Below are 111,338 nucleotides of genomic sequence, written 5' to 3' on the forward strand. Positions count from 1 at the left end.
AAACGCGTTTACGTCAATAGCGGGGAAGCAAGGTACCGCTTCAAAATGCCGAGCCTCTGCGAGGCCAACCAATAAGCAAAACCGCCCGGAGGCATCTCCGGGCGGTTTTTCCTTTAGATCATCTGGAAGACGATCCCTGAGATGATCGCGCCAGTAATCCCCAATCCAAGATAGGTCGCAAAGACCCGTGGCTTGACCAGCGACCATACGGCAGCCATCGCCGGGATCGAGCTGACCGCGCCTGCGATCATGAACGACATGGCAGCGCCTGCGCTCATGCCCTGCTCGGTTAGCCCCGCCAGCAGCGGCGGCGCGACGTATGAGTTCAGGTAAGCGGGCATCCCCACCAGCGCCGCGATGACAATCGGCACGACGCCTTCGCCCCCAACCACACGCGCGATCAGGTCGGCAGGCACATAGCTGACCAGAAGTGCCTCAAGCACATAGGCCAAAGCCAGCCATTTCAGCAGGAACATCCCGTTCTGGACAAACTCAGCCCGGAACCGCGTGCGGCGTTCCGGTTCCTGCCAGAATTTCCAGACCGGCTTGTCGTCCTGTTTCGGACCACAGCCGCAGCACCCGGCGGGTTTGTAGACACGCAGAGGCTCGGCGAACGCCCCACCGCGCATCAAGGCACGCACCACGAAGCCTCCGAACAGACCCAAAGCAACGGCGGCGACGGCCTTGCCTATGGCAAACGGCCAACCCAGCGCGCCCGCCGTGATCAGCAGGGTCGGCGGGTCGATCAGCGGTGAGCTCAACCAAAACGCCATCACCGCCGACAAAGGCGCGCCCAGCGCCAGCAGACCGGCGATGAAGGGGATCACCTCGCATGAACAGAACGGGGCAAGGCCACCGAACAGGGCGGCGAGGAAAATCATCCGCGTCTCGCGCCCCTCAAAGGCACGGGCGACCATGACCTCGGCACCGGTGGCCTTGAGGTAGGATAGGAGCAGAACTGCGAACAGAATATACTGCCCGGTATGCGCCAGCGCTTTGCCTGCGAAGATTACCACCTCACCCCAGTTACCGGGGTCCAGAACGGCAACCGCGATCAGAATAGCCACGATCACCGCCCAGGGCGTTTTGATCAACTCCAGCGCAGCTTTGGCTTGGACCTTCGGGTTTTGCGTTAACTCAGCCATCGTTTGCGGCCTTTCCGACTTCGTCGGCGCAGCACTCGGACAGAATGAACTGCGCCAAAGCGCGCAGCTCGTCATAGCTGGCGCGGTTGATGGTGGTGCGACCGATCTTTTCCTGCTGCACGACCCCTCCGGCGGCCAGAAAGCGCAGGTGATGGGCAAGAGTAGACGGCGCAATTCCGGTGCGTTCCTGAATCTCACCAACCGTCAGCCCGGCCTGACCGGCGCGGACCAGCGTTTTGAGAACCTTCAACCGGGCCTCGGACCCCATGGCCGAAAATCCTGCTGCTGCACTTTCCCACATATCGCAACTCCATTAAACTAGATTTCTAGTTATTTAGGTTAATGTCGCGCACCCGTCAATGACAAAATGCGTAAGTCCAAATTGCTCACCGCATAAGTCCACCCTATAAGACTTGAATGGGCATCTCAGTCGACACCTTCTTTCTGGAACTCAACGGTCAGGGCACGTTGCAGGCGCAGATTCAGCAAATGATTGCCGAAGGCATCCTGTCGGGTCGTTTTCATGTGGGCGAGAAGCTGCCCTCGTCCCGCAAACTGGCGGCCCATCTGGGCGTCAGCCGGATCACGGTGACACTGGCCTATACGGAACTGCTGGCCAATGACTATCTGACCGCCAAGGGCCGGTCGGGGTATTACGTGTCGGAAAACGCGCCAGTGCCCCCGAAATACACGCCCACCCCGCGCGGCGACGAGACGGTTGACTGGACCACGGCACTGGCCCGCCGATTCTCGGACGGGGACACCCTGACCAAGCCTGCTGACTGGCGCGACTACCGCTATCCGTTCATCTACGGTCAGGCCGACCGGTCGCTGTTCGATCATGCCAACTGGCGCCTGTGCGCAGTTAGGGCGCTGGGCCACAAGGATTTCGATTCTCTGACCGGCGATTACGTGGATCAGGATGACCCGCTGCTGGTCGAATTCATCGCCCGCCACACCCTGCCCCGCCGCGGCATCGCCGCCCGCCCCGAAGAGATTTTGATCACCATGGGCGCGCAGAACGCGCTTTGGCTGGCCTCTCGCATTCTGTTGAACCACAACCGAACTGCGGTGATCGAAGACCCATGTTATTACGCCCTGCGCGATCTTCTGAACCATTCCGATTGCAAAGTGGCCCCGGTCGCAGTGGATCGCGATGGCTTGCCACCCGAGGCGCTGCCCGATCAGACCGATGTGATCTTTACCACCCCCAGCCACCAAAGCCCCACTACAGCCACCATGCCCGTGGACCGGCGCACCACCCTGCTGGCCCGCGCCCGCGAATTGGACGCCATGGTGGTCGAGGATGACTATGAGTTCGAAATGGCCTTTCTGGGTGCGCCCTCGCCCGCGCTCAAATCGATGGACCGGGATGGGCGGGTGATCTATGTGGGCAGTTTCTCCAAATCGCTGTTCCCCGGCCTGCGCCTTGGCTACATGGTCGGGTCTGAGCCGTTCATCCGCGAGGCCCGCGCCCTGCGGTCGCTGGTTCTGCGCCACCCGCCGGGGCATATCCAGCGCACGGCGGCCTATTTCCTGTCCCTTGGCCATTATGACGCGCAGATCCGGCGGATGTCCAAAGCGCTGGCCCAACGGCGCGCGGCGCTGGATCAGGCTGTTGAACAACACGGCCTGACCGTGGCCGGGCGCGGCGTGCTGGGCGGCTCATCCATCTGGATGTCGGCACCGGATCATGTGGACACGGCCCGGCTAGCACAGGAACTACAGGGCCAGAGCGTTCATATCGAGCCCGGCGCGCCCTTTTTTTCCAGCCCTGACCGGCCGCAGAATTTCTACCGTCTGGGATATTCCTCGATCGCGCCGGATCGCATCAATCCGGGCATAAAACGCATCGCCGAGGCAATCCGCGCCTGTTAGCGCAACACTGGACCTATTCCGCCGCGCATTCTGGCCCTAACGCCGCCCCGCGCCATCCGTCAAAACCGTGTCTAAAGGCAGGGCAAGAGCCCCGGCCATTCCACATATGCGCGGAGATCACTCAGATGAAAATGACCACGGAAGAGGCCTTTGTTAAGGTTCTGCAAATGCACGGGATCGAACATGCGTTCGGAATCATTGGCTCGGCCATGATGCCGATCTCGGATTTGTTTCCCAAGGCGGGGATCATGTTCTGGGACTGCGCGCACGAGGGCAGCGCCGGCATGATGGCCGACGGCTATACCCGCGCAACCGGCAAGATGTCGATGATGATCGCGCAGAACGGCCCCGGTATCACCAACTTTGTCACCGCCGTCAAAACCGCCTATTGGAACCACACCCCGCTGCTGCTGGTCACGCCGCAGGCCGCGAACAAGACCATCGGTCAGGGTGGTTTCCAGGAAGTCGAGCAGATGAAACTGTTCGAAGACATGGTCGCCTATCAGGAAGAGGTCCGCGACCCGACCCGCGTGTGCGAGGTTCTGAACCGCGTCATCATGCAGGCCAAACGCGCCAGCGCTCCTGCGCAGCTGAACATCCCGCGCGATATGTGGACCCAGGTCATCGACGTAGACCTGCCCGCGATTGTGGAATTCGAGCGTCCCTCGGGCGGCGAAAGCGCCGTAGCGCAGGCGGCCGAGCTGCTGTCGAACGCCAAGAATCCAGTGATCCTGAACGGTGCGGGCGTGGTTCTGTCCGAAGGCGGCATCGAAGCGTCGAAAGACCTGGCCGAGCGCCTGGATGCGCCGGTATGTGTCGGCTACCAGCACAATGACGCCTTCCCCGGCTCGCACCCTCTATTTGCTGGTCCGCTGGGTTATAACGGTTCCAAAGCCGGGATGGAGCTGATTAGCGAGGCCGATGTGGTTCTGTGCCTTGGCACCCGCTTGAACCCATTCTCGACACTGCCGGGCTACGGCATGGAATACTGGCCGGCGGATGCCAAGATCATTCAGGTCGACATCAACCCGGATCGGATCGGCCTGACCAAAAAGGTCTCGGTTGGCATCATCGGCGATGCGGCTAAGGTGGCCAATGGCATTCTAGCAAATCTCAGCGACACAGCTGGCGACGCCGGTCGCGATGAGCGCAAGGCGAAAATCGCTCAGAAGAAATCCGCTTGGGCGCAGCAACTGTCCAGCATGGACCACGAGGATGATGACCCGGGCACCACATGGAACCAGCGCGCTCGCGCGGCAAAGCCCGACTGGATGAGCCCCCGCATGGCGTGGCGCGCGATCCAGTCCGCCCTGCCGAAAGAGGCGATCATCTCGTCCGATATCGGCAACAACTGCGCCATCGGCAACGCCTATCCATCCTTCGAAGATGGCCGCAAATATCTGGCCCCGGGCCTGTTCGGCCCCTGCGGCTATGGCCTGCCGTCGATCATGGGGGCCAAGATCGGCTGCCCGGATGTGCCGGTTGTGGGCTTTGCCGGTGACGGTGCCTTTGGCATCGCGGTCAACGAACTGACCGCCATCGGGCGCGAAGAATGGCCCGCGATTACGCAGATTGTCTTCCGCAACTATCAGTGGGGGGCCGAAAAACGGAACTCGACGCTGTGGTTCGACGACAACTTTGTGGGCACCGAGCTGGACACCAAGGTCTCGTACGCCGGTATCGCGCAGGCGTGCGGCCTGAAAGGCGTGGTGGCACGTACCATGGACGAGCTAACAGCAGCCCTGAACCAAGCGATCGAGGACCAGAAGAACGGCATCACCACCCTGATCGAAGCCATGATCAACCAAGAACTGGGTGAGCCCTTCCGCCGCGACGCGATGAAGAAACCAGTGGCCGTTGCAGGCGTCACCGCCGATGACATGACCCCGCAGGCCGGGGCGTAATCCGCGTGAAGCCTCTGCGCGCCATTCTCGGGACTGCAAGCGCGTCGGACAAGATCATCGCCCTGTCCGAGGGCGACGATCCCCGCGTTGTCGAAGGGGCCGTCAAGGCCGTGAAAGAGAATGTTGCGCGGATCATACTGATCGGAGACAGGGCCGAGGTTTCGGCCCTTCTCAACGCACATGAGGGATATGACCCGGATTGGATCGACATTCATGACCCGGCCACCTCTGACCTGACGCCCGGCCTTGCGCAGGCCCTGTATGAGCGGCGCAAGCACAAAGGCTTGACGCTGGATGAGGCGCGCCAGCAGATTACTAACCGCCTGACCTATGCTGCAATGCTGGTGCAACAGGACATCGCCGACGGCACGGTCGGCGGCGCGGTCGAGACCACGTCGGACACTGTGCGCGCCGCGTTGCAGATCATTGGGACCGCGCCCGAGACGGCGATGGTGTCCAGCTTCTTCCTGATGCTGTTTTGTCAGGACCATCACGACGTCAAAGGCGCCCGCATCTTCGCCGATTGCGGTTTGGTCGTGGACCCCAACGCGCAAGAGATGGCGGAAATCGCCCGTGCCTCGGCCGATTCCTACACGACCCTGACCGGCGATACGGCGCGCGTAGCGATGCTGTCCTTCTCCACCTCGGGCAGCGCAGAACATCCCAAAGTGTCCAAAGTCGTCGAGGCCACACAGATCGCACGCGCCAAGGACCCAACCCTGCTGATCGACGGAGAGCTGCAATTCGACGCCGCCTTCGTTCCCGAAGTCGCCGCCACCAAGGCCACAGAGTCGCCGCTCAAGGGTGAGGCAAATGTCTTTGTCTTCCCCAGCCTAAATGCTGGGAACCTCGGCTATAAAATCGCCCAGCGAATCGGCGGCGTCGAGGCGATCGGCCCTGTACTACAGGGGCTGGCGAAACCCGCAAACGACCTGTCGCGCGGCTGTTCGTCCGAAGACATCCTGCACATGATCGCCGTCACCGCCGTTCAGGCGCAACACAATGATGCCGGGACATAAGTCGTCCTAAGACGTGAAAACGAAAAAATTATTCCGATTTTTCTCAAAACGTGGGAATGATCGGGTCGCAAGCTGAAAAGGGGGCGCATTTGAACCAGCCAGTGATCGACACCTCGCCCAAGGTTTCCGACGAGGTCCGCAAGACCACCTGCTACATGTGCGCCTGCCGCTGCGGCATCAACGTCCACATGAAGGACGGCAAGGTTGCCTATATCGAAGGCAACCGCGACCACCCAGTGAACAAGGGCGTTCTGTGCGCAAAAGGCAGCGCCGGGATCATGCAGGTCAACGCGCCCTCGCGCCTGCGCAAACCGCTGCGCCGGGTCGGCCCACGCGGATCGGGCGAATTCCGCGAGATCGAGTGGGACGAGGCGATCAGCACTGCCGTCGGCTGGCTGAACGAGCTGCACGAAACCGCCCCGCAGAAACTGGCCTTTTTCACCGGCCGCGACCAGAGCCAGTCCTTCACCAGCTTCTGGGCGCAGAATTTCGGCACGCCCAACTATGCGGCCCATGGCGGGTTCTGCTCGGTCAACATGGCGGCGGGTGGCATCTATACGATGGGCGGCGCGTTCTGGGAATTCGGCCAGCCCGATTGGGACCATACCAAGCTGTTCATGCTGTTCGGCGTGGCCGAGGACCACGACAGCAACCCGATCAAGATGGGCATCGGCAAGATCAAGGCACGCGGCGCGCGGGTGATCGGGGTGAACCCGATCCGCTCGGGCTATAACGCGGTGGCCGACGATTGGGTCGGGATCACGCCCGGCACCGACGGCATGTTCATCCTGTCGCTGATTCATGTGCTGATGAAAGCGGGCAAGATCGACCTCGACTATCTCAGCCGCTACACCAATGCACCGGTTCTGGTGAACGCCGCCGACGGTCCGGATAAGGGCTTGTTCCTGCGCGACGCCGACGGCAAGCCTCTGGTCATCGACCGCGTGACGGGAGAACCCACCGCCTTTGACAAACCCGGCGTCCGTCCGGACCTGTCAGCGACCTATGACAAAGACGGTGTTACCCACCGCCCGGTCTTCCACCTGATGGCCGAGAAATACCTGTCCGACGAGCACGCACCTGAAAACGTGGCCGACCGCTGCGGCATCCCCGCCCAACGCATCCGCGCCATCGCGGCCGAGATTGCCCGCGTCGCCTTTGACGAGGCCATCGAACTGGACCACGAATGGACCGACTTCCGGGGCGAAAAACACTCCAAAATGACCGGCCGCCCTGTCAGCTTCCACGCCATGCGCGGGATTTCGGCCCATGCCAACGGCTTCCAAACCTGCCGCGCCCTGCACGTGCTGCAAATTCTTCTGGGTACGGTCGAAGTCCCCGGAGGCTTCCGCTTCAAGCCGCCCTACCCCAAACCGGTCGAGGCGCACCCCACCCCGCACGGCGACCGCCGCCCCGGTCGCCCACTGGAAGGCCCGCATCTGGGCTTCCCACGCGGCCCCGAAGACCTGCTGCTGGACGAAAACGGAACGGCCCAGCGCATCGACAAAGCGTTCACCTGGGAAAACCCGATGTCGGCCCATGGGCTGATGCATATGGTGATCTCGAACGCCGCCGCCGGTGATCCTTACAAGATCGACACGCTGTTCATGTATATGGCGAACATGTCGTGGAACTCCTCCATGAACACCAAGGGCGTGATGGAGATGCTGTCGGCCAAAACCGAAGACGGCAAATATGTCATCCCCAAGATCATCTACTCGGATGCCTATTCCTCGGAAATGGTCGCCTATGCCGACCTGATCTTGCCCGACACCACCTATCTGGAACGGCACGACTGTATCTCGCTGCTGGACCGCCCGATCTGCGAGGCCGACGCCGCAGCAGACGCCATCCGCTGGCCCGTGGTGGAACCCGACCGCGATGTGCGCGGGTTCCAGTCGGTTCTGATCGAACTGGCAAACCGCATGAGCCTCCCGGGCTTCACAAACGAAGACGGCACGCCCAAATGGAAAGACTACGCCGACTACATCGTCAACCACGAACGCAAGCCCGGCGTCGGACCGCTGGCCGGGTTCCGGGGCGAGGATGGCGATAAAGAAGGGCGCGGAGCGGTCAATCCAGACCAGCTGACCCGCTATATAGACAATGGCGGCTTCTATGTGGCCCACATCCCCGAAGGCGCAGATTACTACAAACCGTGGAACACGGCCTATCAGGATTGGGCGGTCAGCATGGGCCTCTATGACAGCCCTCAACCCTACCTGTTCCAGCTCTACTCCGAGCCGATGCGCAAATTCCAGCTGGCCGCTGAAGGGCATGGGGACCGCCAGCCCCCCGAGCACCTGCGCAAACGCCTCAAGGACACGATGGACCCGTTGCCGATCTGGTACGAAACCGACCAGCAGGGCAACGAAGGATTCACCGTCAACGCCCTGACGCAACGCCCCATGGCGATGTACCACTCATGGGGCACCCAAAACGCATGGCTACGTCAGCTGCACGGTCGCAATCCGCTCTACGTGCCCACGAAACTGATGCGTAAACACGGGCTGGAAGACGGCGACTGGGCCAAAGTCACCTCGCCCCACGGTGAGATCACTGTGCCGGTGATGGAGATGGCCGCGCTCAACGACAACACCGTCTGGACGTGGAATGCAATCGGCAAACGCAAAGGCGCATGGGCCTTGCAGGAAAACGCGCCCGAGGCGACCAAGGGCTTCTTGCTGAACCACCTGATCCACGAACTTCTCCCCCCCAAAGGTGACGGCATGCGCTGGGCCAATTCTGACCCGATCACCGGTCAGGCCGCATGGTTCGACCTCAAGGTCAAACTCGAAAAAGCCGCCCCGCCCTCGGACGCCCAAAGCCAGCCGGAATTCGATCCGATCCAGTCCCCCGTCGGCACCGGCCCCAAGGACTTGGCATGGAAGGTGGGCAAATGACCCGATCCGCTCTTCGTCTGGCCAAAAATACCTCGGGGAGCGCGAGGGGCTGGCCCCTCGCTCCTGTCTTCCCCACCAACGCAGAGGCACGGCAATCATGACCCAGCTTCCCCAATCCACGGACCGCAAAATGGGCCTGGTCATCGACCTCGACACCTGCGTCGGTTGCCATGCCTGCGTGATCTCATGCAAAGGCTGGAACACCGAAAACTACGGCGCACCATTGTCGGATCAGGACGCCTATGGAGCCGACCCGTCGGGCACATTCCTCAACCGGGTACATTCCTACGAGGTGCAACCCGCCGACGGTCATGCCCAACTCATCCACTTCCCCAAGTCCTGCCTGCATTGCGAGGACGCCCCCTGCGTCACCGTCTGCCCCACCGGGGCCAGCTATAAACGGGTCGAGGACGGGATCGTTCTGGTCAATGAAAGCGACTGCATCGGTTGCGGGTTGTGCGCATGGTCCTGCCCCTATGGCGCGCGGGAACTGGATGCGGCCGAAGGCGTGATGAAGAAATGCACACTCTGCGTCGACCGCATCTATAATGAGAACCTCCCCGAGGTGGACCGCGTGCCGTCTTGCGTGCGTACCTGCCCCGCCGGTGCCCGCCATTTCGGAGACCTTGGCGACCCCAATAGCGATGTCAGCAAACTGGTAGCCGAACGTGAAGGCATGGATCTGATGCCTGAGATGGGCACCAAACCTGTTAACAAATACCTGCCTCCACGCCCCAAGGATCAGATTGAGGAGCAGATCGACATTCTCGCCCCCCTTCTGGCCCCTGTAGCCGAAGAGCCGAAAGGGTTCCTTGGCTGGCTCGATAAAGCACTGGAGAAGCTCTGATGCATCCGGCCCCTTCTGTCATCATCTTTACCACCCTCTCAGGCCTGGGCTTCGGTCTTCTGTTCTTTTTGGGTCTGGGAGTACCTGACGTCTCGGGCTGGGTGGCGTTTGTTTTCTTTTTGATCGCATATGCGTTGTCAGTCGGCGGTTTGATGGCCTCGACTTTCCACCTTGGCCACCCCGAACGCGCGTGGAAGGCGTTTACACAGTGGCGGTCAAGCTGGCTCAGCCGTGAAGGCTGGTGTGCCGTGATCGCTTTGATCGTGATGGGGCTTTATGCGCTTGGGGTCGTTTTCGCTGGTCAACGCTGGAGTACCTTAGGTCTATTGGGCGCGGCTTTCTCATTGGCCACGGTTTTCACGACCTCGATGATTTACACCCAACTTAAGACAATCCCGCGCTGGAACATGGCGCTGACACCGGCGATGTTTCTGAGCTTCAGCTTGGCGGGTGGCGCGTTGCTGGCCGGACAAACCACAGTTTCCATCATACTTCTTGTGGTCGCCGCTACAATTCAAGCGCTGTATTGGTGGCGTGGAGATACTGCCTTGGCCCGCTCCGGCACCGATATCGGTACAGCCACGGGTTTAGGATCACGTGGTGACGTCAGAGCGTTTGAACCGCCGCACACCGGTACGAACTATCTGCTGCGCGAGTTCGTGCATGTGGTTGGCCGCAAACATGCTGAGAAACTTCGTATCATTTCTTTTGTGCTGGCATTCATGGCACCGGTGTTGTTCTTACTGCTGCCGTTCAGCCATGCCTTTGCCGCCGTCGCGGTCTTGTCCCATATCGCAGGTGTTGCCACGTCACGTTGGCTGTTCTTCGCGCAGGCGGAACACGTCGTGGGGCTGTATTACGGCAAACGCTGATGGAGGGGGCCGGCCCCCTCCTTGGCCTTTAAGGCCAATTCCCCCCCCCCCGAGGTATTTGTAGCTAGATGAAGAACGGATCCGGATGGAAGCGCGGTTTTACAACAGGCCTGCGTGTTTCATGGCTGCTTCGATCGCGGCTTTGGTACTGTCTTCCAGTTCGGTCAGCGGCGAGCGCACTTCGGGGCTGCACAGGCCCAGTTTGCTAAGCGCGTATTTGGCGCCCACAAGGCCGGGCTCGATGAAGATGGCTTCGTGCAGGGGCATCAGGCGGTCCTGATACGCAAGTGCCTTGGCATAATCGCCGTTCAGAGTGGCCTGCTGGAATTCGGCGCAGAGCTTGGGTGCCACGTTTGCAGTGACCGAGATACAGCCGACGCCGCCATGGGCGTTGAAACCCAGCGCAGTGGCGTCCTCGCCCGATAGCTGGCAGAATTCCGAGCCGCAGGACGCGCGTTGCTGGCTGACCCGAGCGATATCGCCTGTGGCATCTTTGACACCCACGATGCGCGGTAGCTTAGCCAACTCACCCATGGTTTCGGGTGTCATGTCGATGACCGAGCGGCCGGGAATGTTGTAGATGATGATCGGGATATCCGCGCATTCGTGCAGGGCGCGGAAGTGTTCGATAAGCCCTTTTTGCGTCGGCTTGTTGTAGTAGGGTGTCACAACAAGTGCCGCATCCGCGCCAACTGTCTGTGCGAACTGCACAAAGCGGATTGCTTCGACAGTATTATTCGATCCAGCCCCCGCAATCACTGGCACGCGACCGGCGGTTGCCTTGACCACCTCGGCCACGACGGTTTCGTGTTCTTCGTGGCTGAGTGTGGGGCTTTCACCCGTCGTGCCCACAGGGACCAATCCGGTCGAGCCTTCCTGAATGTGCCACTCGACCAAGCGTTTGAGCGTATCCAAGTCCAACGCGCCGTTAGTGAACGGAGTGACGAGGGCTGGCATTGAGCCTTTGAACATGACACGCTCCTTGGTGTGCGGTTAGTGTTTTTTTGCCTCGCGGGTCATCACAATCTTTGCTATGTGTGTTGATCCCGACGATGCAAGCTTTATCCTGAATGGCTCTATCCTTGGTTGGTTGGGAAATGCAAGGCATGACACGCGTTCTGGCGCTTTTGACGGCTGTGATTCTGGTTTCATTCGGGCAAGCAAGGGCCGACGCAGTGGGCGACCTGCGCGCGGGTCTTTACGAGATGCGCAAAGGCGATTGGAACGCCGCCCTGCGCGAATCTGGTGCCCGAGGGTCGGTATCGCGCGACATTATAGTATGGCACTGGTTGCGCGAAGGCTTCGGGACTTCAGGCGATGTGTTGGTTTTTCTGGACCGACGCCCCGATTGGCCCGGCCTCGCATGGCTGCGACGCAAGAGCGAGCCAGCCTTTACCGGAGCTGATCCGGATCGCGTCGTGAAATTCTATACAGACGTTCCACCTCAGACTGCCGAGGGTGCGTTGAATTATGCTGTGGCGCTGAAGGCCAAGGGGCGGTCGGGGGATGCCGAGGCTGATATCGTGGTCGCCTGGCGGACCATGCCGATGGGGTCCGGACTGCAAAAGAACTATCTTGAGAACTTTGGATCGTTACTGAAACCTCATCACGCGGCGCGGCTGGACCGGATGCTGTGGGACGGCCATCTAGTTAGCGCTGGCCAGATGTTGCCTTTGGTCAGTACCGATCAGCGTAAACTGGCCGAGGCGCGAATTGCATTGCAAAAGCGGCAACCGGGTGTCGATGGCAAGGTCGCTGCGGTTCCGAAATCACTGGTGGATGCGCCAGGGCTGGCCTTTGACCGCTTTGTCTGGCGCGACAAGAAAGAGCTGGACGACAGTGCAATTGACCTGATGCTGGCGCGTTCCACCGGGCCGGATGCGTTGGGGGAACCCGACAAATGGGCCGAAGGCCGTCGCCGTCTGGCGCGGCTTGAGATGCGCAATGGTAGCGCCTCGAAAGCCTACAAGATTGCAGCGAACCACCATATGACGCCTGAGATGGGCTATGGCTATGCCGATCTGGAATGGCTGGCCGGATTTCTGGCGCTGCGTAAACTGAACGATCCTGGCACGGCGGTACGCCATTTCCAGAACTTCTCGGATGCAGTTGCGTCCCCTATTTCGAAGGGGCGCGGCGGCTATTGGCTGGGGCGGGCCTACGCGGCCCAGGGGGATGCGGACAAGGCGTATGAAGCTTATGCGATGGGGGCTGACTACCAGACCTCATTCTATGGCTTGCTAGCGGCGGAACGGATCGGTCGACCCTTTGACAGTGAATTGGCCAGCCCACGCCGAGCCCCGCATTGGAAACAGGCAGGATTTGCCGATTCCAGCGTGCTGGAAGCCGGTCTACTGCTGCTGCGTGCGGGCGAGGACAACCTATCAGAACGCTTCCTGACCCACTTGGTCGAAGATCTGGACGACACGCAGGCCAACCAATTGGGTGATCTGGCGATCGAGCTGAAACAGCCACATCTGGCAGTTATGATTGCAAAACGGGCAGCCAAAACCGGTGTCGTGCTGCCCGCTGCGTACTATCCGGTGCATCCGGTTGCCGATCTTGGCCTGCCAATGGCGAAGGAAATGACGCTGGCCATCGCCCGCCGAGAAAGCGAGTTTGATCCGGTCGTCATCAGCGGTGCAGGCGCACGTGGATTGATGCAGGTGATGCCCGCAACCGCTCAGTTGGTTGCCAAGAACATGGGGATTCTCAGCGGGCACAAGACCTCGAGCCTGACATCGGACTGGCAGTACAATGCCAAGCTGGGTGCGAACTACCTGTCCAGTCTGGCCGAGGATTTCAACGGCAACGTGGTGATGATGGCCGCAGGCTATAACGCTGGACCACGCAGGCCGATCTCGTGGATGGATCGGTATGGCGACCCGCGTGCAGGTGAGATCGACATGGTGGACTGGATTGAGACTATCCCGTTCAGCGAGACCCGGAACTATGTGATGCGCGTCGCCGAAAGCCTGCCGGTTTACCGCGCACGGCTTGGGCGGCCCGCCTTGCCGGTCCCGTTCTCGCAAGAACTCACCGGGTCAACTCTGGCGGCGTTCGCGCCATAGGGTGAACAGCCCCGCCGCAATCACCAGCGCGGCCCCGACTACAACTGCGGGCCGCAGCGATTCTCCGAAGACCGAGATGCCAAGGATTGCGCTCCACATCAGGTGGAAATAGGCAAAGGGCTGCACGGCACTGGCCTCGGCCATCTCATAGCACTTGATCAGAAGCCAGTGACCCAGAACACCGCTGAGACACAAAAGACCCATCCAAAGCCAGTCGCCGCCAACCATTGGCTCCCAAAACCACAGGCCAATCACAGTCATGGCAACGGCCCCGGCAATACCGGTCCAGAAAAAGCTGGTCGCGGTGCTGTCGCGTCGTGCTGCGTATCGCGTCAGCAAACCATAGACGGCGAACATAAGGGCCGAGATCAGTGGGATCACGGCCCATGGATTGAACACGCCCATGCCCGGCTGCAGGATGATCAGAACCCCGACGCACCCCACTCCAATTGCTGACCAGCGCCGCCATCCAACCTTTTCGCCCAGTACCGGCCCGCTGAGTGCCGCAATCAGCAGGGGATAACAGATGAAAACCGCCTGGCTTTCGATCAGCCCAAGGATGGTAAAGGCATAAACCGCGACGCAGACCTCTCCGGCCAACAGAACACCGCGCAGGATTTGCAGCCCCAACTGACTGGTTCTTGCAGTGGCCGCGATCCCTCCGGGTGTGCGCAGGGCCAGTGCGATGACAAACGCCGCGAAGAACCAATAGCGGATCATGACGACCATGTAGGTGTTATATGTCCCTGCCAAATGGCGCGAGATTCCGTCCTGCAAGGCAAACACCACTGTGGCCGAAATCATCAGCGCGATGCCCGCGCGGGTGTTGTTTTGCTGGCTCATGATTTGACAGCGTGGGTCATATGGCGTTTGCGGCCGAAACCCGGCGCGCGGGTGACAGCAAAGCCCGCATCCTCCAGCCCGCGACGCACAAACCCTGCGGCAGTATAGGTAGTTGCCGTTCCGTCTTGGGCGGTATGGTCAAATACCTGTTGCATCAGGTCAGCACCCCAAAGTTCGGGGTTCTTGGCGGGGGAAAACCCGTCCAGAAACCACGCATCCGCAAGGCCCTGCCACGCAGGCAGGGCTTGCCGGGCATCGCCTTCGATGACCTCAAGGTGCAGAGTACCCAAATCGCAAATGCCTCCCCGCCATTTAGCCAGAAACCGTTCGGCCCACGGGGCCAATTCGGGAAAGGCGGCCAAGGCACGGGACATGTCATCGCGGACCATTGGGTAGGCCTCGAAACTGGTGAAGGTCAGCGGAGTCGTCTGGCCCGATTTTTCCCAAGCAGACCAGACCGTCAGCATGTTCAGACCGGTGCCGAAACCTAGCTCGGCAATGCGAAATCCCGGCGCAAACCGTGCAGGCAGATCATTGCCCGCCAGAAAAACATGCCACGTTTCCTCCAGCCCATTCTGGAGCGAGAAATAGGGGTCATCGAAACGGTCCGAGACGGGGATCTGCCCGTCCCGCCATGTCAGTTCGGCACGCTGGTCTGCCATCGGGGAATCCTGTAGCTAAGCGGCGCGACACTGAACAAGGAAATGAGGTTTGGCAATGGTCGATGTGACGGTGCGAGGTGCAGGTATCTTTGGCCTGTCCATCGCTTGGACCTGCGCCCGGCGCGGCGCCAAGGTGCAGGTGGTCGACCCGTTCGGCCCCGGCGCAGGCTCTAGCGGCGGGCTAGTGGGTGCGCTGGCCCCGCATGTGCCCGAGAACTGGAACGCTAAGAAAGCCTTTCAATTCGACAGCCTGATAATGGCCGAACCGTTCTGGAAACAGGTCGAGGCGACAGGAGGCGTTTCGCCCGGCTATGCCCGGTCAGGTCGCCTGCAACCCATTGCCGATCAACGCAGCTTGGACCTTGCCTACGCGAGAGCCGGGACGGCACAAGACTTGTGGCAAGGCCATGCCGAATGGCGCGTGGTCAAAACCTCAGAGATCGGTGCTTGGTGCCCGCCCAGCCCCACCGATTTCGTCATTCACGACACGCTCAGCGCGCGGATGCACCCCAGACGGGCCTGTGCCGCGCTGGTCGCCGCGTTAGAGGTGATGGACGTGCACGTTCAGGCGGAAGCGCCTGACAAAGGTCAGGTTATCCACGCCACCGGGTTGGCCGGGCTGCAAGCACTGAGCGGCGCTTTCGGAAAGACAGTCGGCAACGGCGTCAAAGGACAGGCCGCCCTGCTGCGATTTGATGCGGGTAACGTTCCACAACTTTTTGCAGACGCCATTCATTTCGTTCCTCATGCGGACGGAACGCTGGCGATCGGTTCAACTTCGGAACGAGAGTATGACGATCCAACCAGTACGGACGCTGCGCTGGAAGATGTGTTGGAACGCGCCATGCGGGCGGTGCCGGTGCTGCATGGGGCCGAAGTGATCGAACGATGGGCCGGCGTCCGCCCTCGCAGCAAAAGTCGTGCACCGATGCTGGGGGCACATCCTTTGCATCAGGGGCAGTTCATTGCCAATGGAGGGTTCAAGATCGGCTTTGGCATGGCACCGAAAGTGGCTGAGGTGATGGCTGATCTGGTGTTGGAAGAACGCGATACCATCCCCGATGATTTCAGGCCCGAAGCCTCACTCTGAACGGGGCACGGCCTGCGCGCTCATACATTGGCGTCCGTCCGGGCCACGCACCCACATATCCGCGCCGTTCCGACACAAAATCGCCTGCTCAAAATGTATCAAAGGCGAAGAGGCCCGGAAAGAAAACTGCGCCAACGGGCCAATCTGATCCTGCGCGAACAACATCAACAGTTGCGCTAGGAGGGGGCCGTGAACAACCAGCCCGTCATAGCCTTCGACTTCGCGGGCATAATCCAGATCATAGTGTATTCGGTGCCCGTTGAACGTAAGCGCCGAATAGCGAAACAGCACTGTCGAATCGAAATCGACCTCCCGCCGATGCGTTTCATCCAAGCGTGCTTGAGGTGCGACAGGCCGGACAACATTCGCCGAGGGGTCTTCGCGGTAAACCAAATCCTGCCATTCCGTCAGGCAAAGCGCTCCGTTCTGGTGGAATTCGTGACGCAGAGTGACAAACCCAAGCGGGCCGCTGCGTCCAGCCTTAACCTCGGAGCTTTCGCAAACCGTCCGCTTCTCGGCCTGCGCTCCTGCTGTTAGCGGCGTATGAAACTCCAACCGTCCCCCGGCCCACATGCGGCGCGGCAGGCCCATGTCGGGGATCAGCCCGCCGACTTTTGGGTGCCCGTCGCGCCCCAGCTGATCTGGGGTCTGTGGAGACCAGAAATACAGGTGATGAAAAAATGGTGGCAACTCGGACCCGGCTGCTACACTTGGCTTTTGACCCAGCGTTGCCTGCAATGCGGCGGCACGCGCCGGGTCCAGGGTGTCAGTCAGGATATCCTCGGTCATAAGAAAAACCTAAGCAGCGCGCCTGTGCAGAACAAGCCATCAGGGCTTTCAAAGACCCGCTTCCGCCCGCAATTTCTGCATCAGGGTCCGCAGGGCACTTTCATAGCGCTCGCTGACCAGCTTGCCATGTTCGTCGAATTCGTTCGAACTGTCAGCCAAATGGATTTCCGGGCCCTGCAGGATGCGCGGCTGGAACGGAACCATATAGCCGCGCAAAACCATTTGCGCGCGCTCCCCACCGGCCCGTCCGGCAGCCGCAGACATAACAGCGACAGGCTTGTCAGCCCAGGGACGACCCTTGGTTCGGCTGACCCAATCCAGAGCGTTTTTCAGTACGCCAGACGGCCCCTTGTTGTATTCCGGGGTCGAGATGATCACCGCATCGGCCTGCGCGATCTGATCCGCCAGCACCTGAACGGCGGCGGGAATACCCTCGCCTTCTTCCAGATCGCCGTCGTAAAGCGGCAGATTCAGGTCTGCCTCGATATGGGTGGCGGGTTCGAACAGCCGGGCGGCCTCGCGCAGCAGTTTACGGTTGGTCGCGCTTTTGCGAAGTGAGCCGGAAAGGCTCAGAAGGATCGGTTCGGCCATTGGGAAACTCCGTTGCGTGTTCCCCAATACCTAGCGCGGCTTTGCCGTGGACCAAAGCCCACCTGACGCGCAGTCAATGTGCGCAAAAGGGCGCCAAAAGGCGCCCTGCTCGGTCAATGTGATCAGTTGGGGATGATCTCGATATCGACCCGACGGTTCTGCGCCTTGCCCGCAGCTGTCAGGTTCGATGCAGCAGGACGACTTTCGCCCAGACCAATGGTCGAGATCCGCGCGCCATTCACGCCATTCGCTTGCAGAATATCCGCGACCGAACGCGCGCGACGTTCGGACAGGCCCTGATTATACGAGGCCTCGCCATCGCTGTCGGTGTGGCCGATAACCTGCACGTTCGAATTGGGATAGCGCGTCAAGTTCTGACCCACCTTCACCAGATCGGCCCGTAACGCCGGACGCACGGTCGCGCTGTCGGTGTTGAAAGTAATGTCGTTGGGCACGGTCACGATCAGGCGGTTGCCTGCGTTCACAATAGTAATGCCGTCATTGGCCAGTTGCTGCCGCAGCTCTGCCGCTTGCTGGTCCAGCTGATTGCCAATGATTCCACCACCTGCTGCGCCGATTGCGGCACCGGCCACGGCACCCAGAAGCGGGTCCGAGTCGTTGGCAATCGCCCCAACGCCCGCGCCAACAATACTGCCCAGAATTGCACCTTGCTTGGCGTTCTGGTTCGGATCGGCCGGAAGGTTCAGGGTACCGGGGTCCGTACAAGCACCCAGAAACATGGCCGAGCACAGCCCGGCGGTTACAAAAAACTTGGAAATCGTCATGAATTCACCTTCTGCTCTGGACCTGTTTTTTAGGTCCATGTTGTTTGAGGCAGTATATCGTGCCTAGTGCAGGCGGGCTCAAGCAACAATGCGGTGATATGGGCAGTTACTCGCCGTCTAATGGGCTTTTGGTCCAGTCTCCCATTGGTTTTGTTCCTGCCAGATGGCGCGCAACGGCTCTCCCTGACCGCAAAAATGGTCATCTATCAGTTCGCAGGCCCAGATTCGATCCGCGCGGAAGTGGCGAAACCCGCTACGAAGCTCGCACCAGGCGACCAGCATGGTGCATTCTATGTGATAAATCAGAGCGACAGGCCGCACGACACGTTCGGTTTTTTCCTCTTGGGCATTGATGTAGGTGATGCGAATCTTGCGCTCGGCGCGGATGGCCTCTCGGTAGTTCACAACGGGGATACAGCCCTTGTCGGGATCGTCGATCGGTGCGCCCCACGGCGCCACCTGCAACCAGTCCGCAGGCGCGCGCAGTGCCTCGATCTTGCGGCACACCCGGTCGGCAGCCTGTTGCAACGTACTGTCCCCGGTGCGGGCCAACATTGACAGGCCAACCCACAGCGCCTCAACTTCTTCGGCGTCGAAATTCAGGGGCGGCAGGTCATACCCGCGCCGCATCATGTAGCCGACCCCTGCTTCGCCCTCAATCGGAGTGCGATGCGCCTGAAGTGCCGCGATGTCGCGATACACCGTACGCACCGAAACTTCGAGCTTTTCGGCCAGCGCCTCGGCTGTGACCGGCGCGTCGGTGGCGCGCAGGATCTGGATGATTTCAAACAAACGGGTCGAGCGACGCATGGCGGTCTCCGGAGTTTTTCTGCTGACACCTTAGCACACCCCCCTGACAAGGTGGTGTCAGTAGTGATGCGCCAGATTGGATCACCAACACAGGAGATCCGCCATGCCAAGCCGCGACAATCACGTCATGATGACACTGCAACTTGGGCGTTGGTCGCAGGACCACAACCTGCGGGCGTTTGAAATCGAACGCGAACTCATGTCCACTCGACAACCCTGCGCCCCGCGGCGACGAATTAGGCGGTTTTCGCTTGGAAATTTGAAACTGCTCTGGACCGGGACGGCTTAGAAATCCGCCACGGCGCGGAACTTCATCGACGCGCCGCCATTGGGGCTTTTCAACCTTAGCTCTTCGGAATGCAGCATCAGTCGCGGATAGTCCCGCGCTGGCCCTTCCGCGTAAAAGGGATCGCCCAGAATGGCATGACCCAGCGATTGCATGTGCACGCGCAACTGATGCGAGCGACCGGTTTTCGGAAACAGACGGATACGTGTCGTCTCACCCTCATGTTTCACCACACGCCAGTCGGTTACGGCGGGTTTTCCGGTCTCGTGGCACACCATCTGACGGGGGCGGTTGGGCCAGTCGACAATCAATGGCAGATCGACAGTGCCGGTCTTGTCCTCAACCTTCCCCCAAACGCGGGCGATATAAGTCTTGCGGGTCTGGCGCTTTTCGAACTGCATACTCAGATGACGCTGCGCATGCGACGTCTGCGCAAACACCATCACGCCCGATGTATCCCGATCCAGCCGATGCACCAGCAGCGCCTGAGGGAACACCGCTTGCACACGGGTCAGCAAGCAGTCGGCCAGATGCTCTCCGCGTCCTGGCACTGACAACAGACCCGAGGGTTTATTGACCACAATCAATTGCGCATCTTCGTGCAGCACATCCAGTGGGGTCAGAGGGGGATTATAGGCGTCGTTCATGCGCGTCTGCCTATCTTACCGCGCCCCCTCCCGCAACGTCGTCCTTGCCTGCCCGGAGCGGTTCGGCAAGTCTGTTCCAAAGCGGAGGAGAACAAATGCACCCAACAATCGAGCGTATGCAAGAGGTCGTCGCAAAGGGCGATGAAACCCTGATCCTTGAGTTGCTGGCCGAGGACGTGCGTTTTTCGCCCCCCACCTATTTCAGCACATGGACCGGGCGCGAACCCGTGGCGGCCGTGCTAGGGCATGTGGGGCAGGTGTTTTCTGATTTCCATTATCGCCGGATCATGGGGGACGGCAAAGATTGGGCGCTGGAGTTTCAGTGCAAGATCGGTGATTTGGATGCGGTTGGCGTTGACCTGATCACGCTAAACGATGACGGGCTGATCCAGGATTTCGAGGTCGTCATGCGCCCCTACAAAAGCGTTGGCGCCCTGCGCGAAGCGATGATGTCGCGCGTTATGACCGACGCGCGGTTCCTCAAGTTCAAAGACGCTCTAAGCTGATATGCCTCTCGCCGCTGATCAACTTTTACGGGTTCCCCTGTTGCCCGTGCTGGCGGCACAGGGGCTTTCCGTACGCCGGAACGCGCGGTTTCTGCCCGAACCCTCAGGTCCACGTGAAGGGCGAGAAGGGCGCGGTCCCCGGTTGCGTCTTCTGATTGCCGGGGACAGTTCAGCTGCTGGTGTCGGCGCAGGCACTCAATCACAAGCGTTATCGGGGTGTCTGGTCCGAGAGCTGTCTCGCCACTACGCTGTAGAGTGGCGGTTAGAGGCGACAACCGGGCACACGACGCTGGACACGATCGAACGCCTGCAGGCTTTGAACGGGCAATTCGACATGGCGGTGACCGCTCTGGGCGTCAACGACGTCACGCGGGCTGTTTCCCAAAGGGTTTTCATGGAACGGCAGTCGCGGCTGCTTGCGTTGCTGACGGGTAAGCTGGGCGCCCGGCGTGTAGTGGTAACCGCCGTACCACACATGAACCGCTTCCCCGCGTTGCCCCAACCACTGGCCTGGGTACTGGGCCAACAAGCCGCCCGGTTGGATCTTGGGTTGCGGGATGTCGTGGAAAGTTGCGCTCAGGCACGACATCTCACTCTCGATCTGCCGGACGACCCGGCACTTGCGGCACCTGACGGGTATCATCCAAGCCCGAAAACCTATGCCATATGGGCGGCAGAGGCCGCGCGCCTATTGCGTCAGGCCTGAGCCCGTATCTGCCGGATCATCGGGATCGAATACACGACCAAAGCCGTCCAGATCAGCGGGAAAGCGATCATGCGGCCCCGGTCAATCTGCTCGCCGAACACACCTATGGCGGTGATGAAGATCATGGTGGGCGCGATGTATTGCAGGATGCCCATCGTCGACAACCGCACCAGTTTGGCCCCGTTTGCATAGACCAACAATGGCACAGCCGTCACGATCCCAGCACAGGCCAGCAGCAGGGTGTCCGTAAGCCCCATGCCAAAATGCCCTGTGCCCTTCACGCCAAGCAAGGTGACATACATCAGGGCTGGAATCAGCAGGATCAGCACCTCAAGCAAAAAACCCTGATTGGGCCCGATGGGCAAAGACCGTTTGAAAAACGCATAAAACCCCCAGCTGACCATCAGACCCAACGCAGGCCACGGCAAGCTGCCTGCTTCGACGACCAGCACCAGCACCCCCAGCGCCGCAATCGCCACCGCCGCCAATTGTGTCTTGGTCAAAGGCTCTCGCAACAACACCGCGCCCAAGGCGATGCTGAACAGCGGGTTGATGTAGTACCCCAGCGCCGCATCCAACGCCCGGTCATTGGCAATCGCCCACACATAAATGGCCCAATTCACCGAGATCAGCGCAGCCGTCAAACACGCCATGCCCAGCATCTTCGGGTTCACCAGCGCAGCCTTCAAATCCTGCGTCCGCCCCAAGGCCACCAGCAGCAACCCCGCCACCGGCACTGACCAGATAATACGGTGCGAGACAATCTCGATCGGCCCCACATGCGCCATAGCTTTCATATAGAGCGGCAAGAACCCCCACAAAACATAGGCTGTGATGGCCAGTACCAACCCCTTGGGCGTGTCTTCAGCATTCGGGGGGATGGGTGTGTTTGCCACGGCGGGTCTCCGATTGATATCGGACTCTCTACGGCAAACCTCTGCCCTATGAAAACCACGAAAACTGTGAAGCCGGCCATCAGGAATTCTGATACGTCAAATGTTTGGAACCAATCCAACATGCGAAGGCTCTGCCTCGCGCTCCGAGATATTTTTGGCCAGATGAAGCACGGATCCTGCACTTCATCTGGCCTCAAATACCTCGGGGGAGTCGCGCCTTGCCGCGGCGGGGGCAGCGACCCCTTTTCCCGCGTTTCAGACTTTTACGCGTTCCGATTTGGGATCGTACATCGGTTTCAGTGAGGCTTCTGCCTTGACCTTCACACCGCAGACGTCAATCTCATAGCTTGAGGCAAGCACATCGGCGGCCTTCTCGCCCGCGCAGGGCACATAGCCCAGACCGATGGCTCCGCCCAGCGTATGACCATAGTTACCCGAACTCAGATAACCCACATATTCGCCATCCCGAAGAATGGGTTCATTGTGGAACAGCAGTGGTTCGGGGTCAGTCAGTTTGAACTGGACCAACCGGCTTTGCGGTCCGCGTTCTTTACGGGCAATAACCGCCTCACGACCGATGAAATCACTGCCCTTGTCGGTTTTCACGGCAAAACCCAACCCCGCATCAACTACATGATCCTCACAGGTGATGTCGTGGCCGAAATGGCGGAATCCCTTCTCGATCCGGCAAGAGTCCATCATATGCATCCCGCAGAGTTTCAGACCCATATCTTGCCCGGCCTCGTACAGGGTTTCGAACACGTGGCCCGCCATGTCGGAGGAGACGTAGATCTCCCACCCCAGCTCGCCCACATAGGTGACGCGGTGCGCCCGGGCGAGGCCCATGCCCATCTCGATCTCTTGCGCGGTGCCAAACGGGTTGGCCGCGTTCGAGAAATCGGCGGGCGAGACCTTTTGCAGCAGCGCGCGCGCGTTGGGGCCCATGACGGCCAGAACGCCCTCACCTGCGGTGACATCGGTGATGACAACGTTGAACCCACCCGCGTGGCGATGCATCCATGTTTGATCGGCCAGACGGGTGGCGGCGGGGGTGACCACCAGATAGGCGGTCTCGGTCAGGCGGGTTACGGTCACGTCCGCCTCGATCCCTCCGGTGCGGTTCAGGAACTGGGTGTAGACGATCTTGCCATTGGGCACTGAGTAATCGCCACCTCCAATGTAGTTCATGAACGCCTCGGCATCCGGCCCTTCGACGCGGATTTTGCCGAAGGAGGACATGTCATACATGCCCACATTCTCGCGCACCGCACGGTGTTCAGCGGCGGAGTCTTCGAACCAGTTCTGGCGCTTCCAGCTATAGTGGTACTCGCGTTCCTGACCTGCGTTGGCGAACCAGTTGGCGCGCTCCCACCCGGCCAATTCACCCATGACGGCCCCCTGTTCCAGCAGGTGATGGTGGAACGGAGTGCGCCGCACGCCACGCGCTGTGGCCTTCTGGCGATAGGGGTAGTGGTCGGCGTAAAGCAGGCCCAACGTTTCCTTGGACCGTTCGAACAGATACTTCTTGTTGCCCTGAAACGGCTGCATCCGGCTGATATCCACATCGCCCAGATCAAACGGTTTCTCGCCGCTGTCCATCCACTCGGCCAGCGCCATACCCGCGCCTCCGGCAGATTGGATACCGATCGAGTTGAACCCGGCCGCGACCCAGACATTGTCCATCTCAGGCGCGAGGCCCAGATGATAGGCATCGTCGGGCGTGAAGGATTCCGGCCCGTTGAAGAAGGTATGAATCCCCGCCTCGGCCAGCATCGGCATCCGGTTTACCGCCGCCTCAAGGATCGGCTCGAAGTGGTCGAAATCCTCGGGTAGTTGGTCGAACTCGAAACTGTCGGGGATGCCCTCCATGGCCCATGGCTTCGCGTTGGGTTCAAACGCGCCCAGCAAGATTTTGCCCGCGTCTTCCTTGTAATAGGCGCATTCATCCGGCACGCGCAGAACCGGCAGCTGGGTCAGGCCGTCAATGCCTTCGGTAACGATATAGAAATGCTCACACGCGTGCAGCGGGACGTTCACGCCCGCCATTCGACCGACCTCATGCCCCCACATACCGGCGCAGTTCACCACCATATCGCATTCGATATGACCCGAGGCGCTGCCGTCATCGGCAACCCAGTCGACGCCCGTGACCGTGCGCCCCTGTTTGACGATATCGGTGACTTTCACCCGTTCCCTGACGATCCCGCCGCGTTGCCGCGCGCCCTTGGCCAGCGCCAGTGCAATATTGGCCGGGTCGCCCTGCCCGTCCAGCGGCAGATAGACCGCGCCCTTGACGTCTTCGACATTCAGATGCGGGTACATCTCTTTGACGCGCTCGTTCGAGATTTCTTCGACCTCGACCCCAAAGGCGCGGGCCATGGCGGCCTGACGGTAGATCTCTTCCTTACGCTCCTCGGTCAGCGCCACGGTGATCGAACCGCAGCGTTTGAACCCGGTGGCCACGCCGGTCTCTTCTTCGAGCGAGCCGTACAGTTCCTGCGAATACTTCGCCAGCTTGGTCATGTTCGCCGTCGCCCGCAGCTGCGCGATCAGACCGGCGGCGTGCCATGTGGTCCCGCTGGTCAGCTGCTTACGCTCCAGCAGAACGACATCGCTCCAGCCCTTCTTGGTCAGGTGATACGCGACCGAGCATCCAATGACGCCGCCACCGATGATGACCACTCGGGCCTTGTTGGGAAGATCAACCATCCTGAAATCTCCGCACTGTCAGGTTTGGGCCAAAATGCCACGGAAGATCGACAATAAATGCGCCAAAAGCGTCATAAAATCGGTAATTTTCACCGATGTGCCGCGCGCTTTTCACGACGCAGAACAAAGGGCGTGACGCCGAAAAAGCTTTTGTAAACAGACGAAAACCCGTTCGGGAACCCGCAGGCCAGGCCGATCTCGCGTACGCTCATGGTGGTGTTGAGAAGCAGGTTGTTGGCCTTGGCCAGCCGCATCTCGCGGTAGAACCCGTTGGGGGTGGTGCCGAAGAAAGTCTTGAACTTGCGCTCGAGCGAGCGGTTGGACAGATGCAGTTCCTCGACGATCTGATGGATCGGCAGAGGGTCCTCGATATTGGCCTGCATCAGCTTGATGCACTGGTCCAGCTTGGCATCCCCGGTGGCGGTCAGACGTGTGCCGGAAAACGGCTGCATCGAGGAGAAATCGCGGATGTTTTCGTGCAGCATGATATCAGCCACGGTCATCTTGGCGGGTCCCGAGATGTGACGGCCAATCACCGACAACGCCACATCCGTCGTCGCCTCCATCCCCGCGCAGGTGACGACGGCGCCTTGTTGCGTCGCGATGGAGAGCTTGGCCTCGAACCGGGCACCGCGTTCGCGCAGGAATGAGGCGTTTTCCCAATGGGTCGCCATATCCTCGGTACCGTGTTCGTCGATGTAACGGCTGGCGGCTTCAGCCAGCAAGAATACCTGTGCGCCACGATATGTGTAATCCGAAACCACGCGACCCAGCGAAAGGTCGGGATGGTCAGGGTCGGTATTGCCGATGACAAACAGGTAATCCGCCTTGGGCTGGGTGCTGACAGCCTCGGTCTGGATCATCGCATCGCTGCTGGAATGGATCGCTCCACCCTTCAGGGATTTATACGCATAGGTAAAGGGCGGGTGCGGACAGACGCGATTGGCCAGCCGCAGCACCTCGACCAGCGACGCCAGTTCCAGCAACACATAGCCGGGGGCGACGAGGATATCGAAATGCTGCTGCTGACCCGCCATCGCCCTAGACGATCCGGTGTCGGGCGGCGTGCAGCGCGTGGGCCAGAGCCTCGATATGATCGGGGCCGACCTCGCAGCAGCCACCGACGATGGTGGCACCGTGTTCGACCCAGGACATGGCGAAATCGGCATAGGCTTCGGGGGTCAGATCATGACGTTCTTGCAGCGCATCGACGGTGGGGGCGTCTTCCAAAAACCCTTGTGTGATGCCGGTGAAGCCATTGGCATAGGCCCCGTAAGGGCGGCCCATCGTTTCAAGGATCATCAGTGCGGGCATCACCGATTCCGGGCGGGTGCAGTTGATCAACACCGCTTGCGGCGCGAAGCGATCGACCAGAGGCGCGACTTGCGCCAGATGCTCGCCCGAGCGCAGGCGGGTGCCGTCATTGTCCATCACTGACAGCGCCAGCCAGACGGGTTTGGTTGCGCTTTCCGTCCCGCGCAACGCGCCTTCGGCCTCTTGCAGGGACGAGACGGTTTCCAGCAGGAATAGGTCCACCCGGTCGTTCATCAGACCGACCAGCTCGGCATATTTCAAGGCCGCATCTTCCACATCGGGCTTCAGGTCGGGCCGGTATGAGGCCAGAAGCGGCCCCAGTGCCCCTGCGATCCGCCCGCTCGAGGGCGGCCGCGCGCGTTCTGCCTGTGTCAGCGCCGAGTCGATCAGGGCGGGCAGTTGATCCTCGATCCCTTCGCGCACCAAGCGCGAGCGGTGCACGGCATAGGTATTGGTGGTGGCAACCGTCGCGCCCCGTTGGAAGTAATCCGCGTGGACCTGACCCACCAGGTCGGGTTGGTCGATCATCACGCGCGTTGACCACAAAGGCGTGGGCTTTTCGCCACCGCGCTTGACCAGTTCCTGCCCGATCGAGCCGTCCAACAGGGTGATATCCGCCATAGCCTTACCTTTCCTCAGGGAATGAGAACCAGTTTTCCCGCAAATGCTTTGGACTGAAAGTCCTCTTGCGCTTCGGCGATATCTCTTAGCGGATAGGTTTTTGAGATCAAAGGTTTGATCCGGCCTGCGTTCATAAGTTCGACCAATCGTCCGAAAACCTCGAAGGCCTGATGGGTGCAGCCGTGGATGGTGATGTCGCGCAAATAGATATCGCGCAGATCGGCCTGAACGATGGGGCCGGCGATGGCACCAGATACCGCATACTGCCCGCCGGGTTTCAGCGACAGGATCAGGTTGGGCCACGCGGGACCGCCGACGATGTCGATCACCACATCGAACATGTCTTTCGGCAAGGGCGCGTTACGGTCAAACGTATCCGTTGCCCCTTGATCTTTGACCACATCGGCTTTGGCTCGGCTGGTGACACCCCACACGGTCGCTCCGCGTAGCCGGGCAAGTTGCACAGCAGCCAGACCGACCCCGCCCGAAGCTCCGGTGATTAAAACCTTGTGGCCTGCAGTCACGCCTGCGCGGGTCAGCAGGTTTTCCGCCGTGCCAAAAGCGCAGGGGATGGCAGCGATCTCGGCATCAGATAGCGGTGAGGCCGAGACGTCATACAGGTCCGACGCCTCGACCAGACAATATTGCGCGAAGGCCCCGTCGATCTCAGACCCCAAAGCGATGAACCCGGTCGGGTCGCCGGGGCGTGGGCGCGGTAGGTTGATCGGGCAGGTGACGCGCTGACCGAGTTGGAACGCAGTCTCGGGTCCGGCAAGTTCAACGATGCCGCACAGATCGCCGCCCTGAATGCGCGGGAAGTGTAACGCACCGCCCCAGCCACCTGCGTCGACCTTTTGATCGACCGCATCGGTCGCGCCAGTCACATCTGACGAATACCAACCGACGCGTGTATTGATATCCGTGTTGTTCACACCCGCAGCCGCAACCCGAACCAGCACCTGACCGGGTCCGGGTTGCGGCACGGGAATATCCGCACGCCACTCCAGCGCCTCTGGCCCGCCATGACGGGTCAGATAGACGCCCTGCATGACGCGCGGAACAGCCATGGATCAGGCCCGCAGCCGGTCGTTGGCCGGATCCCAGAGAGGTTGGTCTTCTTGCACCACGGCGGGATATTTCTGGCCGTAGATCTCGACCTCCAACGCGGTGCCCGGATTTGCCAGTTCCGACTTGATCATGCCCAGCGCGATGGATTTGCCGACGCGATAGCCCCATGCGCCCGATGTGGTTTCACCTACGATCTGATCGCCTTGCCAGATGCAGGACATATAGGGCGCGTCGCAGTCACCGGCCTCGACCGTCAGGGTGACAAAAGACTTCTTCACCCCCTGCTGCTTTTCGTTCAGGATCGCGGCCTTGCCCGGGAAGTCCTGCGGCTTGTCCAGCTTGACGAACCGCCCCAGCCCGCCTTCCAGCAGAGAGTAATCGGTCGACAGGTCGCCCTTCCACGCGCGGTAGCCTTTTTCGATCCGCAGCGAGTTCAGCGCATACATGCCAAACGGCGTGGCACCAGCCTCAAGGATCGCGTCATAGATCGCAGGCATGTCGTCGTTCAGAGCGTGAACTTCCCAACCCAGTTCGCCAGCAAAGGATACGCGGATCAGATAGGCGGGTTTCTCTGCCACAGTGGCGGCCTGATGGGTCAGCCAGCCCAGCGACAGGTCGGCATCGGTCAGACCCGACAGGATCTCACGCGATTTTGGGCCGGTGACGATCAGCGTGTCGCGTGTGGTGGTAACATCCTCGACACTGACACCCGAGGGCATCGCATTCACCAGAATGTCCCGGTCATGCCATTGCGCCGTTGCGGCGGTGATCATGACAAACTCATCTTCGCCCAGACGCAAGCAGGACATCTCGGTCAGGATGCGGCCCCGGTCGTCGGCGATATAGACCAGATTGATCCGGCCCACCTTGGGCAGACCACCCGTCACCAGCCCACGCAGCGCCTCGGCCGCGCCTTCTCCCTTAACCATGAAGCGCGAGAAACCCGGCAAGTCCAGCACGCCGCAATGGTCGCGCACGGCCTCGCATTCTTCTTTGATCCGCTGCTCCCACGGGCCAGAGCGACCCCATGTATGCGTCGCATCCAGGGAGGTATCGTCGCCCGGCTTGGCGAACCAATTGGCGCGTTCCCAGCCGTTATAGGCTCCCATAACGCCGCCCAGTTCCTTGATCTTGTCATGAACCGGAGACAGCTTCTTGTCGCGCGCCGCAGGCCATTCATGATGCGGGAAGTGCATGGCGTATTCGTTGCCATAGACCTCCATGCCCTTCTGGTTGCAATAGTCTTGATCGGTGTAGTCGGTGTAGCGGCGCGGATCGACGGCCCACATATCCCATTCGGTCGCGCCATCGACGATCCATTCGGCAAGCACCTTGCCAGCGCCACCGCCCTGCGCGATGCCGAAGGTGAAGGTGTGCGCCTCGAATGCGTTTCGAACACCGGGCATCGGCCCGATAAGGGGAAGCCCGTCGGGCGCGTAAGGGATCGGGCCATTGATGACACGTCCAACGCCCGAGGTTGCCATCAGCGGCACCCGCTCCATCGCGTCGGTGACGATGTCTTCGATGCGGTCCAGATCATCGTTCCACAGCTGAAAGCTGAAATCCTCCGGCATCGGGTCGTCTTCGGTCATCCAATGGCCCTTGCAGTTGGGCTCATAGGGGCCAAGATTGAAGCCGTTTTTCTCCTGCCGCAGGTAGTACGAGATATCCACGTCGCGCAGCAGCGGCAGTTTGCCGCCGTTTTCCTTTGACCACGCTTCCACCTCGGGGATTTCATCGGTCAGCAGGTATTGGTGGCTCATGACCATCGCAGGCACCGTGCGCCCGCCAAAGGGTTTGAACCATTCGCCCACGCGCTGCGCATAGTACCCAGCGGCGTTGACCACGTAGTCGCAGGCAATATCGCCCTTATCGGTATGCACAGTCCAGGTGCCATCGTCATGCTGAGTCACGCCGGTCGCCGGGCAGAAACGGATGATCTTTTGCCCCATATCCCGCGCGCCTTTAGCCAGCGCCTGAGTCAGCTGCGCCGGATCGATGTCGCCGTCGGTCGGATCGTACAGAACGCCCTCAAGATCATGGGTTTCAAGGAAGGGATAGCGCTCTTTGGCCTCTTCCGCGGTCCACATCTCCATCGGGATGCCTTGATAGCGACCCATGGACAGGGCGCGTTCGAACTCCTGCATCCGTTCCTTGCTGTGCGCCAGACGGATCGAGCCCGAGACGTGGTAGTTCATCGGGTAATCAACCTCATCTGCCAGCCGCGAATACAGCTCGGTCGAATAGCGTTGCATGTTCATGATCGCCCACGAGGTCGAGAATGTCGGCACATTGCCCGCCGCGTGCCAGGTGGACCCGGCCGTCAACTCGTTCTTTTCCAGCAGAACGCAGTCGGTCCAGCCCTTCTTGGCCAGATGATAAAGCGATGAACAGCCGACGACGCCGCCGCCGATGATGACCACACGGGCCTTGGTTGGAAAATCACTCATGGTTTTGCTTCCCTGTTAGTATGCCCGCTGGGGCAGATCGTCCTGAATGTCGTAGTAGTCGCCCTTGTCGGCGACGAAGATATGTTGGGCGAGTTTCAGCCCGGTGGGCTCGTCCAGAGACCCCACCGAAACCGCAATCGTGTCCTCATCATTGTGCTGCCAAAACAGGAACGAGCCGCAGGCGCTGCAAAAGCCGCGCTTGGCGATGTCCGAGGCGCGATACCAACCCAGCGTCTCACTGGAGGTAAAGCTGAGGTTGTCTTCATGCGTCTCGCAGGAGGCCCACAGATGACCCGATTGCCTGCGGCATTGGCCGCAATGGCAGGCGTTGGGTGCGGCGAGGTCTCCGTCAATGGTGAAGGCGACCTTGCCGCAGAGGCAGGAACCGGTGTGCATGTCTTTACCCCCTTGCTGTAGGCGTTGCGCTGGTACCCAGCAACACGCCGTAGATGATGAAACAGGTCGCCATCACGCGGCGGACCCAGACGTTGAACACAGCACCCAGCGCAGCCTTGCCCATCAGCGCACCCAGCAGGGTGAACCCCGTGTAGCTGAGCGTTGTGATGACCAGCGCGGTGGGCATGATCACCCCCATCTGCTGCCAAACCGGCACGTCGGGTTGAACGAATTGCGAAAACGCCGCCAGATACCCGGCCACGCTTTTGGGGTTGATCGTCGCCACCGCCAGTGCGTGCAGATAGACGTGGCGCGCGGGTCGCTCGGACGCAGGCGCGGGTTTGCTGGCATTGATCCAGCCTCGGATGCCCATCCAGATCAGGAACCCCGCGCCGATCAGCTTAGCAATGAAAAACCCGGTGGGTGAGGCCGCGATCAGCGCCGTTACGCCCAGCGCGGACAGGATCAGAAAGGCGCTGGCCTGTGTCAGGATCGCCAGCACGCCCAACATCGCCTTGGCAAAGGGCAGGCTCATTCCGTTTGAGATGCAATTGACCGCATTCGGCCCCGGTGTGGTGACGAACACCACCCAGAACAGAGCGAATATGGTCCAGGCCTCGAAGCTCATTCAATACACCGGCGGGGCGATGACCCAGATGGCCACGGCGGGCTCATCATAGGGGTTCGCCCAGTGATAGGGTTCGTGTTTGATACGGAAACTGTCGCCCGGCCCGACCGAGAACTGCCGCCCGCCAATCGTCAGGTCCAGCCGCCCCGAGATCATATAGCCGACCTCTTGCGTCGGACGGTCGGCGGGGGTCTGCATCTGCGAGCGGGGCTCGAAGGTGGAGTGCACCATCTCGAAATCGTCGGTCAGATCGGGTGAGAGCAACTCCTCGATCAGTCCTTCCTCACCCGATCCCATTGGACGGCGTGAGCCCGCGCGAACCACATAACCCTGTTCATCTGCCGGGGCGGCAGAATGGGCAAACAGCATCGACATGGGCACGCCCAGACAATCGGCCATCTGCCGCAAGTCCGAGATGGACGGATCGGACTTATCCCGCTCGACCTGGCTCAGCCACCCGACCGAGCGGTTCAGCTTTGCCGCAATCTCGCTCAGCGTCAGCCCGCGCGCTTTGCGCAGGGCGCGGATATCAGCACCAAGGGTCGCGCTTTGGGGGGCCTGCGAGTTCAATTACCGCTCCGTTTTGTCGTGAAATTTCATCCCTGTTTTTCACGATGGCGCGAATCGATGAAAAAACCAAGCGTTTTTTCACTTGGGCCACGCGGCCGCGTTCGGTATCGGTCATGCATGTGGATTGCAGTGATGTATCTTTGGGCGATCAATACCCTGACCCTGCTGGCTTTTGGCTGGGACAAACTTCGCGCGCGGCGGCGCAAGCGCCGGGTGCCGGAACGTCGTCTGCTATGGCTGGCTGCGCTGGGTGGCAGCCCCGGAGCCATAGTCGGGCGGTGGATATTCCGCCACAAGACCCGCAAACGGGGATTTTCGAGATGGTTATTTGCAATCCTGATCGGTCAGGCCGCTGCTTGCTATGCTGCCTTCACCTTTCTGCCCCCGCTGCTGGGCTAACCGACCTCAGCGTGCGAACACATCGCGGAGGATAGAGGCAAGCCCATCGGCATCTGCCTGAGTAAACGCATCGGGCAGATCGCTGTCGATATCAAACACAGCGATCACCTCACCCTGCGCGTCAAAGACCGGCAGCACCAGTTCCGACCGGGTTGAGGACGCACAGGCGATATGGCCGGGAAATGCGTCCACGTCAGCCACAAGCTGCACCTCTTGGGTCCGGGCCGCTGCGCCACAAACGCCACGGCTAAAGGGGATGACAAGACAACCGTGGCCACCTTGGTAGGGACCAATCTTAAGCAGGTCGGGCTCGGTCACCCGATAAAACCCGGTCCAGTTAAAGCGATCATCGCTGTGATGCACCTCGCAGGTGACGGTCGCCATCAGAGCGACCTTATCTGTTTCACCCTCGGTCAGAGCGGCAATGGCTTTAGCAAGCTGCGCATAGTCGACGGTCATGGTCACTGGTCCGGATCAATTTGCTTTGTGCAGCGACCTATGCCGAAAACGCCAAAGCGTCAAACCCGTTCGATTGCGATCGCCGTCCCTTCACCGCCACCAATGCAGATGGCCGCCACACCCCGTTTGAGGTTCCGCTTTTCCAACGCATTCAAAAGCGTGACCATGATCCGTGCGCCCGAAGCGCCGATTGGGTGCCCTAGCGCACAGGCCCCTCCGTTGACATTGACGATGTCACGGGGCAGGCCCATCTCGCGCATGAAGGCCATGGGGACGACCGCAAAGGCTTCGTTGACTTCCCACAGATCCACATCGTCCTTGGACCACCCGATTTTAGTCAGCAAGGACTGCGCCGCAGGAACCGGAGCAGTAGTGAACAAACCCGGTGCCTGAGCAAAGCTGGCATGGCCAAGAATGCGCGCGCGTATGGTAAGCCCGCGGGCCTCGGCAGCATCGGTCGACGCCAGAACCAGAGCCGCAGCACCGTCCGAGATAGAGGAGGAGTTGGCTGCCGTTACCGTCCCGTCTTTGCGAAATGCTGGTTTCAGCGTCGGAATTTTTTCGGGACGCGCCGATTGCGGTTGTTCATCAGCCGAATGAGTGATCTCTCCCTTACGAGAGCGGGTCACCACAGGTGTGATCTCTGCATCAAAGGCACCGGTTTCCTGCGCGGACAGCGCGTTGGACAACGAACGCAAGGCGTATTCATCCTGCTCTTCACGTGTGAACTGATAAGCCTCGGCACAATCCTCGGCGAAGGTTCCCATCAAACGGCCTTTGTCATAGGCATCCTCGAGCCCATCCAGAAACATGTGGTCTACGACCTGCCCATGACCAATCCGAGCACCGCCACGCATCTTGGGCAGCAGATAAGGTGCGTTCGTCATACTCTCCATCCCGCCGGCAATCATCGTGTCGGAATGACCCAAGGCGATTTGGTCGTACGCAATCATCGCAGCCTTCATGCCCGACCCGCACATCTTGTTCAGTGTGGTGGCGGGAACGTCCTCGCCAAGCCCGGCAGCAAAGCCCGCCTGCCGCGCGGGCGCCTGACCCTGACCGGCCGGCAAAACGCAGCCCATCAAAACCTCGTCCACTGTGTCGGCCTGTGCACCATCAAGCGCCGCACGGATTGCGGCCCCACCTAGTTCGGCAGCGGTGACCCCGTCGAACATCCCCTGAAATCCACCCATCGGAGTGCGTGCAGCCCCTGCGATCACGACCTGTTTCATACGGATGCTCCTCTCAACTTCCCTACCTATGGATACCGAATGGTAAGATTTGCCGTCTAGCGTATTTCTACCATTTATTTTCAGATTGAAGGATAGTCGCGTATGAGCCTGACCAGCAAAACGACTGACACAACGCAGGTCATTACGGTCCATTCCGACCGGATTGATGCCGCGATGGCCATCCAGTTCAAAGAAGACATGCGAAGCACGGCACAAGGCGGGGCGCCACGGGTCGTCCTGGATTTGACGGATGTGGAATTCATTGATTCCAGCGGGCTTGGGGCCATCGTGGCATCGATGAAGCAACTCGGCAGCGAAAGACGCCTGGATTTGGCCGGGCTGCACCCGTTTGTCGAAAAGGTGTTTCGGCTAACGCGCATGGATACGGTGTTCAAGCTGTACCCGACATTGGACGATGCGCTGACGGCTGCGGCGGACTGACGGATCTGAATGGGCGCAATGGCCATGTGTAACGAAAATTGCATGGATTTGAGCTTTGTCGCGACCGAGGCTGAAGCCAGCACTGGCATCGCCAGGATTAGCACCTGCCTAGAAGTTCAGGGCCTGCCGCAACACAAAGCTGCCGACGTCAAGATAGCGCTGGCCGAGGCGATCAATAATGTCGTTGAACACGCATATGCGGGAATTACACCGGCAAAGGTTAAGGTCAGATGCCGATTGCACGAAAACTGGCTTGAGATCCTGATCTCGGACACAGGCAACCCACTGCCGGGGTTTCGCGTACCTGACGGGGTCCCTGCCCCGCTTGGCTCCTCGCTGGATGATCTGCCCGAAGGTGGGTTTGGCTGGTTTCTGATCCATGAATTGACCAGCGAAATCCGTTATGAACACGCGAACGGCTGCAATCGTCTATCCCTGCGCTTTGACTTTCCACGCTTGGGCTAGACCGAAAATGTCACAATAACGCCCAGATCAGACCATTGTCGCGCCGCAAACAAAGAGCAAAAGTTAACTCGTAGCTCAGATAGCTTCCCTCGGCGCCTAGTGTCACAGCCCCCACCCAGTGAACGGCGCCGAGGAACTTCCCCTTGATTTGACTGGACAATACCAACCCGCGCGATACGTTCGGCGCGTTCAGTCACGGGAGCATCACTATGCGCGATTTCCATACACCGGGCCGGTCACAGGTTCTGGCGACCGAAGGCATGTGTGCCACGTCACATCCTTTGGCGGCTCAGGTTGCGTTGCAAATTCTGCAGCAGGGCGGCAATGCGATGGACGCCGCGATCGCAGGAGCGGTCTTGTTGGGAATTTGCGAGCCGCAAATGACCGGTATCGGCGGCGATTGCTTTGTACTTTTCAATCGTGCGGGCGAAAACAAAGTTCTGGCTCTTAACGGATCAGGTCGCGCGCCTGCTTCGGCCAAAGCGCAAGACCTGCGCGCCAAGGGTTTGGAGACTGTCCCCTTGAACACGCCCGAAGCTGTGACAATCCCCGGTGCGGTGGATGCATTTTGCCATTTGGCTGATACCGAGGGAAAACTCGGGCTTGAAACCATTCTTCAACCCGCCGTTCATTATGCCGAAATCGGGGTTCCGGTCGCGCCGCGGGTGGCATTTGACTGGATATCGGGCGCATCCAACCTGCAAGGCGCCGCACGAGACCACTATCTGTTCAACGGGGCCGCACCCAAAATCGGGCAGGTTTTTCGCGCGCCCGGTCAGGCCCAGGTGCTGCGGCAGATTGCCAAATACGGCAGGGATGCGTTTTACACCGGGGACATCGCGCTGGACATGATCGATGCCCTGACAAGCCGCGGCGGCGTACATACAGAAGCGGACTTCGCCTCGACCGCCTTTTCCAAGACGAAACCGGTGAGCGGCCGGTACCATGACACCGAACTGTTCGAACATCCGCCCAACGGTCAGGGGGCCACGGCGATTCTTCTGCTTAATATTCTGAAGAACTTTGATCTGTCTGGTATGGACCCGTTCGGGGTCGAGCGTATTCATATTGAGGCTGAAGCCTCAAAATTGGCCTATGACGCCCGCAACCGGTTCATTGCTGACCCCGATCATATGGCACAGGCTCAGAAGTTCACTGATCAGGGTATTGCCGACAGCTTAGCCGCGTTAATCGACCCCAATCGCGCGATGCCCGCTGCTGCACCGGTCACTGAAGCAATTCACAAAGATACGATCTATATCACCGTCGTCGATCGCGACCGGATGGCAGTGTCACTGATCTATTCGATCTTCCACAGTTTTGGCTCGGGCATCGCATCCGAAAAATATGGGATTTTGCTGCAAAACCGCGGCGCTGGGTTCACGCTGCAACAGGGCCACCCCAACGAAATGGGCGGCGGCAAACGCCCGATGCATACCATCATTCCAGGCATGGTCATGCAGGACAACCGGATCACCATGCCCTTCGGCGTGATGGGCGGAGCGTTCCAGCCAACCGGCCATGCGCGCCTGTTGTCGAACCTCACCGATCACGGTTTGGACCTTCAGGCCAGCATCGACGCGCCACGCGCATTCGCTGATGGGGGTGTACTGAAACTCGAGCGCGGAATTCCGCGCAAGGTGGCTGAACAATTAGGCGATATGGGTCACAAAGTTGAAATTCCGGAAACCCCGCTCGGCGGCGCCCAGGCAATCCTCATCAAAGAGGACGGTGTGCTTGAAGGCGCAAGCGATCCCAGAAAAGACGGTTGCGCGCTTGGCTACTGACCAAGCGCCGGCTGCCCCGTTGTCAGTTCAGGTGAAAGTGCAAAGGGTACGCACCGTTTTCGAACGGACCGAACATGTCGGGAATATCGGGATGTTCCACCGGTTCGCCCGACTGGTCAGCAACCAGATTTTGTTCAGAAACATAAGCAACATAGAAGGATTGGTCGTTTTCGGCCAGCAAATGATAGAACGGTTGTTCCCTGAGCGGACGACTGTCTTCCGGTATCGCTTGATACCATTCTTCCGTGTTCGAGAATTCCGGATCCACATCAAAAATGACCCCTCGGAAGGGATGTTTCTTGTGGCGAACCACCTGACCCAGACGGTACTTGGCGTTTGTCTTCAGCATATCTTCAGCCCCCAAAGGTCTTACTACTCTTTTATGCGCTGAAATGCCAATCAATGATCGGAAATTAAGGGAAACAGTCTGTGAACCTCTTACTGACAGTGTTTGAAATCGTTGCTCCGGTCTTTCTTTTGGCCGGAATCGGTTATGCGTGGGTCAGGTTCGGATTCGAATACCGACTGGAATTCGTGACTCGTTTGGCGGTCACGCTTGCAGTACCCAGCCTTATTTTTGTTGCCCTTATGCAAACTGAGATTCCCGCAGGCGAGCTGACGCGGTTCACACTGGCGGCCATTGTTGGCCATCTGGTACTTGCTGTCGCATTCGGTTTATTTGTGCGGTTTTCCGGGCTGGATCGCAGAACCTACCTTGCACCGCTCATCTTTGGAAACACGGGCAATTTGGGGCTACCGCTTTGCATTTTTGCCTTTGGCCAGGCCGGGCTTGGATTTGCCGTGATCTTTCTGGCCGTCACTGCACTTTTCTCTTTTACATACGGGATTTATCTGGTTGCTGGCAAAGGCGCGTTTGGCAAAGTAGCACGCGAACCGATGGTATGGGCCACTTTGCTAGGCGCGCTATTTCTGTGGCGCGGGTGGGAAACGCCACTGTTCCTGACCAATACACTGGATCTGTTGGGGCAAATGGCTATTCCAATGATGCTGATCACTGTCGGCGTCGCAATAGCGCGCCTGACCACCCGGAAACTGGGGCAGGCTATCTGGCTTTCAGCGTTGAAACTGGCGGTCTGTTTCGCGCTTGGCTGGGGTATCGCACTGGCGTTCAGTTTGGATTCGGTCGCATTCGGGGTTCTGGTGCTGCAAATGTGCGCGCCTGTGGCCGTGACCTCTTACTTGCTGGCCGAACGCTTCGAAGCCGACGCGGACGCAGTAGCGGGTATGGTTATGGTCTCGACTGTGTTGTCGGTGGGCGCAATGCCTATAATTCTAGCTATTGTGCTGTAGCGATTGTGATTTCCTAAACGCTCAATTTGCGCTAGAATAAAGAAAAAAGGCACGAGGCACATGAGCAGAATTCTTATCGTACTCTTCGGGGTGCTGCTTTTGGCATCCTGTAGTGGCGGCTCGAAACAGCCGCCCAGCAAGCTGAATGACGCGTGCAGCATTGCGCGCGAGCGGCCCGACTTTATCAAGGCATTCAAAACCACAGAGCGGAAATGGGGTGTCCCAGTTCACGTACAGATGGCGACAATCTATCAGGAAAGCCGCTATCGGCACGATGCGCGCACTCCACACCAATACGTGCTGGGTGTCATCCCGATGGGCCGCCAAAGCAGCGCCTATGGCTTTAGCCAAGCTTTGGACGGCACGTGGGAGGAATACCAGCGCGAGACCGGCAAACGCCGCGCCAAGCGGGACCGTATCCGTGATGCGTCCGACTTTATCGGCTGGTACATGACCAAAAGTCTAGATCGCAATGGGATCCAACTGCACGACACGCGTAACCAGTATCTGGCGTATCATGAGGGCCATACCGGCTATGCTCGCGGCAGTCATTACAGCAAAACTTGGCTGTTGAACGTCGCCAACAATGTAGATGCACGCGCCAAACTGTATCAGGCACAACTGTCAGGCTGCCGTTACTAAAAGGTCAGCGGGTCAGCGATTGCCTGACCCGCTTCTGGTCCGGCGCGAGAAGAGGTTGTTATCCAGGTTCCCGCCCGTCTCAAGCGGCCCTAGCAAGACCGTAGTCTGGCTGCCTGCGTTGTCATGGATCACCCATTTGCGCAGCTCTACCGGATCGCCGGTGAACATCAGTTCGATCCGGCCCGAATCCGGGTTTTTGGGATCTTGCGCTGTCACAACCGTAGCCGTGCCGTCAAAGTCGTGCCCGACCACCATATTCGCCTGAGCCAAGTTCACGTTCCTCGCCAGAACCAATGACAGCGGTGTGCGTCGCAAGGGGTATTGCTCGGGTGGTTGATTGGACTTTGGGTCGAAAATCTGAACCGTCCCAGCCCGCGCCAGAACAACAGCGCTGTTAGGCGGGTCGTATTCGAACCGCATCTTGCCCGGCCGTTCAATCCACAGCTTACCGGTGCTGAGCGACCCGTCATCATTGACCTGAGTGAAGGTGGTCTGAACGGTTTTCAACTCGTTCAGATAGTTTGATATCTGCGACAATGGCAGCTTGTCCGCGGCCCACGCGGCGGGTGCGGCCAATGTCAAAGCAAGGGCAAAAGCAATCTGTTTCATAAGGCACAGATAGGCGCTTTGCCCTTGTTATTAAATATCCTATTGCTCGGGGATGAGGATTTCGCGCTTTCCGACATGATTGGCTGCGGAAACAACGCCTTCGTCCTCCATCTGCTCAACCAGACGGGCGGCTTTGTTGTAACCGATGGCAAGTTTCCGCTGGATATACGAGGTCGAGCATTTGCGATCCTTGATCACAATCGCCACCGCCTGATCGTACAAAGCATCCTCGCCATTGGTGTTGCCACCGGTATTCAGGCCAAGAACTGCATCGATATTGTCGGCCTTTTCCTCGGCCGGGCCATCGACGACACCGCTCATGTAATCGGGCGGACCGAACTGTTTCAGGTGGTTGACGATTTCTTCGACCTCTTCGTCCGACACGAACGGGCCGTGGCAACGGGTGATCTTGGCCCCGCCAGCCATATAGAGCATGTCGCCCTGCCCCAGCAGTTGCTCGGCGCCCATCTCGCCCAAAATGGTGCGGCTGTCGACTTTCGAGGTCACCTGGAACGAGATCCGGGTGGGGAAGTTTGCCTTGATCGTGCCGGTGATCACATCAACCGAAGGCCGCTGCGTCGCCATGATCAGGTGAATACCCGAGGCCCGCGCCATCTGCGCCAGACGTTGAATACACGCCTCGATCTCTTTCCCCGCGACCATCATCAGGTCGGCCATCTCGTCGACGATAACGACGATATAGGGCATCGCCTCGGGCGCGAATTCTTCGGTCTCGAAGGTGGGTTCTCCGGTCTCGTCGTCAAAACCGGTCTGGACCGTGCGGCTGAACATCTCGCCCTTGGCCAACGCATCCTTCACTCGACCGTTGTAGCCCGCGATGTTGCGCACGCCCATTTTGGACATCTTGCGATAGCGGTCCTCCATCTCGCCCACGACCCATTTAAGGGCGACAACCGCCTTTTTCGGGTCGGTCACAACGGGCGACAGCAGATGCGGGATTCCATCATAAACAGACAATTCCAGCATCTTGGGGTCGATCATGATCAGGCGGCATTCATCGGGTGTCAACTTATAGAGCAGCGACAGGATCATCGTGTTGATCGCCACCGATTTACCGGACCCTGTGGTCCCTGCGATCAGCAGGTGAGGCATCTTGGCAAGGTTCGCCACGACCGACTCCCCTCCGATATCCTTACCCAAGGCCAACGGCAGCGCATGGTTGCCGTCGCCGAAATCACGGCTGGCAAGGATTTCACGCAGCACCACCATCTCGCGATTTTCGTTGGGCAGTTCGATCCCGATGACCGAGCGCCCCGGCAGAGTCGAAACCCGCGCCGACAGCGCCGACATCGAGCGTGCGATATCGTCGGCCAAACCGATCACACGGCTGGCTTTCAGACCGGGTGCCGGTTCCAGTTCATACATGGTGACAACGGGACCGGGGCGAACACTGACGATCTCACCCTTGACGCCATAGTCATCCAGCACGTTTTCCAGCATACGGGCGTTTTCCTCCAACGCCTCATCGCTGAGGTGATGGCGCTGAATGCTGGCGGGGTTGGCCAGCAGGCCCAAAGGCGGCAATTCGAAATCGGAATGCTTGTCTTCGAACGACAGCGCAGGTTGCGCTTCGGCCTGCGCGCGGCGCGAAGGCTGCGGCGCGCGACGCACAGGTTGCGCGACAACCGGTTTGCGCGGTTCAGCCACCGGGATTTTCATCGCCGGGCGCGACTGAGGGGCGGGCTCGGGTTCAACCATCGGCTCATCCTCGAACAAGGCCTCATCATAATCCGGCTCGGGCGCAAAATCCTGATGCAGAGGTTCATGCCATTCGGTTGGTTCTGCCGTCAGCATCGGCTCGGGTGGCAAACCAGTCGACGTCATTGGCGGTTCCGGCGGCAATTCACCCGCGCCAGAGTTCAGGATCAACGGATCGGGCCCACGTCCCCGCCCCTTGGTCAGCGGCAGGTTTGGGTCATGTTCAGGTACCATCTCACCCGCGGCGACCTTGCGGTTGCGCACAGCGGCGGAAATCTTGGACCGGATGCGGTCTTCGCCCGGCATCTCTTCAAAATCGGCGAGAGGCTCGCGGTCGATCAATTCGGGCTCGGGCATAGGGTCCGGGCGGCGGATCAGATCGGGGATACGCGACAACAAGCCCGATTTCACGGGCTCGGGCGCAGTCAGCGGAGGCTCTTCGAACAGCGGATCGGCGTAAGCCAAGTCATCGTCGAACACGGCTTCGGCGACTTCGACACGCGCGGCTTTGCGCTCATCCCATTGCGCGCGGCGGTCACGAGCCGCCTGGGCGGTTGCCGACGCACTGCGGCCCAGCAGGTTCATCAGCGTGTCGTAAGACATCACCAAGCCCAGCAAAAACGCCCGGAAGCCTTTGCGCACATCGTCCTTGGTAAAGCCCAAGACGAAAACGCCCAGCGCCAACATTCCGACCGCCATGGCCAGTGACATCAGCTTGACCATGAAATGCGATGCTACCGGCAACAGGGTTAGCAACGCGCCCATGACGGTGTCGCCAAACAGCCCTCCAAGGCCGAAACTATGGGTCGAACGCCAAGCCTCATCGGGTACCAAAGTCGCTGCATAGACCGAGACAACGGCAATCCAGATCGGCGCAAAGATCAGCCGGGCGATCGCGCGATCCTCGCCAAAATGTCCCGCAAATCGCACGCCCCAGCCGATCAGAACTAAGGCAATGCTCCAGCTGCCCCAGCCCACGATCATGAACAAGGGTGCCGCGATGGAAGCCCCAATCCGCCCCATCCAGTTCTGCACCGGCGCATCGGTCGAGACCATCCAGTTCGGATCATCCGGCGTGTAGGACCAGATCATAGCAGCAGCTGCCAGCCCCAGCAGGATCAAGGCAATCCCAATCAACTCCTTGCTGCGCCGCTCAATGGCGGCTTGCGTTGTACTGTCCAGCAATGGATCGCGGTTGCGCGCGTTCAATGATGCCATTTTGCCCTCGTACCTCACGAATAGATGCAGTCGCGGAGCGTAATTAGCCCCTGCTGCAACTCTGTTTTTGGAGCCACAAGCGCGGCCCGAATAAAATGCTCGCCCGGGTTTTGTCCCGGATCGCCTTGGGAAAGATATGCGCCTGGCAGAACCCGAACGCCGGTTTCACGCCACAGCTTCAATGCGGTCTCTTCGCCGTTATCGACCGGTAGCCACAGGAAAAACCCAGCCTCGGGTGACATATAGCCTTGCACACCTGCAAACACGTCATCCGCGATGGCGTATTTTTCCTGATAAAGCGCGCGGTTCTGGATGACATGCTCCTCGTCCGCCCAAACACGTGCGGCGGCGGCCTGCAACGGCAAAGGCAGTGGCGATCCGGCATAGTTGCGCAGCTGTTTGACCCGTTTGATCGTATCCGGCCCGCCCGCAATCAGACCCGAGCGCAGCCCAGCCAGGTTCGACCGCTTCGAGAGTGAGTTGAACAGCACCACACGTTCAGGGTCTGCGCCCATCTCTTGCGCGACGGTCAGTGCACCGACCGGTGCCTCGTCACGGTAGATCTCGGAATAGCATTCATCCGCGAAGATGCGGAAATCGTACTTTTCCGCCAACCCGATCAGTTCGGCCCAATAGTCGCGTGAGGCCACAGCGCCCTGAGGGTTGGCGGGTGAACAGCTATAGGCCGCGACGGTGCGGTTCAGCACATCCTCGGGCAGGCCTGCATAATCGGGAAGGTGTCCAGTGGCAGCAGTGGCCGATACAAAAACAGGGTCCGCCGCGACCGAGATCGAGGCCACCATATAGACCTGATAGAACGGGTTCGGGCACAGGATGACCGGCTTCTGGCCATTCTTTTCCTCGGGGCACAACGCCATGGCGGCGTTATACAGCCCCTCGCGCGTGCCATTCAGGGCCATCACGTTGGTGTCGGGGTCCATCGTCACGCCATAGCGGCGCGCGATCCAGTCGGTGATCGCGCCACGCAGCTCGGGTGAGCCTTCGTTGGGCGGATAACCTTGAAACCCTGCGGCATTCTCAGAGATGACATCCGTCACCCAGGCCGGGAAATCGTGCATCGGCGCGCCGATAGTCATGTGAATCACATCGCCGCCCGGTTGATGGTGGTCCAACAGGGTGCGCAGACGCGGGAAAGCGTATTCCGGTAGGTTCGAAAACCGCTCGGGGAAATTCATATCTACTGCCTCAAGTTCGGGATCATAGCGCCCCGTTTTCAGGCAGGTTACAGGCCGCACCCCGTTTCGTCCAGCCAAAGTGATGGCGAATCAGGGGATTGTGGCATTCAGGCCAATGCCGCCTCGGCCGCTGATCCGATCCGTAGCAGAGCCTCCTCGGACCCAGGATAGCCCATCATCATCACCCCGCAGCCCGGTGTTCCTGTCGGTAAGGTCAGCGCGGCCAGACCCATCAGGTTGCCGATCCGCGTGTTGCGCAAAGCAAGCAGGTTTTCAGTGACGTAATAGTCGTGATCGGTCAGCAACCGATCCAGATTAGGCGGTAGAATCGGAGCAGTCGGTGCCAGAACAGCATCAAACCCGGATGTGGCCGCATCCCAGGCAGCGCGAGAGGCCTTCAGCTTGGACCACGCCGCGATGTAATCCGCACCCGAGACATTCTTGCCCGTGCGGAACCGTTCGAGGATTTCTGGATACATCGCGTCCGGGTTGGCTTCGATCACATCGCGCCACAGGCCATAGGCCTCGGTCGTGTAAAGCACACCGGACAGCGCCATCGCATCCGCCAGTTCGGGCACTTCCAGCGGTACGATCTCGGCCCCGGCATCGCGCAGACGCTCCAGCGCGCTGTCATAAGCGGCGCGAGGAGTGTCGCGCAGGTTATCCTTGGCGATATTTTGCAGATCGGCAAAGCGGCGGCCTTTCAGGCTGGCCCCACGCAGATCGGCGGGTGTGCCGCCTTCCAACAGGGCCAGCATATGCGCCGCGTCCTCAACCGACCGGGCCAGCGGGCCCACGGTGTCGAAGCGCAGGCACAGCGGCACCGTGCCTTCAAGGCTGACCCGCCCTGCAGTTGTTTTCAGACCCACCAGATTGTTCCATGCGGACGGAATACGCACCGAGCCTCCGGTGTCGGACCCAATCCCACAAGCCGCCAAGCCCCAAGCGACCGAGGCCGCCGCGCCCGAGGATGACCCGCCCGGCACTGCATCCACATCATCAATGCAGGGCGGCGTGTCGGTGATGGGGTTCAGACCAAGGCCCGAGAAGGCCAGCTCGCTCATATGGGTTTTGCCCAGACAGACCGTGCCCATGGCCGTGGCGTTGCCCACGACAACCGCGTCCGCCTGCGGCACCCGGCCTTTCAGCAGGGCCGATCCGGCCTCGGTCTCGGTGCCCGCGGTATCGAACAGGTCTTTCCAGCTGATCGGCACCCCGTCCAGCAGTGACCGGCGCAGGCCCAGCGCGGCGCGATCCTGCGCGGCTTTGGCCTCGGCCCGGGCGCGGTCATGGGTGACGCGCGCATAGATGCGGTCGCGGTAGGGATGGGCGTCGATGGCGGTCAGATAGGTCTCGGTCAGCTCGACCGGGTCAATCTGGCCCATGCCGATCCCCCGCCCCAGATCACACGCCGTCATGGTCAACCAGTCCTGCATCCCTGCCCCCTTGGAAAATTCTGCTGACGGGACGGTAGCGACAGGACCGCACATGGACAATCCCGAAAGGGGGCGCATATTGCGGGGCATGGAACACAAGACCGATATCCTGATCGTAGGCGGCGGGCTGAACGGCCCGGCTTTGGCTTTGGCGCTGGCACAGACGGGGCATTCCGTCACCGTCATCGACAGTTTGGCCCAGAAAGTCCGCAAGAACGCGGCGTTTGACGGACGTGCCTATGCACTGGCGCTGGCCTCGCAACGGCTGCTGGATGCAGTGGGTGTGTGGGGCAAGGTCGCCGATCACGCCCAGCCCATGCTGGAGATCAAGGTCACGGATGGACATGCGGGCGCAGGCCCCTCTCCGTTCTTCATGCATTTCGACCATGCAGAGATCGAAGAGGGCCCGATGGGCTTTATGGTCGAAGACCGCCATCTGCGCCGCGCCTTTCTGGACGCCATGGCCGAGGAGACCCGAGTCACGCAGATCAACGGACGCACAGTTGTCGCGCAAGAGGCTGACGCGACCGGCGTGACCCTTACACTGGATGATGGCGCGACCGTTTCGGGTGGGCTGCTGGCGGGCTGCGATGGCCGCCGCAGCGGCACCGCCGCGCGCGCAGGGATCAAGCGGACGGGGTGGGACTACGGCCAAACCGCGCTGGTCTGTGCGATTGAACATGACCTGCCCCATCACGGTATCGCGCATCAGTTCTTCATGCCGCCCGGCCCTCTGGCGATCCTGCCACTGACCGGCAATCGCAGCTCGATCGTTTGGAGCGAACGGACCGAGGCTGCCGAGCGCATCAATGCGCTGCCCCAGGCCGATTATCTGCAAGTCCTGCGCCCTCGGTTCGGCGATTTTCTGGGCGACATTCGCATCGCCGGAGACCGGTTCACCTATCCGCTGAACCTGACCATCGCCAATTCCTTTATCGGTGACCGCATGGCTCTGGTCGGGGATGCCGCCCACGGGATGCACCCGATTGCAGGCCAAGGGCTGAACGCTGGTTTGCGCGATGTGGGCGCATTGGCCGAAGTTCTGACGCTCGCCGGACGGCGCGGCGAGGATATAGGATCGGTGCTGGTGCTGGAGCGCTTTCAGGAATGGCGGAGGTTCGACACGGCCTCTCTGGCAATGGCGACGGATGTGTTCAACAAGCTGTTTTCCAACGATAATCCCCTGCTGCGGATGGGCCGCGATATCGGGATGGGGATCGTCGGATCGCTGCCGGGCCTACGGCGCGGCTTTGTGCGCGAGGCCGCAGGGTTGACCGGAGACCTGCCCAAACTGCTGCAAGGCCGCGCGATCTAGTCCAGCTCGCGCGCCTCATCGACCAGCATAACAGGAATACCATTGCGGATCGGAAACGCCAGCCCGGCGGCTTTCGACACCAACTCCTGCTTGTCCGCGTCATAATGCAGGGTCGTGTGGGTCTGCGGGCAGATCAGCGCCTCAAGCATGTGGCGGTCAAACGCGTGTTCAGTCATTGTAAGTGGTCCTCGTTCGATCCGCCGCGCATCGCAAATTCGATCAATGTTACCAAGGTCTCGCGGCGGGTGCGCAGACAGGGTGCCTCAAGTAGCGCCTGTTTTTCTTCGGGGTCGAAATCCAGCAACATCGACAGCGAATTCACCAGCAGCTCATCATCCGCATCTTTCAACGTGTCCCAATCCGTCGATAGGTTTTGCGACGAAAAGAACTTTTCCAACAGGTTCAGGAAACGCGGACGATTGAACCCGTCATCCTGTTCGGTTTTACCCAGATCGCGGTCGAACCCCTCCCACGACACGGCACAGCGGCGATAGGGGGTGAAAGCGTCCAACTCTGACCGGATTCGGAACCTCGAGACTCCGGACAGCGTGATCAGATAGCGCCCATCCTCGGTCTCGGAAAACTGCGTCACACGGCCTGCGCAGCCGATCTGGTGAAGACGCGCGTCGTCGCTGGCAGACGGGTTGGGTTGCACCATCCCGATCAATCGTTCCGGTGTTTTCAACGCATCATCCAGCATCTGCAGATAGCGCGGCTCGAAGATATGCAGCGGCAGGCGCGCGCGGGGCAGCAGCAGCGCCCCGGGCAGAGGGAATACGGAAACCGTTTCCGGCAGATCGGCGGGATGCATCATGTACCCGAGTGTAGCTCTGATCGGAAATTAGGCAAATATCATCGAGCTGAGCTTACGCCGCCCGTTCAGAACAATCGGATCATTGGGCTTGAGCGCATCAAAGATCGTGAAGAGCTGCGCCTTGGCCGCGCCTTCATTCCATTCGCGATCGCGACGGAACAGGTCCAGCAATTGCGCGACGGCCTCTTCCACATCGCCGTTCGCGTGCAGCGCCTGCGCCAGATCGAACCGGGCCTGATGGTTGTCGGGGTCGGCCTCAACCGCCGCCTTCAGCTCGGCCACGGGGCCCGCATCGGCAGCTTGTTTAGCCAGTTCCAACTGCGCATGAGCAGCTTCCAATTCGGGCGCGTTGGATATCTCGGCCGGGGCACCGTTCAGGATCGCTTCGGCCTGCTCCAGATCATCCGCCGCAATATGGGCGCGCACCAGCCCGCCATAGGCACCGGCGTGGTTGGGGTCTTCGCCCAGAATGGCGGCAAAGGTCTGGGCGGCATCCGTGGCCGCGCCCTCGACCAGCATTTCCTCGGCTGCGGCGACGGCTTCGTCCAACTGTCCCCCGGGGCTTTCGCCACCCGCCGCTTCGATCACGCGGTCGATGAACGCTTTGATCTCGGATCCCGGCAGCGCGCCCTGAAAACCATCAACAGGCTGGCCCTTGTGAAACGCATAGACGGTCGGGATCGACTGAATGCGCAACTGGCCTGCGATCATCTGCGCCTCGTCGACATTGACCTTGACCATCTTGACCGCGCCCTTGGCGGCGGTGACGGCCTCTTCCAGCATCGGGCCCAAGGTTTTGCAGGGGCCGCACCACGGGGCCCAGAAATCGACAATGACCGGCACGTCTTGCGAGGCTTCGATGACGTCGGCCATAAACGTGGCCTCGGACCCGTGCTTGATCAGGTCAGTGGCGGCAGGGCCGGTGGCAGTGTTCAGAAGGTCCATGGCGATACGTCTCCGGTTCAAACTTGCGCCTTATATGCAGCCGCGCGTCGCGGAAACCAAGGGCAGATTTATGCTGTTATAGGTCGAAAGTGGCAAAAACCGGGGCGTGATCACTGGGTTTCTCCCACCCGCGGGCGTCGCGCAGGACCCGGCTGGAATGCCCCGCGTTCGAGATATCGGGTGTCGCCCAGACGTGATCCAAACGCCGCCCCTTATCCGCCGCATCCCAATCGCGCGCGCGGTAGGACCACCAGCTATAAAGCTGCCCCTCGGGGATATCCTGACGGGTGACATCAACCCAACCACCTGCATCCTGTGTCTCGGCCAGCGCCTCAACTTCGATCGGTGTATGCGAGACGACCTTGAGCAGTTGTTTGTGTGACCAAACGTCATCTTCGCGCGGGGCGATGTTCAGGTCGCCAACCAGAATGGATTTCTCGGGCTTTTCGGCGCGGAACCAATCGCGCATGTCGGCGAGGTAATCCAGCTTTTGCCCGAACTTCTCATTCACCTCGCGGTCGGGCACATCACCGCCCGCAGGAACATAAAAATTCTGGATGGTCACACCGTTTTCCAGCCGCGCGGCGATGTGGCGGGCGTGGCCGAGACCGGCGAAATCCTTGTCGCCCACCTCCTCCATCGGGATACGCGACAGGATAGCGACGCCGTTATAGCCCTTTTGCCCGCGCGCAACCATGTGGGTATAGCCCAGTTCCGCAAAGCCTTCAGTCGGGATTTTCTCGACGGGGGACTTACACTCTTGCAGGCATAGCACATCGGGGGCCTCTTCCTGCAGCAATTTCAGCACGATAGGCTCGCGCAGACGCACTGAATTGATATTCCAGGTAGCAAGAGTGAAAGGCATGGGGGATTCCTTTATCGCGGTTGCGCGCGACGTTAACGCGGTAGAAGACAAGGTGCCATCGGAAAAAGCAGCGCTTTCCCGGCCTATAATCGAGCAGGGGCGGAGTTAAAAAGCGCTTGCGCTTCGGTAAAAATCTCCTCGACGATTTGGGCGGCAGGCATGATGTCACGGACCATTGCAACACCTTGCCCAGACCAAATTGACATCGCTTCGATATCCCCTTCTGTCCCTGACAACGGCGTATAGCTCTGGTATCGGACAACGTCCTCTCCACCCGGGCGCTGACCGATGATTTCGCCTTCGTTCGGGCGATGCCCCGGAGCGGCCGAGCCTGCTTCTTTCCACGTTTGCGCGGTAGAATTGGCTAACGCGCGATGTGGTGCTTGCGGCCATTTCACATCATACAGGTCAGTGTACCATTCGGTCTGCGCCTCAGACGCATTCAGCACTCGGCGGCGATAGTCTTCGTGTATCGTTGCCTCGGCACTGGCCAAAAACCGAGTACCAACCCAAACCGCCGAAGCCCCCAACATCAACGCAGCCGCCATACCGCGCCCGTCGGCAATTCCGCCAGCAGCAACAACAGGAATCGAAACCGCGTCCACGACGGCCGGAATCAGCGCCATTGTCGCGACCTGCCCCCAGACATGGCCACCTGCTTCCCACCCTTGGGCAACGATGATGTCCGCTCCGGCATCCTGCGCGGCCTTTGCCTCGGTAGCGTTACCGACACTGACCATGACGCACAGCCCGCCTTTCTTGGCGTCCGAGATGGCCGAAGGTTCCATCCCCCAGAACAACGAAACGGTGTGAACCTGCTTGTCGATACAAACCCGCAGCTGGTCTTCGTACGGGAAGGCGAGGTTCAGATTGACGGCGAAATTGCGATCCGTCAGCGCACGCACGGCATCTATCCCTTCCGAGACCTGATCCGCAGGCTTACCCCATAGGGGAATCACTCCGTACCCGCCTGCATTACAAACAGCCGCAACAAGTTCAGGTCCAGCGGCCCCACCCATAGGGGCCGACAGAACGGGTTTTTCAATATTCAACAGAGTGCAGATTTCGTTTGCCAAGTCTCACGCCTCCCAATTCGTTGGGCAGAATTGGCACCGCGAACCACTGATAAGTCAAGCAGTTGGATCAAGACTATGGGGCAGCGCCCGAGCCAAAAAAAGCCGGGCCAAAGGCCCGGCAGTCCAACAGGGAGGTACATGTCATTACCCGGACATGCACGGGTTGGGAGTAACCTAAATATATCTTCAGAGTATCACTTTGATCTGCGTCATACCATCAAAGTTAAGATACCAACCGATATCCGCCCGATTCTGTGACCAAAAGGCGCGCGTTCGATGGATCGGGCTCGATCTTTTGACGCAGGCGATAGATGTGGGTTTCCAACGTATGGGTGGTGACACCCGCGTTGTATCCCCAAACCTCATGCAACAGCACATCGCGCGCGACAACGCCATCAGCCGAACGATAGAGAAACTTGAGGATGTTCGTCTCTTTCTCGGTCAGACGGATTTTGCGATCTTCTTCGGTGATCAGCATCTTCATCGCGGGCTTGAAGGTGTACGGGCCCAGAACAAAAACGGCATCTTCGGATTGTTCGTGCTGACGCAGCTGGGCGCGAATGCGGGCCAGAAGAACCGGGAATTTGAACGGCTTAGGAACATAGTCATTCGCACCGGCATCCAGGCCCAGGATGGTGTCGGCGTCGCTGTCATGACCGGTCAGCATCAGGATCGGGCTTTTGACGCCCTGCTTGCGCATCAGGCGGCACAGCTCGCGGCCATCGGTATCCGGCAAGCCAACATCCAGAATCACCAGATCGTAAATCGCCTCGCGGGCGCGCTCCATTGCCGAGGCACCATCTGACGCTTCGAACACGTCGAAGTCTTCAGTCATCACGAGTTGCTCACTCAGCGCTTCGCGCAGATCCTCGTCATCATCCACCAACAGGATTTTCTTAAGCTGTGCCATTCCCGGTCCTCCTAAGCCTTTTCGGACACTTGCGCGTAGAACACGCGTTCAACAAGGTTTGCTGCAATCGTCTCACGCCCTCGTGTCCGGCGAGTAGGAATTGTTTCACATTTCTTTCAGATCGCGCTAGAGGAGTTTTTGACCGTTATAGGGTAACATGCATGAGTCTCATTCCGGATATCTCTGAACTGCTGGCGCGGGCGCGGGCCGACCTGCGTATGGGCGTTCCGGTTGTGCTGACCGATGACACCGGGTTCAGCGTTGTCGCCATTGCCGCAGAAACACTTAGCGCACAACGGCTTGCCGATTTGCGTGGCCTGGATGGTGACCCGGTGGTTGCCATCACTGTTCGCCGTGCCGAGACGTTAAAGGCACGCGCCTATGACGGTGATTTGGCGCGGGTCGTGGTTCCGGCCGACGTCGATATTTCCTGGGTTCAGGCCGTGGCCGACCCCTCGGACGACCTGAACGCTCCGATGAAGGGGCCGTTGATGAGCGAACGTACGGGCAATGCGAACCTTCACCGTATCGCCATTGCCCTTACCAAATCCGCGCGGCTTCTGCCTTCTGCTGTTGTTGTGCAGATCGAAGATGGGCGCGGTTTTGCGGCCTCGAACGGGTTGACTTGCATCGACCATACCCGCGCTGCCCCGCATCTGGCAGATCGTAGCCTGCTGAACGAGGTGGTCGCCGCGCGCCTGCCCATGGAGGTTTCCGAGGCCGGACGCCTGCACGTCTTCCGCCCCGAAGATGGGGGTGAAGAGCATTACGCCATTGAAATCGGGCGACCGGATCGCAGCAAACCGGTTCTTGCGCGTTTGCACTCGGCTTGTTTTACCGGCGACCTGATGGGCAGCCTGAAATGCGATTGCGGACCACAGTTGCGCGGCGCGCTGGCGCAGATGGGATCTGAAGGGGCTGGTGTCCTGCTTTATCTTAACCAAGAGGGGCGCGGGATCGGCCTAGCCAACAAGATGCGCGCTTATTTCCTGCAAGATCAGGGTTTTGACACGGTCGAAGCCAATCACCGCCTTGGGTTCGAGGATGATGAACGTGATTTCCGGCTGGGTTCAGATATCCTGAAGTCGCTAGGGTTCAACGCGGTGCGCTTGTTGACGAACAACCCCGCCAAAATCGCCATGATGGAAAAAACCGGCATTGCCGTGACCGAACGTGTACCTCTCAAGGTTGGTGAAACTGCACATAACCGAGGGTATCTGGCTACAAAAGCAGCCAAGTCGGGCCATCTGCTGTGACGCCAAAAGATCTGGTGCTGACGCCTCGTGGGGTTCGGTTCGCTGGCCGCATGTTTCCATGTTCAATCGGAAAAGGCGGGCGTAGTCCGACAAAACGCGAAGGCGACGGCGCCACCCCAACTGGCGAGCACCAAATCGTCGGAATGCTTTATCGGCCAGACCGGATTTCACCCCCAACCGCTTGGGCGATTCCGATCGGGCCCCGCGACCTGTGGTCTGATGATGTGTGCGACGCGCGATATAACCAACTGGTCAGCGCGCCCTACGCCTGCAGCCACGAAAAGCTGCGCCGTTCCGACCCGTTATATGATCTGGTGTTGCTCACGGATTGGAACTGGCCGAATGCAATACCAGGGCAAGGGTCGGCCATTTTTCTGCATCAATGGCGGCGGCCAGGTTATCCAACTGAAGGCTGTGTCGCCTTCCGGCGCGATCACCTCCATTGGATTGCTGCCCATGTTCAACCGGGCACGCGGCTGATCATTCCTGAGGTTTAACGCGTGCGCCAAATATCGCAGATCCAACCCGCACATGGGTCGCACCCAGCGCGATTGCGCGCTCAAAGTCGCTGCTCATACCCATCGACAAGCCTGCCAAACCGTTGCGCTCGGCGATCTTGGCCAGCAAGGCAAAATGCAGCGCAGGTTCTTCTTCCACCGGAGGAATGCACATGAGCCCCTTCACAGGCAGGTCAAGGTCTCGGCACTCGGCAATAAACGCATCAGCATCAGCTAGGAGAATCCCAGCTTTCTGATCTTCTTCACCTGTATTGACCTGAATAAACAGATCGGGACATGACCCAATCTCTTGCGCCAAACGGGCAAGAGTTTTCGCCAGCTTCGGGCGATCGACCGAATGAATTGTGCTGAATAGCTCCATCGCCTGCCGGGCCTTGTTGGTTTGCAAGGGGCCAATCAGATGAAGGTCAATATCGGGGTAGGCTGCAGAGAATTCGGGCCACTTCCCTGCAGCCTCCTGCACGCGATTCTCACCAAAGCACTTATGACCCTGTTGCAGTACATCGCGGATACGTTCGTTAGGCTGCACCTTGGAGACGGCGATCAGTTGAACTGACCCTTCCGCCCGCCCGGCGGCGGTTTCGGCTTTGGCAATACGGGCAGAGATTTCCAGCAGTGACATGGGATTCCTCATTCTGGCTTGGGGGCAGAAAAACACCATGTCGATCAAAAAGAAAAGGGCAGGTCCGAAGACCTGCCCTTAAACCTTGCGGTTCAGATCAACTTAGAAGTTGAACTGAGCACCGAAGTCTGCGCGCAGCTGCGAATCGTCGCAGATGTCACAGTCGCTGTTGCCGATACCACCGCGCAGCGATGCACCGCCACCCAGGTCGTACAGAGCACCGATACCGTACTGCTGCAGGTCACCGTCCGCGTTACCGTCGCCGTAAGCGAAGGTCAGGGTCAGAGCCGAACCAACATTGTAGGCCGCCGAAACACCCCATGCGGTGCCGTCGGTTTCGTCGACTTCGGTTTTATCGTCTGCGACAAACACAGTACCCGAGAAGTCACCGAATTCTGCGCCCAGCGTCAAAACCAGCAGGCTTGGATCGTCTGCCAGGAGACCGTCCGAGTCGGTTTGACCGTATGCCAGAGCAGCAGTGATGTTGTTGAAGGTGTAGGTCGCGCTGATGTCCCAACGGTCAGCGTCGTTGCTTACACCTTGACCTTGGAAGATGGTCGCTTGGTCATACGAAGCGCCAAATGCGAAGTCGCCAACTGCGTACTGGAAGAACACAGCGTTCGAACCCGAACCGGTCGACGAGTATGCCAGGAAGTTGTAGTCAACGCCCGAGTACTGGCCGATGAAGTTTTCCAGGCCAGGCTCGTTACCGTAGTAGTTTGCCAGGTTGTCGAATGCACCTGCGACGTTGCCCGCGTCAACACGCAGACCACCGTAGATGACCGAGAAACGCGCACCGTTCAGGTCAGCCGAGTTGGCTTCGCCGGTGCTTGCATTTTCGTCAGCCTGCAGACGAACACGACCCGAGAACTCGACGCCGCCGTCGGTTTCAACGTTTGCGTCCAGGTTCAGACGGAAGCGAGAAACCAGAATGGTCTCGTCGGCTTCGTTGAAGAAAGTGTTGGTTGCACCGCTTGCAGTGGTGGTGGTGGTCGTGAAGCCACGATCCTCCAGGTAACCAATACCAAAGCGGCCATAACCGCTGAATCTAACTTCGGCCGCGGCAACCGATGCGGTTGCGATCAGAGCGGTCGATGCGAAGAGAACTTTTTTCATCTTGTTTCCCTCGGTTTCAAAGTTTTCTAACTCGACAAGTGTCATTGCACATGTCTCAGCACGGGAACCGTTTCGCTCTTTTTGCCCCCTTCACGCAAGTATGGCGTAAACGTGAAGACCGCATTGGCCACAGATTGGTGCAAGGATGTCACAGTCAGTTTTGTGACCTCTTCAGTCAGTAAACCCACCCGTATGTGACAATAATAGGGTTGTTGCCGCACTGGACCTTGTCTAGGAGTATCACCTAGCAAGTGAGACCCAGTGAAACAGGACACCTCTACAATGCGCCTGCAGACGATTTTCGGCTTGATCATAGCGACCGCACTCGTGTCGACCTGCGGACAGAATCGGAGCGCTGCCCCCAACCCCAATCTTGGAAACGTGGATGGTGGACGTTCGGACGAGCGGGAACTGAACGACCCAAATCGTTCAACCATCTGGGATGTCTTCAATACCGGCAATGCCGAGCAGGTCGCGAATGTGAACCGATATCTGTGGACGGCTTCTCTGGATGTTCTCAACTTTCTGCCTGTGCAGGAAGTCGATCCGTTTACCGGTGTAATTGTAACGGGTTACGGCACCCCACCGGGTGGCGGGCGCCAATATCGCGCGACCGTCCACATCAGCGATCCAGCCCTCGCAGCGCGGTCGCTCTCCGTGGCACTCCAAACCAGCGGAGGCAACCCGGTCAGCGCGGCGACCACACGCGCGGTAGAAGACGCCATCCTGTCCCGAGCCCGCCAGCTGCGCATCGCGGACAACAAGTTCTAGCAACTTGCCGAAAATCACACTAATACCACGCCGGGCTCTCACCCGGCGTTTTCATTCACGAAGGACCGCATGATGTCGCGCTACTCGGCCAACGAAATCGAAGCAAAATGGCAAGAGGCCTGGGACAAGGCCGGAATCTTTGCCGCCAATCACAAGGCAGAGAAGCCGAAATACTACGTGCTTGAGATGTTCCCCTACCCGTCTGGCCGAATCCATATGGGACACGTACGCAACTACACGATGGGCGACGTGATCGCGCGGCACAAACTGGCGACTGGGCACAACGTGCTGCATCCAATGGGCTGGGACGCATTCGGGATGCCTGCCGAGAACGCTGCGATGGCTATCGGCGGCCATCCCAAAGACTGGACCTACGGCAACATCGCCGACATGCGAGGGCAAATGAAACCGCTTGGCCTGTCGATTGACTGGTCGCGCGAATTCGCCACTTGTGACCCGGAATATTACGGCCAGCAACAGGCGTTGTTTCTGGATATGCTTGAGGCCGGGCTGGTCTATCGCAAAAACGCCATGGTGAACTGGGATCCGGTCGACATGACCGTTCTGGCCAATGAACAGGTGGAAAACGGGCGCGGCTGGCGCTCGGGCGCTCTGGTCGAGCGGCGTGAACTGACCCAGTGGTTCTTTAAGATCAGCGACTATTCCGAAGAATTGCTCGGCGCGCTGGACACACTGGAAAACTGGCCCGCCAAGGTGCGGTTGATGCAGGAAAACTGGATCGGCAAATCGCGCGGCCTGCAGTTCAGTTTTGAACGCACCGATGGTGCCGAGCCGATCACCGTCTACACGACTCGCCCCGATACGCTGATGGGCGCGTCTTTTGTCGGCATCTCGCCCGATCACCCGATTGCCAAGCAGCTGGAGGCTGAAAACGCCGAAGTCGCTGAATTCGTAGCCGAATGCCGCAAGGGCGGCACCACGGAAGAGGCCATCGAGACCGCAGAAAAGCTGGGCTATGCCACCGGCATCACCGTCAAACACCCGCTGGACCCGAATTGGGAACTGCCGGTCTGGATCGCGAACTTTATCCTGATGGATTACGGCACCGGCGCGATATTTGCCTGCCCGGCTCATGACCAACGTGATTTGGACTTCTGCCGAAAATACGGCCTGCCGGTGGTCGATACGTTCTTTGCACTGGACGATGACACCCCGGTGGACAAGATCGCTTTCGTTCCACCGAAAACCGAGAAAGTCCGCTGGGTGAATCACTTCGCCGGCCTGACCGAGGCGACGGGTGATGAGGCCATCAATGCCACCGTCGATTTCGCCGAAAAGGCGGGCTGGGGCGAAGGTGTCACCAAATATCGCCTGCGCGACTGGGGTCTGAGCCGCCAGCGCTACTGGGGTTGCCCGATTCCCGTCGTGCATTGCGATGCCTGCGGCGTGGTGCCCGAGAAGAAAGAGAACCTGCCGGTTCGCCTGCCCGACGATGTGACATTCGACAAACCCGGCAACCCGCTGGATCGTCACCCGACCTGGCGCGACTGTGAATGCCCATCCTGCGGAGCCCCGGCCAAGCGCGAAACCGACACGATGGACACGTTCGTCGATTCGTCTTGGTATTTCGCCCGCTTCACCGCGCCCCGCGCGGAAACCCCCACTGATCTGGCCGAGGCCGAATACTGGATGAATGTCGACCAGTATATCGGCGGCATCGAACATGCGATTCTGCACCTGCTCTATTCGCGCTTCTTTGCGCGGGCCATGCAGATCACCGGCCACCTACCGAAGAAAGCCATCGAGCCATTCGACGCGCTGTTCACTCAGGGCATGGTGACACACGAAATCTATCAGACCCGCGACGCCAATGGCCGCCCGGTCTATCACCTGCCAGAGGACGTGACCGACGGCAAACTGGCCGACGGCACCGAGGTCGAGATCATCCCCTCGGCCAAAATGTCGAAATCCAAGAAGAACGTGGTTGATCCGGTCAGCATCATCTCGGCCTTCGGCGCAGATACCGCGCGTTGGTTCGTACTGTCCGATTCGCCGCCCGAACGCGACGTCGAATGGACCGCATCCGGGGCTGAGGCCGCGTTCAAACATCTCAGCCGTGTACATCGCATCGCGTCGGAAATCGCCGAGTCGGACGTTCCGGCCAACGGAGAAGACGAAACCCTTCTGCGTGAGATGCACAAGGCGATCCATGATGTGTCGGGCGGGGTCGAATCCTTTGGGTTCAACGCATCCATCGCCAAGCTCTATGCCTTCACCAACACGTTGGCGAAGTCCAAGGCCGGCACCGATGCCAAACGTCAAGCGGCCATGACACTGGCGCAGCTTATGTCGCCGATGACCCCGCATCTGTCCGAAGAATTGTGGCAGCTGCTGGGCGGCGATGGTCTGGTCGCCACCGCGCTGTGGCCCATCGCTGATGAAGCGATGCTGGTCGATGACACCGTCACCCTGCCCATTCAGATCAACGGCAAGCGCCGTGCGGAAATCAGCGTTCCCAAGGATATGGACAAGGCAGAGGTTGAAAAAATCGCGCTCAGCACCGAAGCTGTGCAAAAGGCGCTGGATGGCAATGCGCCGAAGAAGGTGATTGTTGTGCCGGGCCGGATCGTGAATGTCGTTGTTTGATCGCAGAACCCTTTTGATTTTACCGCTTGCGCTGGCCGCTTGCGGGTTCGAGCCTGTTTACGCCCCCGGCGGATCGGGTTCGGCTCTGAATGGCAGGGTCGAGGTTTCTGCCCCTAACTCGGTCAACAGCTATCTTCTGGTTCAAAATCTGGAACAAAGGCTGGGCCGCACTGCAAGTTCGGGCTCGGACTACGCGCTGAACGTCAATGTGTCGACCGTCCGTCGACGGGCGGCGATTACGCAAACGAATGAAACGGATCGTTACACGATCGAAGGGCGAGCGGATTTCGCACTCAGATCCAATGCGACGGGCCAGGTGATCACCTCTGGCTCGGTCGCGTATTTCGTAGGTTTCTCGGCCGCAGGATCGACGGTATCCGAACTGGCAGATGAACGGGACGCGAATGAACGTCTGATGGTGATTCTGTCAGATCAGATCGTCAGTCGGCTTTACGCGACACCGGATCTTGCGCAATGAAGCTCAGCCCGCGCGAGGCTGAGGGATATTTTGCGCGGCCCGACGCCGACAAGGCCGGGCTGCTGATCTATGGCGCGGACGCGATGCGAGTGGCATTGAAGCGCCAACAGGTTCTGGCCGCCTTGCTCGGCGCGAACGCCGAAGAGGAAATGCGCCTAACCCGAATGCCGGGGGGCGACCTGCGCGGCGATCCCGCACTGTTGCTGGATGCGGTAAAGGCAGTGGGCTTTTTCCCCGGCCCGCGCGCTGTCTTTGTCGAAGACACCACCGATGTTGCCGCCCCCGCGATCATTGCCGCGCTTCAGGATTGGGCCCCCGGCGATGCTCAGATCATCGTCACGGCAGGCCAGTTGAAGCCCAGTTCGAAAATCCGCAAGGCGTTCGAGGGTCATACCTCGGCCTATGCGGTGGGCATTTACGACGACCCGCCCTCGCGCGGAGAAATCGAAAGGATCTTAGGTCAGTCCGGGTTGCAGAATATCCCGCACGAAGCAATGTCGGCACTGGCCGAGCTGGCCACCGGTATCAGCCCGGGCGACTTTGCCCAGACGATCGAGAAACTGTCGCTGTATAAACGTGGCGATAGCGCCGAGCTAAGCATTGAGGACATCGAGGCCTGCGCGCCACGCTCAACCGAGGCAGCGCTGGACGATGTTCTGAACGTGGTGGCCGAAGGTCGGGCAGGCGAAATCGGCCCTCTGATCCGGCGTCTGCAGTCGCAGGGTACCAACGCGGTCAGCTTGTGCATCGGCGCGACACGGCATTTTCGAACTCTGTATGCCTGCGCCTCGGACCCCGGAGGGGCTGCGCAGGGCATCGGCAAGCTGCGTCCGCCGGTCTATGGCAAGCGGCGCGACCGGATATTGCGGCAAGCGCAGGGCTGGGGCGCGCCAAAACTTCAAACCGCGCTGACCGTTCTGACCGATACGGACCTTTCCTTGCGGTCAGCCGGACAAACTGCGCCCGCCATGGCTTTGGTTGAACGTGCCATGATCCGTCTGGCGATGCTGGCCCGGTCGCGCTAACGATCCAGCCACCGAACGGCCCCGTGCCCCGCCCAGCGGCCCGTGGCCAGACAGCCGGTCAACAGATAGCCCCCGGTCGGGGCCTCCCAATCCAGCATCTCTCCGGCGCAGAACACACCGGGTATGGCCGTTAGCATTAGGTGGCCATCCAACGCGTCTCGCTGGACCCCGCCTGCAGTTGAGATCGCCTCGTCCATCGGGCGCAGGCGTGCGCCCACGATGGGCAGGCGTTTGAGCGACGCCACCTCATGTCCTTGCGACACGGCAGCTTGCTTGGACATCTCGTGATACAGAGCGATTTTCTGCAGCGGCAGTTTCAGCGCCTTTTTCATCCATTGCGTGAACGTGGTTTTCGCGCTTTTTGCGGCAAGCCGCGCCTGCAAGGTCGCCGCGTCCAGATCAGGCAACAGATCAACATGTAAGTCCGCGCCCGAACGCAGAGCCGGGGTCAGGGAATAAAGGCCCCCGCCCTCCAACCCGGTAGCGGAAATCGTGGCTTCCCCACGGCTTTCCAGCTCTCCGGCCAGCCAGCGCACCGCTTTTAGCGCCTTGCCAAAATGAGGTTGCATATGGGGGCTCCACGCCACCGACAAGGCAGAGTTCGCCGGTTCAAACAGGGCCAGCGCCACGCCTTTCTCTGCCAGTACCTGCGCCCAGTGCCCATCGGACCCCAGCCGCGCCCAGCTTGCCCCACCCAACGCCAGAACGGTGACGTCAGATGCAATTGCCTGCACCCCCTCGGGCGTGTCAAACGACAGCGCGTTGCCATCCCAGCCCAGCCAGCGCCAGCGGGTTCTGATCTGCACACCCGCCTCATCCAACCGTCGCAACCATGACCGCAACAATGGCGAGGCTTTCATAGCGCTGGGAAACACTCGCCCGGTCGAGCCGGTGAACAGCTCTTGCCCCAGCCCGCGCGCCCAGTTCTGCACGGCATCTGAGTCAAATTCAGCCACCATCGGATGCAGCCAATCCGCCGCACTGCCATAGTTGGGCATCAGCGTCTGGAGCGGTTCATCCTTGGTTAGGTTCAGACCGGATTTTCCTGCCATCAGGAACTTACGCGCGACCGATGGCTTGGCCTCGACCACCAGCACATCATGGCCAGCTGCGGCCAGCTGCTCTGCCGCCATCAGACCGGCAGGACCGGCCCCGATTACCACCGCTTGCGCCATTGCCGTCCTCTTGCTTTTCGCATCTGCGGGCGCACATTCTGCCCTATGTCAGATCGCGATCCCATCTGCCCGCTGTGTGACCGCCCCATCCCAGACGGAGGCGGCAGCCTGCACCATCTGATCCCAAAACTCAAAGGGGGCAAGGGCGGACCTACGGTTTTGCTGCATATCATCTGCCACAAAGAGGTCCACGCCACCCTGTCCGAGGCCGAACTGGCCCGCAGCTATAACACGGTCGAAACTCTGCGCACGCATCCCCGACTTGAGAAATTCCTGAGCTGGGTCCGCAAACGCCCGCCCGGATTCCGCTCGAAAGTTCCGGGCAAACGGCGCGGGCGCTGATCAAGCCGGCCAGACCCGATCACCAAATGCATCCGCACGAGGCCTGTCGATCCCTTCAAACTCCAACCCGCGGTAATCAGGAACAGGGGCAAACTGGGCACCAGCGAGGTGCTGAAACTCCAACGTCGTATAGGGGCGTTTCCAAAGCCATTCGCGGTTTTCCACGGACCATAAATCCGCGTTTGGCGGAGTATCTTCTGAAAACGCATAGAAATGCAGATCGAACCCGTACTGTGCCACATCCTGCATCGACAGTAAGCGCATGCCCTGCGCGCGGCAAAACGCATCTTCGGCCGCGATATCGCCAGTACGCAACGTGATCTGCCCGATCCGCGCATCAGCAAAGGGCGCGTCGGGGCTTGCAGCATTGTCTGGCCGGTTGCCTTCGAAATCATGCTGCAACACTTCGATCACAAACCCTTCGGGGTCTTGCAGGTGGCACAGGTAACCGATGTCCAGAAACTGCTTGGGGTCCGAAACCTCGACCCCTTTGGCGCGCAGAGCGTTAACCGCCAGATCGACATCCGGTACTGTGACGCCGATCTTCCAATACCGTTGCCCGCGGTCGTGACTGTACCCGCCGCCGCCGGGCATCAGCACCAGGCCAGCATCCAAACCAGTATACCCCACACGCTGACTAACGCCCTGAGAACGCGCGGACATGCCCAGCGTATCACCGTAGAACGCCGCCAACCGGTCAGGATCGGCAACACGCAACCTTACGGCAGACAGCCTCATGGGCACAGCGCCGCGATACCCGCGGCAGTTTCCGGGTCGGCGGCCACGCTGTCCGCAACCAGTTCCAAAGCTGTTGGCATCAATGCGTCTGGCTCGACCACGCGGTCGACAAGACCGAAATCATAGGCGTCCTTGGCGGTGATCTTTTGCCCGGCCATCAAGATCATCTTCGTACGCGATGGTCCGATCAGAGCCGCCATGCGACCGGGATCGGACGGTTGCGGCAGAAAACCCAGCTTCATGACCGGATAGAAAAACTTGGCATTCGGCACCGCAATTCGGATGTCGCAGGCCAGCACCATGCCATTGGCCCCACCCGCCAGTGTTCCGTTCAGTGCAGCAACGGTCAGACAGGGCAAAGCAGCTATGGCCCCCGAAAGCCTCTCCCACAGATCCGAAGTTGCAAGACCGGCCCGCGCTTCGTCCAGATCAGCGCCCGCGCTGAAAACCTTACCCTTCCCGGTCAGGATCAGAGCGCGGGCATCGGTTGCCGCCTCGGCAATCTGGCAGAGTTCGGTTAGCATGGCCCCGGTCAGCGCGTTGGCTTTGTCGGGATTGTTAAGTGTAACGGTCCAAAGACCATCCACCTGTGTCAGTTCGATCACGTCAGGCCTACCCTTTTTCGAATGTCTTCCCGCCGCAGGGAAATCTCGGTGCCCAGAAACTCATCCGCATCCTTTGAACACATCCAAAGCAACGCCCGTGCGGGCCAGTCGGCGGGGATATGATCGCTCCAATCCAGTTGGCTGACCGCATTGATGCCGCTGGCCTTAATCACCCGCTGCATTTCAGTGGCCACAGTACCCGGCGACAGGCCCATAGCGCGGATGCCGTGCATTGATTCCTCAAGATGCAAGCACTCCGTCAGCATCTTTGCCCCCGCTTTCGAGGCGCAGTAGTGACTCCATGCTTCAATGGCGTTCGAAGCTGCACCGGATGAGACAGTGATCACCGTACCGCCCCCAGCAGCTCGCATGACCGGCAAAGCCGCACGCATACCATGGAAAACGCCTTTAAGGTTTATGTCTATGGCCTTGCCCCACGCATCTGCATCCGCATTTCCAAGGTGAAAGATCGGATCAATCACCCCTGCATTGCCGATCAGCACGTCCAGCCCACCAAAGCGATCCACGCAATCGGCAATGGCTTGCTCGACCTGCGAAAACACGCTGACATCGCATTGTAGCGCGATCGCGTTGTCCCCAAGTTCCGAAGCCAGTGCAGAAATCTGGTCCCGGCTGCGCGCCACCAGCGCGACATTCGCCCCGGCTGCGGCAAAAACGCGCCCCGCCTCGGCCCCAATGCCGCGACTGGCCCCTGTGATCAGTACGGTTTTTCCTTGCATGTGGACCCTGTACCTCCGTTGTTTTGAGATTGTGTGAACGTCTACCGCGCGAAGGGGGAAAGGGTCCAGTCCTTGCCCCTTGACGCCCGCCGTCACAGACACGACGATGCCTGTAAAATTGATCAAGAAGGGTTCTATAATGTCCGTTTTCCTTCACCGCAGCTGCGGTGCTGTATTGGCCTATGCCTTAATCTCTCAGGGGGCGCTGGCTGATGTCACCGCGCAGGATGTCTGGGATGATTGGAAATCCTACCTGACCCAAATGGGCTATACTGTGGAAGCTCAGGAAACCTCAGACGGCAATGTGCTGACAGTCACCGATATGACCATGACGATGGCTCTGCCAGAAGAGGATGGATCCTTTGACATGGTCGTCCCTCAGATGACCCTGACCGAAAACGGAGACGGCACCGTCAGTGTAGACGTCCCCGAAAGCTTTCCGATGACCGTGAAGGGTGATGGCAGTGGCGAGACCTTCTCGACCGAAATCCTATACACCCATACCGGCCTCAAGATGGCTGTCTCGGGCTCGCCCGAGGATATGACATATGACTATTCCGCTGGCTCGATTGGGGCCAAGTTGGATGGGTTTATCGTAAATGGCGAAGAAATGCCCGCGGACGCGCTGGCCGTCAGCATCGCATTGAACGACGTAAGCGGAAGCTCGCGGATGAAAATCGGTGAGAACCGCGATGTTGACCAGAACTTTACAGCCGCCGACCTGACATACGGGCTGGTTTTCAACGATCCCGAAAGCGGCGAGACGGCCAATGTGGACGGTGCGCTTCAACAACTCGCGTTTGAAGGCACCACGGTCATTCCATCAGATTTCGACGTCGCTGATCCGCAGGCTTTCTATGATGCCGGCTTCGCCTTTTCCGGCCGCTTCACCTACGACTCAGGCAAATCCGCTTTGGCGGGAACCAGCGAAGGCCAAGCGTTTTCACTGGGAAGCGAGTCCCAAGGCGGGCGCCTAGCCGCCAGCCTGGACGCGCAGCGCTTGGCGTACGACATCGAACAAAACAGCACCAAAGTGGCTGTAACTACGGCAGACCTGCCGTTCCCGATCGAAGTCGCGATGGAAAATGCGGGTTTGAAATTCGAGTTCCCGGTCCAGGAGTCCGAAGAAATTCAACCCTTTGGCTTTGCGATGAACCTGACAGACTTCACTATGTCTGACGTATTGTGGAGCATCTTTGACCCCGCAGGCGCTCTGCCTCGAGACCCGGCAACAATTGCGCTGGACACGACCGGTACGGCGAAAATCCTGACCAACTTTTTTGACCCCAACGCAGTTGAGACACTTGCCCTGTCCGATACCGCACCGGGCGAGCTGCATTCGATGAAGATCAACGAATTGTTGATCTCGCTGGTGGGAACCAAGCTGACCGGCGATGCCGATTTCGCCTTTGACAACGCAAACACCGAGGCTTTCGACGGCCTGCCCACGCCAAAAGGTACTGCGAACCTGCAGCTTGTCGGCGCGAACGGGTTGATCGACACGCTGATCGGCATGGGGCTGATGTCGGACAGCGACGCATTGGGTGCCCGCATGATGATGGGTCTTATGGCGGTTCCGGGCGAAGAACCTGACACGCTGAACTCCAAGATTGAATTCACCGAAGAGGGCCAGATTCTGGCGAACGGTCAGCGTATCAAATAGCCATCGAGGGAAGGCTTCTTTCGGAGCCTTCCCCTTTTACCTGCGGCCGACGCGCCGAAACAGGACAGACCCGCCACTGCTGACGCGCTGATCATAGGCGAACCCAAGGCCGGACAGGTGGTCGAAACACGCTTTTATCCCGCGCAGTCCGATCTTGCGGGTGTGCACCTCTAGATAGACCTTGTCCACATTCGCCAGATTGGCTCCGTCGAACAGGTACTTCTCGCCGCCTTCGATATCGACAATCAGAACATTGGCGTCGAAGTCGCCAAGAATTTCTGACAAGTGCCGTTCTGGCACGCTGACCTCTTGTACATAGTCGGGTTTCGGATCCAGAGAAGACGACCAGAACGGGTCACGAATGTAAAACGTCGACATCCCCAATTCGTGCGAGTCCGCCAGCGCGACCGCATTCAGCACTTCGACCCCTTCAATTCCGTTCGCGGCATGGACGCGGCCGATAAAGTCGCACAGGGTTGGGTTGGCCTCGATGCACATCACGCGACGAACATTCAACTGGGTTGCCAGATAGGACGAGATGAACCCGATTCCGGCCCCAAGCTCGACCACGCGGTCCTCGGGATCGATGAATTTCGGCAGGCCGGTCACTTCGTCCTTCTCGTACCGTTCTGCGCGGATGGACCGTGCAACCTGAGGCGTGATGACATCCGGATCATTCGGTATCCGAACCCCACGCAACGAGAGATGATCTTGCATAAACTGCCCTGCCCGTTTGCCCTGCGCCAACCCGTGCAGAGCCTTCATTTCGCAATCAGGTTTAGCCCATGCCCCAGTCCTTAGCAGCCGGTTTTTTGCTGAAAACCAAAAGTTTTTGCACCCTTCACGCAGCTGCTATGGTCCTGATCCACCCACAGCCCTTGCGGGACAAGCTGTCCAAGGCTAGGTCCAATACAACCATACCGGAGGTTTCATGACCCGCACGCCCGAAGATATCAGCCAAGATCTGCTGGACGCCGCCCGCAAGGCCGGAGCAGACGCTGCAGACGCCATCGTACTTGACGGATCATCCGTTTCGGTCGAAGTCCGCGGCGGAGCGTTGGAACATGCGGAACGCTCGGAAGGGGCTGATCTGGGTTTGCGGGTGTTTCTGGGCAAGCGTCAGGCGATAGTTTCAAGTTCTGACAGCCGCCCCGAGACCCTGACAGCCATGGCCGAACGCGCAGTTGCTATGGCGAAAGAAGCACCCGAGGATCCGTTTACCGGACTGGCACGGACGGATCAGCTGGCAGCTGATTGGGATGTAGAGGCACTTGAATTGTTCGATCCAACGCCTGAGCCGAGTGCCGAAGACTTGCTAAAGGATGCTCTGGCGGCCGAAGCAGCCGCGCTGGCTGTGCAAGGCGTGTCACAAGTATCAGACGCGGCGGCGGCCTATGGGGTTCACCGCGTGCATCTGGCAGCGACCAACGGCTTTTCGGGCGGGTATGAACGCAGCAGCCGGTCGACCTCTTGCGTTGCAATCTCGGGCGAGGGAACCGGGATGGAGCGCGACTATGACGGTGACAGCCGTACATTCCAGTCCGATTTGCGCAGCCCCGATGACATCGGTCGCAGCGCGGGTGAACGGGCTGTGCAGCTGGTCGGCGCGCGCCAGCCAGTGACCGGTACGTTCCCGGTCCTGTTTGACGAACGCATTTCGTCCTCGTTGATCGGTCATCTGCTGGGTGCAAGCAACGGAGCCGCCATCGCGCGTGGATCTTCGTGGCTTTCCGACTGTCTGGGAGAGCAGGTGCTTCCTGCCCATTTATCCCTGATCGAAGACCCGCATCGTCCGCGCATTGCCGGATCGCGCCCGTTCGACGCCGAAGGACTGCCCACCCAACGCCGGGCTATTGTCGAAAACGGTGTCCTGACTGGCTGGACATTGGATCTGGCCAGTGCGCGCAAACTGGATATGGTCTCGACCGGGAACGCGGTACGCGGCGTGTCCGGTCCACCTTCGCCCAGCAATTGGAATCTGAGCCTGACCCAGGGTACGCAAAGCCGCGAAGACCTGCTGCGTGACTTGGGCACCGGGCTGCTGGTCACGTCGATGATCGGGTCCACGATTAACCCCAATACTGGCGATTACTCGCGCGGGGCCTCAGGGTTCTGGATCGAAAATGGGCAGATCGCCTACCCGGTCAACGAATGTACCATTGCGGGCAATCTGCGCGACATGCTCAGGCGGATCATTCCGGCAAATGACGCACGACCTTACCTGTCGCGCGTTGTGCCGTCGGTTCTGATCGAAGGGATGACACTTGCCGGCAACTGACCTGCAACTGCTGATCGACGCTGCGCTTGAGGCCGGAAGGATCGCAACGCGGTACTCTGGCACAACTGCGCAACGCTGGGACAAACCCGACGGAGCCGGTCCAGTTACCGAAGCCGATCTGGCCGTGAACGCAATGCTGGAACAACGCCTTCCCTTTGCGCGTCCCGACTACGGTTGGCTCAGCGAAGAAACCGAAGACTCGCAGGCGCGTCTGTCCAAAGATCGCGTGTTCATCATTGATCCGATCGACGGAACCCGCAGTTTTGCGGAAGGGTCAAAAACCTGGGCGCATTCGCTTGCGGTCGCCCAGCAGGGCGAAGTCACGGCCGCAGTGATCTATTTGCCTTTGCGCGACATGCTTTACGCCGCAGCCAAAGGACAGGGGGCCACGCTTAACGGCGCGCCGATCAGGGTGTCCGGCGCCATGGACTTGGAAGCCTCACAGGTTCTGGCCGCAAAGCCAAATCTGGACGCGCGTCACTGGCGCAACCAAGATGTGCCAGACTTCATCCGGACCTATCGTCCGTCTTTGGCCTATCGACTGGCGCTGGTGGCGCAGGGGCGGTTCGACGGTATGCTGACCCTGCGCCCGAGCTGGGAATGGGACATCGCCGCCGGAGACCTTATCATTCGCGAGGCCGGAGGAGCCTGCACTGATCGTACTGGAGGCCTATTGCGGTTCAACAACCCGAATCCGCGCCTGAACGGGGTCATCGCTGCGGGTCAGCGGATTCACACCCAATTGTCGGAAAGACTAGCTCCGGAAGGCCCAGGAATACAGGCATGAGCAAACCGCGCTCTCTTAGCCTTGCGGCCTATCGCGTTCTGTCCTGGGGCGTTCCAAACGGGACGGACAAACCCTACATCCCGCGCCCCGAAGGTGAGCTGATCTGGATACATATAGCCTCTCAGGATCGCCAGCGCGTGGTCGAGGGCTTCTGCCAACGTCTGCGCCAATCTCGTCCCAACCTGTCGGTCTTGTTGACTGCGCCCCCTCAAGCTGACCTGATCCGTTGGGATGCAAGCAGCCATCCTTTGGTCAATCTACCGTCCGAACAGACTGGTGCCGCACGAGAATTTCTGGATCATTGGCGTCCCGACCTTGGTCTATGGGTCGGTGGCGGGTTAATGCCCAACGTGATCACCCGCGCTGAAGAACGTGGGCTACCCCTGATTCTGATCGAAGCCAAGATTGATATTCAAGTGGCACGCGGCGCACGATGGTTGCCCGATATCACACGGTATACCTTTGATTGTTTTCAAACAATTCTTGCCACGTCACCCGAAACAGTTCGACACATTCGCAGGCTCGGCGTCCCGGCCTCCAAAGTCGACACGGCCCCGCCCTTGCACGTCAGCCCCAATCCAAGTCCCTGGCCAGAAGATGAATTGATCGAAATGACGCACGCGCTGTCCAGTCGGCCAGTGTGGTTGGCAACCTGGGTTCAGGACAAGGAATTCATCTCGGTCCTCAGCGCGCACCGCCAGGCAATGCGGATGCTGCCGCGCTTAGCTCTTATCCTACATGTCGCCGACATGTCCGAGACCGAACCACTGCATCGCAGGCTGCTCTCGATGGACCTTAGATGCGTCAATTGGGACGACGGAGGGGCAATCGAAGATACAACACAGGTTATACTGACATCGGACCCTGAAAATCTGGGTCTGTGGTATCGTCTGTCACCCGTAGCATTCATGAGCAGCTCGCTTGAACGGGGTGCGGGTGGGCGCGATCCGCTGACAGCAACTGCTCTGGGATCCGCGGTCATTCACGGACCTTTCGTGCATCGTCATCAGCAGCTATATGATCAGCTAAACAGAGCAGGTGCGGTTAGATTGGTGCGCACCGCGACCGAACTGGGCGATGCAGTGGTGGAACTTCTGGCACCTGACGAGGCCGCGAGAATGGCTCTGGCGGGTTGGGAAATCGTGTCCGAAGGCGCTCCGCAAGCGGATCACCTGATCGAAATTGTACAGGACAGTCTGGACCAGCGGGGCCAAGATCATGCGAGCACCTGATTTTTGGAATACTGCGCCGGACAAACCGTTATTGGCGGCCCGGCTTCTGTCGCCGCTTGGGCACCTCTATGCTGCAGCAACCGCTCGCCGCGTTGCAAGCGATCCCGGCTTTGCCCCCGGTGTGCCGGTTATATGTGTCGGTAACCTGAACGCAGGCGGCACTGGCAAAACGCCTACGGTCATCTGGATGATCGAACAACTGCGCGACGCCTGGCATCAGACCCATGTGGTCACCCGCGGTCATGGCGGATCGCTGGACGGGCCGGTTCGCGTCGATCCCGGCAAACACACCGCAGCAGATGTTGGCGATGAACCGCTTTTGCTGGCGGCATTCGCCGATGTTTGGGTCGCCAAAGATCGCGCCGCCGGAGCAAAAGCCGCAGCCCAAGCCGGAGCAACGGTTATTGTGCTGGATGACGGGTTTCAAAATCCCTCGGTCGCAAAGGATTTCTCGGTCATCGTTGTGGATGCGGAACGCGGGTTCGGCAATGGCCTGTGCCTGCCCGCAGGCCCGTTGCGCGAACCGGTCGACGTAGGACTGCAGCGGGCCGATCTGGTTTTGTCGTTGGGTGATACAGATGCGCAGGCCCAATTCTCAGACCGTTGGGCAGGGGATTTAACTGTTCCACATGTCACCGGTGCGGTTGAGCCTCTGCAAACGGGTATGGACTGGAGCGACACTTCCGTATTGGCGTTTGCCGGTATCGGCCACCCGGAAAAGTTCTTTGCTACCTTGCGCAATCAAGGCGCGACACTCTTGCGGGCCGAAGCCTTGGACGATCATCAACCGTTGACCTCGGCGTTGATGACCCGCCTGGAAAACGAGGCACGTTTGTTGGGCGCTCAAATGGTCACAACGGAAAAAGATGCTGTTCGTTTGCCCGCCGCCTTTCGCAGCAAAGTAATAACGTTGCCCGTCCGTTTGCGTGTCAATGAGGCCGACAACGTCAGGCAGATGCTACTTAAAACCGCACCGTCGCCGTAAGTAGCGGCCGGTCCTAAGACCGGCCAACTCATATTAACTGCCCAATTCAGCTTCGATCAGCTTCTTGAACTCGTCATAAGACTGGTTGTCGACCTTTTTACCGTTCACGATGAACGAAGGTGTCGACTGGATACCATCCTTTTCGGCATTTTCCTGATACCAAGCGACCAGAGTACGCGCCCGGTCTCCGTCCTGCAGACAGGCTTCAAGCTGATCGTTGTCGATCCCAGCCAGACGCCCGATCTTGCGCAGTTCATCCACGATTTCAGCAGGACCGCCAGCGCGCGTCCATTCGGACTGGCCTTCATAGATCAGGTCCGAGATGCCAAAGAATTTATCGGGTCCGGCGCAGCGCGCGACCATCGAGGCCCACAAGCCGTAGCGATCGAAGTAAACCTCGCGGTAGGTGAACTTGACCTTACCGGTGTCGATGAAATCCTTTTTGAGCTGCTTATACGGCCCTTTGTGGAAATTCGCGCAATGCGGGCAGGTGTAGGAGGCATACTCGATGATCTCGACCGGCGCATCCTCGGCCCCCAGGGTCATCTCGACGATGGTCGAGGTGTCCAGCTCGGCCTCTTGCGCCTCGGCGCTGCCGATCAGCGAAAATGACGCGTTCGGTGACGACAGCAAAAAGCTGCCTGCGGCAATGGCGACGGCCGCGCAAATTCCGGTTGCAATACGGCTCATGTATCAGCCCTTTCTCAGCGTTTTTGTTTGGATAGAACGTTACGGCCCAGACGTTCAAGGGCTTCACGCAGATCGCCATCATGGACGCCTTGCGCTGCCCGGTCCGCCTCGGCCGCGATTTCCGGTTTCAGTATGGGTTTCGCCGCCTTCGCTTTGTGATCGAAACTGGCTTGCCCCTCGGCAAATCCTGTCGGAGCGGTCTGGGTGATACGCACCCGGCTGATGGCGTTATAGCCGTAGACCGCGTTCACCTTGCCGCGCAGCTGTTCCTTTTGCATCTCAAGCATCGGTGCCTGCGGGCCGGTAGTCAGCACAGTCAGCGTCGCCCCCATGCCGCCCTTGCCATAGCCCACATTCACAGGCCGCGCGATGGCGGCCATATCCTGTCCCACGATCTCGGCCCAGTGAGTCAGGATGCGCGACACGGCAAACCCGCGGCTTTCGCCCGCACGCCTGATCTGCGTATTCAGCAATGTCGCGGTGCGTTTGAACCCGCGGGTCGAAGAACGTCTGCGCTGCATCTGGTTTCCAACTCCTGCACGACTATTGTAGAGGGCAGAACACCGGGCGCCAGCGAAACCCGACAGGGAGATGATTAAAAATTGCGTGACTCAAGTGAATTTGATGTCAGCGGTGAATTGCTAGGCTGGTACGACTGCCATGCCCGCGAAATGCCGTGGCGCGTCAGCCCCACAGATCGGGCCGCCGGGGTGCTGCCCGACCCCTATCGTGTCTGGTTGTCCGAAGTGATGCTGCAACAGACCACCGTGGCAGCCGTGCGCGACTATTTCATGCGGTTCACGACCCGCTGGCCCACGGTGCAAGCGCTGGCCGCAGCCCCAGATGATCAGGTCATGGGCGAGTGGGCCGGCTTGGGATACTACGCCCGCGCTCGCAACCTGCTGAAATGCGCCCGCGTGGTGGCGGACGAACATGGCGGTCAGTTCCCCGACACCTACGAAGCTTTGCTGACGCTGCCCGGCATCGGCCCTTATACTGCCGCCGCTATCTCGGCCATTGCCTTCGACCGCCCCGAGACGGTGCTGGACGGCAATGTCGAACGTGTCATGGCACGGCTGCACGACATACACGATCCCCTGCCCGGCTCAAAACCGCAGCTGAAAGACAAGGCCGCCGCACACACTCCGCAGGCCCGACCCGGAGATTATGCTCAGGCCGTGATGGATTTAGGCGCAACGATCTGCACGCCAAAATCTCCGGCCTGTGGAATTTGCCCTTTGCGCGAACCCTGTCGGGCCCGCAAGGCCGGAACACAGGCGGACCTGCCGCGCAAAACGCCAAAGAAGCCAAAACCAACGCGATACGGCCATGTTTATATCGCCCAGCGACGAGACGGGGCCGTTTTGCTAGAACGCCGCCCCGACAAAGGACTGTTGGGCGGAATGCTGGGCTGGCCTGGCTCTGATTGGTCCGACGCGCCGGTCGAAACGCCCCCTTTTGCTGCCGATTGGCAAGTTCTGCCTGCAGAGGTGCGCCACACCTTCACTCATTTCCACCTGATCTTGCGCGTGTGGACGACCGACCTGCCAGACAACCCGTTGCCCGACGGTCTGATAATCTTGGACAAACACCAGTTTCGCCCAGGTGATCTGCCAACGGTAATGCGCAAGGCGCACGACCTGTGGCGCGGTCGATAACGCGTTGTGCAGCAATTCGAACTGTGGCTAGACTCGCCTCAATCTCTGCGGAGCCTGATACATGATCGCACCAGACATCCTGTCCCGATGGCAATCAGCCCTGCCGTTCTGGGTTTCATTCCTGCTGATCCCACTGATCTGGGTCACTGCTGTTCTAGGCGGCTGGTGGGTGGTTTTGGTGCCACTTTCAACATGGTGGGCCTTTGCCGCACTGGATAAGCTAACCGGGCTGGAACTAAGCAACGCCGACCCCGACACTCCCGACACTGCGCTGCACTGGTATATCCTGTTGACCAAAGCGTGGGTGCCGGTTCAGTTCCTGACCCTATTCGGGTTAATCTGGTTCGCGACACATACAAACCACCTGTCCACGGCGTCCAAGATCGGGCTGTTCTTTGGCATGGGCGTAATCTCGGGCACGATCGGGATCAATTACAGCCACGAGCTGATGCATCAAAAGGGCCGGGCTGAGCGCTGGCTGGGGGATATCTTGCTGGCGATGGTGCTGTATTCACATTTCCGATCAGAACACCTGCTGGTCCATCACCGCTTTGTCGGCACCCCCCGCGATCCTGTCACAGCCCGATATAACGAAGGCTTCCATCGCTTTTACCCTCGTGTCCTGTGGCAATGCCTGACCTCGGCCTTCCGCGCCGAGCGCGACAAGCTGGCCCGCAAAGATCGCCCTTGGACAGACCCCGCAAACCCGTTCTGGCGCTATTGGGCGTTGCAGGCAGGAATGCTGCTGCTGGCCCTACTGATCGGAGGTCTTTCCGGCCTTGCCTTGTTCCTGATTCAGGCGGGCGTTGCGATCTGGCAACTGGAGCTGGTGAATTATGTCGAACACTACGGCCTGACCCGGAAACACTTGGGCCAGGGCAAATACGAGCATGTCCAGCCGCGCCACTCGTGGAATGCCTCGCAAAAGGCGTCGAACTGGCTGCTGATCAATCTACAGCGCCACTCGGACCACCACTACAAACCCAACCGCCGCTTTCCCCTGCTGCAACACCATTCACAGGACGCAGCGCCGCAATTGCCCTACGGCTATCCCGTTATGACTGTTGCCGCCATGATACCGCCCCTGTGGAGGCGCGTGATGAACCCCCGTGTCAAGGCATGGAGGCGGCAATACTACCCCGAGATAACCGACTGGACGCCCTACAATAAGTCGCGAAACCCGTTGCCCTCCGCATGACCGCAGCGCGCTCCCGCGCGCTGCGCGGCCCAACTGTCTTTAGGGCATCTTTGATGCCGTACAGACTGGCGGGAGCACCTACATCACCCAAATATCCATCGGATGCTCTACACCCCGCACGCTCTGACCTGTATGTCGCACAAATCCTTCGGTCAAAGTCGCAGCGTTTGATCCTTCCTCGGAAAGCTGGGTACAAACCTCGTCACTCAGCACCACTTTGACGTCAAAATCGCGGGTCAGCGCCTCTAGTTTTGCGGCCACGTTCACCGCATCGCCTATGACGGCAAATTCCAATCGGTTCGCCCCAATATCTCCCAATACGACCGAGCCGTAATGAACACCGATCCCAACCCGTATTTCCGGCTCGCCCAGCCGCCGTCTTTCAACATTCCAACGGTTGATGACCCCCACCATGTCCCGCGCGCAAGCCACAGCATTGCTGGCGTCCAGCGGCGTGGGCACCGGAGTTCCGAACGTGGCCATCAACCCGTCCCCCAGATATTTGTCCAACGTGCCGTGGTGACGAAACACCTCGGTCTCCATCCGGGCATGAAACCCGCGTAGGACTTCGATCACTTCATATGGATCGCGCCCCGCCGCGTATTTGGTAAACCCCACTATATCTATGAACAAAACCGCGACATTTTCCTTGCGCACCTGTTTGAGCGGCTCATCATTTTGGCTCAGCTCTTCCACCACATTGGGCGAAAAATAGCGCGACAGGTTGGCGCGCTCCCGCTCCAACCCGGCATTTGTCATCAACAACCGGTTCAGCCGTCGCATCGAGATACCCAACGTCACGGCAACCATCACGAACACAATGACCTGCTGAATGCGCAGCGACGGCATAAAGCTGTTTGGGTCCATGAACTCGGCCACGTCAGGATAGCCAGCCAACGCCTGAGCAACCCGCTCGCTGAGACCGGGTATCGGAGTCGCAACCCACCATGCAACGACCCAGCCAATAGTCCACATCATCGCAGTCCACGACCCTATTGCCACAACTGTCCGCCAGGAATAAGCAAGTGTTCCCGCCGCCAGAATAATGAAGAAATACTGAAAGTTATCGAACCTGTACTGCATGGCTAGTGGCCGGACGTCGTCGCTGAACGGGTTCGGGATGATCATGCCCAGCGTCATGATCAGAAGATCCACAAAGATCAAAAGCAGTTCGACCCGCGATTGCCCGACACGGCCCGCACGTCGGATGAACCAACCGTTTGCGCAGATCAGCAGTAGAATGAAATGATACCACATCACCTCCCACTGGGGATTCAGAAAGACCAAAAGCACACCGGTTAGTCCCATCGCGACCCAACGTGCGCGTACGGCCAGTTCCAACCCTTCACGCTTGTGCTTTTCCAGCGCGGCCTCGGTGTATTTGTTGTCCAGATCGTAGCTGTCTGGTTGTGTCACAAAAAACCGGCCAAACCGGGATTCGCTGACTGTGGTATCCGACATGGCTGAGGCTCCCTCGGTGCGCGGCGGGCTATATCGAATTCATACCGAAATGGGAATGTGATGAAAACAAAAGACCCCGCCGAGAACGGCGGGGCAAGGCTTAGTGCCTTGTGTCAGGCCACAGGCACCGGCGGTATTCAGTTGTGCATTTCAGCCCGGATCTGCTGGCGCAGCACGTCGATCGGCACGGTCTTGCCGTCGCGTTTGAAACACCAATAGGTCCAGCCATTGCAGGACGGCGCGTTTTCCAGATGCGCCCCCACCTGATGGATCGAGCCTTTGACGTTGTCGCCCACAAGCGTGCCATCGGCGCGCACCTTGGCCTTGTGACGCTGGTTCATGGAATACAGCTCTTCCCCCGGACGCAGCATGCCGCGTTCAACCAACTGGCCGAACGGCACGCGCGGCTCGGCGCGTTTGCTGGCGCTGACCTCCAGCGCCTCGCGGTCGAATTTGCGAACCTTGGCGATGCGCTTTTCGGCGACCCTGCGATAGCTTTCCTCGCGTTCGATGCCGATGAACTCACGCCCCAGCATCTTGGCAACCGCGCCGGTCGTGCCCGTACCAAAGAACGGATCCAACACCACATCGCCCGGATTGGTCGAACCGACCAGCACCCGGTGCAGCAGCGATTCCGGCTTTTGAGTCGGATGCGCTTTGTCGCCGTTTTCATCTTTCAGACGTTCATGACCGGTGCAGATCGGCAGCACCCAGTCGCTGCGCATCTGCACGCCCTCGTTCAACGCCTTCAGCGCCTCGTAATTGAACGTGTATTTCGCACCTTCGCGCTTGGACGCCCAAATCATCGTCTCATGCGCGTTGGTAAAGCGTTTGCCGCGGAAATTCGGCATCGGGTTCGATTTGCGCCAGACGACGTCGTTCAGGATCCAGTATCCCGCATCCTGAAGGGCCGAGCCAACGCGGAAGATGTTGTGATATGAACCAATTACCCAAATCGCACCATTGGGCTTCAACAGCCGATGCGCTGCTTTCAGCCATTCGCGCGTGAACTGGTCATAGGCCCCAAAGCTGGAAAACTGATCCCAGTGATCATCAACCGCATCCACCTGAGAGTTATCCGGGCGGTGCAACTGACCTTTCAGCTGCAAATTATACGGCGGGTCTGCAAAGATCAGGTCAACCGACGCCTCGGGCAGACTGTTCATCACATCGATGCAGTCTCCGGATAGAATCGTGTTTAAAGGGAGCGCTTTTGCGCCCTTTTTGGTGGTTATGGTCATTATACTGCCTCAAGTATCCACGGCGCTTTTGCGCTCATTTGGTTGAGACAAGGATGAGTCAAAGACGAATCGCCGTCAATTTCTTTTTTGAATCAGCAGCTTACGATTTTCTCTTGATACAAGATATTGTGGACCGGTTTGAACGAACGTCTATGGTGTGGGGTCACACCAAGATTTCGCAACGCTTCGCGATGCATTTTTGTCGGATAGCCTGCATTCGACTCCCACCCGTAGCCGGGATGCTGTTGCGCCAAATCCACCATCGCCTGATCGCGCCAGTTTTTCGCAAGGATCGATGCCGCTGCAATTGAGACCGACCGCCCATCCCCCTTGACCACCGCCTGCGCCGGGATCGACAAACCGCGCGGAATCATGTTGCCGTCGATCAGCACATAATCCGGGGGCGGGTCCAAGGCGGCCACTGCGCGCTCCATCGCGATATGCGAGGCGCGCAAGATGTTGTGTGTATCAATCTCGGCAACTGTGGCCTGGGCCACCGCAAACTCGGCCCGTTCACGTATTGAAGTGTCCAACGCAGCGCGACGCTTGTCGGTCAGCTTCTTGGAATCGTTCAGCCCCTGCGGAATGTCCCCAGGGTTCAGAATCACTGCAGCAGCAACCACGGGTCCGGCCAAGGGGCCCCTACCCACCTCATCCACGCCCGCGATCCGCACATACCCATGGGCTTTGACTGATTGTTCGATGTCATAATTCGGAGTCGTCATCCTTTCTGGCAAACCGTGTTTCGCCACCGTCCGCAACAAAAAAGAGAGGGCAGCTTGCGCCACCCTCTCCTGCACGGCGCTTCTGTGGCGCCGCTCCTGCTCGAAAACGGTTACTGGTAAACCACTCGGTACCCATGATGGCGCAGGCAGGCGGGCTCGTAGGCGCGCTTGACCTTTTTGCCATTCCAGAAACCGACTTTGCACTCTTGCGGCAGGCTATTGGTGTATTTGTAATACTTTTTCAGACAACGCGGCCCCAAAAGCGCATGTTGAGGCGAGTAACGTTCGTACGTCCGCAGGCAGTGTTTCGGCAGATCATACTTGGCCACGCGGTGGGGCAGCGGGCGAACCGGGTGATGTGGGTGAACCGGCTTGGGTGTCTGAACGTGCGAACGATGACGACGGTCACGGTCTTTGTCTTTTTCTTTGTTGTAGTAGTGCACGCCGGCGCCAATGATCGCGATGGCGGCTAGGCCACCCAGAATGTCCTTGGCATCTGCGGCCCGCGCCTGCGACACTGAAACCCCTGTTATGGTGATGGCAGTTGCTACGATCAGGGCGATGAATTTCCGATGCATGGTGCTTGTCCTTTTAGTGCTGGGGCGATCCGTGAACGATCGCGAATTCGTTGCACCGACAATGAGGACGCCCCCCTCAGACAAGCAATAACGGGCAAATGTTATCGAATATCAGGACACCAAAACCCCTTGGGTTATTGAATATCAGGCCAAGCCATGCGCAGGATGCGGCCTATGAAACAGATCCTATCTTTCTTGGCTGTTCTGGCCCTGATATCGGTCGCAAGCTCTGTGGCAGCGGCGGATTGTTATGCCGATTACAAGGCAAAACAGGACAACCCCCTGCGCCTGCACTACGGGGTGATGCAACTGTCGGCCTGCGACAAGGGCAAGGCGACCCAAGAAGTGTCGCAACGGCTGCGCGGGTCGGGCTGGACCTTGCTGAACGTGATGTCGGTGTTTGGGCCGGAAGGGCTGGGTAAAAGGAAGGCAAATGCCGGACAATTCTATCTCCGTTACTGAGGCCCGACGATCCGGAGTACGTCTGGTCGGCGCAGGAATTGCAGCAATCGTATTGATTCTGGTGACGGCCGCCATCTTCCTATTCTGGACTCTGCCCGACGCAAACGCCTTTAACGCCCGCGTCGAACGATTGTTTGTCGAAAGCGATCTGACCGCGCAGACCGAAATCCGGCTGCTCGAGATTCTGGCCCAATCGGGCACGGCGTTTGCGGATACGCTCTCAAGCTATCGGATGGTGATTTTCGTGTTGTTGGTGTTCGCCAGCGCGATGCTGGTCACCGCGCTTGTGTTTCTGGTCATGTTGGTTTTGCTGAACCGGCGCATGGCCCAGATCGAACGTACGGGTATACAAGTTACGTCCCTTTTGATCAGCCGCGAAGAAAACACTGTTTACCTCAACAACATGGATTTCAAACTGACCCCTGCCGCGATGGAGACCTTGTCTGTTCTGGCTGAATCCCGGCTGGATGACGAGATGCTGTCAGGCGCTCAGATTGAGGCTGTGATTTCAGGCAAGGATGCTGCCGATTGCGACGAGGCCGCGGGCGCGACACGGATCAAACGGTTGCGGGATGCGTTGGGCAATCAGATGGTCAGCGAGTTGCTGGTCAAGAACATCGCCAAAAAAGGGTACATGCTGTCCATCGAGAAAGACGTCATTCAGATGGTTTGATTGCGCGGTTCACGCTCTCGAAAAATGCGCCGCGCCCCTTGGAATAACTGCGCAAAAGCCCCATCCTTTAGGAACCTGTGCCAAGGAGGTTACCTATGAACGTCCACGCAGCACCACAGTCCAGTGGCTATGGAATCACTGTCGAACGATTGAATGGCTTGGTCTCGGTATACCGGGGTGACATCCTGCTGGCGCAAAGCGCAGACGCCAAGGTGATGTACGAAACACGGCTGCCGCCGATGATCTACATCCCGCGCCAGGATGTTCTAATCGACCTGAGCGCTGAAACCGATCTGCAAACCTTCTGCCCGTTCAAAGGCACCGCCACCTATCAGGACGTGTTGCTGCCGGGCGAAACCTTGGCAAACTCAGTCTGGGCTTACGAAGATGCCCTGCCTGAAAGCAAGATCATTCAGGGCCATATAGGGTTTGCATCAACTGCCTATGATCGGATGGATTTGGGCGACAACCGGCTTAAAACGCCGGATGACGGCAATATCAGCGGCCCGCTGATCGACTGGTTGATGCGGGGGGCCTCGGACATCAAAACGTCCGAGGAGTTTACCAAGGCGCTGGCAGAAAAGATGCTAGAACACGGGATCGCAATTCAGCGGCTGAGTATTCTTGTCTGGTCGTTGCACCCTTTGATCGCAGGCAAACACTACATCTGGGAAAAGGACAAGGACGAGATTTCGACCAATGTGCCGACCTACGAAATCCATGATCATCCCGCTTACATCAACAGCCCCCTGCGCCATGTTTCCAATGGGTTGGGCGGTGTACGACAACGCCTGAATGATGAGAACCCGCACAATAGCTTTCCCATTATTGAGGATCTGCGCGCCAAAGGTGCGACCGATTACGTCGCCATGCCGCTGCCGTTTTCTGACGGGCGCACCAATGTCATAACGCTGACCTGCGATCATCCGGATGGCTTCACCACCGAGAATCTGGGGCTGGTATTCGAATGCTCCTCGGTCATCGCGCGGTTCTACGAGGTGTTCATGCAGCGGGAAAACGCGCAGGTCCTTCTGGAAACCTATGTGGGCAAACGCTCGGGCGCGCGAGTGCTGGGCGGTGAAATCCGACGGGGTGACGGGGACGAGATTGATGCGGCGATCATGTTCTGTGATCTGCGCAACTCGACCAGCCTTGAAGAACGGTTGGGGCGGGAAACCTACATCAGTCTACTGAATGATTTCTTCGAAACCGTCTCAAACATCGTCCATGAGAACGCAGGTGAAGTCCTGAAGTTCATCGGAGACGCGGTTCTGGCTGTCTTCCCCGCCGGGGAAGATGCCCAGTCGGCACGTGACAATGCGCAGAAAACGGCCGTGCAAATAGTCGAAAAGCTGGGCGAGTTGCGTCAATCGGGATCAGAAATTCATTGCGATTGTTCGATCGGCGTGGCCTTTGGGCGCGTGACTTACGGCAATGTCGGGTCGCGTGAACGGCTGGATTTTACAGTGGTCGGCCAAGCCGCCAATATTGCTGCACGCCTTGGAGAATATGGCAAAACAGTCAATCACCGGATCGTGGTTTCGGCCGATATTGTTCCCGCATGTGCCGACGCTATCCCACTGGGTGATGTTAAGCTTCACAATGTGTCGAAACCGGTCGAGTCCTATGCGCTGCGAACGGCTGCAGACGCCGTCCTGAACGGCTGAAACCACAGTTCCTGTTTGAACAGGTTTCGATTAATCCTGCTGGCGTAACGCCAATGGCTAACCACCCAGCAGGATCAGGGCTGTTTGCGCCGGCGAGATCGTACTTTGCAGCTGGGAAATCTGACTTCGTGCAAGGTACCTGTCCGTCAATTGGTCGATTGCAGATTCGTCAGTGAACTGGCTCAGATCTTCTGATCCTGTTGCGCGAGACAGCCGGTCTTTGAACACCTCTAACTGTCGGTCCAGGTCGAGTTGCGCAAAACTGGATGGCAAACCAAGCGCTGTTTCCATCATGCTGCGCAACGGGGGCAAACCCATCAGATCAAACCATTTCGTATCCGCGCTTGTGTCTTCCGCCGCGAGATCAGCCAAAGCATGGCGCGCATAGAGCGAAATACGCATCGTATCGTCGCGTTCTCCAACGGCAACTTCGAACCGCGAGACAACATTGTCGCGCGCGATGTCTTCCATGAACGTGACCAGGCCAGTGCGTCGAATTTCACCTGGGCCTAAACCAAAAGCTTCGGAAAACTCTCGGTACCGGCCATCTGCCAGCCGATTGGACAAGGCGTCATCCGCGCTGGTGCCGTCCGACAATATTTTCTGGATGAAGTAGCGATTGTTGATATCACCCTCCAGTCCAAACGCACCCAATGCCACCTGAAGCAACCGTCGGTCTGAAACCAAATCCTCGGCGGTTTGCACTTTGCCAATGTTGTCCAAGAAGTATTGTGACTCACGCTCATTGACGGCAGACGATGCAAAGCTCTCGATCTGCGCGTCATAAGTGCGCTGCAGAAAACGCCAGCCAACAATGCCGCCAGTGGGAATGACCGGCTGGAATGTCATTGCTGATAGGCCATCAAGCGTTCCTCACGCGGCAACAGCGCACGCAAGGATTTGAGACATTTATAATACTGCTCGGTCAGTAGCGCTTCGGTCGCTTCAGCCAGAACCTTGCGACTATCTGCGTCGGTAAACACCTGGCTCAGCTCCTCAACCCGGCGCAACAGCTGTTGTCGGGCGTCTCCCGGCTCCATATCGCCTGACAGGACAAGCTGGGCGGCATAGCAAACACGGCGGACAGGTGTATTGACCTCATCCGGGTGAATTGCATCGCGCAAACGCAACACATTCGCCTGTGGGGTCATGATCGAAAATCGGCTTCGACGATCGCCATTTTCAACGACTACCCCATTGATTAACACTCTCTCTTTCGGGGCGAGTTTTAGAACAAGACCTCCCATCAGGCAGTCCCCCTCTGACGGAGACCACGCAGTACAGCCATATTGATCTCGAGCAACGGCTCAACACTTGCCTTGTTGCCCAGAACCTGGCTGCTGTGCTGTTCGGTAAACTCGGCCAGATAGAAAATCCGGGCGCGCAGCTCATTTGGTAGCGCGTTGTCGGAATCTGTGACGCCACTGGCCAGTACCGTCCACAGGCGGCGGTTTTCGTGCAACGCGTGAACGAATGCCCCAAAATCCGATTTCTGGCGCGCAGCCGCTGCCTTAAGGCGATGTGTGATCTTTGAAATCGCCTCGTATTCGGTGTCTCGCGGTGTGCGGGTCGGGGCGGCGGTTTCTGCATACGCACGCTGTGCAAGAGTTTGCGGAGTCACTTGAAATCCTTCCAATAGGCCGTCTGCGGGCGATCAGGGACGGGGCGCGAAACCACGCCCCGTCCAGGTTCCTGAACTTAACGGAACAGCGACAGGATCGACTGTGGTGCCTGATTGGCGATCGACAGCGACTGGGTGGCCAGCTGCTGTTGCACCTGCAGGGCCTGCAGACGGGCCGAGGTCTCTTCCATATCGGCGTCAACCAGCGAGCCGATACCAGATTTGAACGAGTCCGCCAGGTTCGAGATGAACTCTTTCTGGGTTTCGATCCGGCCTTGCGACGAACCGAAGGCCGCCGAGGCATCAATAGCCGTGTCGATCAATGTCTCAATCGTACCCAGAGCGGCGGTGGCACCGGCACCGGTGGACACATCAATCGAAGACAAAGCACCCAGACCACCAGAACCAGCATTGGCGAACTGACCACTGACAGTCAGGTCATTGCCACCGGCATTGGTGAAATCGAGTGTACCTGGTGTGCCGCTGTCATAATCCACGGTCAAACCGGCGATACCCAACTCGTCAACTTTGCCTTTCAAAGCAATGGCAACGATGTCAGCCGTTGTTGTCGCTGCAGCATCATCAGCGGTCACAGTATAGGACACGGTCTTGTCGCCAACAGTAAGGCTAACGCTGTCTCCGGCCGCAAAGGCGGTGGCGTTTTCGGCAATTTCAATCTGTTCGTTACCGCCACCATTATCCAGCGCGATCGCGACAGTGTCACCGTTGGCCGAAGCACCCGCTGAGCTGCCCGAGAAAATGTCATTGGCCGTATAACCCCCAACCGACAGATCCTGCCCCGTCACGGTAATGGAAGAAGCCGTAACAGCGCCCGTCGCATCACGATCCAGCGAAGCCAGAATAGAAGCTGAACCCGCCGACCCGTTAACCAGGTTAAGCCCGTTGAACTGGGCCGCTCCGACAACAGCGGTGATCTGATCGCGCAGCGCGGTCACGTCGTCGTTGATCTTGCCGCGATCCACGTTGTCTTCCTGCGCCGCGACGATCTTGCCTTTCATCTGGTTCAGCAGGTCAGTCACGGTTTCCGATGCGTTCCGCGCCACCGCGACAGTGGACTCACCCAAGGCGAGGCTGTCTTTGATCGCGTTGAACCCTTTGACGTCGGATTCCATGACTTTCGAGATTGCCCACACAGCCGAGTTATCTTTGGCCGTAGCAACATCTTTACCGGTCGAGATCGCGTTCTGGGTCATCGCCAGGTTCTTGTTGACCGATTTCAGGGTCTGCAGCGCAACCATTGCGCCATTGTTGGTCAGAATGCTGGACATAGCTTCTTCCTTTTTTCGTATGGGCCCTTTGCGCCCGTGCTAACCCCGCACCACATGCGGGCTTTAACGTCTTTCTGATCATTGCGATCCGCCGTCGGGCTGTTCGCGCCACCTGCTGTTTCAGATGCCCGACCACCTTTGCCGCCGATCCCCTAACGGAGTGCTAAAACCCAAACGCGGAAAAATTCGGATTTGAATCAAACCGACATCTATGCCCGTTTTTCCAGTTTCGGGTGACTGCGCACCGCGAAGCCATTGCGTTGCCCATCAGCCCCGTAAGTGCTGAATTCCTGACGCACCCGGCGCAGTTCAGCCATGCGCGCGGCCACAGCGCGAATCCCATCCGCCGCGCTGTTCAGTAATGCCTGGTTCCGCTCGACCTTCTTTTGCACGCGAATCAAATCCTCGCTGTCGAAAACATCCAGTTCGTTGATCGCCCCAATCAGTTTTTCCTTTGCAGGGACCATATGATTAAGGCGATCCAGATCACCTTCGATCAGAGCAGAGCGCTCCAGGTCCAAAACCTCTTCAAGAGACTGCACCAGATCAGGTTCAGATTTTGTCGGCATTGGTTTTCTCCATCATGGACCGCAAAAGAATTTCTGAAAGGCCAACGCCACCGGATTCGGCCAGTTGGCGTGCTTGATGCTGAACAAGAAAAGATGAGAACTGGTCTTCGCCCGCACCGCCACCAAAGGCTTTGCGTGCTTCACCCAATCCTGCCGACTTGAGCATTTCCGAAAGAAACGCTGCCTCAATCTCGACTGCGGCAGAGCGCAGCCTGTCGGATGTGGTGGGTGTTTGATGCGTGGGTAAGGTCGCAGAGATCTGCATTGTTTTCTCCGAAATTTACGTCGAACTTTCTTGATCAAAGGCGAAAGCGGTTAAAATAAACGTAACTTCCTGCAGGCAGATTTCGGGTCACACAACCGGAGTCGGAGCAAAATGCCCAACCCTCTTACAGCGGCGATGTCAGCGCCGACCACCCATGCAAAAGGCAACCAAAACGCGCAGGAACAGCCTGAACAGAAAGAGGCGGGTTCGTTTCAATCCGTTCTGGACGAGCAAACAGAAACAACCACCGATGATGCCGAAACGCCGGATGTTCCGACGCCAGAGGCTGAGGCGGCACAACATGAGCTGCCCATCAGCGACGAACCTACAGATGCCGAGCCTTTGCCAACTGACCGACCAACCTCGTTGGCCAATGGCAATCATGAGGTCCAACCAGATCGCGCCATTCTAGTTTTTGGGAATGCACTAGCGCCGGAAAAACTGGCGGTCACGGGCGAGACGGCGGCTGCCATCATCGTCAAGCCGGATAAACCAATCCAACAGTCCGGCCGTGTTGCGTCTGATCTACCGCATGTTTCACCGACCAAGACTCCCGTGCCCGTAGCGCCTGACGTTAATCGGGCGGTGAATTCGACATCACTGGCCCAAGCAACTCAAACGTCCAAACCGCCGGCACCGGTTCTGTCGGAAAATGCAGCCGATCCGAATCTGGTCGAGCCAGTTCAGGACGCTCCGGCCGCGCAGCCACGCACGCCAATCAATACAGCAACCAGCCTTGTTCAAATGCAGATCATGGCGACAGAAAAAAACCCTGTTGTCCCCGACGTTTCTGCCACACCCGAATTAGATGAAATCTCGGCTTTCAAAGATGTATCACCCACATCCTCAGCGCGCGATACGTTGGCAGCCGCGCAAGCTTTGACCGCATCTGCCCGCGCCGAGACGGCCCGCGCCGTCGCGGGTCAAATGGCTGCGGCAATCCACGCGCGACCGCAATCAGGTATGATCGAGATCGCTCTTAACCCCGAAGAACTGGGGCGTGTTTCGATCGTCATGAATGGCCGTGACGATGGGCTGCATCTGACGATCGCCACCGAACGCCCCGAAACACTGGACATGATCCGGCGGCACATCTCGTTGCTGGAGGCCGAGTTCAAGTCCCTTGGACTGGGGGATTTGTCTTTCGATCTCGGGACTTCGTCTGACACGGGATCGGATGAACAGAACGATGCGCACACTGCGGCATCAGAACCCGAACACGCGACCCAAGCGCAACCAGACCCTTCGGCCCGACCAATAATTGGCACCCCAGGGCGCATCGACATAAGGCTTTGACAATGATCACTCCTATTCAATCTGCGACTCAACCCGGTAACACGGCACAGACCACCGCACCTTCGGTTTCATCCGGGCTGGCCTCGGATTTTGAAACCTTCTTGCTGATGCTGACGGCTCAAGCAAGGAATCAGGACCCTCTTGAGCCGCTGGACTCGACGGAATACGCCTCGCAACTGGCGCAGTTTTCGATGGTCGAGCAACAGGTCCAGACCAACGACCTTCTGACTGGTCTGGCCTTGCCGATGGGCAACGTGGATATGGGCGAGCTTGCCAGCTGGGTCGGGATGGAAGTCCGGTCACCGGCCGCGTTCCGCTTTGATGGCCAGCCCGTTACTTTGCTTGCGCAGGCCAGCGCGGTGGCGGACAGCGCCGTCATGATCATCCGCGACAAGGACGGGGCAGTGATCGACCGCATCCCCGTTCCGACCGATCAGGCAGAGTTCGAATGGGCAGGCACAGACGGGACCGGCACGCCCCTGCCGACCGGCTCTTATTCCGCTACTTTGGAAAGCTATGACGGCGAAGAGCTTGTGTCACAGCAGCTGGCCGCGGTCTACAACCGGGTGGTGGAAGCACAAGTCGGAGAGGGTGCTGTCCTTCTGACCTTGGAAAGCGGGCAGGTTGTGCCGGTTGGAGACGTGACTGCAGTCAGAGCGGGCGCTTGATCTAAGAGGCGAGACAGGCCAAAGGTTTGCAACCCTCGACTCGTTTTTCAAACGGTGATCCCACTGCCTGACCAGACGCCTCCTCCACAAGACCTTGTCAACCGGCTGCGGGACGCCGGGCTTATCGGAGCGGGTGCGCAGTTTCGCACCTTGTATGGCGGGCGCACCAATCAGGTGTGGAAAGTGCTCGGCGGAGATGGTGACAAGGTCCTAAAGCTCTACCGTGCCAATCGGTGCAATCCCCTGTTTCGCAATGATCCCGAACTTGAGGCGCAGTGTCTGCGCGCATTGGAACAGACCGGCTTTGTGCCGCGTTTGCGAACCACCGGGAAGCATGGGCAGGGTCATTGGGTATTCTATGACCATGCGCCGGGATCGCCCTGGTCGACCGGGCCAGAGGCTGTCGGTGCATTATTGCGCGATTTGCACGACCTTAAAATCCCGGTTCAGGCCCCAGCCGGGTGCAACGGAAGCACCGATTTGGAGGCTCACACGCTAAACATTCTGAGCGGGTGCGAGTCCGCGATGAAGGCCCGCCTCAACCGAATGCGCCCGACGACATCGGTTCCGCCGTCTCACCAAACCTGCTTGATCCATGGAGATCCGGTGGCCGGCAATATTCTGGTCGACGGTTCGGCATTGACTTTGATCGACTGGCAATGCCCCGCACAGGGCGACCCCTGCGAAGACCTTGCCATGTTCCTGTCGCCTGCCATGCAACAAGTCTATCGCGGCGCGCCCCTGACCCCCGATGAGGAAAACGCCTTTTTGGCGGCCTATAATCACCCGGCCACAACGTCACGCTATCTTGCGTTGCGTCCCTGGTATGCCTGGCGCATGGCGGCCTATTGCCTGTGGCGTATCGAGCGCGGGGCCGAAGACTATGCAAAGGGTCTGGAACTGGAACTCGAGTCACTGTGACCGGGTCACATGTCCGCAAGCCCCATCATCCAATAGGCAGGCGGCATCAGTGCCCTCCGCCAGGGCCCCAGCGGAAACCGGGGGGGAGTGCGCGTCATCGGAGTGGGAAGCTGCGAGCCTTGACCAAGGGCCAACTGGGCTAGTGCGCGCCCGCAATAAGTCCCCATCGCGACGCCGTTGCCGTGGAACGCAAACCCTGCAAACATGCCAGGCTGGCCCGAAACTGGCCCCACATAGGGCGTTAACCCCCGTGTCAAACACACCATTCCCGACCAGATATGGGTGATATCCACTGCACTCCATTCCGGGAACATCCGTGTGAAGTCACGGTGAACCTTATGGCGAATCGCGGCCTCAGCTCGGGGTGAGGATCGCAGACCGCCGCGCATTCCAAACAGGAACCGCCGGTCGGGCATCAGCCGGAAATAGTGCAGCAGGTGCCGCGTGTCATAAGACATCTGATCCGTGGTCCAGCCTTGCGCCGCCAACTCGAGTTTGGTCAAGGGACGAGTCACCAGTACCGTGGATTGGGCGGGCATGTAGCGCCCGGACATCCAGTCCGGCACATCCTCGCTGGAATACCCATTGGTGCAAATCAAGACATTTGATGCACGCACTTTCCCTACAGGTGTTGTGACCTCAAAACCCTGAGCGATCTTTTGCAGTGCCTGGACGGCGCTTTTCTGAAACAGTTTTGCACAATTTCGCTGCGCCGCTTCGGCCAGTCCGAACAAGTATTTCCGGGGGTTTAGACCAAAGCCCACAGGGTTCGTATACCCGCCGTGAAACGCGCCACCAAAACCGAGACCGGGCAAGTCCTTGGCTTCGTGCAAAACTCCGGTCGAATCCGCACCTTTCCTAAGGGCTGACATGGCCCGCGCATTGTGCGCCAGCTGGGTTTCTCCTTTCGAATGGACATCCGCCTCAATCCGATGGTCCCTTAGGAGACCGGCCACGAGATGAACGGCGTCCGCTTCGGCTTGTCCGTATTCCCGCGCAGCAGAAGCTCCGAACCTGCGGGACATTGCCTTCGGGCTGAGTTTTGAACCACCCAGACAGCAGAACCCACCGTTGCGCCCGGACGCGCCCCAGCCGGGCGTCTCGGCCTCAAGCACAGCAACAGACGTACCTGCTTGCGCCAAATGTAGCGCCGCGGAAAGGCCCGTGAACCCACCACCCACAACCGCGACATCAACCGTCAGGTCTCCTGTCATTTCCGGCCAATTCAGGCTGGGAATGGTTTCATCCCACCAGCATACTTCCCGGGGTCCGGGGCCATAAGTGTAGTCCGGGAACAGCCGTTTCATTCGGTACGCGCCGCGGCCATTTCATCCTGCTTTTGGCGCATCATCGCCCGTTTTGTCACCAATGACGCGGTGATGACCCCAACCGTCACAACTGCAATCATCAACGTGGACAGCGCGTTGATCTCGGGGCTGACACCCAGCCTGACCGCCGAGAAGATCTTGATCGGCAGGGTTGTGGCCGACGGCCCCGAGGTAAAGGACGCAATCACCAGATCATCCAGCGACAGGGTAAAGGCCAGCAACCAGCCGGAAATCACGGCAGGCGCAATGATCGGCAGTGTCACTAGGCGAAACGCTTGCGCGGGCGAACAACCAAGGTCAAGAGCGGCCTCTTCCAGCGACTGATCGAACGTGACCAAGCGCGACGAGACAACGACCGATACGAAACACATCGAAAAGGTCGTATGCGCCAGAACGATGGTCAGGATACCGCGATCCAGCCCGATGCCTATGAACAATAGCAGCAACGACAGGCCGGTGATCACTTCGGGCATCACCAGCGGGGCGTAGATCATACCGGAGAACAGCGTTCGACCGAAGAAACGCCCGCCGCGCACCAGCACATAGGCGGCGGCGGTGCCCAGAATGGTCGCCAGCGTAGATGAGAACACAGCCACCCGGACTGTCACCCATGCCGCATCCAGAAACGCCTCGTTCTGGACCAGCTCTCCATACCATTTGGTCGAGAAGCCAGCCCAAACGGTGACCAGCTTGCTTTCGTTAAAGGAAAAGATGATCAGGATGATCATCGGGATATAGAGGAACGCAAATCCCAGCGTCAGCGAGACCGCGTTGAACCAGCTTAGCCTGTTCATTGCTCGGCCTCCGTCTGTTTCTGCTGGTTTCGCTGGAACAGCACGATTGGGATCACAAGGATCAGCAGAAGCACTACCGCCACGGCGCTCGCCACCGGCCAGTCGCGGTTCGAGAAGAACTCCTCCCACAGTACTTTGCCAATCATCAGCGTGCCTGACCCGCCCAGAAGCGAGGGGATCACGAACTCGCCAATCACCGGGATCATCACAAGGAAACAGCCTGCTATGATACCGGGGCGCGACAGCGGGACTGTCACAAGCCAAAAGGCCTGAACCCGCGAACAACCAAGGTCTTCGGCGGCCTCGATCAGGGATTCGTCCATCCGTTCCAGCGCCGAATAGATCGGCAGGATCATGAACGGCAGATAGGTGTAGACGATGCCGATATAGACGGCAGTGTTGGTGTTCAGAATGGTCAGCGGGGTCGAGATCAACCCCGTCCACAGCAGCAACTGGTTCAGATAGCCTTCGTTCGACAGGATGCCCATCCACGCATAGACGCGGATCAGGAACGAGGTCCAGAAGGGCAGGATCACGAGCATCATCAGCGTCGGCCGCCATTCAACCGGCGCGCGGGCCATGCCATAAGCGATGGGATAGCCAACCAGCAGCGTGAAAAACGTGGAAATCACCGCGATTTTGACACTAGAGAGGTAGGCTTTCCAATACAGGTCATCCTCAGTCAGCCAGACGAAGTTTTCGAAATCCAATTGGCTGAAGAACTCTTTGATTCCTGACCAGCCCTGCGAGAAGTCCAGCGTTGGCGTGTAAGGCGGGATCGCCAGTTCGATATCCGACAGCGAGATTTTCAGGACGATAAAAAACGGCACCAGAAACAGCGCCAGCAGCCAGACATATGGGACGGCGATAAGAAAGGCGCGGCGCATCAGTCGGCCAGCAGAACCGCAGCCGTTGCTGTCCAGGACAGCCAGACCGGGTCTTCCCAGGTAAAGGACCGGCGCGAGATACGGCGGGTATTGGCCGTCTGCGCCTTGATGATCGTGCCGTTGGGTAATTCGACGTGATAGGTGGAAAGGTTGCCGAGATAGGCGATGTCATGGACCTTGCCCTGCACCGCATTGATCGCGTCCGCCGGGCGGTCGGCCGAGATCGTTACCTTCTCGGGGCGGATCGCCAGATGACAGGCCTGCCCCTGCGCGAACCCATTGGCCGAGGTCGCGGTCAACGGGGCCTGCCCTTCGGCCCAATCGATCTGATAGGTGTCTTCGCCATTGGCGGTGGCGCGGCCTTCGATGATATTTACGTCGCCTATAAAGTCGGCGACATAGACCGAGTTGGGGTTCTCATAAATCCGGTCCGGCGTGGCGACCTGCATCAGCCGTCCCTGATCCATCACGGCCACGCGGCTGGCCACGGTCATAGCTTCCTCTTGATCGTGGGTCACGATGACAAAGGTGGTGCCGGTCTTTTCCTGAATATCCATCAGCTCGAACTGCGTGTCCTGCCGCAGCTTCTTGTCCAGCGCGCCCAACGGTTCGTCCAGCAGCAATAGTTTTGGCGCTTTGGCCAAAGACCGCGCTAAAGCGACCCGCTGCCGCTGCCCGCCCGAGATCTGGTGCGGTTTACGACGCGCGAATTGCGTCAGCCGGGTCAGGCGCAGCATTTCTTCGACTCTGTCCTCAAGGTCGCGTTTGGGCATGTTGTCCCGGCGCAGGCCAAAGGCGATGTTTTCCCAGATGCTTAAGTGCGGGAACAGCGCGTAGGACTGGAACATCATGTTTACCGCCCGCTTATTTGGCGGGATCGGGTCGATATCCTGACCGCCCAACATGATGTGGCCCTCGGTGGGTGTTTCGAACCCCGCCAACATCCGCATCATCGTGGTTTTGCCGCAGCCCGATGGCCCCAGCAGAGCGAAAAATTCTTTCTCGAAAATATCCAAAGACAGGTTGTCGATTGCCGTAAAGTCTCCAAACCGCTTGGTGACATTCTGGAATTGGATCAAGGGTTTCGCCTGTGGGTCTTCCCACGGCGCAAAGACGTCAGAGTTCACTACAGCCCCCGTTCGGCAATCTTGAGAAAAACGGCAGGGCGGGAAACCCGCCCCGCCTTAGGAAATCGGATCAGGTACCCGATTTGATCTTGGTCCACAGACGGGTCACAACCCGCTGCGTTTTTGCCGGGTAGGGCGTGGTGATGTAGAGATTCTGCATCGTCGCGTCGTCCGGGTAGATCGCCGGATCGCCGATCACGTCTTCCTCAAGGAACTCTTGCGAGGCTTTGTTGCCGTTGGCGTAATAAACATAGTTCGACGCCGCAGCCATGTTGTTGGCATCCAGAATGAAGTTCAGGAACTTGTGCGCGCCTTCTGGGTTCGGAGCATCTGCCGGGATGGCCATCTGGTCAAACCACATCAGCGAACCTTCAGCGAACGGATGGTATTCTATCTCGACCCCGTTATCGGCCTCGGCCGCACGGTCGCGGGCCTGTAGAATGTCACCTGACCAACCCACGGCCACGCAGATATCACCATTGGCCAGAGCGTTGATGTATTCCGAGCTATGGAACTTCTGGATATGCGGACGCACGCTGGTCAGAACTTCTTCGACCTTCTGGATGACGTCCGGATCGTGGCTGTCCGGATCTTCGCCCAGATATTGCAACGTCATGGGGATCATCTCGGCAGGCGCATCCAGGAAATGCACACCGCACCCGGCGAGCTTCTCCATGTTTTCCGGGTTCAGCACCAACTCCATGCTATTCAGCGCGACGTCATCGCCCAGCGCCTCTTTGACCTTACCAACATTGACGCCGATCCCCGTGGTTCCCCACATGTAGTTGATCGAGAAGGCGTTGTCGGGGTCGTATCCTGCGGTCCGTTCCTGAATGACGTCCCAAAGATTCCCCGAGTTATCCAGCTTGGAAGTATCCAGTTGCTGGAAAGCCCCCGCTTGAATCTGGCGCTGAAGGAACGTGCCGGACGGAACCACCACATCATAGCCAGACCCACCGGCCAGCATCTTGGTTTCCAGAACCTCGTTGCTGTCGAACACGTCGTAGATCAGCGTCAGACCGGTTTCTTCCTCGAACTTCTGTAAAAGGTCTTCGTCGATATAATCCGACCAGTTGTAGACACGCACTTCTTCAGCGAAGGCCGCCGAAGTCCCCAGTGCGATGACCGCTGTCAGTGTCAGCGTTTTGATTGACATTTTATTCTCCCTGCAAGTGTGCGGGTATTTTCCCGTTTTTTTGGATTTGATCAAGTTTTGCGTTTTTCCCCGATCCGTCGTATGGTTTCACGAGGTCAGGCACCTGGCAAGTCAACACAATCGCAAACAGGGCAAACCAATTGGATTTGATCAAAAATAAGGCACCGAGGCCAGTGGCCGATGATCAGAAACAACCTGCCCACGAGCAGGTCTATCAGACGCTGCGCGCCCAGATCATGTATGGCGATCTGGTCCCCGGTCAGCCTGTCACCATTCAGGGGCTGACTGATTCGCTGGACGTTGGCATGACCCCTGTTCGCGAAGCGATTCGCAGGCTGATCTCTGACGGAGCACTGATGTTTCAGGGCAATCGCCGGGTCAGCGTACCTTTGCTGAAACATAGCGATGTTCAACAGATGATTTTCGCTAGAATTTCAATAGAATCAGAGCTTTCCAGACGCGCGACAACCAACATGAGCGCTGTCGAAATAGATCATCTGGCTCAGATCGATAAACAGTTGGACCGCACTATCGCCGACGGCGACGTCGGCGGATATCTGCGCCTCAACCACCTGTTTCATGAAACGCTCTATTCCTACGCAGACGCTCCGATTCTCAACGATTTGGCTGAACGGTTATGGCTGCGGTTCGGCCCCTCACTGCGTGTCGTTTGCGGTCGTTTCGGAACCCAAAGCCTGCCCGACCGCCACAAAGATATCATAACGGCGCTCCGCCGAAAGGACCCCGACAGGGTCGCGAAAGCCACCGCGCAGGACATCGAACAGGGAATGGAGCTGATGGCAGGTGCCTTGTCATCTACCTAGATAAATGCGATTCGATTGACAGAAAAAAATTTGATCATATTGTGACCGCTAATCGCTCTTGCAGGAGATTCCCCGATGTCGACCATCACAAATCACATGCCGACTGCCGAATTGCAGGCACTGGATGCCGCCCACCACATGCACCCATTCTCGGCCAATGGCGCGCTCGGGAAAGAGGGTGCTCGCGTCATCACCCGCGCCAAGGGCGTCTATCTGACCGATAGCGAAGGCGAGGAAATTCTGGATGCCATGGCCGGTCTTTGGTGTGTCAATGTCGGCTATGGCCGCGACGAACTGGCCGAGGCAGCTGCGCGACAAATGCGCGAACTACCCTACTACAATACCTTCTTCAAAACCACGCATGTCCCCGCCATCGCGCTGGCCAAAAAGCTGGCCGAACTGGCGCCGGGCGATCTGAACCATGTGTTCTTCGCTGCTGGCGGGTCTGAAGCAAATGACACCAATATCCGTCTGGTTCGCACTTATTGGGCCGAAAAAGGCCAACCAGACAAGAATATCATCATCAGCCGCCACAATGCCTATCACGGTTCGTCCGTTGGCTCGGCCTCGCTGGGGGGTATGGCAGGGATGCACGCGCAGGGTGGTATTCCGATCCCGAACATTCACCACATCAACCAGCCTAACTGGTGGGCAGAAGGCGGCGACATGACGCCCGAAGAGTTCGGTTTGGCCCGCGCGCAGGAACTGGAAGAGGCAATTCTTGAACTGGGCGAAAACCGCGTCGCGGCCTTCATCGCCGAGCCGGTTCAGGGCGCAGGTGGCGTGATCGTCGCACCCGACACCTATTGGCCCGAAATCCAGCGAATCTGCGACAAATACGATATCCTGCTGATCGCGGATGAGGTCATCTGCGGCTTTGGCCGCACTGGCAACTGGTTCGGGTCGCAAACCGTGGGCATCCGCCCGCATATCATGACTATCGCCAAGGGCCTCAGCTCGGGCTACGCGCCCATCGGAGGTTCTATCGTCAATGATGAGATCGCCGAGGTGATTGGCGGCACCGAATTCAACCACGGCTACACCTATTCCGGCCACCCGGTCGCCGCCGCCGTGGCACTGGAAAACCTACGCATCCTCGAAGAGGAAAAGATCGTGGACCACGTCCGCGACGTCGCCGCCCCCTACCTGAAAGAAAAATGGGAGGCGCTGGTCGATCACCCACTGGTGGGCGAAGCGAAAATCGTCGGTATGATGGCCTCGATTGCGCTGACGCCCGACAAAGCAAGCCGCGCTAAGTTCGCCTCAGCCCCTGGCACAGTCGGCTATGTCTGCCGCGACCGTTGCTTTAGCAACAATCTGATCATGCGCCATGTGGGGGACCGGATGATCATCTCACCTCCGCTGATCCTGACCCCATCGGATATCGACGAGATGTTCGTGCGCATCCACAAATCGCTGGACGAAGCCCAGGCCGACATTGTCGAACAAGGGCTGATGAAAGCCGCCAGCTGATCCGCGCAGCTTCATCTGGCCAAATATATCTCGGGGGAATCGCGGCTTGCCGCGATGGGGGCAGAGCCCCCTCCCCTACCTCAACCGCTCTAGCAACCGCAGGGTTGGATAACCATCCGGCACCAAACCCTGCGCCAACTGATAGGCCCGCACCGCGTTGACAGTATTCGGGCCTGTGCGCCCGTCGATTCCTTGGGTATCGAACCCAGCCTCGGTCAAAAGGCTCTGCAGCTCTTTCTTTTCGGTAAAGCTCAGTATCCGATCATCGCGGGGCCAAGATGCCCGAAACGGCGCGCCGCCAACCAGCCGATCCGACAAATGGCCAATCCCGATCACATAGGCGTCGGCACCGTTGTATTTCTCGATCACGTTGAAATTGTCGAATATCATCAAGGCCACGCCTTGCCCGCCTGCCGGCAAGAGAATGGCCGCCTTCCCATGATCCGGAATGGCCTGCCCGTCGCGTCCAACAACACCAAGCGCGGCCCATTCGGATGGCATCAACCTGTGGTCCCGCTTGGCCGAAGCAAAATCGAAACCGTCTGGCAACTGCACTTCGATCCCCCAAGGTAGACCCTTTTTCCACCCATGTCGCGTCAGGTAGGACGCCGCCGAAGCCAAAGCGTCTGTCGGGTCGTCGGACCAGATATCTCGCCGTCCGTCGCCATCAAAATCCACCGCATGTTCCAAATACGAGGTCGGCATAAACTGCGTATGACCCATTGCGCCCGCCCAACTGCCTGTCATCGCGCCGGGCGCGACATCGCCAGCCTGAATGATCTGCAAGGCGGCCACCAGTTGCACCTCGAAGAAAGACGCCCGACGTGCGTCGAACGCCAGCGTTGCCAGCGACCGGATCGTCTGATCTCCGCCCCGAAACGAACCATACGAGGTCTCAAGCCCCCAGATGGCCGTTACAACTTCTTTCTCGACGCCATATTGCGCTTCGATCTGGGTCAAGACCGCGTCATGGCGCTCCAACCCGGCGCGTCCATTCGCAATTCGCCGGTCTGATACGGCAGAGTCCAGATACTCCCAGATTGGCTTCGAGAACTCGGCTTGGTTGCGATCGCGCTTGATAACGTCCCAATCGTAAGTCAGCCCCGCCAATGACCGGTCCAACGTCGTCGCAGATATTCCTTGTTGCAACGCGCGTTCGCGGAACGCTCCCAGCCACGCCTGAAAGCGCGCATTCCCTTCGGTTGACACGCGGATCTCCTTAAACTCTGGCCGAACAACCGGCCGTATCGACACGGTGACATCGGCCGATGCGAGCTCGTGAATCTGTGGGCCATTGGCCGAGTTGATAGGATCCGCCTGCACTATGGATGCCCATAATGCAGCGGTCATGACGCCGCTTACGCATTTATGCATTCCGATTTTCCTGATTACTGCTCAACACCAAGGTAGCGCATAATGGCGAAATCACAAAGAGCTCAGGTTTCGTCCTCGCGGAGTTTTGCTGCGCGCTCGGCCCGCAACCGATCCAGCGCTTGCCGAAGCAGAGGCACCCTGTTGGGCCGGAAAAAGTCTTCGGTCAGGGCCATGTCGCGCATACGGTCCAGCCGGAATATCCTGAAGTCCTGCCGTAAATGGCACCAACTGATCAAAACGCTTGCCCGGTCCATATATACGATACTCAGCGGATTCACCCGACGACGGGTGGCATCCCCCTTGGCATCGGTATAGGCAAACTCGACTGTGCGTTCATCCCATGTGGCTTGTCTCAGATCGCGCACATCGATGGTTGGCCGGGCCGGACGATCAAACCGGGTGGCCGTCAGGACGGCGTGTGACAGGCGATGCGACTGGCGGTGTTGCAAGCGTCCCTGCAGCTTGCGCAGAACCGCCCCAGCCGCATCTGCCAGACCTGGATCGCCAATGGATTGCACCTCGCGCAAGCCCAGAACCAGTGCCTCTAGCTCGTCATCGGTGAAGCCCAAAGGCGGCAGAGTCGCATCCTCGATCAAGGTGAACCCAAACCCTGCCTCTCCGTCGATGACAGCCCCCAGTCCGCGCAAAGCGTCGATGTCACGATGAACGGTGCGAGCTGAGACGCCCAGATCCCGCGCCAGTTGGACCGAGGTCTTGGGCGACGGGCCAGAGCGCAAGGCTTGCATCAATTGGAACAGGCGGGCGGTGCGAGACATATCGTAATCTAGACTAAGGCTAATGACAGAAACTGTCATTACGGCATCTTATCCAAACGGTATCTTAACGACTCCGGAGCCAACGATGCTGACCCTTCTGACCTTCCCTGCCGCCTTCGGCCAATTCAGCGCCAGCCCTTTTTGCGTCAAAACGGCTTATATGTTGCAACTGTCCGGCCAAAGCTGGCAGCGGTCCGATATGCTGAACCCATCGAAGATGCCCCACCAGAAATTGCCTGTTTTGCGCACGTCTCAAAGGCTGGTGGCCGACAGCGACCTGATCCGGGACTGGCTGGAAACACAAGGGGCCGATTTCGACGCAGGCCTTAGTGATATTCAAAAGGCCCAGTCCCGCGCCCTGATCCGCATGGCCGAAGAACATATCTATAACCACGTCGTTCTGGATCGCTGGGGCAATGACGAGGTCTGGCCGATCCTGCGCGATATGTTATTCACCGAGGTTCCTGCACTGATCCGTCGCCCCGTGACCCACGCAATCCGCAAATCGGTGATGAAGCGAATGGACGGGGCCGGTGTCTCGCGGTTCTCGGATACTGAACGCACAGATCGCCTGGAATGTGACCTCGAAGCGATATCGGCCTTTTTGTGGCAGTCGCCCTTCCTGTTCGGTGAAAGCCCAACCGCAGCAGACATGAGCGTCGGGCCAGTACTGGCCGCGATGCGCGCGACACCAAAAGAAACTCAGCTGACGCGACGCATCAAAACCGATACCTTGCTTAACAGTTATTTGGACCGGTTAGAGCAGGCGATCCCCCTATGACGCCCTTTCAAGACCCCGCTGTTCAGTCCGTTTTCGACGGGTACAAGCCAGACACCCATAAGGGTGTGCTGGCCCTGCGTGAATTGATCTTTGAAACGGCCCTAACTCTGCCCAGCGCCCAACCGCTGCAAGAAGCCTTGCGCTGGGGGCAACCCGCCTACCTGGCACCCAAAGGGTCCACGATCAGGTTAGGGGGCCACAAGACCGCCAGTTTCGCACTGTTCGTCCATTGCCAAAGCCGTCTGATCAGTGATTTCACTTCGGCCTTCCCAGACGAGGATCGGCTGGAAGGTAACCGGGCAGTTCTTTTCGACGACCCCCGCCAGATTGACGCGAACCGCCACGGATGGCTGATTGCGCGGGCGCTGACCTATCACCTCTGACGGCGTTTGCGTTCGACTTTGCGTTTGATCTTGTCTTTCTTGCGCTTGTTGCTGACCGCCTTTCGCCGTGCGCCGCGTTTCACTGGGCCGCGGCCGCGCGGCAGGGCTTGATCGTCGATGGACAGCAGCTCCAGCTCCAGCCCGCCCGTAACCGGCGTCGCCGCAGTCAGACGCACGGTGACGCGTTGACCGATGGCGATGATCAACCCGGTGTCTGATCCCATCAGCGTACCGGCTTCGCGGTCGAAGTGGAAGAACTCACGCCCCAAGGATCGCACGGGCACCAACCCATCAGCGCCGGTTTCGTCCATCTTCACAAAGGCCCCGAACCGCGCGATGCCGCTGATGCGGCCGGTGAACTCATTGCCCACCCGCTCGCTCAAATAAGCCGCCAGATAGCGATCGGTTGTGTCGCGCTCAGCCATCATCGAACGCCGCTCGGTGTCCGAGATATGGGTGGCGGTTTCGTCCAGTCGCGCGATTTCATCCTCGGTCAGCCCATCCTTGCCCCAACCATGGGCCGAGATCAGCGCGCGATGCACGATCAGGTCCGCATAGCGGCGAATGGGTGAGGTGAAATGTGCATAATTCCGCAGCGCCAGACCGAAATGGCCGAAATTCTCTGCGTTGTAGTAGGCCTGCGCCATCGACCGCAGAGTGGTCAGGTTGATCAACTCGGCATCTTCAGTGCCCGCAGCAGCGTTCAGCAGCGCGTTGAGGTGGCGTGTTTGCAGCACCTGCCCTTTCGCAAGGTTCAAACCGGCAGCCTGCGCAGTTTCCCGCAGGCTTTCCAACTTCTCGGGCGCGGGTTCTTCGTGGACACGGAACAGCAGCGGGCGGCGTTTGGCAATCAGCGTTTCAGCGGCGGCCACGTTGGCGAGGATCATGAACTCCTCGATCAGCTTATGAGCATCCAGCCGGTCGCGAAACGCCACGCTAGTCACTTCACCGGTGTCGCTGAGGACGATCTTGCGTTCGGGCAGGTCCAGCTCCAATGGCTGTCGCACCGCACGCGCGGACTTCAACGCGGCATAGGCAGCGTAGAGAGGTTTCAGCACTGTCTCCAACAGGGGCCCAGTGCGGTCGTTGGGGGTACCATCGATGGCCTCCTGCACCTCGGCATAATGCAGAGATGCAGCCGAGCGCATCAGCCCCCGCACAAACCGGTGGCCGATCTTGTTACCCTCGGCGTCGATCTGCATCCGCACGGCGATACAAGCGCGCGGGACGCCTTCGTGCAGCGAGCACAGATCGCCCGACAGACGGTCGGGCAGCATCGGCACAACGCGGTCTGGGAAATAGCTGGAATTGCCCCGCTTGCGTGCTTCACGGTCCAGCGCGGTTCCGGGCTGCACATAGGCTGCAACATCTGCGATGGCGACCCAGATTACATGACCGCCGGGGTTCTTGGGGTCGTCATCAGCGTGCGCGTAACAGGCATCGTCGTGATCCCGCGCATCCGAGGGGTCGATGGTTAGCAGCGGCATATCCCGCAGGTCATCGCGGCCCTTCAGACCGACGGGTTTGGCCTTATCGGCCTCGGCGATCACCTTGTCCGGGAAGTCGTCCGGGATGCCGTGCTGGTGGATCGCGATCAGAGAGACCGCCTTGGGCGCGGTGGGGTCACCCAACCGTTCCACGATGCGGGCACGGGGCAGACCCATGCGGTTCTTGGGCCCGGCCTGTTCGGCCTCGACCAGCTCACCGTCTTTGGCGCCAAGCACCGCACCATCGGGGACCAGCCATTCATTCTGGCCCGCTTTGTCGATGGGCACGATCCGCCCGCCCTCGGCCCCTTTGCGGAAAATGCCGACGATCTTGCGCGGGTTGGTGCCGATCCGGCGGATCAGGCGGGCCTCATAATTGTGGTCTTCCTCATGCACCACGGTCAGGCGCGCCAGAATCCGGTCGCCCTCGCCCAGAGCCGGGTCACTGGCGCGAGTGATCAACAAGACGATGGGCTCAACCCCTTCACCATGCCATTCCAGCGGGCGCGCAAACAGGTCGCCATCGACATTCGGAGCCTTCACCTGCAGCACACTGACCGGCGGCAGACGATCCGGGTCGCCATAGCTGCGCTTGCGCTTTTCCAGGTGGCCCTCGGCCTCAAGCTCGCGCAGGATGCGTTTCAGGTCGATCCGCGCCGCGCCCTTGATCCCAAAGGCTTTGGCGATATCGCGTTTCGAGGTCAGGGTGGGGTTCGCCGAGATCCAGTCAAGGACCTCCTGCTTGGTGGGGATACGACTCATATATTTGGCGTAACACGGGCGTGCGACGGCGTCATGACCAAAAACGGATCAGGGTTTCAGATCGGCCACCGTGTCCACATCGCGCAACGGGTCCAGCAGCGCCACTCGTGCGCCGGAGATCGAGGCCAGCGTGTCAGCTAGCGCATGTTCGGTGGACCAGCGCACATCGCGGAACAGGTTGTTGGGAAGCGCGCCATATCTTTGCGCACCCACCAGCCAATAGCCGCCATCCGGGGCGGGGCCGAATGCCATCTGCGCGGACCCCAACACCGTGAACGCGCGGGCAATGTGGCCTCGGGTAATGCCCGGAATATCCGCGCCGATCAGGCAGACCGGCCCCGGCGGCATCCCGCGCAGCATCCGACCCATCCGGTCACCCAGATCTCCGCGCCCCTGCCCCGCCCGCGGCAGATCAGCAGGCCAGATTCGGCTGGTCAGACCTTCGCGGTCAGGCGCGACCGCCAGCACAATCTGCCAACGCGGATCACGCAGCCGCCGGATCAACGAGCGTGTCTGGTGGCGAAACCACCAAGCCGCCCCAACCATACCGATATCGCGGCCCAGCCGGGTTTTCACCCGACCCGGGCGCGGCTCTTTCACCATGATCACGAGAGTGCGCTGCATGTCAGGCGAAATAGTCTCGCAGGATGCGCGTGTAGATGGCCTTGAGCTGTTCGATCTGTGCCACCTCGACGCATTCATCCACCTGATGCATGGTGCGGCCCACCAGCCCGAATTCCACCACCGGGCAGTGGTTCTTCACAAATCGCGCGTCCGAGGTACCGCCCGTGGTCGACATCTCGGGCACCACACCGGTTTCCGCCTCAACCGCCTTGGCGACCAGGGCGGACAGAGGCCCCGGCGGGGTCAGAAAGCTCTCGCCCGAGATCTTGATGCGCAGGTCGATCTCAACCCCGAACTCATCGGCCACTGCAGCGGCCTCGGCCCACAACCAATCGCTGAGGCTGGCCCCGGAATGCAGATCGTTGAACCGGATATTCACCGCCCCCGTAGATTGCGCGGGGATCACGTTGGTTGCCGGGTTGCCCGTGTCGATCGTCACCACGGCCAGTGTTGAGGCGTCGAAATGGTCTGTACCCTGATCCAGCTCGTGGCTGGCCAAACGATCCATCAGCCGCGCCATTGCGGGCATCGGGTTCTTGGCGCGGTGCGGATAGGCCGCGTGACCCTGTACCCCGGTCACGGTGAACCAGATGTTCATCGAGCCACGCCGCCCGATCTTCATCATCTCGCCCATGGTGTTGGGGCAGGTCGGCTCGCCCACCAGACAGACCGACATCTTTTCCCCGGCACTGTCCATATAGTCCAGCAGGGCGGTGGTGCCGTCCAGCGCATCGCCTTCCTCATCCCCGGTGATGGTCAGGATGACGGCCCCGTCGGGCGGTGTGTCGCGCACGAAATCAACGGCCGCTGCGGCGAAGGCCGCCACTCCGGATTTCATGTCCGTCGTGCCTCGACCAAACATCACGCCATCTTTCACCTCAGCCCCGAAAGGTGGCATGGTCCATGCAGCCTCGTCCCCAACTGGAACGACGTCTGTATGGCCATTAAAACCAAAGCTGCGCGGATGCCCCTTCTCGCCCCAGCGTGCAAACAGATTGCAAATCCCGCCGCGATCGACACGGGTGCAGGCAAACCCCGCCTCCGCCAGCAATTTTTCCAACAGAACAAGGGCGCCCCCTTCATCAGGTGTGACCGATGGGCAACGGATCAGGTCCGCTGTCAATTCTACCGCATCTGTCATTTCTTGCCCTTTCTCTGCACTGAACTGCATCTTCGCGCACAGATTCAACGAATTGGCGGGATTGCCAACCCCCGCACGGCACGCTTCACACGCTTTTTTGCAGTTTATCTCGCGATGACATGTCAACAAAACATTGGCGTTTCCGTTGCGATTGCCTTGCCGCCCAATTCGAAATCGCGTTAGAGGGCCGCGAAACAGGTAAATTTCGATGACACGCGCTTTTATCGCTTGGATCTGCCTGACTTTCGCCGTTCTTGCACAGCAAAGCCAGGCTCAGACATTGACGGTCACCACTGTGACCCGCCAACCGTTCTCGTATGTCGAGGACGGGGCAGAGACCGGATTCTCGATGGATCTTCTGGCTGCATTGGCACAATCGTTGGACTGGGACTACCAAATCAACCGGGTCGATGGGTTCGGTGATATGCTGGTCGCAGTGCAGGACGGATCAGCAGATTTGGCCATCGCCAATATCTCGATCACGGCTGCGCGCGAAACCCAGATGGATTTCAGTCAACCGATTTTCGAGGCCGGGCTTCAGATCATGGTGCCGTCGGACGCGATGCGCCGCCCGTCACTGTTGCAGGCGTTGTTGTCGGTCGAGCTGTTCATCGCAATCGGGCTGGCCTTTGCCATCCTGCTGGGCGGAGGGATGCTGATGTGGGTGTTCGAGCGCCGATCGCAGCCCTATTTCGATCGCAAGCTGGACGAAGCGTGGTTTCCGTCCTTCTGGTGGGCGCTTAATCTGGTCGTGAATGGCGGGTTCGAGGAACGAATGCCGCGCACGCCCTTTGGGCGCTTGCTGGGTGTTGTTTTGGTCGTATCATCCCTGTTCATCGTGTCTGTCTTTACCGCGCGGATCACCTCGGTGATGACGGTGGATGCGATCAGCGGCAACGTGAATTCGGTGAATGATCTGTACGGCAAACAGGTCGGAACGATCTCGAACTCGACTACAGCCAACTTCCTGAACCGGCGCGAGATCGAATTTACCGGATACGACAGTCTTGAACCCTTGCTGGACGCATTCCGGGCCGAAGAACTGGACGCGATCGTCTTTGATGCGCCCATCCTATCCTACTATGCATCGCACGAAGGACGCAGATTCGCGTCCATGACGGGCGGGGTGTTCCTGCGCGAAAACTACGGCATAGCCTTTCCCACCGGGTCGCCTTTGGTCGAGGATGTCAATCAGGCGCTGCTGGCGCTACGCGAAGATGGAACCTATGACGAGATCTACCGCAAATGGTTCGGGGCGCGGAACTAAGCTGGTTCCTCATCCCCGAAAAATGGTGTCATCTGGGCGACAATAACCGCGTTTTCATCCAGCGCGCGCTGCATCAGGGCGCGCTCATCCGGGTCGATGTCATGCCCCTGCGCCTCGCGTTCAGCCAGCGTGCCATAGCCGGTTACATCCAAAGGCGCTGTGTCAGCCTGTTTCAGGATGGCGACGGTTTCACGCACGGCCTCGGCTTCGTCCACGCCACTGGCAAAGCACATCAGCGCTGCACCGGTTGCACCTTCGGGCAAACCATCGCCTTCCTTGCGACCGATCTGCACAAGCAGGGTGTAAACTTGCTGACGAGAGGGTTTCTTTTGCTTTTCCATGCGCCCGGCCTTATCGCCGCGCCGCGTGTTGGTCAAGCGCGGGGCACTAACGCTCGGCCGTCGCCAGTTTGAGCGCCAGCGCCAAGAAGATCACGCCCGAGATCCGGTTCAGCCACAGGTGAACGCCCGGCGACCCGCGCAGCAGCCCGCCCAGAGTACCCGCGGCCAGCGCCACAGCACCGAAGACCACGACCGTAGCCAGAAACATCAGAGCGCCCAACTGATAGAACTGCCCAATGATCGCCCCATTATTCGGGTCGACGAACTGCGGCAGAAACGCCAGCATGAAGATTGTCACCTTGGGATTGGCAATATTCATGATCAAACCGCGCAGAAACAACTTGCGCGTCGCGATACGGGGTGCATCTGCACTGTCCAGCCGGGTTTCGGTGGCCGTGAAGGCTTTCCACGCCAGATAGACCAGATACCCCGCCCCGGCATATTTCAACATGGCAAAGGCCGCCTGCGAGGTCTGAAACAGCACCGCAACCCCGAACGCTGCCGCAGTGGTGTGTACAATGAGCCCCGATGCCAAGCCAAGCGTCACAATCAGCCCTGACATCCGGCCATAAAGCGCCGATTGGGTCAGTACAAAAATATTGTCCGGCCCCGGCACCGCGGCCAAAGCGATGGCAACGCTCATGAACAAAATGACCACGTCAACGGGAATCATGAAGACCTCAAAAGGTGCGGGAAAGAGCCGGTCAATTCTTCAGACTGCAGGAGAAGGCCGCGTTCAAAAAACATGGCCTTTTCCCGCGAACGCTCGGGATCAGTCGCGCAGCAACTCGTTGATCCCGGTTTTGGAACGGGTCTTTTCGTCTACCCGCTTCACAATGACGGCGCAGTAAAGGCTGACATTGTTTTTCGACGGCATCGAACCGGCCACAACCACCGAATAGGGCGGCACCTCGCCATACATGACTTCACCGGTTTCGCGGTCAACGATCTTGGTCGATTGGCCGATGAACACGCCCATTCCCAGAACCGAGCCTTCGCGGACGATACAACCCTCGACCACTTCCGACCGCGCACCGATAAAGCAATTGTCCTCGATGATCGTGGGGCCCGCCTGCATCGGCTCCAGCACGCCGCCAATGCCGACGCCACCCGACAGGTGAACGTTCTTGCCGATCTGCGCGCAGGATCCGACGGTGGCCCAGGTATCAACCATGGTGCCTTCGTCCACATAAGCGCCCAGGTTCACAAAAGACGGCATCAGCACCACGCCCGGCGCAACATAAGCCGATTTGCGCACCACACAGTTGGGCACGGCGCGGAAGCCGGCGGCCTTCCACTGGTTCTCACCCCAACCGGCGAACTTGCTGTCCACCTTGTCCCACCAGCCGCCATCTTGCGGGCCACCCGTTTGGATTTCCATGTCCTTGATGCGAAAACCCAGCAGAACCGCCTTTTTGGCCCACTGGTTTACGTGCCAATCGCCGCTGTCCAGCTTTTCTGCAACCCGCAGGGAACCGCTGTCCAGTGCATTCAGCGTATCTTCGATGGCTTCACGCTGTTCACCGGTGGTGGCGGGGGTTATTGTATCGCGTGCCTCCCAGGCGGCTTCGATGGCGGCTTCCAGTTGCGCGTTGGACATTTCGGGGCTCCCTGACGAATCTGTTCATGTTGGTGTTGCCTATACGCAAGCGCCAACCTTGGCGCAATGCGACGCAGGTGGGCGCGTTTGCGTCGGGCCGATCGCAATCAAAGGCTGCAGCAGTGGTCAACGCGCGCGCCGGATGTGCCGGACCAGAAGCCCAACCGCCCCTGCGGTGTCTTTCTTTTGGATTGCCTGCATGATCGCCGCATGATCCGTATCCGCCCGCTGCACCCATTTTGGCCGCCAATGCGCGAACAGATGGCGCGCGCTGGCAATGTGCAAATCATCAATCGTCCGCAGCAGCCGGGGCAGCGCGCATGGTGCAAGAATGGCGCGGTGGAAAGCGCGGTTTTTGGCCTCCCACTCGGGCATCGTTTCAGCCGCATCGCAGGCCAACCGCGCCTGTTCTGCACGGGTGACCGCGTTCATCGACATGTTCTGCACCGCGTATTGTAAGGCCAACGGTTCAAGGGCGACACGCATTTCGATCACTTCGCGCACTTCAACCGGATCCAGTGGCGTCACACGCATCCCGCGTCGGGGTTCGCTTTTGGCCAGCCCATGGGCTTGCAAACGCAGCAGAGCTTCGCGCACCGGGACATGGCTGGTATCAAAAGCCCGCGCGATGTGGTCCTGACGCAGTTTTTCCCCCGCGCTCAGCTCTCCGGTAATGATTTGCTGGCTGAGGGTGTCATAGATAGTGTCGGCAATGGTCGCGCTCATGAATTATAGATAAAATCCACCGTCACTGATCACAAGCCGCATTCTCAGCCCATAAATGGGTCGGGTGAGATGTTGCCCCCGCACACCAGTACTGCAACCTTTTCACCGTGCGCAGGTGTATAAGCGCCCGATAACAGCGCAGCTAATGCGGTCGCGCCTGCGGGCTCGACAAGGATGCGATGGGTTTGCCAAAGCAGTTGCTGCGCTTTGGCAATCGCCTCATCGGGAACCAGGACCGAGGTCATGCCCTGAGCCAACCCATAACAGATTGACCCAATACGCCGCGCACCCAGCGCATTGGCCGCGATCCCGGACACCCGGACATCCACCGGCTCACCGGCCTGCAAGGCGGCATTCAAAGCACATGAGGTTTCGGGTTCTACGGCCACGACCTTGCGCGCATTTTGCAACCAAGCAAGCGCTCCGGCGATCAGACCGCCACCGCCAACAGCGACCAGAACGGTATCAGCCTTAAGGCCCTGTGCCTCCCATTCGGCAAAACAGGTGCCTTGCCCGGCTACAGTGCCGAGTGCGTCATACGCATGTATCTGCATTGCGCCGGTGCGCGCCTCATGATCCTGCGCAGCCGTCAGGGCATTCGCATATTCGCCAGACACAACGCTCAGATCCGCACCCGTTTGTTCGATCAACGCAATCTTGGACGGACCAGCCAGTTCGGGTACGAAAATCTTGGCAGGAAAACCCAGCGTCTGTGCGGCATAGGCCGCCGCTGCCCCGTGATTGCCGCCTGACGCGGCAACAACCCCAGCCGCGGGCACGTCCGAACTCAGCAGCGTGTTGAAAGCCCCGCGCGCCTTGAAACTGCCGGTGTGCTGCATCTGCTCCAGCTTCAACTCGACGGGATAGTCCAGCCCCAGCGCATGGCTTTCCATTACGGTTGTAACCTGTGCATATCCGGCGATCCGGTCTGCGGCCGCTGAAATTTCGTTCTTCCAATTCATTCTTGTACTTCCGTGACTGGCACTCTGCCCGCGAACCCTATAGCTGTTTTGGAAACACGCAAGCAGGGATCGATCACCTATGAGAGAAGACCGCCACAGCCCGTTTCGCGACGCGCAGACCGACCGCTCGACCGCGAGCGAGGTGCCGGATACGCCGCAGACGCGATCCTCCGCCTATCGCCTTGCCTTTGCCGATGACGAGTTCCTGTGCCGCGATGAGCTGCGCCCGGTGCGCCTGCAGCTGGAACTGCTGAAGCCTGAGATGATCATGAGCGAACGTCAGATCACCTCGACCATCGTCATGTTCGGCGGTGCACGCATCCCAGAACCGTCGCAGAAACACACCGCGCGCACGAAAACACTGGCTGACTTGTCGGAATACTATGACGAGGCGCGCGAATTCGCCCGGCTGATGACCGAGAAGTCGAACCAGACTGGCTGCCGCGAGAACGTGATCGTCACCGGCGGCGGCCCCGGCGTGATGGAGGCTGGCAATCGCGGTGCTCAGGATGCAGGCGGTTGTTCCATCGGGTTGAACATTGTGCTGCCGCATGAGCAGGCGCCGAATGAGTACGTGACGCCCGAGCTCAGCTTTAACTTCCACTATTTCGCCATCCGAAAGATGCACTTCCTGATGCGCGCCCGCGCCATCACCATCTTCCCCGGCGGCTTCGGCACGATGGATGAGCTGTTCGAGTCGCTAACCCTGATCCAGACCGGCCGGATGGACCGCGTGCCCTTCCTGCTGTTTGGCCGTGAATTCTGGGAGAAAGTCATCAACTGGGAGGCGCTGGCAGATGCGGGCACCATCTCGGACGAAGATCTGGACCTGTTCCGCTTTGTCGACACCGCGCAAGAGGCGGTCGACATCATCGAGAACTGGGAGCCCGCCCCGCCCCGCGACGACATTCCGGGGCGCTGAGCCATGGCCCCAAAACCCGGAGAGATGCTGCACCTGCGCGGCAATGCCCTGAATGCAGGCGACCCTGTAGCGCTGCCTTTGACCCAAAGCAGCATGTACCACCTGCCAGGCGCGTCGGATGGCCTGCCGACCTATGGCCGCGTCGACAACCCCACATGGGTGCATCTGGAACATGTTCTGGCCCATCTGGAGGACGCGCCTTGCCTCGTGTTCCCCTCGGGCATGGGGGCGATTTCCGCCGCTTTGTTTGCCACCATCAAGGCCGGGTCGCGTATCCTGATCCCGTCCGATGGCTACTACGTCACCCGCGTGCTGGCGGATCGATTTCTGTCGGGTCTGGGCGTGTCGGTCACCGAACGCCCCACGACCGCGTTTACCGAGGGCGGGTTTGACGGGTTCGACGTGGTCTTTGTCGAAAGCCCCTCGAACCCCGGCTTGGACATGATGGACCTGCCCGCGATTGCACAAGCAGTACGCGCAAGCGGAGGGATCACGATTGCTGACAACACCACCATGACCCCGCTGGGCCAGCGCCCGCTGGATTTGGGTGTGGATGTGGTTGTGGCCTCAGACACTAAGGCGATGGGCGGGCATTCCGACCTGCTGATGGGCCACGTGAGCAGCCGCAATCCGCAGATCATGGAGCGGGTCGAGGAATGGCGCAAAGTCTCGGGCGCGATCCCCGGCCCGCATGAGGCTTGGCTGCTGCATCGCGGATTGGAAACGCTGGATGTGCGGTTCGACCGGATGTGTGCCTCGGCGCAGGTACTGGCAGAACGGCTGGCGGATCACCCCGCGGTAAAGGCCATCCGCTATCCCGGTCTGCCCTCTGACCCCGCGCACGCGCTGGCCAAAGCGCAGACCGCGCGGTTCGGGTTTCTGCTGTCGATCACGCTGGACAGTGAAGACAAAGCCGAAACCTTCATCAACGCCTGCCCGATGCTGCGTCCTGCCACATCCTTTGGCGGGGTCCACAGTTCGGCTGAACGCCGCGCGCGCTGGGGCGACGATGTGGACCCAGCCTTCATCCGCCTTTCGGTCGGATGTGAACCGGTCGAGGAGTTGTGGCAGGCGGTAAACGCCAGCCTTAACGTGCTGTGATTACTTCTTGGGCTCACGCAACTCAGTGAACACATAGATCGGCAGCACGATGCTGGCGATCAACGCCCCCAGCCAGACCAGCAGGGTTGAGGCCAGCAGGTTGGAAATCCCGCCTACAGTAAGGCCGTTTGTGATCAGATCGGTCAGCAACAAGCCCACAAACGTCACGATCAGCGCGATGCCACCCTTGATCGCAGGCGCGCGCTTTGCCCCCAGTTTCAGGATCAGCGGCTCGGCGATCCATTGAATAAGCGTGAAAACGATCACCACCACAATGAACGAGATCGGTCGGATCGCGAACTCGGGCAGTAGGATCGCCGCCAGCAGCAGCCCGATGGCGTTCCCGGCCAGCAGGGCCAGAATGGATTTCAATCGGCGCGTCATGGGGCCTCCGGTCAATCTATAAAAACATGCGTATGTTAGCAGACCTATAGGGATTTGCGAGCGGTTTCAAAAGCCTCTTCCTTTTGGGTCGTTGAAAACGCATGATAAAACCACCCTGTTCCTCCGAGCCGCGAGAGGTGAGATGAGCGACGATCCCTATTCCGCCCTTGGCGTCACCAAAGACGCCAGCGATGCCGAGATCAAAAAAGCCTATCGGCGCATCGCCAAAGACTGCCACCCCGACCTAAAGCCCGGCGATGCCGAGGCCGAGGCCAAGTTCAAAGCCGCAGCCGCCGCTTATGACCTGCTGAAAGACCCCGAAAAGCGCGCGCAGTTTGATCGGGGCGAGATTGACGCTTCGGGTCAGGAACGCGCCCAGCAGCAATACTATCGCGACTATGCCGAGGCCGCCGGAAACCCCTATCGCGGGCGTCAGACAGATCCGGATGACATGTCGGACATCTTCGCCGAGTTCATGCGCGGGCGTGGCGGCTATGGCCAGCGCAGCCAAGGCTTCCACGCGCCGGGGCATAACCGCAGCTACAGCCTGCAGATCAGCTTTCTAGATGCTGTGTTTGGCGCCAGCCAGAAACTGACATTGCCTGACGGCGACCGGATCGAGGTTAAGATCCCGGCAGGCATTACAGACGGCCAAACCATCCGACTTCGCGGCAAGGGGGATCCCGGGTTTGGCGACGGGCCTGCAGGTGATGCCCTGGTCACCGTGACAGTCGCACCTCATCCGGTGTTTGAACGTCAGGGCGATGACATCCACATAACCCTGCCCATCACCATTGACGAGGCTGTTCTGGGCGGCAAAATCCCCGCGCCAACTATTGACGGCGGCGTCAACGTCAGCGTGCCGCCTGGCACCAGCAGCGGCAAAACCTTGCGGTTGCGGGGCAAAGGGGTCAAAAAACGGGGTTCGGCCGACCGGGGCGACCAACTGATCGAATTGACCGTCGCCATGCCCGACCAGATCGACGATGACCTAAGGGCTTTCATGGAAAATTGGCGCGACACGCACAGCTATGATCCTCGCAAAGGAATGCCGTCATGAACCGCACCTTGACCGAATCCGAAGTGATCGCATCCGTGACCCGCCTGACCTCGGCCCGGTTGACCGAGTATCTGGCCGCCGAAATCGTGATCCCTGAGAACACTGAACAAGGGCTGGTCTACCACAGCCTCGACGTGGCCCGGCTGGAGTTGGCCTGTGAATTGCATGAACAATACGACATGGAGACCGACGCGCTGTCGATGATGATCTCACTTATCGACCAGATGCACGGTTTGCGCGCCGAACTGCGTGAGGTGCTGAGCGCCGTCGAAGCGCAGCCGGAACCAGTCAGGCAAAACCTGATCGATGTGATCGAAATCGCCCGGTTCGGGTCAAAGTAAGGTTCAGTTCTTCACCAAATATTCTTCGGGTACGTAAAAAGTATAATCCCGATCAGCCACAGCCTCGTGGCAATCGTGGCAATAGGCTACGGCGCTTTCGCGATCTCCCATCGTGTCACCGAACACCGACCCGTCCGGCATCACCATGATGTACCGCCAATCCGCCGTATCGGGGCTTACGCCTTCGGCCAGCTTTTCCATTACGAACAATGCGCCGGGATGCGTATTGCCGGTATCCGTGACGGTCATGCTGTCCTTCGCCAACACAGACCCCATGGGCAGTTTTTCGCCCTCAATCAGAGTGCCATAGTTATGTGCCATCCGGTTCGCATAGCTGTTCACGAACCGCCGGCCATGTGTCTCAGAGATGTAGGGCGCATCATTGAACAGCGGCCAGCTTTGGTAGTTTCTGATGATTTCCATTTGCGCGGCGGCATATCCCCGCGCCATGCGCTTTTGCAGCGAGCTATAGATGCCGGACGCTTCTTCCTTGGACAGTTCAGCAGGATTTTCGATGGCAAGATGTGCGCTTTCACTCTCGGACTGGGCTGCAGCAGAAACTGCAACCAAACAGCCGACACATAGCCCCGGAAATATGCCGGGGATTCGTCGTATCAATTCCAATAGCATTCTATGGCCCAACCGGTAATTCGTTTCACAGGAACGCAGCACGTCATGTGAGTGGCAAATAGATAGCGGCCACGCTTAATCTTGCCAAAATGGGTGAAGCTGCGCTTGGTCATGCGCTGGTATGTCAGTGCTTCAATCACTCAGGCCAGACAAACATACCAAATTCCGCATACAATATACAGCGGATGGCGCATTAAATCTGTTCACATATCGCTGAAATATTGCGCTTACTGCCTGTCCAACCCCGCTTCGGCCGCGATTTGCTTGCGAGATTTGCGCGCGCGTTCCGTAGCTGACTTCAGCTGGCCGCAGGCCGCCATAA

General features: G+C 59.3%; 116 protein-coding genes (2 of these 116 cut by a window edge). 47 read left to right on the forward strand and 69 right to left on the reverse strand.

Annotation, left to right across the window (positions count from 1 at the left end):
• Positions 1-75, forward strand: the end of a protein-coding gene (locus ACR0DX_RS12885) for a hypothetical protein (protein ID WP_170724542.1). Its footprint begins 318 nt before the window's first position; 75 of the gene's 393 nt are visible here — the last part of the coding sequence; the start codon falls outside the window, past its left edge; its stop codon occupies positions 73-75.
• 38 nt (positions 76-113) lie between these two features.
• On the opposite strand, the gene ACR0DX_RS12890 is transcribed toward ACR0DX_RS12885, so the two are convergent.
• Together ACR0DX_RS12890 and ACR0DX_RS12895 are read right to left on the reverse strand one after the other, a co-directional pair.
• Positions 114-1,145, reverse strand: a complete 1,032-nt coding sequence (locus tag ACR0DX_RS12890) for a permease (protein ID WP_170724544.1) — start codon at positions 1,143-1,145, stop codon at positions 114-116.
• On the reverse strand, positions 1,138-1,446 hold the full coding sequence (locus ACR0DX_RS12895) for a metalloregulator ArsR/SmtB family transcription factor (RefSeq protein ID WP_170724545.1): 309 nt from the start codon (positions 1,444-1,446) through the stop codon (positions 1,138-1,140). The genes ACR0DX_RS12890 and ACR0DX_RS12895 overlap by 8 nt, the downstream gene beginning before the upstream one ends.
• A gap of 116 nt (positions 1,447-1,562) precedes the next feature.
• On the opposite strand from ACR0DX_RS12895, the gene pdxR reads away from it, so the two are divergent.
• From pdxR to ACR0DX_RS12925, 6 genes are all read left to right on the forward strand, one after another.
• Positions 1,563-3,023 (forward strand): MocR-like pyridoxine biosynthesis transcription factor PdxR, encoded by a 1,461-nt coding sequence (gene pdxR / locus ACR0DX_RS12900; protein WP_170355343.1) that lies wholly within the window; start codon positions 1,563-1,565, stop codon positions 3,021-3,023.
• A 125-nt stretch (positions 3,024-3,148) separates the two neighbouring features.
• Positions 3,149-4,927: a sulfoacetaldehyde acetyltransferase gene (gene xsc, locus ACR0DX_RS12905; RefSeq protein WP_170355344.1), complete on the forward strand. Its 1,779-nt coding sequence runs from the start codon at positions 3,149-3,151 to the stop codon at positions 4,925-4,927.
• A 5-nt stretch (positions 4,928-4,932) separates the two neighbouring features.
• The gene (pta, locus tag ACR0DX_RS12910) at positions 4,933-5,946 is read left to right on the forward strand and encodes a phosphate acetyltransferase (protein ID WP_170355345.1); all 1,014 of its coding nucleotides are present in this window, start codon (positions 4,933-4,935) and stop codon (positions 5,944-5,946) included.
• 56 nt (positions 5,947-6,002) lie between these two features.
• The gene (locus tag ACR0DX_RS12915) at positions 6,003-8,849 is read left to right on the forward strand and encodes a molybdopterin oxidoreductase family protein (RefSeq protein WP_170355346.1); all 2,847 of its coding nucleotides are present in this window, start codon (positions 6,003-6,005) and stop codon (positions 8,847-8,849) included.
• Between the two features lie 97 nt (positions 8,850-8,946).
• The gene (locus ACR0DX_RS12920) at positions 8,947-9,696 is read left to right on the forward strand and encodes a 4Fe-4S dicluster domain-containing protein (protein ID WP_170355347.1); all 750 of its coding nucleotides are present in this window, start codon (positions 8,947-8,949) and stop codon (positions 9,694-9,696) included.
• Positions 9,696-10,568, forward strand: coding sequence for a DmsC/YnfH family molybdoenzyme membrane anchor subunit (locus ACR0DX_RS12925; RefSeq protein ID WP_170355348.1), 873 nt, complete (start codon positions 9,696-9,698; stop codon positions 10,566-10,568). The genes ACR0DX_RS12920 and ACR0DX_RS12925 overlap by 1 nt, the downstream gene beginning before the upstream one ends.
• A gap of 99 nt (positions 10,569-10,667) precedes the next feature.
• On the opposite strand, the gene dapA is transcribed toward ACR0DX_RS12925, so the two are convergent.
• A complete protein-coding gene (gene dapA / locus ACR0DX_RS12930; protein WP_170355349.1) occupies positions 10,668-11,540 on the reverse strand; it encodes a 4-hydroxy-tetrahydrodipicolinate synthase in 873 nt (290 codons plus the stop codon).
• Between the two features lie 134 nt (positions 11,541-11,674).
• On the opposite strand from dapA, the gene ACR0DX_RS12935 reads away from it, so the two are divergent.
• Positions 11,675-13,639 (forward strand): lytic transglycosylase domain-containing protein, encoded by a 1,965-nt coding sequence (locus ACR0DX_RS12935; protein WP_480846459.1) that lies wholly within the window; start codon positions 11,675-11,677, stop codon positions 13,637-13,639.
• On the opposite strand, the gene ACR0DX_RS12940 is transcribed toward ACR0DX_RS12935, so the two are convergent.
• Together ACR0DX_RS12940 and mnmC2 are read right to left on the reverse strand one after the other, a co-directional pair.
• Positions 13,613-14,482: a DMT family transporter gene (locus ACR0DX_RS12940; protein WP_170355350.1), complete on the reverse strand. Its 870-nt coding sequence runs from the start codon at positions 14,480-14,482 to the stop codon at positions 13,613-13,615. The genes ACR0DX_RS12935 and ACR0DX_RS12940 overlap by 27 nt on opposite strands.
• A complete protein-coding gene (mnmC2, locus tag ACR0DX_RS12945) occupies positions 14,479-15,144 on the reverse strand; it encodes a tRNA (5-methylaminomethyl-2-thiouridine)(34)-methyltransferase MnmC2 (RefSeq protein ID WP_170355351.1) in 666 nt (221 codons plus the stop codon). The genes ACR0DX_RS12940 and mnmC2 overlap by 4 nt, the downstream gene beginning before the upstream one ends.
• A 55-nt stretch (positions 15,145-15,199) precedes the next feature.
• Between mnmC2 and ACR0DX_RS12950 the strand changes: the two genes are divergently transcribed.
• Positions 15,200-16,234, forward strand: a complete 1,035-nt coding sequence (locus tag ACR0DX_RS12950) for an NAD(P)/FAD-dependent oxidoreductase (protein ID WP_170355352.1) — start codon at positions 15,200-15,202, stop codon at positions 16,232-16,234.
• On the opposite strand, the gene ACR0DX_RS12955 is transcribed toward ACR0DX_RS12950, so the two are convergent.
• From ACR0DX_RS12955 to ACR0DX_RS12975, 5 genes are all read right to left on the reverse strand, one after another.
• Complete coding sequence (locus tag ACR0DX_RS12955) at positions 16,226-17,023, reverse strand: HTD2 family dehydratase (protein WP_170355353.1); 798 nt, start codon at positions 17,021-17,023, stop codon at positions 16,226-16,228. The two genes, ACR0DX_RS12950 and ACR0DX_RS12955, sit on opposite strands and share 9 nt — an antisense overlap.
• Before the next feature lie 48 nt (positions 17,024-17,071).
• Positions 17,072-17,614, reverse strand: a complete 543-nt coding sequence (locus ACR0DX_RS12960) for an NAD(P)H-dependent oxidoreductase (protein WP_170355354.1) — start codon at positions 17,612-17,614, stop codon at positions 17,072-17,074.
• A 122-nt stretch (positions 17,615-17,736) separates the two neighbouring features.
• Positions 17,737-18,399, reverse strand: a complete 663-nt coding sequence (locus ACR0DX_RS12965; protein ID WP_170355355.1) for a YiaD family glycine zipper/OmpA-like lipoprotein — start codon at positions 18,397-18,399, stop codon at positions 17,737-17,739.
• 117 nt (positions 18,400-18,516) lie between these two features.
• The gene (locus ACR0DX_RS12970; RefSeq protein WP_170355356.1) at positions 18,517-19,209 is read right to left on the reverse strand and encodes a helix-turn-helix transcriptional regulator; all 693 of its coding nucleotides are present in this window, start codon (positions 19,207-19,209) and stop codon (positions 18,517-18,519) included.
• A gap of 285 nt (positions 19,210-19,494) precedes the next feature.
• Positions 19,495-20,142 (reverse strand): RluA family pseudouridine synthase, encoded by a 648-nt coding sequence (locus ACR0DX_RS12975; protein WP_480846363.1) that lies wholly within the window; start codon positions 20,140-20,142, stop codon positions 19,495-19,497.
• A gap of 95 nt (positions 20,143-20,237) precedes the next feature.
• On the opposite strand from ACR0DX_RS12975, the gene ACR0DX_RS12980 reads away from it, so the two are divergent.
• Both ACR0DX_RS12980 and ACR0DX_RS12985 read left to right on the forward strand, forming a co-directional pair.
• Positions 20,238-20,648: a nuclear transport factor 2 family protein gene (locus ACR0DX_RS12980; RefSeq protein ID WP_170355358.1), complete on the forward strand. Its 411-nt coding sequence runs from the start codon at positions 20,238-20,240 to the stop codon at positions 20,646-20,648.
• Between the two features lies 1 nt (position 20,649).
• Entirely contained in the window at positions 20,650-21,354 is a 705-nt protein-coding gene (locus ACR0DX_RS12985) for an SGNH/GDSL hydrolase family protein (RefSeq protein WP_170355359.1), read from the forward strand.
• On the opposite strand, the gene rarD is transcribed toward ACR0DX_RS12985, so the two are convergent.
• From rarD to ACR0DX_RS13030, 9 genes are all read right to left on the reverse strand, one after another.
• Positions 21,345-22,250: an EamA family transporter RarD gene (rarD, locus tag ACR0DX_RS12990; RefSeq protein WP_170355360.1), complete on the reverse strand. Its 906-nt coding sequence runs from the start codon at positions 22,248-22,250 to the stop codon at positions 21,345-21,347. The genes ACR0DX_RS12985 and rarD overlap by 10 nt on opposite strands.
• Before the next feature lie 255 nt (positions 22,251-22,505).
• Positions 22,506-24,959: a GcvT family protein gene (locus ACR0DX_RS12995; protein WP_170355361.1), complete on the reverse strand. Its 2,454-nt coding sequence runs from the start codon at positions 24,957-24,959 to the stop codon at positions 22,506-22,508.
• Positions 24,960-25,048: 89 nt separating this feature from the next.
• Positions 25,049-25,996, reverse strand: coding sequence for a helix-turn-helix domain-containing protein (locus ACR0DX_RS13000; protein ID WP_170355362.1), 948 nt, complete (start codon positions 25,994-25,996; stop codon positions 25,049-25,051).
• Between the two features lie 4 nt (positions 25,997-26,000).
• Entirely contained in the window at positions 26,001-26,894 is an 894-nt protein-coding gene (locus tag ACR0DX_RS13005; RefSeq protein ID WP_170355363.1) for a homocysteine S-methyltransferase family protein, read from the reverse strand.
• 14 nt (positions 26,895-26,908) lie between these two features.
• The gene (locus ACR0DX_RS13010) at positions 26,909-27,961 is read right to left on the reverse strand and encodes an alcohol dehydrogenase family protein (protein ID WP_170355364.1); all 1,053 of its coding nucleotides are present in this window, start codon (positions 27,959-27,961) and stop codon (positions 26,909-26,911) included.
• 3 nt (positions 27,962-27,964) lie between these two features.
• Positions 27,965-30,412, reverse strand: coding sequence for a GcvT family protein (locus tag ACR0DX_RS13015; protein ID WP_170355365.1), 2,448 nt, complete (start codon positions 30,410-30,412; stop codon positions 27,965-27,967).
• A 15-nt stretch (positions 30,413-30,427) separates the two neighbouring features.
• On the reverse strand, positions 30,428-30,808 hold the full coding sequence (locus ACR0DX_RS13020; protein ID WP_170355366.1) for a GFA family protein: 381 nt from the start codon (positions 30,806-30,808) through the stop codon (positions 30,428-30,430).
• A gap of 4 nt (positions 30,809-30,812) precedes the next feature.
• Positions 30,813-31,436 carry a LysE family translocator gene (locus ACR0DX_RS13025; RefSeq protein WP_170355367.1) on the reverse strand — a complete coding sequence of 208 codons (624 nt, stop codon included), beginning with the start codon at positions 31,434-31,436 and terminating at the stop codon, positions 30,813-30,815.
• Positions 31,437-32,006, reverse strand: a complete 570-nt coding sequence (locus ACR0DX_RS13030) for an XRE family transcriptional regulator (RefSeq protein WP_170355368.1) — start codon at positions 32,004-32,006, stop codon at positions 31,437-31,439. It abuts the gene before it with no gap.
• A 57-nt stretch (positions 32,007-32,063) separates the two neighbouring features.
• Between ACR0DX_RS13030 and ACR0DX_RS13035 the strand changes: the two genes are divergently transcribed.
• Positions 32,064-32,405 carry a DUF1294 domain-containing protein gene (locus ACR0DX_RS13035; RefSeq protein WP_353394021.1) on the forward strand — a complete coding sequence of 114 codons (342 nt, stop codon included), beginning with the start codon at positions 32,064-32,066 and terminating at the stop codon, positions 32,403-32,405.
• Positions 32,406-32,411: 6 nt separating this feature from the next.
• Here the strand turns inward: ACR0DX_RS13035 and ACR0DX_RS13040 are convergent, their stop codons facing one another.
• Positions 32,412-32,864 carry a GAF domain-containing protein gene (locus ACR0DX_RS13040; RefSeq protein WP_170355369.1) on the reverse strand — a complete coding sequence of 151 codons (453 nt, stop codon included), beginning with the start codon at positions 32,862-32,864 and terminating at the stop codon, positions 32,412-32,414.
• Positions 32,865-32,923: 59 nt separating this feature from the next.
• Positions 32,924-34,096 carry an acetyl-CoA C-acyltransferase gene (locus ACR0DX_RS13045; RefSeq protein WP_170355370.1) on the reverse strand — a complete coding sequence of 391 codons (1,173 nt, stop codon included), beginning with the start codon at positions 34,094-34,096 and terminating at the stop codon, positions 32,924-32,926.
• A 102-nt stretch (positions 34,097-34,198) separates the two neighbouring features.
• On the opposite strand from ACR0DX_RS13045, the gene ACR0DX_RS13050 reads away from it, so the two are divergent.
• The 3 genes from ACR0DX_RS13050 (at position 34,199) to ACR0DX_RS13060 (ending at position 36,789) form a co-directional block, all read left to right on the forward strand.
• Positions 34,199-34,537 (forward strand): STAS domain-containing protein, encoded by a 339-nt coding sequence (locus ACR0DX_RS13050; protein ID WP_170527408.1) that lies wholly within the window; start codon positions 34,199-34,201, stop codon positions 34,535-34,537.
• 24 nt (positions 34,538-34,561) lie between these two features.
• Complete coding sequence (locus tag ACR0DX_RS13055) at positions 34,562-35,002, forward strand: ATP-binding protein (RefSeq protein ID WP_480846371.1); 441 nt, start codon at positions 34,562-34,564, stop codon at positions 35,000-35,002.
• A gap of 209 nt (positions 35,003-35,211) precedes the next feature.
• Positions 35,212-36,789, forward strand: coding sequence for a gamma-glutamyltransferase family protein (locus tag ACR0DX_RS13060; RefSeq protein WP_170355373.1), 1,578 nt, complete (start codon positions 35,212-35,214; stop codon positions 36,787-36,789).
• Positions 36,790-36,811: 22 nt separating this feature from the next.
• On the opposite strand, the gene hspQ is transcribed toward ACR0DX_RS13060, so the two are convergent.
• Entirely contained in the window at positions 36,812-37,138 is a 327-nt protein-coding gene (gene hspQ, locus ACR0DX_RS13065) for a heat shock protein HspQ (protein ID WP_170355374.1), read from the reverse strand.
• A gap of 80 nt (positions 37,139-37,218) precedes the next feature.
• Here hspQ and ACR0DX_RS13070 point away from each other — a divergent pair, with 80 nt between their 5' ends.
• Together ACR0DX_RS13070 and ACR0DX_RS13075 are read left to right on the forward strand one after the other, a co-directional pair.
• Complete coding sequence (locus ACR0DX_RS13070; RefSeq protein WP_170355375.1) at positions 37,219-38,100, forward strand: AEC family transporter; 882 nt, start codon at positions 37,219-37,221, stop codon at positions 38,098-38,100.
• A 60-nt stretch (positions 38,101-38,160) separates the two neighbouring features.
• Entirely contained in the window at positions 38,161-38,742 is a 582-nt protein-coding gene (locus tag ACR0DX_RS13075; RefSeq protein WP_170355376.1) for a transglycosylase SLT domain-containing protein, read from the forward strand.
• 12 nt (positions 38,743-38,754) lie between these two features.
• On the opposite strand, the gene ACR0DX_RS13080 is transcribed toward ACR0DX_RS13075, so the two are convergent.
• The 4 genes from ACR0DX_RS13080 to ACR0DX_RS13095 all read right to left on the reverse strand — a co-directional run bounded on the left by ACR0DX_RS13080 (position 38,755) and on the right by ACR0DX_RS13095 (position 44,920).
• Positions 38,755-39,351, reverse strand: a complete 597-nt coding sequence (locus tag ACR0DX_RS13080) for an outer membrane lipoprotein carrier protein LolA (RefSeq protein WP_170355377.1) — start codon at positions 39,349-39,351, stop codon at positions 38,755-38,757.
• 39 nt (positions 39,352-39,390) lie between these two features.
• Positions 39,391-42,288: a DNA translocase FtsK gene (locus ACR0DX_RS13085; RefSeq protein WP_170355378.1), complete on the reverse strand. Its 2,898-nt coding sequence runs from the start codon at positions 42,286-42,288 to the stop codon at positions 39,391-39,393.
• Between the two features lie 14 nt (positions 42,289-42,302).
• A complete protein-coding gene (locus ACR0DX_RS13090; RefSeq protein ID WP_170355525.1) occupies positions 42,303-43,484 on the reverse strand; it encodes an aminotransferase class I/II-fold pyridoxal phosphate-dependent enzyme in 1,182 nt (393 codons plus the stop codon).
• A 107-nt stretch (positions 43,485-43,591) separates the two neighbouring features.
• Positions 43,592-44,920, reverse strand: a complete 1,329-nt coding sequence (locus ACR0DX_RS13095; protein ID WP_480846374.1) for an amidase — start codon at positions 44,918-44,920, stop codon at positions 43,592-43,594.
• Positions 44,921-45,008: 88 nt separating this feature from the next.
• On the opposite strand from ACR0DX_RS13095, the gene ACR0DX_RS13100 reads away from it, so the two are divergent.
• Positions 45,009-46,235, forward strand: a complete 1,227-nt coding sequence (locus tag ACR0DX_RS13100; RefSeq protein WP_170355380.1) for an FAD-dependent monooxygenase — start codon at positions 45,009-45,011, stop codon at positions 46,233-46,235.
• Here ACR0DX_RS13100 and ACR0DX_RS13105 read toward each other — a convergent pair.
• The 6 genes from ACR0DX_RS13105 to ACR0DX_RS13130 all read right to left on the reverse strand — a co-directional run bounded on the left by ACR0DX_RS13105 (position 46,232) and on the right by ACR0DX_RS13130 (position 50,845).
• Positions 46,232-46,411 carry a Trm112 family protein gene (locus tag ACR0DX_RS13105; protein ID WP_170355381.1) on the reverse strand — a complete coding sequence of 60 codons (180 nt, stop codon included), beginning with the start codon at positions 46,409-46,411 and terminating at the stop codon, positions 46,232-46,234. The two genes, ACR0DX_RS13100 and ACR0DX_RS13105, sit on opposite strands and share 4 nt — an antisense overlap.
• Positions 46,408-47,049, reverse strand: a complete 642-nt coding sequence (locus tag ACR0DX_RS13110) for an LON peptidase substrate-binding domain-containing protein (protein WP_170355382.1) — start codon at positions 47,047-47,049, stop codon at positions 46,408-46,410. The genes ACR0DX_RS13105 and ACR0DX_RS13110 overlap by 4 nt, the downstream gene beginning before the upstream one ends.
• Positions 47,050-47,076: 27 nt before the next feature.
• Positions 47,077-47,994: a thioredoxin gene (gene trxA / locus ACR0DX_RS13115; protein ID WP_170355383.1), complete on the reverse strand. Its 918-nt coding sequence runs from the start codon at positions 47,992-47,994 to the stop codon at positions 47,077-47,079.
• 76 nt (positions 47,995-48,070) lie between these two features.
• Positions 48,071-48,859 carry an exodeoxyribonuclease III gene (locus ACR0DX_RS13120; protein WP_170355384.1) on the reverse strand — a complete coding sequence of 263 codons (789 nt, stop codon included), beginning with the start codon at positions 48,857-48,859 and terminating at the stop codon, positions 48,071-48,073.
• Between the two features lie 83 nt (positions 48,860-48,942).
• Positions 48,943-49,935, reverse strand: coding sequence for an NAD(P)H-dependent flavin oxidoreductase (locus ACR0DX_RS13125; RefSeq protein ID WP_480846375.1), 993 nt, complete (start codon positions 49,933-49,935; stop codon positions 48,943-48,945).
• A 223-nt stretch (positions 49,936-50,158) separates the two neighbouring features.
• Positions 50,159-50,845 (reverse strand): response regulator transcription factor, encoded by a 687-nt coding sequence (locus tag ACR0DX_RS13130; protein WP_170355386.1) that lies wholly within the window; start codon positions 50,843-50,845, stop codon positions 50,159-50,161.
• Between the two features lie 161 nt (positions 50,846-51,006).
• Here ACR0DX_RS13130 and ribA point away from each other — a divergent pair, with 161 nt between their 5' ends.
• Together ribA and ACR0DX_RS13140 are read left to right on the forward strand one after the other, a co-directional pair.
• A complete protein-coding gene (ribA, locus tag ACR0DX_RS13135) occupies positions 51,007-52,101 on the forward strand; it encodes a GTP cyclohydrolase II (protein ID WP_170355387.1) in 1,095 nt (364 codons plus the stop codon).
• Positions 52,098-52,598, forward strand: coding sequence for a L,D-transpeptidase family protein (locus ACR0DX_RS13140; protein WP_170355388.1), 501 nt, complete (start codon positions 52,098-52,100; stop codon positions 52,596-52,598). Before ribA ends, ACR0DX_RS13140 begins: the two co-directional genes overlap by 4 nt.
• Here the strand turns inward: ACR0DX_RS13140 and ACR0DX_RS13145 are convergent.
• Positions 52,582-53,241, reverse strand: a complete 660-nt coding sequence (locus ACR0DX_RS13145) for a YggS family pyridoxal phosphate-dependent enzyme (RefSeq protein ID WP_170355389.1) — start codon at positions 53,239-53,241, stop codon at positions 52,582-52,584. The genes ACR0DX_RS13140 and ACR0DX_RS13145 overlap by 17 nt on opposite strands.
• Before the next feature lie 102 nt (positions 53,242-53,343).
• Positions 53,344-54,357 carry a porin gene (locus ACR0DX_RS13150; protein WP_170355390.1) on the reverse strand — a complete coding sequence of 338 codons (1,014 nt, stop codon included), beginning with the start codon at positions 54,355-54,357 and terminating at the stop codon, positions 53,344-53,346.
• Positions 54,358-54,639: 282 nt separating this feature from the next.
• On the opposite strand from ACR0DX_RS13150, the gene ACR0DX_RS13155 reads away from it, so the two are divergent.
• The 4 genes from ACR0DX_RS13155 (at position 54,640) to holA (ending at position 59,238) form a co-directional block, all read left to right on the forward strand.
• Complete coding sequence (locus ACR0DX_RS13155; RefSeq protein WP_170355391.1) at positions 54,640-55,128, forward strand: DUF3576 domain-containing protein; 489 nt, start codon at positions 54,640-54,642, stop codon at positions 55,126-55,128.
• A gap of 72 nt (positions 55,129-55,200) precedes the next feature.
• A complete protein-coding gene (gene leuS / locus ACR0DX_RS13160) occupies positions 55,201-57,735 on the forward strand; it encodes a leucine--tRNA ligase (protein ID WP_170355392.1) in 2,535 nt (844 codons plus the stop codon).
• Positions 57,722-58,213 (forward strand): LPS assembly lipoprotein LptE, encoded by a 492-nt coding sequence (gene lptE / locus ACR0DX_RS13165; protein WP_170355393.1) that lies wholly within the window; start codon positions 57,722-57,724, stop codon positions 58,211-58,213. Before leuS ends, lptE begins: the two co-directional genes overlap by 14 nt.
• Complete coding sequence (gene holA, locus ACR0DX_RS13170; protein WP_170355394.1) at positions 58,210-59,238, forward strand: DNA polymerase III subunit delta; 1,029 nt, start codon at positions 58,210-58,212, stop codon at positions 59,236-59,238. Before lptE ends, holA begins: the two co-directional genes overlap by 4 nt.
• Here the strand turns inward: holA and ACR0DX_RS13175 are convergent.
• Positions 59,235-60,413, reverse strand: coding sequence for a TIGR03862 family flavoprotein (locus ACR0DX_RS13175; RefSeq protein WP_170724570.1), 1,179 nt, complete (start codon positions 60,411-60,413; stop codon positions 59,235-59,237). The genes holA and ACR0DX_RS13175 overlap by 4 nt on opposite strands.
• Before the next feature lie 45 nt (positions 60,414-60,458).
• Between ACR0DX_RS13175 and ACR0DX_RS13180 the strand changes: the two genes are divergently transcribed.
• Positions 60,459-60,755: an HNH endonuclease gene (locus ACR0DX_RS13180; RefSeq protein ID WP_170355396.1), complete on the forward strand. Its 297-nt coding sequence runs from the start codon at positions 60,459-60,461 to the stop codon at positions 60,753-60,755.
• Here the strand turns inward: ACR0DX_RS13180 and ACR0DX_RS13185 are convergent, their stop codons facing one another.
• The 3 genes from ACR0DX_RS13185 to ACR0DX_RS13195 are packed head-to-tail and all read right to left on the reverse strand — an operon-like array spanning position 60,756 to position 62,838.
• Positions 60,756-61,493, reverse strand: a complete 738-nt coding sequence (locus tag ACR0DX_RS13185; protein ID WP_170355397.1) for a VOC family protein — start codon at positions 61,491-61,493, stop codon at positions 60,756-60,758. It abuts the gene before it with no gap.
• Positions 61,490-62,098, reverse strand: a complete 609-nt coding sequence (locus ACR0DX_RS13190) for an enoyl-CoA hydratase/isomerase family protein (RefSeq protein WP_170355398.1) — start codon at positions 62,096-62,098, stop codon at positions 61,490-61,492. The genes ACR0DX_RS13185 and ACR0DX_RS13190 overlap by 4 nt, the downstream gene beginning before the upstream one ends.
• Positions 62,095-62,838 carry an SDR family oxidoreductase gene (locus ACR0DX_RS13195; RefSeq protein WP_170527404.1) on the reverse strand — a complete coding sequence of 248 codons (744 nt, stop codon included), beginning with the start codon at positions 62,836-62,838 and terminating at the stop codon, positions 62,095-62,097. Before ACR0DX_RS13195 ends, ACR0DX_RS13190 begins: the two co-directional genes overlap by 4 nt.
• A gap of 139 nt (positions 62,839-62,977) precedes the next feature.
• On the opposite strand from ACR0DX_RS13195, the gene ACR0DX_RS13200 reads away from it, so the two are divergent.
• Positions 62,978-64,501 (forward strand): DUF2125 domain-containing protein, encoded by a 1,524-nt coding sequence (locus ACR0DX_RS13200; protein ID WP_170355400.1) that lies wholly within the window; start codon positions 62,978-62,980, stop codon positions 64,499-64,501.
• A gap of 36 nt (positions 64,502-64,537) precedes the next feature.
• Here the strand turns inward: ACR0DX_RS13200 and ACR0DX_RS13205 are convergent, their stop codons facing one another.
• Positions 64,538-65,266: an FkbM family methyltransferase gene (locus ACR0DX_RS13205; protein ID WP_170355401.1), complete on the reverse strand. Its 729-nt coding sequence runs from the start codon at positions 65,264-65,266 to the stop codon at positions 64,538-64,540.
• A 166-nt stretch (positions 65,267-65,432) separates the two neighbouring features.
• Between ACR0DX_RS13205 and ACR0DX_RS13210 the strand changes: the two genes are divergently transcribed.
• The 4 genes from ACR0DX_RS13210 to lpxK are packed head-to-tail and all read left to right on the forward strand — an operon-like array spanning position 65,433 to position 69,783.
• Entirely contained in the window at positions 65,433-66,779 is a 1,347-nt protein-coding gene (locus tag ACR0DX_RS13210; protein ID WP_170355402.1) for a TldD/PmbA family protein, read from the forward strand.
• Positions 66,766-67,566 carry a 3'(2'),5'-bisphosphate nucleotidase CysQ gene (locus ACR0DX_RS13215; RefSeq protein WP_170355403.1) on the forward strand — a complete coding sequence of 267 codons (801 nt, stop codon included), beginning with the start codon at positions 66,766-66,768 and terminating at the stop codon, positions 67,564-67,566. Before ACR0DX_RS13210 ends, ACR0DX_RS13215 begins: the two co-directional genes overlap by 14 nt.
• Positions 67,563-68,798: a 3-deoxy-D-manno-octulosonic acid transferase gene (locus tag ACR0DX_RS13220; RefSeq protein ID WP_480846382.1), complete on the forward strand. Its 1,236-nt coding sequence runs from the start codon at positions 67,563-67,565 to the stop codon at positions 68,796-68,798. The genes ACR0DX_RS13215 and ACR0DX_RS13220 overlap by 4 nt, the downstream gene beginning before the upstream one ends.
• On the forward strand, positions 68,785-69,783 hold the full coding sequence (gene lpxK / locus ACR0DX_RS13225; protein WP_480846384.1) for a tetraacyldisaccharide 4'-kinase: 999 nt from the start codon (positions 68,785-68,787) through the stop codon (positions 69,781-69,783). The genes ACR0DX_RS13220 and lpxK overlap by 14 nt, the downstream gene beginning before the upstream one ends.
• A 33-nt stretch (positions 69,784-69,816) precedes the next feature.
• Here lpxK and ACR0DX_RS13230 read toward each other — a convergent pair whose 3' ends face one another.
• Together ACR0DX_RS13230 and ACR0DX_RS13235 are read right to left on the reverse strand one after the other, a co-directional pair.
• Complete coding sequence (locus tag ACR0DX_RS13230; RefSeq protein WP_170355406.1) at positions 69,817-70,473, reverse strand: DsbA family protein; 657 nt, start codon at positions 70,471-70,473, stop codon at positions 69,817-69,819.
• Positions 70,474-70,487: 14 nt separating this feature from the next.
• Entirely contained in the window at positions 70,488-70,994 is a 507-nt protein-coding gene (locus ACR0DX_RS13235) for a DciA family protein (RefSeq protein WP_170355407.1), read from the reverse strand.
• 81 nt (positions 70,995-71,075) lie between these two features.
• Between ACR0DX_RS13235 and mutY the strand changes: the two genes are divergently transcribed.
• Positions 71,076-72,131, forward strand: a complete 1,056-nt coding sequence (mutY, locus tag ACR0DX_RS13240) for an A/G-specific adenine glycosylase (protein ID WP_170355408.1) — start codon at positions 71,076-71,078, stop codon at positions 72,129-72,131.
• Positions 72,132-72,192: 61 nt separating this feature from the next.
• Positions 72,193-73,329, forward strand: coding sequence for an alkane 1-monooxygenase (locus tag ACR0DX_RS13245; protein WP_170355409.1), 1,137 nt, complete (start codon positions 72,193-72,195; stop codon positions 73,327-73,329).
• A gap of 78 nt (positions 73,330-73,407) precedes the next feature.
• On the opposite strand, the gene ACR0DX_RS13250 is transcribed toward ACR0DX_RS13245, so the two are convergent.
• The 4 genes from ACR0DX_RS13250 to ACR0DX_RS13265 form a co-directional block, all read right to left on the reverse strand.
• The gene (locus ACR0DX_RS13250) at positions 73,408-74,790 is read right to left on the reverse strand and encodes an adenylate/guanylate cyclase domain-containing protein (RefSeq protein ID WP_170355410.1); all 1,383 of its coding nucleotides are present in this window, start codon (positions 74,788-74,790) and stop codon (positions 73,408-73,410) included.
• Between the two features lie 137 nt (positions 74,791-74,927).
• A complete protein-coding gene (locus ACR0DX_RS13255; RefSeq protein ID WP_170355411.1) occupies positions 74,928-76,031 on the reverse strand; it encodes a site-specific DNA-methyltransferase in 1,104 nt (367 codons plus the stop codon).
• Positions 76,032-76,123: 92 nt separating this feature from the next.
• A complete protein-coding gene (locus ACR0DX_RS13260; protein WP_480846389.1) occupies positions 76,124-76,756 on the reverse strand; it encodes a ribonuclease HII in 633 nt (210 codons plus the stop codon).
• Between the two features lie 110 nt (positions 76,757-76,866).
• Positions 76,867-77,334: a hypothetical protein gene (locus ACR0DX_RS13265; protein WP_170355413.1), complete on the reverse strand. Its 468-nt coding sequence runs from the start codon at positions 77,332-77,334 to the stop codon at positions 76,867-76,869.
• 174 nt (positions 77,335-77,508) lie between these two features.
• On the opposite strand from ACR0DX_RS13265, the gene ACR0DX_RS13270 reads away from it, so the two are divergent.
• From ACR0DX_RS13270 to ACR0DX_RS13280, 3 genes are all read left to right on the forward strand, one after another.
• Positions 77,509-77,796 (forward strand): hypothetical protein, encoded by a 288-nt coding sequence (locus ACR0DX_RS13270; protein WP_170355414.1) that lies wholly within the window; start codon positions 77,509-77,511, stop codon positions 77,794-77,796.
• Positions 77,768-78,469, forward strand: coding sequence for a winged helix-turn-helix domain-containing protein (locus ACR0DX_RS13275; protein ID WP_170355415.1), 702 nt, complete (start codon positions 77,768-77,770; stop codon positions 78,467-78,469). The genes ACR0DX_RS13270 and ACR0DX_RS13275 overlap by 29 nt, the downstream gene beginning before the upstream one ends.
• A gap of 95 nt (positions 78,470-78,564) precedes the next feature.
• Positions 78,565-80,136: a DUF427 domain-containing protein gene (locus ACR0DX_RS13280; protein WP_170355416.1), complete on the forward strand. Its 1,572-nt coding sequence runs from the start codon at positions 78,565-78,567 to the stop codon at positions 80,134-80,136.
• 57 nt (positions 80,137-80,193) lie between these two features.
• Here ACR0DX_RS13280 and ACR0DX_RS13285 read toward each other — a convergent pair whose 3' ends face one another.
• From ACR0DX_RS13285 to ACR0DX_RS13310, 6 genes are all read right to left on the reverse strand, one after another.
• On the reverse strand, positions 80,194-80,985 hold the full coding sequence (locus ACR0DX_RS13285; protein ID WP_170355417.1) for a DUF1217 domain-containing protein: 792 nt from the start codon (positions 80,983-80,985) through the stop codon (positions 80,194-80,196).
• Positions 80,982-81,383, reverse strand: a complete 402-nt coding sequence (gene flbT, locus ACR0DX_RS13290; protein ID WP_170355418.1) for a flagellar biosynthesis repressor FlbT — start codon at positions 81,381-81,383, stop codon at positions 80,982-80,984. Before flbT ends, ACR0DX_RS13285 begins: the two co-directional genes overlap by 4 nt.
• Positions 81,383-81,757, reverse strand: a complete 375-nt coding sequence (flaF, locus tag ACR0DX_RS13295; protein ID WP_170355419.1) for a flagellar biosynthesis regulator FlaF — start codon at positions 81,755-81,757, stop codon at positions 81,383-81,385. The genes flbT and flaF overlap by 1 nt, the downstream gene beginning before the upstream one ends.
• A gap of 77 nt (positions 81,758-81,834) precedes the next feature.
• Positions 81,835-83,046, reverse strand: a complete 1,212-nt coding sequence (locus ACR0DX_RS13300; RefSeq protein WP_170355420.1) for a flagellin — start codon at positions 83,044-83,046, stop codon at positions 81,835-81,837.
• Positions 83,047-83,255: 209 nt separating this feature from the next.
• The gene (locus ACR0DX_RS13305; RefSeq protein ID WP_170355421.1) at positions 83,256-83,615 is read right to left on the reverse strand and encodes a flagellar export chaperone FlgN; all 360 of its coding nucleotides are present in this window, start codon (positions 83,613-83,615) and stop codon (positions 83,256-83,258) included.
• Positions 83,599-83,880 carry a rod-binding protein gene (locus ACR0DX_RS13310; RefSeq protein ID WP_170355422.1) on the reverse strand — a complete coding sequence of 94 codons (282 nt, stop codon included), beginning with the start codon at positions 83,878-83,880 and terminating at the stop codon, positions 83,599-83,601. Before ACR0DX_RS13310 ends, ACR0DX_RS13305 begins: the two co-directional genes overlap by 17 nt.
• 111 nt (positions 83,881-83,991) lie before the next feature.
• On the opposite strand from ACR0DX_RS13310, the gene ACR0DX_RS13315 reads away from it, so the two are divergent.
• From ACR0DX_RS13315 to ACR0DX_RS13325, 3 genes are read left to right on the forward strand one after another with little or no spacing between them, the layout of a single operon-like run.
• Entirely contained in the window at positions 83,992-85,176 is a 1,185-nt protein-coding gene (locus ACR0DX_RS13315; RefSeq protein WP_170355423.1) for a flagellar hook-length control protein FliK, read from the forward strand.
• A 2-nt stretch (positions 85,177-85,178) separates the two neighbouring features.
• Positions 85,179-85,844 carry a flagellar hook capping FlgD N-terminal domain-containing protein gene (locus ACR0DX_RS13320; RefSeq protein ID WP_170355424.1) on the forward strand — a complete coding sequence of 222 codons (666 nt, stop codon included), beginning with the start codon at positions 85,179-85,181 and terminating at the stop codon, positions 85,842-85,844.
• A 54-nt stretch (positions 85,845-85,898) separates the two neighbouring features.
• Positions 85,899-86,765, forward strand: coding sequence for a phosphotransferase (locus ACR0DX_RS13325; RefSeq protein WP_480846395.1), 867 nt, complete (start codon positions 85,899-85,901; stop codon positions 86,763-86,765).
• 5 nt (positions 86,766-86,770) lie between these two features.
• On the opposite strand, the gene ACR0DX_RS13330 is transcribed toward ACR0DX_RS13325, so the two are convergent.
• The 5 genes from ACR0DX_RS13330 to ACR0DX_RS13350 form a co-directional block, all read right to left on the reverse strand.
• On the reverse strand, positions 86,771-88,072 hold the full coding sequence (locus ACR0DX_RS13330) for an NAD(P)/FAD-dependent oxidoreductase (protein ID WP_170355425.1): 1,302 nt from the start codon (positions 88,070-88,072) through the stop codon (positions 86,771-86,773).
• A complete protein-coding gene (locus ACR0DX_RS13335) occupies positions 88,069-88,887 on the reverse strand; it encodes an ABC transporter permease (protein ID WP_170724572.1) in 819 nt (272 codons plus the stop codon). The genes ACR0DX_RS13330 and ACR0DX_RS13335 overlap by 4 nt, the downstream gene beginning before the upstream one ends.
• Entirely contained in the window at positions 88,884-89,774 is an 891-nt protein-coding gene (locus tag ACR0DX_RS13340; RefSeq protein ID WP_170355427.1) for an ABC transporter permease subunit, read from the reverse strand. Before ACR0DX_RS13340 ends, ACR0DX_RS13335 begins: the two co-directional genes overlap by 4 nt.
• Positions 89,774-90,901, reverse strand: coding sequence for an ABC transporter ATP-binding protein (locus ACR0DX_RS13345; protein WP_170355428.1), 1,128 nt, complete (start codon positions 90,899-90,901; stop codon positions 89,774-89,776). The genes ACR0DX_RS13340 and ACR0DX_RS13345 overlap by 1 nt, the downstream gene beginning before the upstream one ends.
• Before the next feature lie 70 nt (positions 90,902-90,971).
• Positions 90,972-92,057 carry a polyamine ABC transporter substrate-binding protein gene (locus ACR0DX_RS13350; RefSeq protein WP_170355429.1) on the reverse strand — a complete coding sequence of 362 codons (1,086 nt, stop codon included), beginning with the start codon at positions 92,055-92,057 and terminating at the stop codon, positions 90,972-90,974.
• A gap of 140 nt (positions 92,058-92,197) precedes the next feature.
• Here ACR0DX_RS13350 and ACR0DX_RS13355 point away from each other — a divergent pair, with 140 nt between their 5' ends.
• Positions 92,198-92,881: a GntR family transcriptional regulator gene (locus tag ACR0DX_RS13355; protein ID WP_170355430.1), complete on the forward strand. Its 684-nt coding sequence runs from the start codon at positions 92,198-92,200 to the stop codon at positions 92,879-92,881.
• A gap of 75 nt (positions 92,882-92,956) precedes the next feature.
• Entirely contained in the window at positions 92,957-94,354 is a 1,398-nt protein-coding gene (locus tag ACR0DX_RS13360; protein WP_170355431.1) for an aspartate aminotransferase family protein, read from the forward strand.
• 75 nt (positions 94,355-94,429) lie between these two features.
• On the opposite strand, the gene ACR0DX_RS13365 is transcribed toward ACR0DX_RS13360, so the two are convergent.
• Together ACR0DX_RS13365 and ACR0DX_RS13370 are read right to left on the reverse strand one after the other, a co-directional pair.
• Positions 94,430-95,728, reverse strand: a complete 1,299-nt coding sequence (locus ACR0DX_RS13365; protein WP_170355432.1) for a lytic murein transglycosylase — start codon at positions 95,726-95,728, stop codon at positions 94,430-94,432.
• Between the two features lie 62 nt (positions 95,729-95,790).
• Positions 95,791-96,504 (reverse strand): helix-turn-helix transcriptional regulator, encoded by a 714-nt coding sequence (locus tag ACR0DX_RS13370; protein ID WP_170355527.1) that lies wholly within the window; start codon positions 96,502-96,504, stop codon positions 95,791-95,793.
• An 85-nt stretch (positions 96,505-96,589) separates the two neighbouring features.
• Between ACR0DX_RS13370 and ACR0DX_RS13375 the strand changes: the two genes are divergently transcribed.
• Entirely contained in the window at positions 96,590-97,285 is a 696-nt protein-coding gene (locus tag ACR0DX_RS13375) for a glutathione S-transferase family protein (RefSeq protein WP_170355433.1), read from the forward strand.
• The gene (locus ACR0DX_RS13380) at positions 97,282-97,668 is read left to right on the forward strand and encodes a DUF1801 domain-containing protein (protein ID WP_170355434.1); all 387 of its coding nucleotides are present in this window, start codon (positions 97,282-97,284) and stop codon (positions 97,666-97,668) included. Before ACR0DX_RS13375 ends, ACR0DX_RS13380 begins: the two co-directional genes overlap by 4 nt.
• Here the strand turns inward: ACR0DX_RS13380 and rnr are convergent.
• Genes rnr through dapE form a run of 3 tightly spaced genes read right to left on the reverse strand, consistent with a single transcriptional unit; the run spans position 97,659 to position 101,682 of the window.
• On the reverse strand, positions 97,659-99,917 hold the full coding sequence (gene rnr / locus ACR0DX_RS13385; RefSeq protein ID WP_480846400.1) for a ribonuclease R: 2,259 nt from the start codon (positions 99,915-99,917) through the stop codon (positions 97,659-97,661). The two genes, ACR0DX_RS13380 and rnr, sit on opposite strands and share 10 nt — an antisense overlap.
• A gap of 48 nt (positions 99,918-99,965) precedes the next feature.
• Positions 99,966-100,541: a TIGR04282 family arsenosugar biosynthesis glycosyltransferase gene (locus ACR0DX_RS13390; protein WP_170355436.1), complete on the reverse strand. Its 576-nt coding sequence runs from the start codon at positions 100,539-100,541 to the stop codon at positions 99,966-99,968.
• A 1-nt stretch (position 100,542) separates the two neighbouring features.
• Entirely contained in the window at positions 100,543-101,682 is a 1,140-nt protein-coding gene (gene dapE, locus ACR0DX_RS13395; protein ID WP_170355437.1) for a succinyl-diaminopimelate desuccinylase, read from the reverse strand.
• A 208-nt stretch (positions 101,683-101,890) separates the two neighbouring features.
• On the opposite strand from dapE, the gene ACR0DX_RS13400 reads away from it, so the two are divergent.
• Positions 101,891-102,949, forward strand: coding sequence for a transporter substrate-binding domain-containing protein (locus ACR0DX_RS13400; protein ID WP_170355438.1), 1,059 nt, complete (start codon positions 101,891-101,893; stop codon positions 102,947-102,949).
• Here the strand turns inward: ACR0DX_RS13400 and ACR0DX_RS13405 are convergent.
• The 5 genes from ACR0DX_RS13405 to ACR0DX_RS13425 form a co-directional block, all read right to left on the reverse strand.
• The gene (locus tag ACR0DX_RS13405) at positions 102,946-103,290 is read right to left on the reverse strand and encodes a hypothetical protein (RefSeq protein WP_058272663.1); all 345 of its coding nucleotides are present in this window, start codon (positions 103,288-103,290) and stop codon (positions 102,946-102,948) included. The two genes, ACR0DX_RS13400 and ACR0DX_RS13405, sit on opposite strands and share 4 nt — an antisense overlap.
• A 46-nt stretch (positions 103,291-103,336) precedes the next feature.
• On the reverse strand, positions 103,337-103,963 hold the full coding sequence (locus ACR0DX_RS13410) for a LysE family translocator (protein ID WP_170355439.1): 627 nt from the start codon (positions 103,961-103,963) through the stop codon (positions 103,337-103,339).
• 99 nt (positions 103,964-104,062) lie between these two features.
• The gene (gene dapD / locus ACR0DX_RS13415) at positions 104,063-104,890 is read right to left on the reverse strand and encodes a 2,3,4,5-tetrahydropyridine-2,6-dicarboxylate N-succinyltransferase (RefSeq protein ID WP_170355440.1); all 828 of its coding nucleotides are present in this window, start codon (positions 104,888-104,890) and stop codon (positions 104,063-104,065) included.
• A gap of 126 nt (positions 104,891-105,016) precedes the next feature.
• A complete protein-coding gene (locus ACR0DX_RS13420; RefSeq protein ID WP_170355441.1) occupies positions 105,017-105,616 on the reverse strand; it encodes a GntR family transcriptional regulator in 600 nt (199 codons plus the stop codon).
• A 44-nt stretch (positions 105,617-105,660) separates the two neighbouring features.
• Positions 105,661-106,578: a threonine/serine dehydratase gene (locus tag ACR0DX_RS13425; protein ID WP_170355442.1), complete on the reverse strand. Its 918-nt coding sequence runs from the start codon at positions 106,576-106,578 to the stop codon at positions 105,661-105,663.
• A gap of 79 nt (positions 106,579-106,657) precedes the next feature.
• Between ACR0DX_RS13425 and ACR0DX_RS13430 the strand changes: the two genes are divergently transcribed.
• Both ACR0DX_RS13430 and ACR0DX_RS13435 read left to right on the forward strand, forming a co-directional pair.
• Positions 106,658-107,500: an LOG family protein gene (locus tag ACR0DX_RS13430; RefSeq protein ID WP_170355443.1), complete on the forward strand. Its 843-nt coding sequence runs from the start codon at positions 106,658-106,660 to the stop codon at positions 107,498-107,500.
• Positions 107,501-107,503: 3 nt separating this feature from the next.
• Complete coding sequence (locus ACR0DX_RS13435; protein ID WP_170355444.1) at positions 107,504-108,601, forward strand: cystathionine gamma-lyase; 1,098 nt, start codon at positions 107,504-107,506, stop codon at positions 108,599-108,601.
• Here ACR0DX_RS13435 and ACR0DX_RS13440 read toward each other — a convergent pair whose 3' ends face one another.
• Entirely contained in the window at positions 108,602-108,985 is a 384-nt protein-coding gene (locus ACR0DX_RS13440; RefSeq protein WP_170355445.1) for a hypothetical protein, read from the reverse strand.
• Between the two features lie 142 nt (positions 108,986-109,127).
• On the opposite strand from ACR0DX_RS13440, the gene ACR0DX_RS13445 reads away from it, so the two are divergent.
• Together ACR0DX_RS13445 and ACR0DX_RS13450 are read left to right on the forward strand one after the other, a co-directional pair.
• Positions 109,128-110,045, forward strand: coding sequence for a DnaJ C-terminal domain-containing protein (locus ACR0DX_RS13445; RefSeq protein ID WP_170355446.1), 918 nt, complete (start codon positions 109,128-109,130; stop codon positions 110,043-110,045).
• Positions 110,042-110,386, forward strand: a complete 345-nt coding sequence (locus ACR0DX_RS13450) for a hypothetical protein (RefSeq protein WP_170355447.1) — start codon at positions 110,042-110,044, stop codon at positions 110,384-110,386. The genes ACR0DX_RS13445 and ACR0DX_RS13450 overlap by 4 nt, the downstream gene beginning before the upstream one ends.
• A gap of 3 nt (positions 110,387-110,389) precedes the next feature.
• On the opposite strand, the gene ACR0DX_RS13455 is transcribed toward ACR0DX_RS13450, so the two are convergent.
• Together ACR0DX_RS13455 and rlmN are read right to left on the reverse strand one after the other, a co-directional pair.
• Complete coding sequence (locus ACR0DX_RS13455) at positions 110,390-111,058, reverse strand: cytochrome P460 family protein (RefSeq protein ID WP_480846407.1); 669 nt, start codon at positions 111,056-111,058, stop codon at positions 110,390-110,392.
• Positions 111,059-111,243: 185 nt separating this feature from the next.
• Positions 111,244-111,338, reverse strand: partial view of a dual-specificity RNA methyltransferase RlmN gene (gene rlmN, locus ACR0DX_RS13460; protein ID WP_170355448.1) — the 3' end only. The gene runs 1,096 nt beyond the window's last position; 95 of the gene's 1,191 nt are visible here — the last part of the coding sequence; its start codon lies beyond the right edge, outside the window — the gene reads right to left on this strand; its stop codon occupies positions 111,244-111,246.

Source organism: Ruegeria sp. D3, from assembly GCF_056534465.1.

Bases quoted from the DNA above. Each gene is read 5' to 3' on its own strand.
- ACR0DX_RS13010 (WP_170355364.1), bottom strand. From the start codon at position 27,961: ATGGCTGTTCCGCGCGTCATGCAGGGCGTCTATCTGACCCGTCATGGC.
- lptE (WP_170355393.1), top strand. From the start codon at position 57,722: ATGTCGTTGTTTGATCGCAGAACCCTTTTGATTTTACCGCTTGCGCTG.
- trxA (WP_170355383.1), bottom strand. From the start codon at position 47,994: ATGGACCTTCTGAACACTGCCACCGGCCCTGCCGCCACTGACCTGATC.
- ACR0DX_RS12890 (WP_170724544.1), bottom strand. From the start codon at position 1,145: ATGGCTGAGTTAACGCAAAACCCGAAGGTCCAAGCCAAAGCTGCGCTG.
- ACR0DX_RS13380 (WP_170355434.1), top strand. From the start codon at position 97,282: ATGACGCCCTTTCAAGACCCCGCTGTTCAGTCCGTTTTCGACGGGTAC.
- ACR0DX_RS12965 (WP_170355355.1), bottom strand. From the start codon at position 18,399: ATGACGATTTCCAAGTTTTTTGTAACCGCCGGGCTGTGCTCGGCCATG.
- ACR0DX_RS13185 (WP_170355397.1), bottom strand. From the start codon at position 61,493: ATGAGGCTGTCTGCCGTAAGGTTGCGTGTTGCCGATCCTGACCGGTTG.
- ACR0DX_RS13330 (WP_170355425.1), bottom strand. From the start codon at position 88,072: ATGAAACGGCTGTTCCCGGACTACACTTATGGCCCCGGACCCCGGGAA.
- ACR0DX_RS13425 (WP_170355442.1), bottom strand. From the start codon at position 106,578: ATGAATTGGAAGAACGAAATTTCAGCGGCCGCAGACCGGATCGCCGGA.
- ribA (WP_170355387.1), top strand. From the start codon at position 51,007: ATGAGTCTCATTCCGGATATCTCTGAACTGCTGGCGCGGGCGCGGGCC.
- pdxR (WP_170355343.1), top strand. From the start codon at position 1,563: ATGGGCATCTCAGTCGACACCTTCTTTCTGGAACTCAACGGTCAGGGC.
- ACR0DX_RS13200 (WP_170355400.1), top strand. From the start codon at position 62,978: ATGTCCGTTTTCCTTCACCGCAGCTGCGGTGCTGTATTGGCCTATGCC.
- ACR0DX_RS13055 (WP_480846371.1), top strand. From the start codon at position 34,562: ATGTGTAACGAAAATTGCATGGATTTGAGCTTTGTCGCGACCGAGGCT.
- ACR0DX_RS12955 (WP_170355353.1), bottom strand. From the start codon at position 17,023: ATGACCGAGGATATCCTGACTGACACCCTGGACCCGGCGCGTGCCGCC.
- rnr (WP_480846400.1), bottom strand. From the start codon at position 99,917: ATGAGTCGTATCCCCACCAAGCAGGAGGTCCTTGACTGGATCTCGGCG.
- ACR0DX_RS13265 (WP_170355413.1), bottom strand. From the start codon at position 77,334: ATGCATCGGAAATTCATCGCCCTGATCGTAGCAACTGCCATCACCATA.
- ACR0DX_RS13085 (WP_170355378.1), bottom strand. From the start codon at position 42,288: ATGGCATCATTGAACGCGCGCAACCGCGATCCATTGCTGGACAGTACA.
- ACR0DX_RS13250 (WP_170355410.1), bottom strand. From the start codon at position 74,790: ATGTCGGATACCACAGTCAGCGAATCCCGGTTTGGCCGGTTTTTTGTG.
- dapA (WP_170355349.1), bottom strand. From the start codon at position 11,540: ATGTTCAAAGGCTCAATGCCAGCCCTCGTCACTCCGTTCACTAACGGC.
- holA (WP_170355394.1), top strand. From the start codon at position 58,210: ATGAAGCTCAGCCCGCGCGAGGCTGAGGGATATTTTGCGCGGCCCGAC.
- ACR0DX_RS13025 (WP_170355367.1), bottom strand. From the start codon at position 31,436: ATGAGCTTCGAGGCCTGGACCATATTCGCTCTGTTCTGGGTGGTGTTC.
- ACR0DX_RS13280 (WP_170355416.1), top strand. From the start codon at position 78,565: ATGAACGTCCACGCAGCACCACAGTCCAGTGGCTATGGAATCACTGTC.
- ACR0DX_RS13100 (WP_170355380.1), top strand. From the start codon at position 45,009: ATGGAACACAAGACCGATATCCTGATCGTAGGCGGCGGGCTGAACGGC.
- ACR0DX_RS13275 (WP_170355415.1), top strand. From the start codon at position 77,768: ATGCCGGACAATTCTATCTCCGTTACTGAGGCCCGACGATCCGGAGTA.
- ACR0DX_RS13000 (WP_170355362.1), bottom strand. From the start codon at position 25,996: ATGGCGGGTCAGCAGCAGCATTTCGATATCCTCGTCGCCCCCGGCTAT.
- ACR0DX_RS13005 (WP_170355363.1), bottom strand. From the start codon at position 26,894: ATGGCGGATATCACCCTGTTGGACGGCTCGATCGGGCAGGAACTGGTC.
- ACR0DX_RS13175 (WP_170724570.1), bottom strand. From the start codon at position 60,413: ATGGCGCAAGCGGTGGTAATCGGGGCCGGTCCTGCCGGTCTGATGGCG.
- ACR0DX_RS13350 (WP_170355429.1), bottom strand. From the start codon at position 92,057: ATGTCAATCAAAACGCTGACACTGACAGCGGTCATCGCACTGGGGACT.
- ACR0DX_RS13360 (WP_170355431.1), top strand. From the start codon at position 92,957: ATGTCGACCATCACAAATCACATGCCGACTGCCGAATTGCAGGCACTG.
- ACR0DX_RS13420 (WP_170355441.1), bottom strand. From the start codon at position 105,616: ATGAGCGCGACCATTGCCGACACTATCTATGACACCCTCAGCCAGCAA.
- ACR0DX_RS12935 (WP_480846459.1), top strand. From the start codon at position 11,675: ATGACACGCGTTCTGGCGCTTTTGACGGCTGTGATTCTGGTTTCATTC.
- ACR0DX_RS13080 (WP_170355377.1), bottom strand. From the start codon at position 39,351: ATGAAACAGATTGCTTTTGCCCTTGCTTTGACATTGGCCGCACCCGCC.
- ACR0DX_RS13340 (WP_170355427.1), bottom strand. From the start codon at position 89,774: ATGCGCCGCGCCTTTCTTATCGCCGTCCCATATGTCTGGCTGCTGGCG.
- ACR0DX_RS13405 (WP_058272663.1), bottom strand. From the start codon at position 103,290: ATGGAAAAGCAAAAGAAACCCTCTCGTCAGCAAGTTTACACCCTGCTT.
- dapE (WP_170355437.1), bottom strand. From the start codon at position 101,682: ATGACAGATGCGGTAGAATTGACAGCGGACCTGATCCGTTGCCCATCG.
- ACR0DX_RS12940 (WP_170355350.1), bottom strand. From the start codon at position 14,482: ATGAGCCAGCAAAACAACACCCGCGCGGGCATCGCGCTGATGATTTCG.
- ACR0DX_RS13375 (WP_170355433.1), top strand. From the start codon at position 96,590: ATGCTGACCCTTCTGACCTTCCCTGCCGCCTTCGGCCAATTCAGCGCC.
- ACR0DX_RS13365 (WP_170355432.1), bottom strand. From the start codon at position 95,728: ATGCATAAATGCGTAAGCGGCGTCATGACCGCTGCATTATGGGCATCC.
- ACR0DX_RS12970 (WP_170355356.1), bottom strand. From the start codon at position 19,209: ATGCGTCGCTCGACCCGTTTGTTTGAAATCATCCAGATCCTGCGCGCC.
- ACR0DX_RS13400 (WP_170355438.1), top strand. From the start codon at position 101,891: ATGACACGCGCTTTTATCGCTTGGATCTGCCTGACTTTCGCCGTTCTT.
- ACR0DX_RS12985 (WP_170355359.1), top strand. From the start codon at position 20,650: ATGCCTCTCGCCGCTGATCAACTTTTACGGGTTCCCCTGTTGCCCGTG.
- xsc (WP_170355344.1), top strand. From the start codon at position 3,149: ATGAAAATGACCACGGAAGAGGCCTTTGTTAAGGTTCTGCAAATGCAC.
- ACR0DX_RS13075 (WP_170355376.1), top strand. From the start codon at position 38,161: ATGAGCAGAATTCTTATCGTACTCTTCGGGGTGCTGCTTTTGGCATCC.
- ACR0DX_RS13370 (WP_170355527.1), bottom strand. From the start codon at position 96,504: ATGTCTCGCACCGCCCGCCTGTTCCAATTGATGCAAGCCTTGCGCTCT.
- ACR0DX_RS13435 (WP_170355444.1), top strand. From the start codon at position 107,504: ATGGCCCCAAAACCCGGAGAGATGCTGCACCTGCGCGGCAATGCCCTG.
- ACR0DX_RS12975 (WP_480846363.1), bottom strand. From the start codon at position 20,142: ATGAACGACGCCTATAATCCCCCTCTGACCCCACTGGATGTGCTGCAC.
- ACR0DX_RS13155 (WP_170355391.1), top strand. From the start codon at position 54,640: ATGCGCCTGCAGACGATTTTCGGCTTGATCATAGCGACCGCACTCGTG.
- ACR0DX_RS12980 (WP_170355358.1), top strand. From the start codon at position 20,238: ATGCACCCAACAATCGAGCGTATGCAAGAGGTCGTCGCAAAGGGCGAT.
- ACR0DX_RS13410 (WP_170355439.1), bottom strand. From the start codon at position 103,963: ATGATTCCCGTTGACGTGGTCATTTTGTTCATGAGCGTTGCCATCGCT.
- ACR0DX_RS13220 (WP_480846382.1), top strand. From the start codon at position 67,563: ATGAGCAAACCGCGCTCTCTTAGCCTTGCGGCCTATCGCGTTCTGTCC.
- mnmC2 (WP_170355351.1), bottom strand. From the start codon at position 15,144: ATGGCAGACCAGCGTGCCGAACTGACATGGCGGGACGGGCAGATCCCC.
- ACR0DX_RS13110 (WP_170355382.1), bottom strand. From the start codon at position 47,049: ATGATGCATCCCGCCGATCTGCCGGAAACGGTTTCCGTATTCCCTCTG.
- ACR0DX_RS13315 (WP_170355423.1), top strand. From the start codon at position 83,992: ATGCCCAACCCTCTTACAGCGGCGATGTCAGCGCCGACCACCCATGCA.
- dapD (WP_170355440.1), bottom strand. From the start codon at position 104,890: ATGTCCAACGCGCAACTGGAAGCCGCCATCGAAGCCGCCTGGGAGGCA.
- ACR0DX_RS13285 (WP_170355417.1), bottom strand. From the start codon at position 80,985: ATGACATTCCAGCCGGTCATTCCCACTGGCGGCATTGTTGGCTGGCGT.
- ACR0DX_RS13095 (WP_480846374.1), bottom strand. From the start codon at position 44,920: ATGCAGGACTGGTTGACCATGACGGCGTGTGATCTGGGGCGGGGGATC.
- ACR0DX_RS13235 (WP_170355407.1), bottom strand. From the start codon at position 70,994: ATGCAGCGCAGACGTTCTTCGACCCGCGGGTTCAAACGCACCGCGACA.
- ACR0DX_RS13230 (WP_170355406.1), bottom strand. From the start codon at position 70,473: ATGAGCCGTATTGCAACCGGAATTTGCGCGGCCGTCGCCATTGCCGCA.
- ACR0DX_RS12950 (WP_170355352.1), top strand. From the start codon at position 15,200: ATGGTCGATGTGACGGTGCGAGGTGCAGGTATCTTTGGCCTGTCCATC.
- ACR0DX_RS13450 (WP_170355447.1), top strand. From the start codon at position 110,042: ATGAACCGCACCTTGACCGAATCCGAAGTGATCGCATCCGTGACCCGC.
- ACR0DX_RS13105 (WP_170355381.1), bottom strand. From the start codon at position 46,411: ATGACTGAACACGCGTTTGACCGCCACATGCTTGAGGCGCTGATCTGC.
- ACR0DX_RS13445 (WP_170355446.1), top strand. From the start codon at position 109,128: ATGAGCGACGATCCCTATTCCGCCCTTGGCGTCACCAAAGACGCCAGC.
- ACR0DX_RS13255 (WP_170355411.1), bottom strand. From the start codon at position 76,031: ATGACCATAACCACCAAAAAGGGCGCAAAAGCGCTCCCTTTAAACACG.
- ACR0DX_RS13210 (WP_170355402.1), top strand. From the start codon at position 65,433: ATGACCCGCACGCCCGAAGATATCAGCCAAGATCTGCTGGACGCCGCC.
- ACR0DX_RS13090 (WP_170355525.1), bottom strand. From the start codon at position 43,484: ATGAATTTCCCCGAGCGGTTTTCGAACCTACCGGAATACGCTTTCCCG.
- ACR0DX_RS13145 (WP_170355389.1), bottom strand. From the start codon at position 53,241: ATGTCACTGCTGGAAATCTCTGCCCGTATTGCCAAAGCCGAAACCGCC.
- ACR0DX_RS13270 (WP_170355414.1), top strand. From the start codon at position 77,509: ATGAAACAGATCCTATCTTTCTTGGCTGTTCTGGCCCTGATATCGGTC.
- ACR0DX_RS13015 (WP_170355365.1), bottom strand. From the start codon at position 30,412: ATGAGTGATTTTCCAACCAAGGCCCGTGTGGTCATCATCGGCGGCGGC.
- ACR0DX_RS13020 (WP_170355366.1), bottom strand. From the start codon at position 30,808: ATGCACACCGGTTCCTGCCTCTGCGGCAAGGTCGCCTTCACCATTGAC.
- ACR0DX_RS13430 (WP_170355443.1), top strand. From the start codon at position 106,658: ATGAGAGAAGACCGCCACAGCCCGTTTCGCGACGCGCAGACCGACCGC.
- ACR0DX_RS13120 (WP_170355384.1), bottom strand. From the start codon at position 48,859: ATGCCTTTCACTCTTGCTACCTGGAATATCAATTCAGTGCGTCTGCGC.
- ACR0DX_RS13245 (WP_170355409.1), top strand. From the start codon at position 72,193: ATGATCGCACCAGACATCCTGTCCCGATGGCAATCAGCCCTGCCGTTC.
- ACR0DX_RS13040 (WP_170355369.1), bottom strand. From the start codon at position 32,864: ATGACCGTCGACTATGCGCAGCTTGCTAAAGCCATTGCCGCTCTGACC.
- flbT (WP_170355418.1), bottom strand. From the start codon at position 81,383: ATGGGAGGTCTTGTTCTAAAACTCGCCCCGAAAGAGAGAGTGTTAATC.
- ACR0DX_RS13150 (WP_170355390.1), bottom strand. From the start codon at position 54,357: ATGAAAAAAGTTCTCTTCGCATCGACCGCTCTGATCGCAACCGCATCG.
- ACR0DX_RS12915 (WP_170355346.1), top strand. From the start codon at position 6,003: ATGATCGGGTCGCAAGCTGAAAAGGGGGCGCATTTGAACCAGCCAGTG.
- ACR0DX_RS12925 (WP_170355348.1), top strand. From the start codon at position 9,696: ATGCATCCGGCCCCTTCTGTCATCATCTTTACCACCCTCTCAGGCCTG.
- lpxK (WP_480846384.1), top strand. From the start codon at position 68,785: ATGCGAGCACCTGATTTTTGGAATACTGCGCCGGACAAACCGTTATTG.
- hspQ (WP_170355374.1), bottom strand. From the start codon at position 37,138: ATGCTGAAGACAAACGCCAAGTACCGTCTGGGTCAGGTGGTTCGCCAC.
- ACR0DX_RS13390 (WP_170355436.1), bottom strand. From the start codon at position 100,541: ATGCAGCGCACTCTCGTGATCATGGTGAAAGAGCCGCGCCCGGGTCGG.
- ACR0DX_RS12920 (WP_170355347.1), top strand. From the start codon at position 8,947: ATGACCCAGCTTCCCCAATCCACGGACCGCAAAATGGGCCTGGTCATC.
- ACR0DX_RS13300 (WP_170355420.1), bottom strand. From the start codon at position 83,046: ATGTCCAGCATTCTGACCAACAATGGCGCAATGGTTGCGCTGCAGACC.
- ACR0DX_RS13180 (WP_170355396.1), top strand. From the start codon at position 60,459: ATGTCAGATCGCGATCCCATCTGCCCGCTGTGTGACCGCCCCATCCCA.
- ACR0DX_RS13130 (WP_170355386.1), bottom strand. From the start codon at position 50,845: ATGGCACAGCTTAAGAAAATCCTGTTGGTGGATGATGACGAGGATCTG.
- ACR0DX_RS13205 (WP_170355401.1), bottom strand. From the start codon at position 65,266: ATGAAGGCTCTGCACGGGTTGGCGCAGGGCAAACGGGCAGGGCAGTTT.
- ACR0DX_RS12960 (WP_170355354.1), bottom strand. From the start codon at position 17,614: ATGGCCGAACCGATCCTTCTGAGCCTTTCCGGCTCACTTCGCAAAAGC.
- ACR0DX_RS13260 (WP_480846389.1), bottom strand. From the start codon at position 76,756: ATGACGACTCCGAATTATGACATCGAACAATCAGTCAAAGCCCATGGG.
- ACR0DX_RS13195 (WP_170527404.1), bottom strand. From the start codon at position 62,838: ATGCAAGGAAAAACCGTACTGATCACAGGGGCCAGTCGCGGCATTGGG.
- ACR0DX_RS13060 (WP_170355373.1), top strand. From the start codon at position 35,212: ATGCGCGATTTCCATACACCGGGCCGGTCACAGGTTCTGGCGACCGAA.
- ACR0DX_RS13310 (WP_170355422.1), bottom strand. From the start codon at position 83,880: ATGCAGATCTCTGCGACCTTACCCACGCATCAAACACCCACCACATCC.
- ACR0DX_RS13305 (WP_170355421.1), bottom strand. From the start codon at position 83,615: ATGCCGACAAAATCTGAACCTGATCTGGTGCAGTCTCTTGAAGAGGTT.
- leuS (WP_170355392.1), top strand. From the start codon at position 55,201: ATGTCGCGCTACTCGGCCAACGAAATCGAAGCAAAATGGCAAGAGGCC.
- ACR0DX_RS13035 (WP_353394021.1), top strand. From the start codon at position 32,064: ATGAAAAAACCAAGCGTTTTTTCACTTGGGCCACGCGGCCGCGTTCGG.
- ACR0DX_RS12895 (WP_170724545.1), bottom strand. From the start codon at position 1,446: ATGTGGGAAAGTGCAGCAGCAGGATTTTCGGCCATGGGGTCCGAGGCC.
- ACR0DX_RS13045 (WP_170355370.1), bottom strand. From the start codon at position 34,096: ATGAAACAGGTCGTGATCGCAGGGGCTGCACGCACTCCGATGGGTGGA.
- ACR0DX_RS13335 (WP_170724572.1), bottom strand. From the start codon at position 88,887: ATGAACAGGCTAAGCTGGTTCAACGCGGTCTCGCTGACGCTGGGATTT.
- ACR0DX_RS13320 (WP_170355424.1), top strand. From the start codon at position 85,179: ATGATCACTCCTATTCAATCTGCGACTCAACCCGGTAACACGGCACAG.
- ACR0DX_RS12995 (WP_170355361.1), bottom strand. From the start codon at position 24,959: ATGGTTGATCTTCCCAACAAGGCCCGAGTGGTCATCATCGGTGGCGGC.
- ACR0DX_RS13050 (WP_170527408.1), top strand. From the start codon at position 34,199: ATGAGCCTGACCAGCAAAACGACTGACACAACGCAGGTCATTACGGTC.
- ACR0DX_RS13440 (WP_170355445.1), bottom strand. From the start codon at position 108,985: ATGACGCGCCGATTGAAATCCATTCTGGCCCTGCTGGCCGGGAACGCC.